Annotated in this window: 107 protein-coding genes, 4 pseudogenes and 1 riboswitch (1 of these 112 only partly in view); of the genes and pseudogenes, 62 read left to right on the top strand and 49 right to left on the bottom strand. The window is 72.5% G+C overall.

Annotated features, from left to right (window positions below; all coding sequences use genetic code 11):
• Positions 1-413 precede the first annotated feature (413 nt).
• Positions 414-1055 (bottom strand): DNA-3-methyladenine glycosylase, encoded by a 642-nt coding sequence (locus tag IH50_RS0106840; RefSeq protein WP_030858385.1) that lies wholly within the window; start codon positions 1053-1055, stop codon positions 414-416.
• A gap of 189 nt (positions 1056-1244) precedes the next feature.
• Here IH50_RS0106840 and IH50_RS0106845 point away from each other — a divergent pair, with 189 nt between their 5' ends.
• The 3 genes from IH50_RS0106845 to IH50_RS0106855 all read left to right on the top strand — a co-directional run bounded on the left by IH50_RS0106845 (position 1245) and on the right by IH50_RS0106855 (position 3326).
• Positions 1245-2027: a sporulation protein gene (locus IH50_RS0106845; RefSeq protein WP_030858387.1), complete on the top strand. Its 783-nt coding sequence runs from the start codon at positions 1245-1247 to the stop codon at positions 2025-2027.
• 41 nt (positions 2028-2068) lie between these two features.
• On the top strand, positions 2069-2608 hold the full coding sequence (locus IH50_RS0106850; protein WP_030858389.1) for a YbhB/YbcL family Raf kinase inhibitor-like protein: 540 nt from the start codon (positions 2069-2071) through the stop codon (positions 2606-2608).
• 211 nt (positions 2609-2819) lie between these two features.
• Positions 2820-3326 carry an HNH endonuclease gene (locus IH50_RS0106855; protein WP_030858391.1) on the top strand — a complete coding sequence of 169 codons (507 nt, stop codon included), beginning with the start codon at positions 2820-2822 and terminating at the stop codon, positions 3324-3326.
• 84 nt (positions 3327-3410) lie between these two features.
• Here IH50_RS0106855 and IH50_RS0106860 read toward each other — a convergent pair whose 3' ends face one another.
• The 3 genes from IH50_RS0106860 to IH50_RS0106870 form a co-directional block, all read right to left on the bottom strand.
• Positions 3411-4361, bottom strand: coding sequence for an SPFH domain-containing protein (locus IH50_RS0106860; RefSeq protein ID WP_030858393.1), 951 nt, complete (start codon positions 4359-4361; stop codon positions 3411-3413).
• Between the two features lie 148 nt (positions 4362-4509).
• Positions 4510-4941, bottom strand: coding sequence for an NfeD family protein (locus IH50_RS0106865; RefSeq protein ID WP_030858396.1), 432 nt, complete (start codon positions 4939-4941; stop codon positions 4510-4512).
• A 93-nt stretch (positions 4942-5034) separates the two neighbouring features.
• Positions 5035-5832: an ABC transporter ATP-binding protein gene (locus tag IH50_RS0106870; protein WP_030858398.1), complete on the bottom strand. Its 798-nt coding sequence runs from the start codon at positions 5830-5832 to the stop codon at positions 5035-5037.
• 162 nt (positions 5833-5994) lie between these two features.
• Here IH50_RS0106870 and IH50_RS0106875 point away from each other — a divergent pair, with 162 nt between their 5' ends.
• The gene (locus tag IH50_RS0106875; RefSeq protein WP_030858401.1) at positions 5995-6783 is read left to right on the top strand and encodes a hypothetical protein; all 789 of its coding nucleotides are present in this window, start codon (positions 5995-5997) and stop codon (positions 6781-6783) included.
• Between the two features lie 316 nt (positions 6784-7099).
• Here the strand turns inward: IH50_RS0106875 and IH50_RS0106880 are convergent, their stop codons facing one another.
• From IH50_RS0106880 to IH50_RS0106890, 3 genes are all read right to left on the bottom strand, one after another.
• Positions 7100-7345, bottom strand: coding sequence for a chaplin (locus IH50_RS0106880; RefSeq protein ID WP_030833995.1), 246 nt, complete (start codon positions 7343-7345; stop codon positions 7100-7102).
• A 158-nt stretch (positions 7346-7503) separates the two neighbouring features.
• Positions 7504-8145, bottom strand: a complete 642-nt coding sequence (locus IH50_RS0106885; protein ID WP_030858403.1) for a response regulator — start codon at positions 8143-8145, stop codon at positions 7504-7506.
• Positions 8138-9283, bottom strand: coding sequence for a GAF domain-containing sensor histidine kinase (locus IH50_RS0106890; RefSeq protein ID WP_030858404.1), 1146 nt, complete (start codon positions 9281-9283; stop codon positions 8138-8140). The genes IH50_RS0106885 and IH50_RS0106890 overlap by 8 nt, the downstream gene beginning before the upstream one ends.
• Before the next feature lie 250 nt (positions 9284-9533).
• On the opposite strand from IH50_RS0106890, the gene IH50_RS0106895 reads away from it, so the two are divergent.
• The 3 genes from IH50_RS0106895 to IH50_RS0106905 all read left to right on the top strand — a co-directional run bounded on the left by IH50_RS0106895 (position 9534) and on the right by IH50_RS0106905 (position 12348).
• On the top strand, positions 9534-10232 hold the full coding sequence (locus IH50_RS0106895; protein WP_030858406.1) for an SDR family NAD(P)-dependent oxidoreductase: 699 nt from the start codon (positions 9534-9536) through the stop codon (positions 10230-10232).
• Positions 10229-11272 (top strand): S-adenosylmethionine:tRNA ribosyltransferase-isomerase, encoded by a 1044-nt coding sequence (locus IH50_RS0106900; RefSeq protein ID WP_030858408.1) that lies wholly within the window; start codon positions 10229-10231, stop codon positions 11270-11272. Before IH50_RS0106895 ends, IH50_RS0106900 begins: the two co-directional genes overlap by 4 nt.
• 341 nt (positions 11273-11613) lie before the next feature.
• Positions 11614-12348, top strand: coding sequence for a transglycosylase SLT domain-containing protein (locus IH50_RS0106905; RefSeq protein ID WP_030858410.1), 735 nt, complete (start codon positions 11614-11616; stop codon positions 12346-12348).
• 94 nt (positions 12349-12442) lie between these two features.
• Here IH50_RS0106905 and IH50_RS0106910 read toward each other — a convergent pair whose 3' ends face one another.
• Positions 12443-14986, bottom strand: coding sequence for an FHA domain-containing protein (locus IH50_RS0106910; protein WP_030858412.1), 2544 nt, complete (start codon positions 14984-14986; stop codon positions 12443-12445).
• A gap of 241 nt (positions 14987-15227) precedes the next feature.
• Here IH50_RS0106910 and IH50_RS0106915 point away from each other — a divergent pair, with 241 nt between their 5' ends.
• Complete coding sequence (locus tag IH50_RS0106915) at positions 15228-17285, top strand: streptophobe family protein (protein WP_037872204.1); 2058 nt, start codon at positions 15228-15230, stop codon at positions 17283-17285.
• A gap of 209 nt (positions 17286-17494) precedes the next feature.
• The gene (gene serB / locus IH50_RS0106920; RefSeq protein ID WP_030858416.1) at positions 17495-18703 is read left to right on the top strand and encodes a phosphoserine phosphatase SerB; all 1209 of its coding nucleotides are present in this window, start codon (positions 17495-17497) and stop codon (positions 18701-18703) included.
• Positions 18704-18781: 78 nt separating this feature from the next.
• Here the strand turns inward: serB and IH50_RS0106925 are convergent, their stop codons facing one another.
• The 4 genes from IH50_RS0106925 to IH50_RS0106940 form a co-directional block, all read right to left on the bottom strand.
• Positions 18782-19300: a SixA phosphatase family protein gene (locus IH50_RS0106925; protein WP_030858418.1), complete on the bottom strand. Its 519-nt coding sequence runs from the start codon at positions 19298-19300 to the stop codon at positions 18782-18784.
• Between the two features lie 63 nt (positions 19301-19363).
• On the bottom strand, positions 19364-19570 hold the full coding sequence (locus IH50_RS0106930) for a hypothetical protein (protein WP_030858420.1): 207 nt from the start codon (positions 19568-19570) through the stop codon (positions 19364-19366).
• A gap of 168 nt (positions 19571-19738) precedes the next feature.
• Positions 19739-19855: an SGM_5486 family transporter-associated protein gene (locus IH50_RS43145; RefSeq protein WP_107061988.1), complete on the bottom strand. Its 117-nt coding sequence runs from the start codon at positions 19853-19855 to the stop codon at positions 19739-19741.
• Positions 19856-20211: 356 nt separating this feature from the next.
• Positions 20212-21510 carry a CynX/NimT family MFS transporter gene (locus IH50_RS0106940; protein ID WP_420709023.1) on the bottom strand — a complete coding sequence of 433 codons (1299 nt, stop codon included), beginning with the start codon at positions 21508-21510 and terminating at the stop codon, positions 20212-20214.
• An 82-nt stretch (positions 21511-21592) separates the two neighbouring features.
• Here IH50_RS0106940 and IH50_RS0106945 point away from each other — a divergent pair, with 82 nt between their 5' ends.
• Positions 21593-22285 carry a FadR/GntR family transcriptional regulator gene (locus IH50_RS0106945; protein WP_030858424.1) on the top strand — a complete coding sequence of 231 codons (693 nt, stop codon included), beginning with the start codon at positions 21593-21595 and terminating at the stop codon, positions 22283-22285.
• A 69-nt stretch (positions 22286-22354) separates the two neighbouring features.
• Here IH50_RS0106945 and fabI read toward each other — a convergent pair whose 3' ends face one another.
• From fabI to IH50_RS43505, 4 genes are all read right to left on the bottom strand, one after another.
• Positions 22355-23122 (bottom strand): enoyl-ACP reductase FabI, encoded by a 768-nt coding sequence (fabI, locus tag IH50_RS0106950; RefSeq protein ID WP_030858427.1) that lies wholly within the window; start codon positions 23120-23122, stop codon positions 22355-22357.
• A 5-nt stretch (positions 23123-23127) separates the two neighbouring features.
• The gene (fabG, locus tag IH50_RS0106955) at positions 23128-23832 is read right to left on the bottom strand and encodes a 3-oxoacyl-[acyl-carrier-protein] reductase (RefSeq protein WP_030858429.1); all 705 of its coding nucleotides are present in this window, start codon (positions 23830-23832) and stop codon (positions 23128-23130) included.
• 159 nt (positions 23833-23991) lie between these two features.
• The gene (locus IH50_RS0106960) at positions 23992-24162 is read right to left on the bottom strand and encodes a hypothetical protein (RefSeq protein WP_158801175.1); all 171 of its coding nucleotides are present in this window, start codon (positions 24160-24162) and stop codon (positions 23992-23994) included.
• Between the two features lie 29 nt (positions 24163-24191).
• Positions 24192-24383, bottom strand: a complete 192-nt coding sequence (locus IH50_RS43505) for an SEC-C metal-binding domain-containing protein (protein WP_420709024.1) — start codon at positions 24381-24383, stop codon at positions 24192-24194.
• Between IH50_RS43505 and IH50_RS0106965 the strand changes: the two genes are divergently transcribed.
• From IH50_RS0106965 to tyrS, 5 genes are all read left to right on the top strand, one after another.
• Positions 24363-25097 carry a DUF5753 domain-containing protein gene (locus tag IH50_RS0106965; protein WP_234328106.1) on the top strand — a complete coding sequence of 245 codons (735 nt, stop codon included), beginning with the start codon at positions 24363-24365 and terminating at the stop codon, positions 25095-25097. The two genes, IH50_RS43505 and IH50_RS0106965, sit on opposite strands and share 21 nt — an antisense overlap.
• Positions 25094-25294 (top strand): DUF397 domain-containing protein, encoded by a 201-nt coding sequence (locus IH50_RS0106970; RefSeq protein WP_030858436.1) that lies wholly within the window; start codon positions 25094-25096, stop codon positions 25292-25294. Before IH50_RS0106965 ends, IH50_RS0106970 begins: the two co-directional genes overlap by 4 nt.
• Before the next feature lie 625 nt (positions 25295-25919).
• Positions 25920-27443, top strand: coding sequence for a TldD/PmbA family protein (locus IH50_RS0106975; protein WP_030858438.1), 1524 nt, complete (start codon positions 25920-25922; stop codon positions 27441-27443).
• Between the two features lie 81 nt (positions 27444-27524).
• On the top strand, positions 27525-28919 hold the full coding sequence (locus IH50_RS0106980; RefSeq protein ID WP_030858440.1) for a metallopeptidase TldD-related protein: 1395 nt from the start codon (positions 27525-27527) through the stop codon (positions 28917-28919).
• A gap of 66 nt (positions 28920-28985) precedes the next feature.
• Complete coding sequence (gene tyrS, locus IH50_RS0106985) at positions 28986-30254, top strand: tyrosine--tRNA ligase (protein ID WP_030858442.1); 1269 nt, start codon at positions 28986-28988, stop codon at positions 30252-30254.
• Positions 30255-30363: 109 nt separating this feature from the next.
• Here tyrS and IH50_RS0106990 read toward each other — a convergent pair whose 3' ends face one another.
• Positions 30364-30648 (bottom strand): GlsB/YeaQ/YmgE family stress response membrane protein, encoded by a 285-nt coding sequence (locus tag IH50_RS0106990; protein WP_030858445.1) that lies wholly within the window; start codon positions 30646-30648, stop codon positions 30364-30366.
• 224 nt (positions 30649-30872) lie between these two features.
• Between IH50_RS0106990 and IH50_RS0106995 the strand changes: the two genes are divergently transcribed.
• The 3 genes from IH50_RS0106995 (at position 30873) to IH50_RS43150 (ending at position 32050) form a co-directional block, all read left to right on the top strand.
• Entirely contained in the window at positions 30873-31271 is a 399-nt protein-coding gene (locus IH50_RS0106995) for a DUF3099 domain-containing protein (protein WP_030858447.1), read from the top strand.
• 244 nt (positions 31272-31515) lie between these two features.
• Positions 31516-31737 (top strand): hypothetical protein, encoded by a 222-nt coding sequence (locus IH50_RS0107000; protein ID WP_030858449.1) that lies wholly within the window; start codon positions 31516-31518, stop codon positions 31735-31737.
• A 184-nt stretch (positions 31738-31921) separates the two neighbouring features.
• Entirely contained in the window at positions 31922-32050 is a 129-nt protein-coding gene (locus IH50_RS43150) for a hypothetical protein (RefSeq protein ID WP_267883269.1), read from the top strand.
• A 203-nt stretch (positions 32051-32253) separates the two neighbouring features.
• Here the strand turns inward: IH50_RS43150 and moaA are convergent, their stop codons facing one another.
• The 3 genes from moaA to IH50_RS0107020 form a co-directional block, all read right to left on the bottom strand.
• Complete coding sequence (gene moaA / locus IH50_RS0107010) at positions 32254-33243, bottom strand: GTP 3',8-cyclase MoaA (RefSeq protein ID WP_030858451.1); 990 nt, start codon at positions 33241-33243, stop codon at positions 32254-32256.
• Positions 33244-33403: 160 nt separating this feature from the next.
• Positions 33404-35032, bottom strand: a complete 1629-nt coding sequence (locus IH50_RS0107015; protein ID WP_030858453.1) for a cation acetate symporter — start codon at positions 35030-35032, stop codon at positions 33404-33406.
• The gene (locus tag IH50_RS0107020; RefSeq protein ID WP_030858455.1) at positions 35029-35385 is read right to left on the bottom strand and encodes a DUF485 domain-containing protein; all 357 of its coding nucleotides are present in this window, start codon (positions 35383-35385) and stop codon (positions 35029-35031) included. Before IH50_RS0107020 ends, IH50_RS0107015 begins: the two co-directional genes overlap by 4 nt.
• Positions 35386-35654: 269 nt before the next feature.
• Here IH50_RS0107020 and IH50_RS0107025 point away from each other — a divergent pair, with 269 nt between their 5' ends.
• The 12 genes and pseudogenes from IH50_RS0107025 (at position 35655) to IH50_RS0107080 (ending at position 49112) form a co-directional block, all read left to right on the top strand.
• Positions 35655-37184, top strand: coding sequence for a S8 family serine peptidase (locus IH50_RS0107025; RefSeq protein ID WP_030858457.1), 1530 nt, complete (start codon positions 35655-35657; stop codon positions 37182-37184).
• Positions 37185-37248: 64 nt separating this feature from the next.
• A complete protein-coding gene (locus IH50_RS0107030; RefSeq protein WP_030858460.1) occupies positions 37249-38781 on the top strand; it encodes a S8 family peptidase in 1533 nt (510 codons plus the stop codon).
• Positions 38782-38868: 87 nt separating this feature from the next.
• Positions 38869-40227, top strand: a complete 1359-nt coding sequence (locus IH50_RS0107035) for a CoA transferase (protein ID WP_030858463.1) — start codon at positions 38869-38871, stop codon at positions 40225-40227.
• A 344-nt stretch (positions 40228-40571) separates the two neighbouring features.
• On the top strand, positions 40572-41558 hold the full coding sequence (locus IH50_RS0107040; protein WP_030858465.1) for a CopD family protein: 987 nt from the start codon (positions 40572-40574) through the stop codon (positions 41556-41558).
• A 107-nt stretch (positions 41559-41665) separates the two neighbouring features.
• Complete coding sequence (locus IH50_RS0107045; RefSeq protein ID WP_030858467.1) at positions 41666-42649, top strand: DEDDh family exonuclease; 984 nt, start codon at positions 41666-41668, stop codon at positions 42647-42649.
• Positions 42650-42746: 97 nt separating this feature from the next.
• Entirely contained in the window at positions 42747-42980 is a 234-nt protein-coding gene (locus IH50_RS0107050; RefSeq protein ID WP_078913883.1) for a hypothetical protein, read from the top strand.
• Positions 42981-43031: 51 nt separating this feature from the next.
• Complete coding sequence (locus IH50_RS0107055) at positions 43032-43826, top strand: SURF1 family protein (protein ID WP_030858471.1); 795 nt, start codon at positions 43032-43034, stop codon at positions 43824-43826.
• Between the two features lie 200 nt (positions 43827-44026).
• Positions 44027-45586 (top strand): sodium:solute symporter family protein, encoded by a 1560-nt coding sequence (locus IH50_RS0107060; RefSeq protein WP_030858472.1) that lies wholly within the window; start codon positions 44027-44029, stop codon positions 45584-45586.
• Positions 45583-46181 (top strand): annotated as a pseudogene (locus IH50_RS37490) (sigma-70 family RNA polymerase sigma factor). The gene IH50_RS0107060 and the pseudogene IH50_RS37490 overlap by 4 nt, the downstream one beginning before the upstream one ends.
• Positions 46178-46537 (top strand): hypothetical protein, encoded by a 360-nt coding sequence (locus IH50_RS0107070; protein ID WP_030858475.1) that lies wholly within the window; start codon positions 46178-46180, stop codon positions 46535-46537. Before IH50_RS37490 ends, IH50_RS0107070 begins: the two are co-directional and overlap by 4 nt.
• A gap of 12 nt (positions 46538-46549) precedes the next feature.
• Positions 46550-48352, top strand: a complete 1803-nt coding sequence (locus IH50_RS0107075; protein ID WP_030858477.1) for a glycoside hydrolase family 15 protein — start codon at positions 46550-46552, stop codon at positions 48350-48352.
• Positions 48353-48356: 4 nt separating this feature from the next.
• Entirely contained in the window at positions 48357-49112 is a 756-nt protein-coding gene (locus IH50_RS0107080; RefSeq protein WP_030858479.1) for an SDR family oxidoreductase, read from the top strand.
• Positions 49113-49316: 204 nt separating this feature from the next.
• On the opposite strand, the gene amaP is transcribed toward IH50_RS0107080, so the two are convergent.
• From amaP to IH50_RS0107105, 5 genes are read right to left on the bottom strand one after another with little or no spacing between them, the layout of a single operon-like run.
• Positions 49317-49895, bottom strand: coding sequence for an alkaline shock response membrane anchor protein AmaP (amaP, locus tag IH50_RS0107085; RefSeq protein ID WP_030858481.1), 579 nt, complete (start codon positions 49893-49895; stop codon positions 49317-49319).
• Between the two features lie 2 nt (positions 49896-49897).
• The gene (locus IH50_RS0107090) at positions 49898-50512 is read right to left on the bottom strand and encodes a DUF6286 domain-containing protein (RefSeq protein ID WP_030858483.1); all 615 of its coding nucleotides are present in this window, start codon (positions 50510-50512) and stop codon (positions 49898-49900) included.
• Positions 50512-50889 carry a hypothetical protein gene (locus tag IH50_RS0107095; protein ID WP_030858485.1) on the bottom strand — a complete coding sequence of 126 codons (378 nt, stop codon included), beginning with the start codon at positions 50887-50889 and terminating at the stop codon, positions 50512-50514. The genes IH50_RS0107090 and IH50_RS0107095 overlap by 1 nt, the downstream gene beginning before the upstream one ends.
• Complete coding sequence (locus tag IH50_RS0107100) at positions 50886-51071, bottom strand: hypothetical protein (protein ID WP_030858487.1); 186 nt, start codon at positions 51069-51071, stop codon at positions 50886-50888. The genes IH50_RS0107095 and IH50_RS0107100 overlap by 4 nt, the downstream gene beginning before the upstream one ends.
• Positions 51072-51096: 25 nt before the next feature.
• Positions 51097-51591 carry an Asp23/Gls24 family envelope stress response protein gene (locus tag IH50_RS0107105; RefSeq protein WP_030858489.1) on the bottom strand — a complete coding sequence of 165 codons (495 nt, stop codon included), beginning with the start codon at positions 51589-51591 and terminating at the stop codon, positions 51097-51099.
• Between the two features lie 86 nt (positions 51592-51677).
• Between IH50_RS0107105 and IH50_RS0107110 the strand changes: the two genes are divergently transcribed.
• The gene (locus IH50_RS0107110) at positions 51678-52412 is read left to right on the top strand and encodes a hypothetical protein (protein ID WP_030858491.1); all 735 of its coding nucleotides are present in this window, start codon (positions 51678-51680) and stop codon (positions 52410-52412) included.
• 265 nt (positions 52413-52677) lie between these two features.
• Here the strand turns inward: IH50_RS0107110 and IH50_RS0107115 are convergent, their stop codons facing one another.
• From IH50_RS0107115 to IH50_RS0107140, 6 genes are all read right to left on the bottom strand, one after another.
• Entirely contained in the window at positions 52678-53481 is an 804-nt protein-coding gene (locus IH50_RS0107115) for an enoyl-CoA hydratase/isomerase family protein (RefSeq protein ID WP_030858493.1), read from the bottom strand.
• Between the two features lie 106 nt (positions 53482-53587).
• Positions 53588-53809 (bottom strand): helix-turn-helix domain-containing protein, encoded by a 222-nt coding sequence (locus IH50_RS0107120; RefSeq protein ID WP_030858495.1) that lies wholly within the window; start codon positions 53807-53809, stop codon positions 53588-53590.
• A gap of 355 nt (positions 53810-54164) precedes the next feature.
• Positions 54165-55763, bottom strand: a complete 1599-nt coding sequence (locus IH50_RS0107125; RefSeq protein ID WP_030858497.1) for an ABC-F family ATP-binding cassette domain-containing protein — start codon at positions 55761-55763, stop codon at positions 54165-54167.
• 553 nt (positions 55764-56316) lie between these two features.
• Positions 56317-57762, bottom strand: coding sequence for a hypothetical protein (locus IH50_RS0107130; protein WP_107061989.1), 1446 nt, complete (start codon positions 57760-57762; stop codon positions 56317-56319).
• A 243-nt stretch (positions 57763-58005) separates the two neighbouring features.
• On the bottom strand, positions 58006-59133 hold the full coding sequence (locus IH50_RS0107135; protein ID WP_030858501.1) for an alpha/beta hydrolase: 1128 nt from the start codon (positions 59131-59133) through the stop codon (positions 58006-58008).
• A 216-nt stretch (positions 59134-59349) separates the two neighbouring features.
• Positions 59350-60096: a class II aldolase/adducin family protein gene (locus tag IH50_RS0107140; RefSeq protein WP_051767244.1), complete on the bottom strand. Its 747-nt coding sequence runs from the start codon at positions 60094-60096 to the stop codon at positions 59350-59352.
• 141 nt (positions 60097-60237) lie between these two features.
• On the opposite strand from IH50_RS0107140, the gene IH50_RS0107145 reads away from it, so the two are divergent.
• The 9 genes from IH50_RS0107145 to cobI all read left to right on the top strand — a co-directional run bounded on the left by IH50_RS0107145 (position 60238) and on the right by cobI (position 73159).
• Complete coding sequence (locus IH50_RS0107145) at positions 60238-61503, top strand: inorganic phosphate transporter (RefSeq protein WP_030858503.1); 1266 nt, start codon at positions 60238-60240, stop codon at positions 61501-61503.
• Positions 61504-61543: 40 nt separating this feature from the next.
• Entirely contained in the window at positions 61544-61765 is a 222-nt protein-coding gene (locus IH50_RS0107150) for a hypothetical protein (RefSeq protein ID WP_030858504.1), read from the top strand.
• Positions 61766-61928: 163 nt separating this feature from the next.
• Positions 61929-62067, top strand: a riboswitch (cobalamin riboswitch).
• A 121-nt stretch (positions 62068-62188) separates the two neighbouring features.
• Positions 62189-63130 carry a cobalamin biosynthesis protein gene (locus IH50_RS0107155; protein WP_030858505.1) on the top strand — a complete coding sequence of 314 codons (942 nt, stop codon included), beginning with the start codon at positions 62189-62191 and terminating at the stop codon, positions 63128-63130.
• Positions 63127-64638 carry a cobyric acid synthase gene (locus IH50_RS0107160; RefSeq protein ID WP_030858506.1) on the top strand — a complete coding sequence of 504 codons (1512 nt, stop codon included), beginning with the start codon at positions 63127-63129 and terminating at the stop codon, positions 64636-64638. The genes IH50_RS0107155 and IH50_RS0107160 overlap by 4 nt, the downstream gene beginning before the upstream one ends.
• The gene (gene cobN, locus IH50_RS0107165) at positions 64635-68288 is read left to right on the top strand and encodes a cobaltochelatase subunit CobN (RefSeq protein WP_030858508.1); all 3654 of its coding nucleotides are present in this window, start codon (positions 64635-64637) and stop codon (positions 68286-68288) included. Before IH50_RS0107160 ends, cobN begins: the two co-directional genes overlap by 4 nt.
• Positions 68285-70345, top strand: a complete 2061-nt coding sequence (locus tag IH50_RS0107170) for a putative cobaltochelatase (protein WP_030858510.1) — start codon at positions 68285-68287, stop codon at positions 70343-70345. Before cobN ends, IH50_RS0107170 begins: the two co-directional genes overlap by 4 nt.
• Positions 70345-70944, top strand: coding sequence for a cob(I)yrinic acid a,c-diamide adenosyltransferase (gene cobO / locus IH50_RS0107175; RefSeq protein ID WP_030858512.1), 600 nt, complete (start codon positions 70345-70347; stop codon positions 70942-70944). The genes IH50_RS0107170 and cobO overlap by 1 nt, the downstream gene beginning before the upstream one ends.
• Entirely contained in the window at positions 70938-72431 is a 1494-nt protein-coding gene (locus IH50_RS0107180) for a cobyrinate a,c-diamide synthase (RefSeq protein ID WP_030858515.1), read from the top strand. Before cobO ends, IH50_RS0107180 begins: the two co-directional genes overlap by 7 nt.
• Complete coding sequence (gene cobI, locus IH50_RS0107185) at positions 72428-73159, top strand: precorrin-2 C(20)-methyltransferase (RefSeq protein ID WP_030858517.1); 732 nt, start codon at positions 72428-72430, stop codon at positions 73157-73159. The genes IH50_RS0107180 and cobI overlap by 4 nt, the downstream gene beginning before the upstream one ends.
• A 17-nt stretch (positions 73160-73176) precedes the next feature.
• On the opposite strand, the gene IH50_RS0107190 is transcribed toward cobI, so the two are convergent.
• Positions 73177-73905, bottom strand: a complete 729-nt coding sequence (locus IH50_RS0107190; RefSeq protein ID WP_030858518.1) for a ZIP family metal transporter — start codon at positions 73903-73905, stop codon at positions 73177-73179.
• Between the two features lie 95 nt (positions 73906-74000).
• Between IH50_RS0107190 and cobM the strand changes: the two genes are divergently transcribed.
• Genes cobM through cobC form a run of 6 tightly spaced genes read left to right on the top strand, consistent with a single transcriptional unit; the run spans position 74001 to position 80279 of the window.
• On the top strand, positions 74001-74819 hold the full coding sequence (cobM, locus tag IH50_RS0107195) for a precorrin-4 C(11)-methyltransferase (RefSeq protein ID WP_030858520.1): 819 nt from the start codon (positions 74001-74003) through the stop codon (positions 74817-74819).
• Complete coding sequence (locus IH50_RS0107200; RefSeq protein WP_030858522.1) at positions 74816-76051, top strand: bifunctional cobalt-precorrin-7 (C(5))-methyltransferase/cobalt-precorrin-6B (C(15))-methyltransferase; 1236 nt, start codon at positions 74816-74818, stop codon at positions 76049-76051. Before cobM ends, IH50_RS0107200 begins: the two co-directional genes overlap by 4 nt.
• Entirely contained in the window at positions 76048-77730 is a 1683-nt protein-coding gene (gene cobJ / locus IH50_RS0107205) for a precorrin-3B C(17)-methyltransferase (RefSeq protein WP_030858524.1), read from the top strand. The genes IH50_RS0107200 and cobJ overlap by 4 nt, the downstream gene beginning before the upstream one ends.
• Complete coding sequence (locus tag IH50_RS0107210; RefSeq protein ID WP_030858526.1) at positions 77727-78314, top strand: precorrin-8X methylmutase; 588 nt, start codon at positions 77727-77729, stop codon at positions 78312-78314. The genes cobJ and IH50_RS0107210 overlap by 4 nt, the downstream gene beginning before the upstream one ends.
• Entirely contained in the window at positions 78311-79222 is a 912-nt protein-coding gene (locus IH50_RS0107215; protein WP_030858528.1) for a sirohydrochlorin chelatase, read from the top strand. The genes IH50_RS0107210 and IH50_RS0107215 overlap by 4 nt, the downstream gene beginning before the upstream one ends.
• Positions 79212-80279 (top strand): Rv2231c family pyridoxal phosphate-dependent protein CobC, encoded by a 1068-nt coding sequence (gene cobC / locus IH50_RS0107220; RefSeq protein ID WP_030858530.1) that lies wholly within the window; start codon positions 79212-79214, stop codon positions 80277-80279. Before IH50_RS0107215 ends, cobC begins: the two co-directional genes overlap by 11 nt.
• A gap of 208 nt (positions 80280-80487) precedes the next feature.
• Here cobC and IH50_RS0107225 read toward each other — a convergent pair whose 3' ends face one another.
• Genes IH50_RS0107225 through IH50_RS0107240 form a run of 4 tightly spaced genes read right to left on the bottom strand, consistent with a single transcriptional unit; the run spans position 80488 to position 84087 of the window.
• On the bottom strand, positions 80488-81579 hold the full coding sequence (locus tag IH50_RS0107225; protein ID WP_030858532.1) for an amidohydrolase family protein: 1092 nt from the start codon (positions 81577-81579) through the stop codon (positions 80488-80490).
• 21 nt (positions 81580-81600) lie between these two features.
• On the bottom strand, positions 81601-82398 hold the full coding sequence (locus IH50_RS0107230) for an amino acid ABC transporter ATP-binding protein (protein WP_030858534.1): 798 nt from the start codon (positions 82396-82398) through the stop codon (positions 81601-81603).
• A complete protein-coding gene (locus IH50_RS0107235; protein WP_030858537.1) occupies positions 82395-83231 on the bottom strand; it encodes an amino acid ABC transporter permease in 837 nt (278 codons plus the stop codon). The genes IH50_RS0107230 and IH50_RS0107235 overlap by 4 nt, the downstream gene beginning before the upstream one ends.
• 4 nt (positions 83232-83235) lie before the next feature.
• Complete coding sequence (locus IH50_RS0107240) at positions 83236-84087, bottom strand: transporter substrate-binding domain-containing protein (protein WP_030858541.1); 852 nt, start codon at positions 84085-84087, stop codon at positions 83236-83238.
• Positions 84088-84273: 186 nt separating this feature from the next.
• Here IH50_RS0107240 and IH50_RS0107245 point away from each other — a divergent pair, with 186 nt between their 5' ends.
• From IH50_RS0107245 to thpD, 5 genes are all read left to right on the top strand, one after another.
• Positions 84274-85374: a pyridoxal-phosphate-dependent aminotransferase family protein gene (locus tag IH50_RS0107245; protein WP_030858542.1), complete on the top strand. Its 1101-nt coding sequence runs from the start codon at positions 84274-84276 to the stop codon at positions 85372-85374.
• A gap of 627 nt (positions 85375-86001) precedes the next feature.
• The gene (ectA, locus tag IH50_RS0107250) at positions 86002-86508 is read left to right on the top strand and encodes a diaminobutyrate acetyltransferase (protein ID WP_030858543.1); all 507 of its coding nucleotides are present in this window, start codon (positions 86002-86004) and stop codon (positions 86506-86508) included.
• A 77-nt stretch (positions 86509-86585) separates the two neighbouring features.
• The gene (locus IH50_RS0107255) at positions 86586-87581 is read left to right on the top strand and encodes an aminotransferase class III-fold pyridoxal phosphate-dependent enzyme (RefSeq protein ID WP_030858545.1); all 996 of its coding nucleotides are present in this window, start codon (positions 86586-86588) and stop codon (positions 87579-87581) included.
• A 34-nt stretch (positions 87582-87615) separates the two neighbouring features.
• Entirely contained in the window at positions 87616-88014 is a 399-nt protein-coding gene (locus tag IH50_RS0107260) for an ectoine synthase (protein WP_030858547.1), read from the top strand.
• Between the two features lie 6 nt (positions 88015-88020).
• Positions 88021-88920, top strand: a complete 900-nt coding sequence (gene thpD, locus IH50_RS0107265; protein ID WP_030858549.1) for an ectoine hydroxylase — start codon at positions 88021-88023, stop codon at positions 88918-88920.
• 80 nt (positions 88921-89000) lie between these two features.
• Here thpD and IH50_RS0107270 read toward each other — a convergent pair whose 3' ends face one another.
• The 4 genes from IH50_RS0107270 to IH50_RS0107285 all read right to left on the bottom strand — a co-directional run bounded on the left by IH50_RS0107270 (position 89001) and on the right by IH50_RS0107285 (position 92242).
• Positions 89001-90053, bottom strand: a complete 1053-nt coding sequence (locus tag IH50_RS0107270; protein ID WP_030858552.1) for an aminotransferase class V-fold PLP-dependent enzyme — start codon at positions 90051-90053, stop codon at positions 89001-89003.
• A 96-nt stretch (positions 90054-90149) separates the two neighbouring features.
• Positions 90150-90860: a DsbA family oxidoreductase gene (locus IH50_RS0107275; RefSeq protein ID WP_030858553.1), complete on the bottom strand. Its 711-nt coding sequence runs from the start codon at positions 90858-90860 to the stop codon at positions 90150-90152.
• An 87-nt stretch (positions 90861-90947) separates the two neighbouring features.
• On the bottom strand, positions 90948-91556 hold the full coding sequence (locus IH50_RS0107280; RefSeq protein ID WP_030858555.1) for a DUF1349 domain-containing protein: 609 nt from the start codon (positions 91554-91556) through the stop codon (positions 90948-90950).
• Between the two features lie 53 nt (positions 91557-91609).
• Positions 91610-92242, bottom strand: coding sequence for a hypothetical protein (locus tag IH50_RS0107285; RefSeq protein ID WP_234328107.1), 633 nt, complete (start codon positions 92240-92242; stop codon positions 91610-91612).
• A 228-nt stretch (positions 92243-92470) separates the two neighbouring features.
• On the opposite strand from IH50_RS0107285, the gene IH50_RS0107290 reads away from it, so the two are divergent.
• Positions 92471-94192 carry a sensor histidine kinase gene (locus IH50_RS0107290; RefSeq protein ID WP_030858559.1) on the top strand — a complete coding sequence of 574 codons (1722 nt, stop codon included), beginning with the start codon at positions 92471-92473 and terminating at the stop codon, positions 94190-94192.
• A gap of 92 nt (positions 94193-94284) precedes the next feature.
• Positions 94285-94947 (top strand): response regulator transcription factor, encoded by a 663-nt coding sequence (locus IH50_RS0107295; protein ID WP_030858561.1) that lies wholly within the window; start codon positions 94285-94287, stop codon positions 94945-94947.
• A 3-nt stretch (positions 94948-94950) separates the two neighbouring features.
• Here the strand turns inward: IH50_RS0107295 and IH50_RS0107300 are convergent, their stop codons facing one another.
• Positions 94951-96480, bottom strand: a complete 1530-nt coding sequence (locus tag IH50_RS0107300) for an aldehyde dehydrogenase (NADP(+)) (RefSeq protein WP_078913886.1) — start codon at positions 96478-96480, stop codon at positions 94951-94953.
• Positions 96481-96622: 142 nt separating this feature from the next.
• On the opposite strand from IH50_RS0107300, the gene IH50_RS0107305 reads away from it, so the two are divergent.
• The 6 genes from IH50_RS0107305 to IH50_RS0107330 all read left to right on the top strand — a co-directional run bounded on the left by IH50_RS0107305 (position 96623) and on the right by IH50_RS0107330 (position 102055).
• Positions 96623-97396: an IclR family transcriptional regulator gene (locus tag IH50_RS0107305; protein ID WP_030224445.1), complete on the top strand. Its 774-nt coding sequence runs from the start codon at positions 96623-96625 to the stop codon at positions 97394-97396.
• A 3-nt stretch (positions 97397-97399) separates the two neighbouring features.
• A complete protein-coding gene (locus IH50_RS0107310; RefSeq protein ID WP_030858565.1) occupies positions 97400-97873 on the top strand; it encodes a GNAT family N-acetyltransferase in 474 nt (157 codons plus the stop codon).
• Between the two features lie 92 nt (positions 97874-97965).
• Positions 97966-99423, top strand: coding sequence for a peptidoglycan D,D-transpeptidase FtsI family protein (locus IH50_RS0107315; RefSeq protein ID WP_030858568.1), 1458 nt, complete (start codon positions 97966-97968; stop codon positions 99421-99423).
• 248 nt (positions 99424-99671) lie between these two features.
• A complete protein-coding gene (locus IH50_RS0107320; RefSeq protein WP_030858570.1) occupies positions 99672-100277 on the top strand; it encodes a SigE family RNA polymerase sigma factor in 606 nt (201 codons plus the stop codon).
• Positions 100274-101140 carry a hypothetical protein gene (locus tag IH50_RS0107325; protein ID WP_030858572.1) on the top strand — a complete coding sequence of 289 codons (867 nt, stop codon included), beginning with the start codon at positions 100274-100276 and terminating at the stop codon, positions 101138-101140. Before IH50_RS0107320 ends, IH50_RS0107325 begins: the two co-directional genes overlap by 4 nt.
• An 84-nt stretch (positions 101141-101224) precedes the next feature.
• Positions 101225-102055, top strand: coding sequence for a pectate lyase (locus IH50_RS0107330; RefSeq protein ID WP_030858574.1), 831 nt, complete (start codon positions 101225-101227; stop codon positions 102053-102055).
• A gap of 35 nt (positions 102056-102090) precedes the next feature.
• On the opposite strand, the pseudogene IH50_RS39435 reads toward IH50_RS0107330, so the two are convergent.
• A pseudogene (locus IH50_RS39435) lies at positions 102091-102336 on the bottom strand (zinc ribbon domain-containing protein); the annotation flags it as partial.
• Here IH50_RS39435 and IH50_RS39440 point away from each other — a divergent pair.
• The 3 genes and pseudogenes from IH50_RS39440 to IH50_RS0107345 all read left to right on the top strand — a co-directional run.
• Positions 102322-102504, top strand: a pseudogene (locus tag IH50_RS39440) (family 43 glycosylhydrolase); the annotation flags it as partial. The pseudogenes IH50_RS39435 and IH50_RS39440 sit on opposite strands and share 15 nt — an antisense overlap.
• 181 nt (positions 102505-102685) lie before the next feature.
• Complete coding sequence (locus tag IH50_RS0107340) at positions 102686-103882, top strand: RNA-guided endonuclease InsQ/TnpB family protein (protein WP_030858577.1); 1197 nt, start codon at positions 102686-102688, stop codon at positions 103880-103882.
• A 35-nt stretch (positions 103883-103917) separates the two neighbouring features.
• A pseudogene (locus IH50_RS0107345) lies at positions 103918-104247 on the top strand (family 43 glycosylhydrolase); the annotation flags it as partial.
• Here IH50_RS0107345 and IH50_RS0107350 read toward each other — a convergent pair.
• The 7 genes from IH50_RS0107350 to IH50_RS0107380 all read right to left on the bottom strand — a co-directional run.
• A complete protein-coding gene (locus tag IH50_RS0107350; protein WP_030858582.1) occupies positions 104228-105304 on the bottom strand; it encodes a dienelactone hydrolase family protein in 1077 nt (358 codons plus the stop codon). The pseudogene IH50_RS0107345 and the gene IH50_RS0107350 sit on opposite strands and share 20 nt — an antisense overlap.
• Complete coding sequence (locus IH50_RS0107355) at positions 105288-106409, bottom strand: pectinesterase family protein (protein ID WP_030858584.1); 1122 nt, start codon at positions 106407-106409, stop codon at positions 105288-105290. Before IH50_RS0107355 ends, IH50_RS0107350 begins: the two co-directional genes overlap by 17 nt.
• Positions 106410-106495: 86 nt before the next feature.
• Positions 106496-107830 (bottom strand): pectate lyase family protein, encoded by a 1335-nt coding sequence (locus tag IH50_RS0107360; protein WP_030858586.1) that lies wholly within the window; start codon positions 107828-107830, stop codon positions 106496-106498.
• A 33-nt stretch (positions 107831-107863) separates the two neighbouring features.
• The gene (locus IH50_RS0107365) at positions 107864-108661 is read right to left on the bottom strand and encodes a rhamnogalacturonan acetylesterase (RefSeq protein WP_030858588.1); all 798 of its coding nucleotides are present in this window, start codon (positions 108659-108661) and stop codon (positions 107864-107866) included.
• A gap of 134 nt (positions 108662-108795) precedes the next feature.
• Positions 108796-110151, bottom strand: coding sequence for an ABC transporter substrate-binding protein (locus tag IH50_RS0107370; RefSeq protein WP_030858590.1), 1356 nt, complete (start codon positions 110149-110151; stop codon positions 108796-108798).
• 73 nt (positions 110152-110224) lie between these two features.
• Complete coding sequence (locus tag IH50_RS0107375; RefSeq protein ID WP_030858592.1) at positions 110225-111754, bottom strand: glycoside hydrolase 43 family protein; 1530 nt, start codon at positions 111752-111754, stop codon at positions 110225-110227.
• Positions 111751-112287: the 3' portion of a PmoA family protein gene (locus IH50_RS0107380; RefSeq protein WP_030858594.1), read on the bottom strand. 309 nt of this gene lie beyond the right edge of the window; 537 of the gene's 846 nt are visible here — the last part of the coding sequence; its start codon lies beyond the right edge, outside the window — the gene reads right to left on this strand; its stop codon occupies positions 111751-111753. The genes IH50_RS0107375 and IH50_RS0107380 overlap by 4 nt, the downstream gene beginning before the upstream one ends.

The raw sequence follows: 112287 nt of genomic DNA on the forward strand, positions 1-112287 counted from the left end.
TACTCACCCTCGCGGGCTTTCCTCCGGGCGCTTCCCTTCGGTCTTGCGTTTCCGACTCTATCAGATCTTTCCGATCCGATTTCCTCGGTGCTTTCCGGGACTCCGCTTCCGCGTTTCCCTTTCCGGCGGTTCCGACTCTATCAGATCCTTTCGGGCCTGATTCCCGGTCGGCGGGCCATGTCGTTAAGCTCTAGGCTTTCGCCCGTCGCCCTTTCGACATTCACCACGTTAACCGATTCCCCTGCTCGATTCATAATCGGGCTCCGCGGTTCGGAATTCAGACATGCGGACATGACGAATTCGACCCCGCTGAGGGGTGATCGTAGGTAGTGGGTTGGCCGCTTCCGGCTGCAGGCGATCGCCGTACCCGGTTCAAGCGGCTCGGGCCACATTACGCACCTTCCAAGGTCGAGTCAACTTCGACGGCGCCGCGGTACGTGGGCCCGGTAGGGACTCACCGTCGGGTCGTCGGTGATCCAGTAGCGCCAGGGGTGGACGGCTCCCTCACCGGAGACTCCGGTGCGCGGGCCGTTGCTCACCTGCCCGGGGGGCACGGGAGTGCCGGTGAGGATCCGCAGCGGGGTGTCGCCGGCGGCGCAGGCGTCCGTGCCGTTGAGTTCGCGGTCGACGCCGAGGGCCGTGGCCAGGCGGGCCGGACCTTTGGCGAGTTCCTTGTCGTTACGGGCCGAGAGGCGGCGGCTGCGGGCCGGCTCGGCGCCCTCGATGATCTCGCCGGCGCGGAGGAGCACGGCGCTCGCGCGTCCCTCGGGGCCGCACACGAGGTTCATGCAGAACCACATGCCATAGGTGAAGTAGACGTACACATGACCGGGCGCACCGAACATCACGTCGTTGCGGGCGGTGCGACCGCGGTAGGCGTGGGAGCCGGGGTCGTTCTGACCGTCGTAGGCCTCGACCTCGGTGAGGCGGAGGGCGATCGGACCGTCCGGGGTGGTGCGGACCAGGATCCGGCCGAGGAGGTCGGGGGCGACCTCGAGGACGGGGCGGTCGAAGAACTCTCTGGGCAGGGGCGTACGGTCGGGGGTCGCGATCATGCCGTCCGAGGGTACTGGAGCCGGTCGGCACCACGGGGTGGTCAGCGGGCTCCGTGGTTGCCAGGGTGTGGAACACGGAACCGGCCACGGCCGGATCGCGTTGTTAGGGATCAAGGGTCCATACGTACGACTCGACGCAGGACGACGGATCAGGTGTGGCCCACGGGGGTCGCCTGGAGAGGGAGAGACATGGCGTTCAAGAAGCTGCTGGCGAGTCTGGGTGCCGGCGGGGCCTCGGTCGAGACGGTGCTGCACGAGGTCAACGTGGTTCCGGGCGGTGTCGTCCAGGGCGAGGTGCGGATCCAGGGCGGGTCCGTGAACCAGCAGATCGAGGGTCTGTCGGTCGGGCTGCAGGCCAAGGTCGAGGTGGAGAGCGGCGACCAGGAGTACAAGCAGGACATCGAGTTCACCAAGTCGAGCCTGGGTGGTGCCTTCGAGCTCCAGGCGGGTGCGGTGCACGCCGTGCAGTTCGGGCTGGAGATCCCGTGGGAGACGCCGATCACGATGATCGACGGGCAGCCGCTGCGCGGGATGAACATCGGGGTGAGCACCGAGCTGGCGATCGCGCGGGCCGTGGACTCCAGTGACCTGGACCCGGTCAACGTGCACCCGCTGCCGGCGCAGAAGGCGATCCTGGACGCGTTCATCCAGCTGGGCTTCCGCTTCAAGAACGCGGACATGGAGCGCGGCCACATCCGGGGCACCCGGCAGAAGCTGCCGTTCTACCAGGAGATCGAGTTCTTCCCGCCGCAGCAGTACCGGGGGCTGAACCAGGTCGAGCTGAGCTTCGTGGCCGACGAGCAGGCCATGGACGTGGTGCTGGAGATGGACAAGAAGCCGGGTCTGTTCAGCGAGGGCAGCGACACGTTCCGCTCCTTCAAGGTGGGGCTGAACGACTACCAGGGGACCGATTGGACGGCATACCTCAACCAGTGGCTGTCGGAGGTCGGCAGCAAGCGCAACTGGTTCTAGGCTCGGTTCTCACTGAACGCAATCGATCAGGAGGTACCGAGGTGACCGAGCTCAAGCGGCGGCCGCTCCCCCACGACTTCCATCCGCCCGTGCCGTCGTTCGCGGTGACGAGCGAGGACGTGCGGGAGGGGGCGACGCTCAAGGACGCTCAGGTCCACGCGGCCGGCAACACCTCGCCGCACCTGCGGTGGGAGGGGTTCCCGCCGGAGACCAAGAGCTTCGCCGTGACCTGCTACGACCCCGATGCCCCGACGGGCAGCGGGTTCTGGCACTGGGTGGTGTTCGACATCCCGGCCACGGTGACCGAGCTGCCGGCCGGTGCGGGGAGCGGCACGTTCGAGGGGTTGCCCGAGGGCGCGGTCCACGCGCGCAACGACTACGGCGGCAAGGACTTCGGCGGTGCCGCGCCGCCGCCCGGGGACGGGCCGCACCGGTATGTGTTCACGGTGTACGCCGTGGACCAGGAGAAGCTCGGTCCGGACGCGGACGCGTCTCCCGCCGTGGTGGGCTTCAACCTGCGGTTCCACACGCTGGCGCGTGCCCAGCTGATCGGTGAGTACGAGGTGCCCGCGGAGTCCTGAGCGGTCTCCCGCGCGGCTCCGAGGGTTCATGGAACGTTTGCCCGCCCCTGGTCTTGGAATTGATCAGGGGCGGGCATTTTTGTTGCCGGGGGTCGCGGGGGTCACCTCCCGCAGGAGCAGCAGATATTGCGTTGTCCATCTCGGCGTGCCCGGCCAGAGTTGATCCCAGCCCGCCGAGGGGTGGGCCGGTGCACACGGGAGGTGGGCTGGTATGCGGGACACGCTGGTACTGAACGCGAGCTTCGAGCCGTTGTCGACGGTGACGCTGAACCGAGCCGTCGTTCTGGTGCTTCAGGACAAGGCCGTCGTCGAGCAGGCCCACCCCGAACTGCGGATGCGCGGAGCCGCGGTCGACATACCGGCGCCCCGGGTGATCAGGCTCTGCCAGTACGTGAGGGTGCCGTTCCGAAGACAAGCGCCGTGGTCGCGGCGGGGTGTCCTGGTGCGGGACCGGCACCGGTGCGCGTACTGCGGGCGGCGGGCGACGACCGTGGACCACGTGGTGCCGCGGTCGCACGGCGGGCAGGACACGTGGCTGAACACGGTGGCGTCGTGCGCGGAGGACAACCACCGCAAGGCGAACCGGACGCCCGAGCAGGCGGGGATGCCGCTGTTGCGGCGGCCGTTCGAGCCCACGCCGGCCGATGCGATGCTGCTGGCGCTGGGCGCCGAGGACTTCGAGGCGTTGCCCGAGTGGCTGACGCTGGATGCGGCGTGAGGGCTTCGCCGTAGGGGTTCGGGTGGTTCCCCGGGCGCGGGTTGTGCGTGGTTGTTCGCGCAGTTCCCCGCGCCCCCAGGGGTTTCAGTCGATGGAGGGCTTTTCCCGGCGTTCCTGGGAGGGGACGTTGGCGGTTCCCGAGGGGCTGTTGCCGCCGCCCATCGCGCCGAAGTTGCCCATCGCGCCGGAGAGGCCCTTGAGGGCGTCGCCGATCTCGCTGGGGACGATCCAGAGCTTGTTGGCGTCGCCCTCGGCGATCTTGGGGAGCATCTGGAGGTACTGGTAGGAGAGGAGCTTCTGGTCGGGGTCGCCGGCGTGGATGGCCTCGAAGACCGTACGGACCGCCTGGGCCTCGCCCTCGGCGCGCAGGGCCGCCGCCTTGGCCTCGCCCTCGGCGCGCAGGATCTGGGACTGCTTCTCGCCCTCGGCGCGCAGGATCTCGGACTGGCGGACACCCTCGGCCTGGAGGATCGCGGCGCGCTTGTCGCGGTCGGCGCGCATCTGCTTCTCCATCGAGTCCTGGATGGAGGTGGGCGGTTCGATGGCCTTGAGCTCGACGCGGTTGACGCGGATACCCCACTTGCCGGTGGCCTCGTCGAGGACGCCGCGCAGGGCCGCGTTGATCTCCTCGCGGGAGGTGAGGGTGCGCTCCAGGTCCATGCCGCCGATGATGTTGCGGAGCGTGGTGACGGTGAGCTGCTCGATGGCCTGGATGTAGCTGGCCACCTCGTAGGTGGCGGCCCGGGCGTCGGTCACCTGGTAGTAGATGACGGTGTCGATGTTGACGACCAGGTTGTCCTGGGTGATCACCGGCTGCGGCGGGAACGGGACGACCTGTTCGCGCAGGTCGATGCGGTTGCGGATGGTGTCGATGAACGGGACGACGATGTTGAGGCCCGCGTTGAGTGTCCGCGTGTAGCGGCCGAAGCGCTCGACGATGGCGGCGCTGGCCTGTGGGATGACTTGGATCGTCTTGATCAGGGCGATGAAGACCAGCACCACCAGGATGATCAGGACGATGATGATCGGTTGCATCGTCGGTTCCCCGAACCCTTCTTAGCCTCGGCGCCTGCGGCAGCTCTCGTGCCTGCGGAAGATCTCGTTGTTGAAGATCTTGCTGGTCGAGTCTGACAGACCATCGGTGCAACTGGGTGGTTGTTCGCCCCAGTTGTGTCGTGCCCGGTCACATGATGATGGCCGTGGCTCCCTCGATGTCCACGACGTCCACTTCCTGACCTACTTCATAGGCACGACCGGCGTCGAGTGCGCGTGCCGACCAGACCTCGCCGGCCAGCTTGATCCGGCCACCGGATCCGTCGACGCGCTCCAGGACGACGGCCTGTTTCCCTTTCAGGGCGTCCACGCCGGTGGCGAGTTGGGGCCGCCCGGCGCGGTGTCTGTTCGCGATGGGCCGTACGACGGCGATGAGGGCGGTCGAGACGACGGCGAAGACCACGACCTGGGCGACGGCACCGCCGCCGAAGATGCCGGAGACCACTGCCGCGGCGACGGCGCCCACCGCGAGCATGCCGAGTTCGGGCATCGCGGTGATCACGAGCCCGATGCCGAGTACCGCCGCGCCGATGAGCCACCACAGCCATGCGTCGATGTCCACGTGGTCATGGTAGGACCGCGCACCCGGTCGCCGACAGGGCGCCGATCGGTTCGAACGCGCCGTGCGGCTCCGGGTCTTGGGCTGCGGAAGGGGTCAGGACATCGGGAGGCCCTGGGCGGTGTAGCGGTCGCCGACCTGTTCGACGACGAGCGGGAGGCCGAAGCAGAGGGAGAGGTTGCGGGAGGTGAGTTCGAGCTCCAGCGGGCCGGCGGCGAGGACCTTGCCCTGGCGGATCATCAGGACGTGGGTGAAGCCCGGGGCGATCTCCTCGACGTGGTGCGTGACCATGATCATGGAGGGGGCGATCGGGTCGCGGGCGAGCCGGCCGAGGCGGCGTACCAGGTCCTCGCGGCCGCCGAGGTCGAGTCCGGCGGCGGGCTCGTCGAGGAGCAGCAGCTCGGGGTCGGTCATCAGGGCGCGGGCGATGAGGGTGCGCTTGCGCTCGCCCTCGGAGAGGGTGCCGAACCTGCGGTCCAGGTACTCGGACATGCCGAGGCGGTCGAGGAAGGCGCGGGCGCGCTGCTCGTCGATGTCCTCGTACTCCTCCTGCCAGCCGGCGGTCATGCCGTAGGCGGCGGTGAGCACCGTCTGCAGGACGGTCTGCTTCTTGGGCAGCTTGTCGGCCATGGCGATGCCGGCCACGCCGATGCGGGGGCGCAGCTCGAAGACGTCGGTGCCGGGCCTGCCGAGGGTCTCGCCGAGGATGCTGACGGTGCCCTTGCTGGGGTACAGGTAGCTGGACGCGATGTTGAGGAGGGTGGTCTTGCCGGCGCCGTTGGGGCCGAGGATGACCCAGCGCTCGCCCTCCTTGACCGACCAGGAGACCTGGTCCACCAGAGCCCGGCCCTCACGGACCACGGATACGTCCTGAAGCTCCAGAACATCGCTCATGAGCGCGTTGTCTCCCCTTGCAGTGTGGCCGGTCTCGGCTGTCGCGTACGCCTGTGGGTGGGTCCGCCGCACCCGTGGGCGCAGCCCTTCATGAAATCTACGCCACTGGTCGACCCGGACATTCCTCCGGTCCGGTTCTCGGGCTCTGTCTAGGGTGTACGCATGCTCTCGGAACCTCGCTCTGGACGCCTTGCCGCTTGGGGAAACGCCCTTCTTGCCGGACTTGTCTCACCGGATGACGCCGTGCTCGCGATCGTCGGGGAGGACGCGGTGCACCGGGTGGAGGGGGTGCCGGGTGAGCCGGCGCCGGTGGGGCTCACGCTGGCGCTGGGGCGGCTGCGGGCGCTGGGGGTGACCGGGCTGCGGGTGGCGCTGCCGGCGCCGGGGCATCCGCTGGGACTGAGCGGGCCGCCGGAGTTCAACGCGCGGGCGCTGGAGGCGGAGGAGGCGGTGGTCTGTTCCGGGGCCGCGGTCGGGCTGGTGCCGGAGGTGTCCGAGGCCGGGCCCGCGGGTGATGTGCACGTGGAGGTGGTGTGGCACTGCCTGCCGGTGCGGGAGGCACCGCCGGCGGATGTGCCGTCGCTCGGGGAGGCGGAGCGGGAGCTGGCGGAGGCGCTGCGGGAGGCGACGGAGGTGCTGACGCGGCTGGATGTGGCCGGGTCGGGACCGGTGGCGGAGGCGGCGATCGACGCGTACCGGGCGCGGGCCTCGGGGTCGCGGGGGCGGGAGGTGCTGGCGCCGGGGTATCCGCCTCGGGCGGTGCGGGTGCTGGAGCTGGCGCAGCGGGTGGGGGCGTTGGTGTCGCTGGCGGGGGCGGGTGGGCACGGGGGTGCGGTGAGCGCGTCGGAGATGGCGGCGCGGGCCGGTGCGTTGCGGCCCGTCGAGCGGACGGCCCGGCGGGCGCAGGTGGCCGCGTACAACTCCGTTGTGGAGGAGCGGGGGGCGGGGTGAGGGTTCCTCCGGGGTGAGCGGGGAGGAGCGTGTGCGTTTCCGCGGGCAGTCGTGCCGCAGGGCGGCACGGGTGGGCGCGACGGCACCCCGCTCACGCCGGGCTGCGTGACACCCCCCGCTCAGCTGCCCCCGGCACCTGCTGGGCGGGGGTGGGCTTGCGCTCGCCCCGCTGGAAGGGGTGCCGCTGCGCCCACCCGTGCCGCCCCAGCGGCACGACTGCCCGCAGCTGCGGCAGTGCGGCTGCCCGGGGTCGTGGGAAGGCGGGAGCCCCGGCGCTCGGTGGGGGGCGGGCGGCCGGGGCTCGGGTGGGTGCGCGTCAGTGGTTGACGGCGGTGTTGCCGAAGGCCGGGTTCAGCAGGCCGATGACGTTGACGCTGTTGCCGGACACGTTGACCGGGACGTCGACCGGCACCTGGACGACATTGCCGGAGACGACGCCCGGGGAGCCCACGGCCGTGCCGTCGGCGTGGCTGCCGTCGGTGGCGGAGGCCATCCCCGTGCCGGCCGCGAGCAGACCGCCGGCCACCATCGTCACAGCCGCTGCCTTCTTCAGGTTCTTCACTTTCCGAGCCCTCCTTGCGATGACCGCGGCAGGCGCCGCGGCGTGCACTGGAGAACGGCCGATGCCGGCCATGGATACGGCCATCCGAGGGACATTCCCCCTACGGTATGAATCTCGGATCGGAGGGGAACCTTCCGGCCGGTCCGAGGCGTCACGGGTCAGCCGCTCAGACCGTGGCGTACGGCCCACAGGGCGGCCTGGGTGCGGTCCGCGAGGTCGAGTTTCATCAGGATGTTCGAGACGTGGGTCTTCACGGTCTTCTCGGACAGCACCAGGGCGCGGGCGATCTCCCGGTTGGCGCGACCGTCCGCTATGAGCCCGAGCACCTCGCGCTCCCGTTCGGTGAGGGAGCCCGCGCGCCCCGTGCCCGGTCCGGTCTCCTCCTGGGACAGCAGCGCGCCGGCCACCTCCGCCTGGAGCAGGACGTGCCCGGCGTGCACGGAGCGGATGGCTCCGGCGAGCGCGTCGGGGTCGACGTCCTTGTACACGTACCCGGCGGCGCCCGCGCGGAGGGCGGGGACGACCGTGCGCTGCTCGGTGAAGCTGGTGACGATCAGCACGCGCGCGGGGTGGTCCAGTTCACGGAGCCGGCGCAGCGCGTCCACGCCGTCCATGCCGGGCATCTTGACGTCCATGAGGATGACGTCGGGCCCCAGCTCCTCCGCCAGGGCGACCCCTTCCGCGCCGTCCGCGGCCTCGCCGACGACCTCGATGTCGTCCTGCACCTCGAGGAAGGTGCGCAGCCCCCGGCGTACCACCTGGTGATCGTCGACCAGCAGCACCTTGATTGCGTCAGCCACCAGGGACCTCCATCTCGATCGTGGTGCCCTTGCCGGGCGCCGATTCCACGGTCAGCCTGCCGCCGACCCCGCTCGCGCGATCCCGCATGGAGACCAGGCCCAGATGGCGGCCCGCGTGGCGGACGGCCTGCGGGTCGAAACCGTCACCGTCGTCGCTGACCCGCAGGACCGCTCCGCCGCCGCGGCGGTCCAGGGTGACGTCGACGTGGTCGCCGCCGGAGTGCCGCAGCGCGTTGTGCAGGGCCTCCTGGGCGACGCGCAGCACCGCCTCCTCCTGGGCCGCGGGCAGGGCGCGTACGCCGTGGCCGGTGAAGGTCACGCGGGCGGTGTGGGCGCGGTCGAGGACCTGGATCTGGGTGCGGAGCGTGGCGACGAGGCCGTCCTCGTCGAGGGCCGCGGGGCGCAGTTCGACGACCGCCGCGCGCAGTTCGTCGGCGGCCTCGGCGGCCAGGGCGGCGATCTGCTGGAGTTCGCCCTTGGCGCGGGAGGGGTCGCGGTCGACGAGGCGGGCGGCGGCCTGGGCGGTGAGCCGCAGGGAGAAGAGCTTCTGGCTGACGGCGTCGTGGAGCTCGTGGGCGAGGCGGGAGCGTTCCTCGGCGATGGTCAGTTCGCGGCTGCGTTCGTAGAGCCGGGCGTTGGTGAGGGCGATGGCGGCGTGCTGGGCGAGGATGCCGAGCAGTTCCTCGTCGTCCTCGGTGAAGCCGCAGGTGCCTTCGGGCTTGGGGCATCTCTTGTTGGCCAGGAACAGGGCGCCGAGGACCTCGTCGCCGTCGCGGATGGGCAGGCCGAGGAAGTCGGCCAGCTCGGGGTGGGCGCTGGGCCAGCCCTCGAAGCGGGGGTCCCGGCGCACGTCGGCGAGGCGCTGCGGGGCGGCCTCGTCGAGCATCGCGGCGAGGACGCCGTGCCGGCGCGGGAGGGGGCCGATGGCCTTCCACTGGTCGTCGCTGACGCCGTCGACCACGAACTGGGCGAAGCCGCCGTGGTCGTCGGGCACGCCGAGCGCGGCGTACTGCGCGTCGAGGAGTTCGCGGGCCGAGGCGACGATCGTCTTGAGGACGTCGCGCACCTCGAGGTGCCTGCTCATGGCCAGCAACGCGGAGCTCACCGCGGCGAGGCCGGACCGGGGGCCGTGGCTCATGTCCTCACGGTACCGGCGGGCGGTGACAGCGGGATCGGGCGTGCGGCGGCCCTCGGGCGGGCCGCGGGACCTAGGCCGAAGGTCCCCCGTCCCGGTCGGGGCGTAGGACCTCGGGACCGGGGTCGGTGGCGTAGGGCGAAGGGCCCCGGGGTGCTGCGTCCCGGGCCCGAGGCGGCGTGGCGGGCCGGTCCCTAGGTTGAGGGCACGCCGGTCGAGCGGCGTGCGAGGACAAGACGAGGGGACGGTTGCCATGCCGGTCGCGATCATCACGGGGGCTTCGAAGGGGCTCGGGGAGGCGCTCGCCCGGGGGCTGGCGGAGCGTGGCTGGGATCTGGTGCTGGACGCGCGGGACCCGGTGCCGCTGGCGGAGGCGGCGGGGCTGGTGTCGGCGCACGGCACGCGCGTGACGGCGCTGCCGGGGGACGTCACGGACGCGGCGCACCGCGCGGAGCTGGTGGCGGCGGCGTGGCGGCTGGGCGGGGTGGACCTGGTGGTGCACAACGCGAGCGCGCTGGGCGCGGAGCCGTTGGTGCGCCTGGAGGAGCTGCCGCTGGACGGGCTGCGGCGGGCGCTGGAGGTGAACCTGGTGGCGGCGCTGGGCCTGGTGCAGGAGGCGCTGCCGCTGCTCAGGTCGGCGGCGGCCGGGGCGGTGCTGGTGGTCAGCTCGGACGCCGCCGTGGAGGCGTATCCGACGTGGGGCGGGTACGGGGCGTCCAAGGCGGCGCTGGACCAGCTGGCGGCGGTGCTGGCGGTGGAGGAGCCGGGGCTGCGGGTGTGGTCGGTCGATCCCGGCGACATGGCGACGGACCTGTACGCGGCGGCCGTACCGGACGACGACGATCCGCGTCCTGAGCCGGCCGGTGTGGTGCCCGCCTTCCTGCGGCTGCTGGACGAGCGGCCGGCGAGCGGTCGCTACGCCGCCCCGGCGCTGCTGGAGGAGCGGCGATGACCGTGGCCGTGGAGGTGCCCGAGGAGCTGTCCGCGCGGGTGCCGGTGGAGCGGCGGGGACCGGGGCTCGACCGGGACTCGGTGCGGCTGCTGGTGTCGCGGGGCACGGCGGTGTCGCACCACGCCTTCGTGGAGCTGCCGCGACTACTGCGGGCCGGGGACCTGCTGGTGGTGAACACCTCGCCGACGCTGGCGGCGGCGGTCGGGGGGTGGATCGGGCACGCGCGCGTGGTGGTGCACTTCTCCACGCGCGGGGACGACGGCCGGTGGGCGGTCGAGCTGCGGGAGCCGGACGGGCGCGGCACCACGCGCCCGCGCGCGGGCGCGCCCGCGGGTACAGAGGTGCGGCTGGCCGGGGGCGCGCGGCTGGTGCTGGAGGAGCCGCTGAGCGCGCGGGGCGAGCGGCTGTGGTGGGCGCGCGTGTCGCGGGACGTGCTCGGGGTGCTGCGGGAGCACGGGCGGGCCATCCGGTACGCGTACACGGAGCGGGACCAGCCGCTGTCGGCGTACCAGACGGTGTTCGCGCTGCCGTCGCCGGACGGTGCGGGGAGTGCGGAGATGCCGAGCGCGGGGCGTCCGTTCACCGCGCGGACGGTGGCGGAGCTGGTGAGCCGGGGGGTGTGGTTCGCCCCGGTCACGCTGCACACGGGGGTGGCGTCGGCGGAGGCGCACGAGCCGCCGTATCCGGAGCGGTTCGCGGTGCCGGAGGCGTCGGCGCGGTTGATCGGGGCGGTGCGGGCGGGGGGCGGCCGGGTGATCGCGGTGGGGACGACGGCCGTACGGGCGGTGGAGTCGGCGGCCGGTGCGGACGGCGTGGTGCGGGCCCGCGCGGGGTGGACCGACCTGGTGGTGACCCCTGAGCGCGGGGTGCGGGTGGTGGACGGGCTGCTGACCGGGCTGCACGAGCCGGAGGCCTCGCACCTGCTGATGCTGGAGGCGGTCGCGGGGCGGGCGGCGATCGGCCGGGGGTACGAGGAGGCGCTGCGCGGGCGCTATCTGTGGCACGAGTTCGGTGATGTGCATCTGGTTCTGCCGGAGTGACCGGAGCCGGTCACACAGAGCATTGCTTGAGCAACTTTTGGTGAGGGTGAGGGGTGGCCGGTGTGAGGCCGGGCATAGGGCGTACGTCACGTACGAAGGGGATTAGGAGAGACATAACGCCCGCATGAGCGGGGCGTATGGCCCCTTCTGCCCTGGTTTAGCCCTCCCCGATCCACTACCCGGCTTCGTACGTCACACCTTTGCCCCACCATTTTGCGGCCGCTAAGAATGGCTGCGTCGCTCAGCGCCGTGGGTATCTCCCCGCGGCGTTTGTGCCGAAAGCACCCTGTCCCCACCGGACGTCGAGCGACCTCCGCGCTATTCGAAGAGGTCCATCCCGCATGTCCAAGAACATCCTCACCCGTGGTCATAGTCGTGCCCTGACCCGTCACCACAAGCTCGCCGTCGCCGGTGTCGCGGCCCTCGGCGCCGCCGCCATCGGTTTCTCGGCCGTCCCGAGCAACGCGTCCACGGCCACCACGGCCGAGGTCGCCGCCCCCACGGCGAAGGTCGCGTACAGCACCGAGCCGATCCAGGGCGTCAAGGCGAGCGTCACCGACCAGGTCGCCGGTTCCAGCGTCAAGGTCGAGCAGATCGCGGCGAAGAAGGAAGCCGCGGCCCAGGCCACCGCCGAGAAGAAGGCCGCCGCCGCTGCCGCGGAGGCCAAGGCGGAGAAGGCCCGCCAGGCCGAGGAGGCCGCGAGCCGCGCCGCCGAGCGCGCCGAGGTGAAGCAGGCCGCCCCGGAGAAGAGCTACAGCGACAACCTGGACGGCTGGATCCGCGAGTCCCTGGCCATCATGAAGAAGCACGGCATCCCGGGCTCCTACGAGGGCATCCACCGCAACGTCATGCGGGAGTCCTCCGGCAACCCGAAGGCGATCAACCTCTGGGACGTCAACGCCCAGAACGGCATCCCGTCCAAGGGCCTGCTGCAGGTGATCCCGCCGACCTTCGAGGCCTACCACGTCCCGGGCACCCCGAAGGACATCTACGACCCGGTCGCCAACATCACCGCCGCCTGCAACTACGCGGCCGACAAGTACGGCACCATGGACAACGTCGACAGCGCGTACTGAGAGGTCGGCGCGGACCTCTTCTCGCGAACCGAAGGACGCCGAAGGGCGGCACCCTCCTGACGGGGTGCCGCCCTTCGGGGCCGTACGGCGCGGACTACTTGCGCATGACCTCGGGCTCGTGGCGGCGCAGGAAGCGGGCCACGAAGAAGCCGCAGATCACGCCGAGGGCGAGCAGTGCGCCCATGTCCATCGCCCAGGCGCCGACCGTGTGCTCCCACAGCGGGTCGGTGTCGCCGGCCGTCTCCGGCGGGCTGATCTTGTTGAAGTCCAGCGTGGCGCCCGAGGCGGCGACCGCCCAGCGCGACGGCATCAGGAACGAGAACTGGTTGACGCCGATCGAGCCGTGCAGGGTGAACAGGCAGCCGGTGAAGACGACCTGGATGATCGCGAACATCACCAGCAGCGGCATGGTCTTCTCGGCGGTCTTCACCAGCGCGGAGATGATCAGGCCGAACATCATCGAGGTGAAGCCGAGCGCCATGATCGGCACGGAGAGCTCCAGCAGTGTGAGGCTCCCGAAGACCAGGCCCTCCTCCGGGATCTCCCGGCTGGAGAAGCCGATCACGCCGACCAGCAGGCCCTGCAGCACGGTGATCATGCCGAGCACGAACACCTTGGACATCAGGTACGCCGAGCGGGACAGGCCGGTGGCGCGCTCCCGCTCGTAGATGACCCGTTCCTTGATCAGCTCACGCACGGAGTTCGCCGCGCCCGCGAAACAGGCGCCCACCGCGAGTATCAGCAGGACCGTGGTCGCCGTGCCGTTCGGGATGATCCGGCCGGTCTGCGGGTTGGGCGGGTTGGGCAGCAGGCCCTTGTCCGCGTCGATGAGCAGGCTGACCGCGCCCAGGACGGCCGGCAGGATCACCATCAGGGCGAGGAAGCCCTTGTCGGAGACGATCACCGAGATGTAGCGGCGCACCAGGGTCACGAACTGTGACATCCAGCCCTGTGGCTTCGGTGGCCGCATCGCCTGCATCGGCGGTACCTGTACGGACTGCGGTGCGACCGCGTCGATGTCCGCGGCGTACATCTGGTAGTGCTGCGAGCCCTTCCAGCGGCCCGCCCAGTCGTAGTCGCGGTAGTTCTCGAAGGCGGAGAAGACGTCGGCCCAGGTGTCGTAGCCGAAGAAGTTCAGCGCCTCGTCGGGCGGGCCGAAGTAGGCGACGGAGCCGCCGGGCGCCATCACCAGGAGCTTGTCGCAGATCGCCAGCTCGGCCACCGAGTGCGTGACAACGAGGACGGTGCGGCCGTCGTCGGCGAGGCCGCGCAGGAGCTGCATGACGTCGCGGTCCATGCCCGGGTCGAGGCCGGAGGTGGGCTCGTCCAGGAAGATCAGGGACGGCTTGGTGAGCAGCTCCAGGGCGACGGAGACGCGCTTGCGCTGGCCGCCGGACAGGGACGTGACCTTCTTGTCCTTGTGGATGTCCAGCTTGAGTTCGCGCAGCACCTCGTCGATGCGGGACTCGCGCTCGGCGGCCGTGGTGTCGGCGGGGAAGCGGAGCTTGGCCGCGTACTTGAGGGCCTTCTTGACGGTCAGCTCCTTGTGCAGGATGTCGTCCTGCGGGACCAGACCGATGCGCTGGCGCAGCTCGGCGAACTGCTTGTAGAGGTTCCGGTTGTCGTAGAGGACCTCGCCCTGGTTGGCCGGGCGGTAGCCGGTGAGGGCCTTGAGCAGGGTCGACTTGCCGGAGCCGGACGGGCCGATGACCGCGATCAGCGACTTCTCGGGGACGCCGAAGGAGACGTCCTTGAGGATCTGCTTGCCGCCGTCGACGGTGACCGTCAGGTGGCGGGCGGAGAAGGACACCTCGCCGGTGTCGACGAACTCCTCGAGCCGGTCCCCGACGATCCGGAACGTCGAGTGGCCGACGCCCACGATGTCGGTGGGGCCGAGCAGTTGGGTGCCGCCCTTGGCGATCGGCTGACCGTTGACGTACGTGCCGTTGTGCGAGCCGAGGTCGCGGATCTCCATACGGCCGTCGGGCGTGGAGTGGAACTCGGCGTGGTTGCGGGAGACCTGGAGGTCGGAGACGACCAGGTCGTTCTCCAGGGCGCGGCCGATGCGCATCACGCGGCCGAGGGAGAACTGGTGGAACGTGGTGGGGCTGCGGTCGCCGTAGACCGGCGCGCCCGCGCCGCCGCCCGGGCCGCCCTGCTGCTGCGGGATGTGCGGCGCGGACTGCTGCGGTGCCGGCTGCTGCCAGCCGGGCTGCTGGGCGGGCGGCTGCTGTTGCGGCGCCTGCTGGGACCAGCCGGCGTTCGCACCCTGGGCGGCGTACGGCTGCTGCGGCTGGGCCTGCGGCGTGGCGGCCGGAGCCGCGGCGCCCGCACCCGCGCCTGCGCCCGCACCGGACAGCGTCACGCGCGGGCCGTCGTTCGCGTTGCCCAGGTTCAGCACCGTGTCGGAGCCGAACTCCAGGTGGTGGATCCGCTGCCCCTGCACGAACGTGCCGTTGGTGCTGCCGTGGTCCTCGATGACCCAACTGCGCCCGTTGAAGCTGATCGTGGCGTGACGCCAGGAGACCCTGGCGTCGTCCAGCACGACGTCCCCCTGCGGATCGCGTCCGAGGGTGTATGCCCTGGACGGATCGAGCGTCCAGGTCCGTCCGTTTGATTCCAGTACGAGTTCCGGCACTCCATGCCCCACTGAGTTGTCCCCCGAATTTCCCCCATCGCAGGGAGTCTAGGGATGTCGAACATCGGGGGGAACTATTTCAGGCCCGGCCCCCTGACCGAAAGTCGGGCCTTGTCACGAGCGCGCACCAAGGTGTTCACCGGCTTTCGTCGACGGGGTTGAAATCGGCCCGGAGAGTGGTAAACCACGCGAGGGGGACATGTGCGGCCGTCACGCCGCGTCGCGGATCGGGGGGTCTGCCATGAGTGCTGCCACGGGTGCCGGAGCGGCGGAGCACGGTGCGCGCGTGCCGTGGGGCGATGTGGTGATGTCCGCGGTCGCCGCGGTGAGCTGGGCGCTGATCGGGATGGCGGGGACGGCGGCGCTCGGGCTGCACCTGCTCGACGCGGACGCGGCCGGGTCGCTGGGGCCGATGACCGCCGCGGTGGTGGCTCTGGGGGCGGGCGGTTCGGTCACGCCGTCCGGTGACGTGTCCGCCTTCGGGCTGTCGGGTGCGGAGGCCGGTACGGCCGTGGAAGTCACGCCGCTGGGTGTGAGCCTGGTGGGTGCGCTGCTGCTGTCGTACTTCTTTCTGCGGTCCCTGCGAGCGGCGGGAGTCGTGGTCTCCGGAACCGAACTCCTCGCGCGTGCGGGTGCGGTGGTCGCGCTGTTCGCGGCGATGACGGGCGGGCTGGTCTGGGCGGGCCACGACGTCGTCACCATCGACGGGGGCTCGCTGGGACTGGACGACCTGCCGGGGGTGGGTGGTGGCGGGGTCGGGATCCCGGGGCTGGGCGATGTCGGGGGGCTGCTGCCGGACCGGGTGGGTGATCTCGTCGACGCGCGGACGGCGGTGGGGTTCACCGTCGACACGGCGCCGACGCTGCTCGGGGGGCTCGGCTGGGCGGCCGGCGTCCTGCTCGTCGCGTTGCTGGCGTCCCGCCGCACCCCCCTGCCGCGTGGCTGGGACGCCGTGCACCGTGCCGTACGGCCGGCGGTGTCCGCCCTCGTCACGGTGCTCCTGGTGGCGGTGGCGGCGGGGCTCGCGGCGGCGGGGTACGCGGCGATCGGCGACGACCGTCCCCGGCGGATCGTGGGGGCGGCGTTGCTGGGGGCACCGAACGGGGTGTGGACCGGGGTACCGCTCGGCCTGTTCGTGCCGTGGGACGGGCGGGCGAGCGGGGCGCTGCTCGGGGTGCTGCCGCACCCCGTGGACGACCTGCTGCGGACCGGGGCGGACCGGTCCGTCACGCTGGGGCGGCTGGCGGAGCTCGACGGGCGGGTGTGGCTGCTGGCGGTGGCTGCCGCGCTGATGATGCTGCTGGCGGGGGTGCTGACGGGGGTACGGACGCCGGTGGGGACGGGGCCTGCGGGGACGAGGCCTGTGGGACCGGCCGGCTTCGCCGGGCGGTGCGCGCTGCGGCTGGGTGCCGCCACGGCGTTGGCTCTGCCGTTGCTGGCCTGGCTGACGGAGGTGTCGGCGAACGCCTCGCTGTCCGTGCTGGGCTTCGACGCGTTCGGTGCCGGTATCGAACTGCGCGGCCGGCTCGGCACGGCGCTTCTGCTGGGCGCGGTGTGGGGCGCGGGCGCGGGCGCGGCGGGCGCGCTGCTGGCCCGGGTGAGCGGGGCGGCGGGGGTGCGGGCGGCACCGTTGGCACGGAGTGACATCAAGGCGGCCGGGGAATGGCGGGCGGCGTCGGCCGTCGGGGGCCCGGGCGGAGGGACGGCCCCCGGGCCCTACGAGCCGGGGACCCCTTACCGCCCGCCGAACCCGGACACCAATCCGTATCTGCGGGTGTCACGGGAGACGTGGGCGCCCCGTGCGTCAGCGGAACCGCACGCGTCGCGGGAGCGGGGGCCGTGGGGGACGCGCGGAGCGTGGAGCCCCGAGGACACGCCTCGGGGGGCCGGGGGCCCGCCGGGCGCCGCTGGACCGGCCGGGCCCGAACCGCAGGAACGACGGGCACCGTGGAGGCAGGGACCCCCGGGATCGCGGGAACGGGGGCCAGGGGAGGCGCACGGAGCGCGGAGGCCTGAGGACGCGCCGGGCCAGGCCCGGGAACCGTCGGCCGGTGGGAGTACCGGGGCGCCCGAGGACGGCGCCGGGAGCGGCGACATCTACGGGGCGCCCACCGTGATCCGGCCACCCGGGCGTGGGACCCGGCGAGGGGCCGGGGAGCGGGGCGGGAGCGAAGACGGAGGGGGCAGGCGGTCGCTGTGTCCGGACGAGGGGCCTCCGCCTCCGCCTCCGCCGCCTCCCCCGGCCCCGCGGAAGCCGCCGCCACGACAGCCGGACGGGCGGGAGACCGACGGACGATGAGCCCGCGCCGCGGAAGGCGGCCACGCCGGCGACCGGACGGGGAGGAGGCGGCCCCGCAGGACACGGACGCGTGGGAGAAAGGGCAGGTGACCTATGGGAGGTCTCTGGTCCGCCATGTGCGGGACACCGGTGCGACAGACGGTGTTCGCTGTCCGGCTGGCGGACCTCGGAGGCGCGAGGCACTGGGTGCCGGATACGGTGGGAACACCATGAGCGCATCGCAGACCACCGACGTTCCCACCCTCCTTGTCAAGATCTTCGGCAAGGACCGGCCGGGCATCACGGCCGGCCTCTTCGACACCCTCGCCGCCTACTCGGTCGACGTGGTCGACATCGAGCAGGTCGTCACCCGTGGCCGCATCGTGCTCTGCGCGCTCGTGACCCAGCCGCCCAAGGGACTGGAAGGGGATCTGCGGGCGACCGTCCACAGCTGGGCGGAGTCGATGAAGATGCAGGCGGAGATCATCTCCGGCAAGGGCGACAACCGTCCGCGCGGGCTCGGCCGCTCCCTGGTCACCGTGCTGGGGCATCCCCTCACCTCGGAGGCCACGGCGGCGATCGCCGCACGGATCACCCAGGCCGGCGGCAACATCGACCGTATCTTCCGGCTCGCCAAGTACCCGGTGACCGCCGTGGAGTTCGCGGTGTCCGGCGTGGAGACGGAACCACTGCGGACCGCGCTGGTGACCGACGCCGCCAGGCTCGGAGTCGACGTCGCCGTGGTCGGGGCGGGGCTGTACCGGCGGGCGCAGCGCCTGGTCGTCATGGACGTGGACTCCACCCTCATCCAGGACGAGGTGATCGAACTCTTCGCCGCGCACGCGGGCTGCGAGGACCAGGTCGCCGAGGTGACGGCCGCCGCGATGCGCGGGGAGCTGGACTTCGAGCAGTCGCTGCACGCGCGTGTGGCACTGCTGGAAGGGCTGGACGCCTCCGTGGTGGACAAGGTCCGCAGCGAGGTGCGGCTGACGCCGGGCGCCCGCACCCTGATCCGTACGCTGAAGCGCCTCGGCTACCAAGTGGGTGTGGTGTCGGGCGGGTTCACCCAGGTCACGGATGATCTGAAGGAGCGGCTGGGGCTGGACTTCGCCCAGGCCAACACCCTGGAGATCGTCGACGGGAAGCTGACGGGCAAGGTCACCGGCGAGATCGTGGACCGGGCGGGCAAGGCCCGGCTGCTGCGCCGGTTCGCCGCCGAGGCGGGGGTGCCGCTGTCGCAGACGGTGGCGATCGGTGACGGTGCGAACGATCTCGACATGCTGAACGCGGCGGGGCTCGGTGTCGCCTTCAACGCCAAGCCGGTGGTGCGCGAGGCCGCGCACACGGCGGTGAACTTCCCCTTCCTGGACACGGTCCTTTACCTGCTCGGCGTCACCCGCGAAGAGGTCGAGGCGGCGGACACGCTCGACGTGGACTGAGCCGCCCGGACCGGGCCACGGAGACGCGCGGGCCCGGTACCGGCGGACGTCGGTGCCGGGCCTCAGCCGTGCCGGGTGTCACTCGGTGGGCGCCCAGTAGTCGACCAGCGTGCCGACGCCGGGTTCGAGGGTCTTCCAGGAGCCGGTGAAGGACAGGACGGCGAAGGCGGCGGCCGGGTAGCCGAGCCGGCTCATGCGCTCGCGGGCGTCGCCCTCCGCCGCGCCGGCCAGGATGTCGGCGAGTCCCTGGACGCCCGGGTTGTGGCCGACCAGGAGGACGTTCTGCGCGTCGTCGGGGGTTTCGTTGAGCAGGGCGATCAGCTCGCCGGGCGAGGCATCGTAGATCCGCTCCTCGTAGACGGTCTTCGGCCGCTCGGGAAACTCGTGGACCGCGAGCTTCCAGGTCTCACGGGTCCGGACCGCGGTGGAGCACAGGGCCAGGTCGAAGGCGATGCCGGTGTCGGCGAGCTTGCGCCCGGCGACGGCGGCATCCATGCGGCCCCGCTCGGCGAGTGGGCGCTCGTGGTCGGAGACCGGGGGCCAGTCGGCTTTCGCATGCCGGAAAAGGACAATCCTGCGGGGTTCTGCGACGCTCATGTGACCCAGCTTCGCATGAAACAGGCCATGGGGCGCAGGGAGTTGACCGGCGCTTCCGGGGGGTCAGCGGGCTATGAGCTGCTGCGCGCGCTCGACGAGGTGGGTGAGCGCGGGATCGCCCACGGCCGCGTGGGCGTCGGCGGGGTTGAGGACCAGGGTGAGCAGGGCGACGAAGGCGAGGGTGGGCAGGGCCAGGGCCCACCACGGCAGCCGGGTGGTGACGGCGCCCCGGGGAGCCGGGTGGGGCGGGGTGTGCGTGCGCGCCGACATGGGGCCTCCGCTCTTCGAGTGGTCCGTGGTCCGTGGCCCGCGTCTCGCGTCTCGCGGCCACATCTCGAAGGTACGGATTTCCGAGGGCCCGGCCCATCCGGTGATCCACCCACTTGACCCTGAGCCTGGCCCCCTAGGGGATAGGGGTGCCAGCACCACCATGGGGCGTCACGGGGCGAGGATCGTCGCGATCACGCCGATGACGATGAAGATGGCGAAGAACGCGCCGAAGACGAGGAGCATCTTCTTCTGGCTGTTCTGCGGGTTCGGGTCGAGGACTGGCATGGGGCAAGTCTCGCACCTCGGTCGCCTGCGGCGGGCTTCGGGGGCGTACGGCGTGGGTGGCCTGGCGGCCGGGCAGGTGGCCTGAGGGCCGTGGCCTTCGGCGTCATGGCTTCGTCGGCCGGTTCGCCGGGGTGGTTTACGGCCGTGGAGGGGCCGTTTGTTTCGCCCCCGCCGCCCCTTCCCGTCCCTGGGGGCTCCGCCCCCAGACCCCCTCGCGCAGTTCCCCGCGCCCCTATACGCCCAGCCCCCTCGCGCCCACGCGGCGGAGCCGCATATCGGCACAGCCCCGCGCCCCTATGGCCCGCCCCCCTTCGCGCCCGCGCGGCTGAGCCGCACGTCGGCACAGCCCCGCGCCCCTAGGAGGCCGTTGCCTCGTCCTCCACCGTGCGGTCGCGGCCTGCCAGGACGCCCACGATCATCTGGGGGATCATCAGGCCGGCCATCAGGGCGATCGGCAGGCCCCAGCCGCCGCTGTGCTGGTAGAGGACGCCCACCAGGAGCGGGCCGGGGATGGAGATCAGATAGCCGGTGCTCTGGGCGAAGGCCGACAGCTGGGCCACGCCCGCGCCGGTCCTGGCCCGCATCCCGACCATGGTGAGCGCCAGCGGGAAGGCGCAGTTCGCTATGCCCAGCAGCACCGCCCAGGCCCAGGCACCGGCGGCCGGGGCGAGGTACAGGCCCGCGTAGCCGACGAGGCCGCTGACGCCCAGCGCGAGCACGATCGGGCCCTGGTGGGGCAGCCGGGTGGCGAGGCGCGGGATGACGAAGGCCAGCGGTACGCCCATCACCATGGTGACCGCGAGGAGCAGCCCGGCCGTGCCGGCGGGGACGCCGGCGTCCCGGAAGATCTGCGCCATCCAGCCCATGGTGATGTAGGCGGCGGTGGCCTGGAGCCCGAAGAAGACGGCCAGCGCCCAGGCGGTGCGGCTGCGGGTCATGCGCAGCCGCACCGGTGCCTCGGCGGGCGCGTCCCGTCCGGCACGCGCCCCGTCGTGCTCCGGTTCCCGGGCCCGTACGAAGGGGATCCACGGCAGTACGGCGGCTGCCGCCAGGGCCGCCCACAGGACGAGGCCCGAGCGCCAGTTCCCGCCCAGCGCGTCGGTCAGCGGCACGGTCACGGCCGCCGCCGTGGCGGTGCCCAGGGCGAGGGCCATGGAGTACAGGCCGGTCATGGAGCCGACCCGGTCGGGGAACCAGCGCTTGACGATGACCGGCATCAGGACGTTGCTGACGGCGATGCCCATCAGCGCCAGCGCGCTGGTGGCCAGGAACGCCGCCGTGCCGCCCACGTACGGGCGGATCAGCAGGCCGGTGCCGATGGCGACCATGCCGGCGCAGACCACCGCGCCCGCGCCGAACCGGCGGGCCAGCCGCGGCGCGGTGACGCCGAAGACGGCGAAGCACAAGGGGGGCACGGAGGTGAGCAGTCCGGCCACGCTCCCGCTCATGCCGAGCCCGTCGCGGACCTCCTCCAGCAGCGCGCCCAGGCTGGTGATGGCGGGGCGGAGGTTGAGCGCGGCCAGCACGATGCCGACGACGAGCAGTCGCGTCCGCCAAGCGTGCGCGGCACCGGCCCGGCGGACGGTCCGGGCCTCGGACGCGGCCGGTGTGCGTACGGTCGTGGACGTGGGTGTCCGGGTTTCCTCGCTAGCCATGACACCCATCATAGAATCATGGGATGATTGGTTGTCCATGCCGAGGTCGCCGTGCGGCGCCCCTGTCGTGCGAAGGTGTGTCATGCCGCTGAGCCATCCCCGTCGTTCGGCCCTGTCCGAGCAGGTCATCGCCGCCCTGCGGGCCCAGATCACCTCGGGCGAGTGGCCGGTCGGCACGCGCATCCCCACCGAGCCGGAGCTGGTGGAGCAGCTGGGGGTGGCCCGCAACACGGTCCGTGAGGCCGTCCGCGCGCTGGCGCACAACGGGCTGCTGGACATCCGGCAGGGCTCGGGCACGTACGTGGTGGCCACGAGCGAGCTGGCGGGCGTGATGCACCGCCGCTTCGCCGACGCCGACCCCCGGCACATCGCCGAGCTGCGTTCGACCCTGGAGTCGGCGGCGGCGCGGCTGGCCGCCGAGCGGCGCACGGAGAAGGACCTCAAGCAGATCGACACCCTGCTGCTGCGCCGGGAGGAGGCCTGGGGGTCGGGTGAGGCGGAGGCGTTCGTGGCGGCGGACGCCACGTTCCACCTGGCGGTCGTGGCCGCCTCGCACAACGACGTGATGACCGCGATGTACGCGGATCTGAGCGAGGTGTTGCGGGACTGGCTGCGCGACGACGTGGGCGAGGGGATGACCCCGGAGACGCACATGGACCACGGCCGGCTGGTGGACGCGATCCGCGCGGGGGACGCGGCGACGGCGGCCGAGGAGGCCGCCGCCTATCCGTTCATGTGCCGTCCGGGGCTGTTCGGTCCGCCCTCCGCCGGCTGACGCGCGCCGGGGGTGACAGCGCGAGGGCCCGCACCCCGTACGGGATGCGGGCCCTCGTGAGGCGTCCGGTCAGGCGCCGATGGCGTGCAGACCGCCGTCCACGTGGACGATCTCGCCCGTGGTCTTCGGGAACCAGTCGCTCAGCAGGGCGACGACGCCCCGGCCGGCCGGCTCGGGGTCCTTCAGGTCCCACTCCAGCGGGGAGCGGTGGTCCCACACGGAGGCCAGTTCACTGAAGCCCGGGATGGACTTGGCGGCCATGGAGCCGATCGGGCCCGCGGAGATCAGGTTGCAGCGGATGTTCTGCTTGCCCAGGTCACGGGCCATGTAACGGCTGGTGGCTTCCAGGGCGGCCTTGGCGGGGCCCATCCAGTCGTACTGCGGCCAGGCGTACTGCGCGTCGAAGGTGAGGCCGACGACCGAGCCGCCGTTCTGCATCAGCGGCAGGCAGGCCATGGTCAGCGACTTCAGGGAGTACGCCGAGACGTGCATGGCGGTGGCGACCGACTCGAACGGCGTGTTCAGGAAGTTGCCGCCGAGCGCGTCCTGCGGCGCGAAGCCGATGGAGTGCACGACGCCGTCGAGGCCGCCGAGCTCCTCGCCGACCACGTCGGCCAGCCGGCCCAGGTGCTCGTCGTTGGTGACGTCGAGCTCGATGACCTTGGTGGGCCTGGGGAGCTTCTTGGCGATGCGCTCGGTCAGGGTGGGCCGCGGGAACGCGGTCAGGATGATCTCGGCGCCCTGCTCCTGGGCCAGCTTGGCGGTGTGGAAGGCGATGGAGGACTCCATCAGCACACCGGTGATCAGGACGCGCTTGCCCTCGAGAATTCCGCTCATGTCGTTCAGTGACCCATTCCCAGTCCGCCGTCAACAGGAATGACGGCTCCAGTGATGTACGAGGCCTCGTCCGAGGCGAGGAACCGCACCGCGGCGGCGATCTCCTCCGGCTGCGCGTACCGGCCGAGCGGCACCTGCGACACGATGTTCGCCCGCTGGTCGTCGGTGAGCACCTTGGTCATGTCGGTGTCGACGAAGCCGGGCGCGACGACGTTGAAGGTGATGTTGCGCGAGCCCAGCTCACGGGCGAGGGAGCGCGCGAAGCCGACCAGGCCGGCCTTGGAGGCGGCGTAGTTCGCCTGCCCCGCGGAGCCGAGGAGTCCGACCACCGAGGAGATCAGCACGACGCGGCCCTTCTTGGCGCGCAGCATGCCGCGGTTGGCGCGCTTGACGACCCGGAAGGTGCCGGTGAGGTTGGTGTCGACGACCGAGGTGAAGTCCTCCTCGGACATGCGCATGAGGAGCTGGTCCTTGGTGACACCGGCGTTGGCCACGAGCACCTCGACGGGGCCGTGTGCCTCCTCGATCTCCTTGTAGGCCTGCTCCACCTGCTCGGGGTCGGTGATGTCGCACTTGACGGCGAGGAAGCCGGCCGGCGGCTCCCCCGAGCGGTATGTGATGGCGACCTTGTCGCCGGCGTCGGCGAACGCGCGGGCGATGGCGAGGCCGATGCCCCGGTTGCCTCCGGTGACGAGAACCGAGCGGCTCAACGGATCACCCTTTCGATAGCGGTCTGGTGCACCGCCCGGACACCTGGATGACAGGCGGCTACCCCGAAAACCTATCGGTCCGGCCCCCGCCCGGGACATTCGGGCACCGACAGTGGCTCTCGTGGCCTCCTGTCGGGTTCCTACAGTTCGTGGCCCCGGTCAGTCCGCCATACCGGGTGCGCGGGCCGACAGCCCTTCGGCGCGAGCGGTCGCGGGCATCCTGCGGTCGTCTTCCTCGCGCTCGGCAAGGAGTACCGCCAGAGGGTCGACGTCCTCCGGCACCTCGTAGTGCGGCATGTCGTGGCGGTCGGCGGCGGTGACGGAACTCACCACCCTGCGGCAGAGACATTGTTCCTGCATCAGACCAGAGCCGGGTTTCCGCAGCACTTCTTGTACTTGCGGTCCGAGCCGCACCAGCAGGGGCCGTTGCGCGGCGGCGGCCAGGCGGGGGCCTGCCCGCGACGGGCGAGTTCGGCCGCATACGCGGACCGGGTTGCCGGGGCATCGGCGGAACCGCCGGCCGCTTCGGCGTGGGCCTCCAGCCCGGCCACCGTGGCACAGCCGACCGCGAGGCCAAGATCGAGCAGGGGAAGCGGTTCCCGCCGGCGGACCTGCCCGCGCGGGCGGAGGAGGTCCTGGGGCCGGTCGCGGTCAAGGTCCTCACGGCGGCGGCGAAGAGCCTGACGCGGAGGGTGGGGCTGGCGTCGTGGTTCCGTCATTGGGCGGGGATCGAGGAGGAGGCGATCTCCCTGTACGCGTATGAGTGCCGGGCGGTTCCCGGGTTGTTGCAGCCGGAGGGGTACGCGCGGGCGGTCTTCGTACGTCAGCTTCCGCCGTTCACTCAGGAACAGATCGATCGCAAGGTGGCCGCACGGCTTGAGCGGCAGACGCTCTTGACCGAGCGGCCGAACACCGCCTTCACATTCATCATCGAACAGGCCATTCCGGAGCGTGGGGTCGGCGGGGCATCGGTCACCGGCGCCGTCATCGACCACCTGCTGGATATGGGCGACAGGACCAATGTCGAGATTCAGATCATGCCTCTCCACCAGCAGGACCACTGCGGTGTGGATGGTCAGCTGTACATGGCCGAGACACCGGGACACCAGTGGTTCGGTTACATCGAGGGACATCGATCGAGCAGTCTGATTGCTGATCCCGGCGAGGTGAGTGTCCTCCATCAACGTTATGGCAAGCTGCGTTCCCAAGCCCTGGACCGCCGGGCTACGGTGAACCTGCTGGAACGGATGCGAGGAGCGCTATGAGCACCACCACCGATCTGAACTGGTTCAAGAGCAGCTACAGCGGCGGAGATGGGGACAACTGCGTCGAGGTCGCCGTGCGCCCCGGAACCGTCCACATCCGTGACTCCAAGGACAAGAGCATCCGGCCTCTCACCGTCACGCCGACCGCATGGGCGGCGTTCGCGGCACTCGCGGCGGGCGCGGCCCTGGACGGCTGAGTCCGCGTCGTACGTGACGCCGGCGGGGGGGGGGGGGGGGGGGGGGGGGCCCCGCCCCCCCCCCCGGGCGCCCCCCCCCCCCCCCCCCCGCCAGCCGCCCAGACCCGTGTCCAGGCAGGTGCCGGGGTTGATGACGTAGGTGCTGAAGCCGCCCCGCAGCGGGAACTCCACGGTGAGGTACTGCGCGCGGTGGTTGCAGGCCGTCAGCCCACCCCTGGTCAAGGGCTCGTCGGCGACCGCCGCGGGGGCGGACAGGACCGTGAGGAGACCGGCGGTCGCGGCCGCCAGGGCGGCCACACGACGCATACGCATACGCACTCCTTGTGTCAGGCCGTCCGGTGATCGTCCGGACCGGCGCTTCCGAACGTACGGTGACTCCACGCACGGACAGTGACGGGATATATACCGGTTGGTGAACAACCGTTACTTCAGGAGCAGTTGGGGATCCACGGGTGGGCGTGAAGCGCCACGGCGGGCGCCCGCGGCCCCGGCGGCCGAACCGCTCGTCGGCACCGGGGCGATGACGCCGGACGGCCCGTCGTCCGCCACGCCTCCCGGGACACCGCATGATTCACTGCTGACGGACGAACACATCTCGGATGGTGAGAAAAAGGGGAGGCCGCTCGTGGCCCATGAGGTCGATCAGTCATTCCTTGCGCTGCCGTTGCGCGCGCTCGCCGATGCCGCGCTGGCACGCGCGCGCGCACTGGGGGCGGAGCACGCGGACTTCCGCCTGGAGCGGGTGCGCAGCGCGTCCTGGCGGCTGAGGGACGCCAAGCCGGCCGGGTCGTCGGACACCACCGACCTCGGCTACGCGGTGCGCGTGGTGCACGGCGGGACCTGGGGGTTCGCCTCCGGGGTGGACCTGACCCCGGACGCCGCCGCCAAGGTCGCCTCGCAGGCGGTGGCGATGGCGAAGCTGTCCGCTCAGGTGATCCGGGCGGCGGGGTCCGACGAGCGGGTGGAGCTGGCGGACGAGCCGGTGCACGCCGACAAGACCTGGGTGTCGTCGTACGAGATCGATCCGTTCGCCGTGCCCGACGAGGAGAAGGCCGGGCTGCTGGCCGAGTGGAGCGCGCGGCTGCTGGCGGCGAACGGGGTGGACCACGTCGACGCCTCGCTGCTCACCGTGCACGAGAACAAGTTCTACGCCGACACCGCCGGGACCGTGACCACGCAGCAGCGGGTGCGGCTGCACCCGGTGTTCACGGCCGTGTCCGTCGACGACTCCAGCGGTGAGTTCGACTCCATGCGGACCCTCGCGCCGCCCGTCGGGCGCGGCTGGGAGTACCTGACGGGCACCGGCTGGGACTGGGACGACGAGCTGGGGCGGATTCCGGAGCTGCTCGCCGAGAAGATGCGGGCGCCGAGCGTCGAGGCGGGGCTGTACGACCTGGTGGTGGACCCGTCCAACCTGTGGCTGACCATCCACGAGTCCATCGGGCACGCCACCGAGCTGGACCGCGCGCTCGGCTACGAGGCGGCCTACGCCGGGACCTCGTTCGCCACCTTCGATCTGCTGGGCAAGCTGAAGTACGGCTCCGAGCTGATGAACGTCACCGGTGACCGCACCGCCGAGCACGGGCTCGCCACCGTCGGCTACGACGACGAGGGCGTCGAGGCGCAGTCCTGGGACCTGGTGAAGGACGGCACGCTGGTCGGCTACCAGCTCGACCGGCGGATCGCGAGGCTGACCGGGTTCGAGCGGTCCAACGGGTGCGCGTTCGCGGACTCCCCCGGCCATGTGCCGGTGCAGCGCATGGCCAACGTGTCGCTGCGCCCCGATCCGGCCGGGATGTCGACGGAGGACCTGATCGGGGGCGTGGACCGGGGCATCTACGTCGTCGGTGACCGGTCGTGGTCGATCGACATGCAGCGGTACAACTTCCAGTTCACCGGGCAGCGCTTCTACCGGATCGAGAACGGACGGCTCGCGGGGCAGCTGCGGGACGTCGCCTACCAGGCCACGACCACCGACTTCTGGGGCTCCATGGCGGCGGTCGGCGGTCCGCAGACGTACGTCCTGGGCGGCGCCTTCAACTGCGGCAAGGCCCAGCCGGGGCAGGTCGCGGCGGTCTCGCACGGCTGCCCGTCCGCCCTCTTCAAGGGAGTCAACATCCTCAACACGACGCAGGAGGCCGGGCGATGAGCGTCAGCACCGGAACCGGCTGGGGGTCCGGGGGTCGCCCCCCGGGAAAGCACAGTCTCAACACGCGCAGGAGGCCGGGCGATGAGTGCGCGGATCAGCAAGCCGTACGAGATCGTCGAGCGGGCCCTCGACCTGTCCCGGGCCGACGGCTGTGTCGTGATCGCCGACGAGGAGTCCACCGCCAATCTGCGCTGGGCGGGCAACGCGCTCACCACGAACGGTGTCACGCGCGGGCGCACGCTCACCGTGATCGCCACGGTGGACGGGGCGCAGGGGACGGCCTCCGGGGTGGTGTCCCGGTCCGCGGTGACCGTGGACGAGCTGGAGCCGCTGGTGCGGGCCGCCGAGGCCGCCGCGCGGGGCGCGGGCCCGGCCGAGGACGCGCAGCCGCTGGTCACCGGGGTGGCTCCGTCGCCCGAGTTCACGGAGGCGCCGGCCGAGACGTCGTCCGCCGTGTTCGCGGACTTCGCGCCGGCGCTGGGCGAGGCGTTCGCACGCGCGCGTGCCGGCGGCCGGGAGCTGTACGGCTTCGCCAACCACGAGATGGTCTCCAGCTACCTCGGCACGTCGACGGGGCTGCGGCTGCGGCACGACCAGCCGAACGGGACCCTGGAGCTGAACGCCAAGTCGCCGGACCGTACGCGGTCGGCGTGGGCGGGGCGCTCCACGCGGGACTTCAAGGACGTCGACCCCGCGGCGCTCGACGCGGAGCTGGCCGTACGGCTGGGCTGGGCCGAGCGGCGCCTGGAGCTGCCCGCGGGCCGGTACGAGACGCTGCTGCCGCCGACCGCGGTGGCGGACCTGCTGATCTACCAGCTGTGGTCGGCGTCGGGGCGGGACGCGGCCGAGGGCCGCACGGTGTTCTCCAAGCCGGGCGGCGGCACCCGGGTCGGCGAGAAACTGGCCGGGCTGCCGCTGACCCTGCGCAGCGACCCGGACGAGCCGGGCCTGGAGTCGGCGCCGTTCGTGATCGCGCACTCCTCCGGCGGCGACCAGTCGGTGTTCGACAACGGGCTGCCGCTGACGGCGACGGAGTGGATCCGCGAGGGCGAGCTGAGGCATCTGACCACCAGCCGGCACGGCGCGGGCCTGACCGGGCTGCCGGTGGCGCCCGCGATCGACAATCTGATCCTGGACGGGGGTGACGACCGCTCCCTGGAGGAGATGGTCGCGGCCACCGAGCGGGGGCTGCTGCTGACCTGCCTGTGGTACATCCGCGAGGTCGACCCGGCGACGCTGCTGCTCACCGGGCTGACCCGGGACGGCGTCTACCTCGTCGAGAATGGCGAGGTCACCGGTGAGGTGAACAACTTCCGGTTCAACGAGTCGCCGGTGGATCTGCTGGGCCGGGCCGCCGAGGCGGGCCGTACGGAGAAGACGCTGCCCAGGGAGTGGGGCGACTGGTTCACCAGGGCGGCGATGCCCGCGCTGCGCGTCCCCGATTTCAATATGAGCTCTGTCAGCCAGGGCGTATAACCTCGTAGTCGTTCGCAAGCGGCCGTCACCCGACCGGCCGAAGATCATCGAGGAGACACGAGAACCGTGACGGACATCGTCGACGAGCTGAAGTGGCGCGGGCTGTTCGCCCAGTCCACCGACGAGGACGCTTTGCGCAAGGCGCTCGCGGACGGTCCCGTCACGTTCTATTGCGGTTTCGACCCGACCGCGCCGTCGCTGCACGTGGGGCACCTGGTGCAGGTGCTCACCGTGCGCCGGCTCCAGCAGGCCGGTCACCGGCCGCTGGCGCTGGTCGGCGGCGCCACGGGCCAGATCGGCGACCCGCGGCCGACCGCGGAGCGCACGCTGAACTCGCCGGAGACGGTCGCGGGCTGGGTGGAGCGGCTGCGCGGCCAGATCGAGCCGTTCCTGTCCTTCGAGGGCGAGAACGCGGCCGTCATGGTCAACAACCTCGACTGGACGCAGAACCTGTCCGCGATCGAGTTCCTGCGGGACATCGGCAAGCACTTCCGCGTCAACAAGATGCTGACCAAGGACTCGGTCGCCCGGCGCCTGGAGTCCTCCGAGGGCATCAGCTACACGGAGTTCAGCTACCAGCTGCTCCAGGCGATGGACTTCCTCCAGCTCTACCGGCGCTACGGCTGCACGATGCAGCAGGGCGGCAGCGACCAGTGGGGCAACCTCACGGCCGGTCTCGACCTGCTGCACCGGCTGGAGCCGGAGGCGTCCGTGCACGCCTACGCCACGCCGCTGATGACGAAGGCGGACGGCACCAAGTTCGGCAAGACCGAGGGCGGCGCCGTCTGGCTCGACCCGGAGATGACGACACCGTACGCGTTCTACCAGTTCTGGCTGAACGTGGACGACCGGGACATCTCGGGCTACATGCGGATCCTGTCCTTCAGGTCCCGTGAGGAGCTGGAGGAGCTGGAGCGGCAGACGGAGGAGCGTCCGCAGGCCCGGGCCGCGCAGCGCGCGCTGGCCGAGGAGCTGACGACGCTGGTGCACGGCGCGGACCAGACGGCCGCCGTGATCGCCGCGTCCAAGGCCCTCTTCGGCCAGGGCGAGCTGACCGGGCTGGACGACCGCACGCTGGCGGCGGCGCTCTCCGAGGTACCGCACGTCCAGGTGGCCGAGCTGGGCCAGGTGGTCGACCTGTTCGCCGAGGTCGGTCTGGTGCCGAGCAAGTCGGCCGCGCGGCGCACGGTGAAGGAGGGCGGCGCCTACGTGAACAACGTCAAGGTCACCGCCGAGGACGCCGTCCCCGCGAAGGAGGACCTGCTGCACGGGCGCTGGCTGGTGCTGCGCCGGGGCAAGAAGAACCTGGCGGCGGTGGAGGTCACAGCCGGCTGAGCCGACGGGCTGGTGCGGGGCGGTCTCCGGCATGCGCCGGGGGCCGCCCCTTCGCCGTACGCCGGAAACCGCCTCGTCGTACGCCGTCGTCGCCGCCGCATGTGCCGGGTCAGGCCCGTTGCCGCTGGTGCTTCCTGCGCTGCATCGCGGTGTACAGCATCTCCGCGAGCAGGACGACGACGATCGCCGCGCCCAGCTGGAAGATGTGCCGGCCCCAGTCGATGCCCCGTGTCTCCTCGATCCCGAAGCCCCGCGCGATGGCATTGCCCACGACGGCGCCGATCATTCCGCAGATGGTGGCCAGCCACAGCGGGAGGTGCTGCTTGCCGGGAATCACCGCCTTGGCGATCAGGCCGAGCACGAATCCCACGATGATCGCCCACAACCAGCCCATGGCTGCCTCCTCGTACGGCTTGACGCGAGCATTACGGCCAGTGTCGGCCGAGACGCGGTACGCCGCATGTCGGACATGCCGTACGCGCCACGGGGCGGGGTGACCCACCCTCGTGGCCCGGCCGGGCGCGGCGTAACGTGGACATGTCCGGACCCGGTGCCACGGAACGGGGCGGCGGCCGGTCAGATACAAAAAGGTCCGATGCGGGCGGATGGTGGAATGTGATGCGGAAGCAGCATGGCGGTGGCAGCGCCCAGGTGTTCCGGATCACCGGTGCCCGGACGGGCCTCCAGGAGGACGTACGGGGGCGGCAGCGCCGGTACGTGATCTCGATGGCCGTCCGTACGGTCTCGGTCATCCTCGCGGCGACGCTGTGGAACGTGGAGCGGCACGTCGCGATCGTGGCGCTGGTGCTCGGGGCGGTCCTGCCGTACATCGCGGTGGTGATCGCCAACGCCGGGCGCGAGAACGCGCCGTCTCTGCCGTCGACCTTCGTGACGATGCCGATGAAGCCGATGATCGCGCCGTCGCGGACGAATGACGGTTCCGCGGAATCCGATGCGGAAGATGTGACGTCACAGACGGTGCCGGGCGCACGAACGGAGCGGCCCGCGGGGTCGTGAAGATCGGGACGTGAGCGCGGACCGCGGCAAGCGGAAGGCACTTACCCGCCAAGCTCAGGAAAACCTCAGATCAATCATGTTGTTCCGGTGCCGGGGGCGGGGTGACCCGTGACATACTTCGTACGCGCTCCGCATCCCCCGTCGGAGCGACGGACCGACGCCGGGCAGCTCCCCCCGTGGCTGCTCGGCGTCGCCTTTTCCGAGGACTTCGGGCTGGGCCGACCGGGTTAGGGTCGGCGGTGTGATGACGCCTGATCCCGAGATCCCGATCTGCTCCGCCAAGGGTTGCCGTGCCGCCGCCGCCTGGGTGCTGGCGTGGAACAACCCCAAGATCCACACGCCGGAGCGCCGCAAGACGTGGCTCGCCTGCGAGGAGCACCGCGAGCACCTGTCGCAGTTCCTCGGGATGCGCGGCTTCCTGAAGGACGTCGTGCCGTTCCCCGAGTGGGCCTCACCCGAGGACTGACCTCGGGCGCGGCCGGCCGCCGAGCTCAAGAAAAGCTCAGATCAATCGCTATGTTCCGGTGCCGGGGGCGGGGTGGCCCATGGCATGCTTCTGGTGCTCTTCGCCCCCCTCACCGAGCAACTCCGGGCTTCGGCGCCAGAGTTCGCGGCAGCAGGCCGCGCACACGGATGCCCAGGAGGTCGCGATGGACGACGGACGGCGCGAAAGGGTAAAACGCTCGGCCCAGGCGGTGTGGCCGTTCCTGATGGGGCTTCTGGGGCGCCTTGCCGGCGCCGCACTCAGCTCCTGGTGGAACGACCGGCACAGCCTGTAGCCGAGCACCGGTGTAACACCGTCCGACCGTTGCAGCGGTCGGCCGGCTCGCCCTCCGGGCGGGCCGGCAGTGGGGTCGCGTCTGCCAGGACGCGGCCCCACGTGTCGTGCAGCACTCTAGGCGCCTCCAGCGCTTGCCGCCTAGGGCCGTCGGCGAACTGGCGTGGGCACCCGGAGGACGGCCGTCGGTGGCGCGAGCGCTGGTCAGCCGCCGATGGCGGACATCGGGCGGTCCGGCTGGACGAAGGCCGGGTCGTCCAGGCCCGCTCCCGCCTTCTTGCCCCACATCGCCAGTTTCCAGATGCGGGCGATCTCCTCGTCGGGGGCGCCGGAGCGCAGGGCCGCGCGGAGGTCGGTCTCCTCGGTGGCGAACAGGCAGGTGCGTATCTGTCCGTCGGCCGTCAGGCGGGTGCGGTCGCAGGCCGCGCAGAAGGGGCGGGTGACGGAGGCGATGACGCCGACGCGGTGCGGGCCGCCGTCGACCAGCCAGCGCTCGGCCGGTGCGGAGCCGCGCGCCTCGTCGCCCTCGGGGGTCAGCTCGAAGCGGGTGCGCAGGGAGGCCAGGATGTCCCCGGCGGTGATCATGCCCTCGCGCTTCCAGCCGTGCTGGGCGTCCAGGGGCATCTGCTCGATGAAGCGCAGCTCGTAGTCGTGCTCCACGGCCCAGGCGAGGAGGTCGGGGGCCTCGTCGTCGTTGAGCCCCGGCATCAGGACCGAATTGACCTTCACCGGGGTCAGACCGGCCTCGCGGGCCGCGTGGAGGCCGTCGAGGACGTCCTGGTGGCGGTCGCGGCGGGTGAGGGTCTTGAAGACGTCCGGGCGGAGCGTGTCCAGGGAGACGTTGACCCGGTCCAGGCCCGCCTCCTTCAGGGCGGGTGCGATACGGCGGAGCCCGATACCGTTGGTGGTGAGGGACGTCTGCGGGCGGGGTTCCAGGGCGGCGACGCGCTCGACGATGCCGGCCAGGCCGGGGCGGAGCAGCGGCTCACCGCCGGTGAAGCGGACCTCCTCGACGCCGAGGGAGGTGACGGCGATGCCGACGAGGCGGACGATCTCGTCGTCGGTGAGCAGGTCGGGCTTGGCCAGCCATTGCAGGCCCTCCTCGGGCATGCAGTAGGTGCAGCGCAGATTGCAGCGGTCGGTGAGCGAGACCCTCAGATCAGTGGCCACTCGGCCGTAGGTGTCGATGAGCACGTGGGCCCCCTCCCTCGACGCGGATCACTCGTGCCCGGCTGCCTCCGAGCCTACGTGACGCCACCGACAACCCCGGCGACCGGATGTGACGAAGATGCGCGACGGCCGCGTCGCAGGGACCTCCAGGGGTCCGTACGACGCGGCCGCGCGATGCCGCGGATCAGTGGGCGCCGGTGCCGGTCAGGGACCGGACCTCCAGCTCCGCGTACTTCTTGGCGTCGGGCTCCTCCTTCGACAGGACGGTGCCGAGCCAGCCCATCGCGAACCCGAACGGGATGGAGATGATGCCCGGGTTCTTCAGCGGGAACCAGGCGAAGTCGACGTCGGGGAACATCGCCTTGGGGTCGCCGGACACCACGGGTGAGAACAGCACCAGGCCGACGGCGACGATCAGACCGCCGTAGATCGACCACAGCGCGCCCTGGGTGGTGAACCGCTTCCAGAACAGGCTGTAGAGGATGGTCGGCAGGTTGGCGGAGGCGGCGACCGCGAAGGCCAGCGCGACCAGGCCGGCCACGTTCAGGTCGCGGGCGAGGGTGCCCAGCGCGATGGAGACGACGCCGATGAGGACGGTCGCCCAGCGGGCCGCCCGCATCTCCTCCTTCTCGGTGGCCTGCCCCTTGCGGATGACGTTGGCGTAGATGTCGTGCGCGAAGGAGGACGACGAGGCGAGGGTGAGTCCGGCGACCACGGCGAGGATCGTCGCGAAGGCGACCGCCGAGATGGTGGCGAGCAGGATCGCGCCCCAGGCCGAGTCGACGCCGCCCAGGTGCAGGGCGAGCAGCGGGGCCGCCGTGTTGCCGGACGGGTTGGAGGCGATGATCTCGTCCTGGGAGATCAGCGCGGCGGCGCCGAAGCCGAGGGCGATGGTCATCAGGTAGAAGCCGCCGATGATGCCGATGGCCCAGTTCACGGACTTCCGGGCGGCCTTGGCGTTGGGCACCGTGTAGAAGCGGATCAGGATGTGCGGCAGGCCGGCGGTGCCCAGCACCAGGGCGATGCCGAGGGAGATGAAGTCCAGCTTGGTGGTGCCGTCGGCGCCGTACTGGAGGCCGGGCTCGAGGAAGGCGTCGCCCTTGCCGCTGTTCTCGGCGGCACTGCCCAGCAGGTCGGAGATGTTGAAGTTGAACTTCAGCAGCACCAGGAAGGTGATGAGGATCGTGCCGCCGATGAGCAGCACGGCCTTGACCATCTGGACCCAGGTGGTGCCCTTCATGCCGCCGATGGAGACGTACACGATCATCAGGACGCCGACGAGGGCGACGATGAGGATCTTGCCGGCGTCGGAGGTGATGCCGAGCAGCAGTGAGACGAGGATGCCCGCGCCCGCCATCTGGGCCAGCAGATAGAAGATCGACACGACGATGGTGGAGGTGCCGGCGGCGGTGCGCACCGGGCGCTGGCGCATGCGGTAGGCGAGGACGTCGCCCATGGTGTAGCGGCCGGAGTTGCGCAGCGGCTCGGCGACCAGCAGCAGGGCCACCAGCCAGGCGACCAGGAAGCCGATCGAGTACAGGAAGCCGTCGTAGCCGAAGAGGGCGATGGCGCCCGCGATGCCGAGGAAGGAGGCGGCCGACATGTAGTCGCCGGAGACCGCGAGCCCGTTCTGGAAGGCGCTGAACTGACGTCCGCCCGCGTAGAAGTCGGCGGCGTCCTTGGTCTGCCGGCCCGCCCAGACGGTGATGCCGAGGGTCGCGAGGACGAACAGCACGAACAAGGTGATGATCAGCGCGCGGTGTTCGCTCGCCTCGCTCGCGGCGAGGGTGACATGGGTGATCGAGGGGCTCATGCGCCGCCCTCCATACGGGTCTTGATGGCCTCGGCCTTGGGGTCGAGCTGGGCGGCGGCGTGCCGGGAGTACCACCACGCGATGAGGAACGTGGTGATGAACTGCAGGACGCCGAAGACGAAGGCGACGTTGATGTTGCCGAACAACTTGGTGCCCATGAAGCCGCCCGCGTAGTTGGAGAGCAGGACGTACAGCAGGTACCAGACGATGAACGCGACGGTCAGCGGGAAGGCGAAGGAGCGGTAGGAGCGGCGCAGTTCACCGAACTCAGCGCTCTCCTGCACCTCGGTGAACTCCTCGGGGGTGGGGAGTTTGTGTTGTCCTGTCGAGGGGGGCGGTGCTTCGGCGGCCACGGGGTCTCCTCGCGGTGCGGTTCGGTTCGGGCGGGGACGAAAGGCGAGTGTCCTCGCGCTTCCTGCCCAAGGGCACGGCGCCACGCGAGGACCGGTTCAACCGGTCGGCTCTTTCTTTTCCTCTGCCGTTTTCCGAAGACGTAACCGGCAAAACATTGCTGGCCAGCGAGAGCGCGGGATAGCTTCACCCTGCACCACCCCGTCATGTACCTGCCCGAGCACCACCCGTGTATCGGGCCGGTTTCGTTTCCGGATGATGTGGAGACCCCATGGCTCATCTGCGTTCCAGACGCCGGCTCGCTCTCGCCGTGCCCGTCGTGCTGTCCCTGACCGCCTCGCTCGGTTTCCTGCCGGCGGCGGCCTCGGCGGCCCCGCGGGCGGTGCCGGCCGAGCAGGCGACGGACGCGCCCGCCCTGGCGTACGTCGTCAACACCAGGGCGGACCGCCGCACGATCGCGTCGGTGGAGCGGGCGATCGCCGCGGCCGGCGGGAAGGTCGTGGTCACGTACGACAGGATCGGTGTGATCGTCGTCCACTCGGCCAACCCGGACTTCGGCAAGGAGATCCGTAAGGCCCGCGGGGTCCAGTCCGCCGGCGCCACCCGCACCGCGCCGCTGACCGCGGCCGGGACGACGGACGAGGGCGCCGCCGACTTCGTGACCGCCGCCGAGGCCGCGCGGACGGAGGCCGCCTCCGCGCGGACCCCCGGCAGCGAGCCGCTCGAGGCCGACCAGTGGGACCTGCGGGCGATCGGCGCCGACAAGGCCGCGAAGATCGACGACGGCAGCCGCAGGGTGACCGTCGCCGTGATCGACACCGGCGTCGACGACACCCACCCGGACCTCGCCCCGAACTTCTCCGCCTCCCAGTCGGCCAACTGCGTCGGCGGCAAGGCGGACACCAGCGAGGGCGCCTGGCGTCCGTACACGGCCGACGACTACCACGGCACCCATGTGGCCGGTGAGATCGCCGCGGCCCGCAACGGTGTCGGCGTCGCCGGTGTCGCCCCCGGCGTCAAGGTGGCCGGCATCAAGGTCAGCGACCCGGACAACGGCCTGTTCTACCCGGAGAACGTCGTCTGCGCGTTCGTGTTCGCCGCCGACCACGGCGTGGAGATCACGAACAACAGCTACTACGTCGACCCGTGGCTCTACAACTGCATGGACGACCCCGACCAGAGGGCGATCGTCGACGCGGTCAACCGTGCCCAGCTGTACGCGCAGAAGAAGGGCACCCTGCACCTCGCCGCGGCCGGCAACGACAACCACGACCTGGCCTCCGACGCCATCGTCGACGACTCCAGCCCCGACGACTCCACGCCGGTGACGCGCACCATCGACCCGAGCGAGTGCTTCGACGTGCCGACCCAGCTCCCGGGCGTCGTCACCGTCAGCGCGACGGGCGTGCAGAACCTCAAGTCGTACTACTCCACGTACGGCAAGGGCGTCGTCGACGTCGCCGCGCCGGGCGGCGACCGCCGCTACCAGCTTCCGGACACGCCGTCGAAGGACGGCCGCATCCTGTCCACCATGCCGAACGGCGAGTACGCCTGGCTGCAGGGCACCTCGATGGCCTCCCCGCACGCCGCCGGTGTCGCCGCACTGCTGAAGTCCAAGCACCCGTGGGCCTCCCCCGCCCAGCTGCAGGCGCTGCTGAAGGCCCAGGCGGACAACCCGGGCTGCCCCGAGACCTACGACCAGGACGGCGACGGCGCGCAGGACGCGACCTGCGAGGGCGGCCGCCGGGTCAACGGCTTCTACGGCTTCGGCATCGTCGACGCGCTGCGCGCCGTCAAGTGACCCACGCCGCACCGCACTTCCCGCCCGACCGTCCGACCGCACCCGTGAACGAACTGGAGACTTCATGACCGCGTCCCACCCGCGTCACCGCCGCGCGCTCGCCATCCCGGCCGGGATGGCCATGGCGACGGCACTCGCCTTCCTGCCGAACACCGCGGCCACGGCCGCCCCGGCCGCCGAGCAGCCGGCCGCGGCCTCCGCCGACGCGACCCCGCTCAGCTACGTGGTCAACGTCAAGGGCGGGCACGGCACGTCGGCGCACGTGAAGAAGGCGATCGGCAAGGCCGGCGGGACGATCGTGACGTCGTACGACACGATCGGCGTCATCGTCGTCCACTCCTCGAACGCCGACTTCGCGAAGACCATCCGCAAGGTACGCGGAGTGCAGTCGGCCGGTGCCACCCGCACCGCGCCGCTGCCGTCGGCGGCCACCGCGGACACGGTCACCCCGAAGGCGCTCAGCGCCTCCGAGATCGCCCGGGCCGAGTCGGCGGCGGCCGAGGGCCAGGACCCGCTCCAGGGCCTGCAGTGGGACCTGCCCGCCATCAAGGCGGACAAGGCGCACGAGAAGTCCCTGGGCAGCTCCAAGGTGACCGTCGCCGTCATCGACACCGGTGTGGACGACACCCACCCGGACATCGCGCCCAACTTCGACCGGGCCGCGTCGGTCAACTGCGTGTCGGGCAAGCCGGACACCAGCGACGGCGCCTGGCGGCCGGGCGCGCAGGAGAGCCCGCACGGCACGCACGTCGCCGGTGAGATCGCCGCCGCGAAGAACGGCGTCGGCATGACCGGTGTCGCGCCGGGCGTGAAGGTGTCGGGCATCAAGGTGTCCAACCCGGACGGCTTCTTCTACACCGAGGCCGTGGTGTGCGGCTTCGTGTGGGCGGCCGAGCACGGGGTCGACGTCACCAACAACAGCTATTACACCGACCCCTGGTACTTCAACTGCACGGACGACCCGGACCAGAAGGCGCTCGTCGAGGCCGTCACCCGGGCGTCGCGGTACGCGGAGCGCAAGGGCGCGGTGAACGTGGCCGCGGCCGGCAACGAGAACTACGACCTCGCCTCCGACGAGATCACCGACCCAGTCTCGCCGAACGACTCCACCCCCTCGGACCGGGTGATCGACCCGGACGAGTGCCTCGACATCCCGACCCAGCTCCCGGGCGTGGTGACGGTCGCGGCGACCGGCGCGAAGGGGCTGAAGTCGTCGTTCTCCAACTACGGCCGGGGCGTCGTCGACATCGCCGCGCCGGGCGGCGACTCGACGGCGTACCAGGCGCCGGAAGCGCCCGCCACCAGCGGTCTGATCCTGGGCACGCTGCCCGGCGGGTCGTGGGGCTACATGGCGGGTACGTCGATGGCGTCCCCGCACGTCGCGGGCGTCGCCGCACTGATCAAGTCGACGCACCCGCACGCCTCGCCGGCGCTGGTCAAGGCCCTGCTGTACGCGGAGGCCGACGCCACCGCGTGCACGGACCCGTACGACATCGACGGCGACGGCAAGGTCGACGCGGTGTGCGAGGGCCCGAAGAACCGCAACGGCTTCTACGGCTGGGGCACGGCCGACGCGCTGGACGCGGTGACGCGGTGACGCGGTAGTCGTCGCTCCCGCGGGAGCCGTGTGAGGTGAGAGGGGCCGGGCGATCACGCCCGGCCCCTCTCACGGCATAGTGCGGTCATGACTGATCTCGCGTCCGTATGGTCCGCCCTGGGCGGCGATCCCGCCCTCCTTCCGCGCGTGTCGGCCGTCGAACGGCCCGGTGTGCTGAACGCCCGGCTGCCGGTACGGGAACTGGCGCGCGCCTGTGTGGGCGCGTGCGCGCTGGCCGCCGCCGAGCTGGGGGCGCGGCGGGCGGGCGGCGAGGTGCCGGCGGTGCGGGTGGACGACGGGGCGGTGGCCACGGCGTTCGTCAGCGAGCGGCATCTGCGGGTCGACGGGCGGGCCCCGGAGACGTTCGCGCCGCTGTCGCGGTTCTGGCGCACGGCCGACGGGTGGGTGCGCACGCACGCCAACTATCCGCACCACCGGGCCCGGCTGCGGGCCGCGCTGGGCGTGCCGGAGGCCCCGGACGCGGTGGCGGCGGCGCTCGCGGAACGCTCCGCGCTCGAGGTCGAGGAGGCGGTGTGCACGGCCGGAGGGCTCGCCGTCGCCCTGCGGACGCCCGGGGAGTGGGCGGCGCACGCGCAGGGCGTGGAGGTCGCCGGGCGCCCCCTGGTGGAGCGCGAGCGGCTGGATGCGGCCCCCGCACGGGTGTTCGCCCCGGTGGGCCGGGATCCGCTGCTGCCCGCGGCGGGGCTGCGGGTACTGGACCTCACGCGAGTGCTCGCGGGGCCGGTCGCCACCCGTACGCTCGCGCTGCTGGGCGCGGACGTGCTGCGCGTGGACGCGCCGGGGCTGCCCGAGATCGCCGACCAGCACGCCGACACGGGGTTCGGGAAGCGGTCGGCGCTACTGGATCTCACGGCCGACCGGGAGGTGTTCGAGGAGTTGCTCGCGTCGGCGGACGTGGTGGTGACGGGGTACCGGCCGGGGGCCCTGGACCGTTTCGGGCTGACACCCCGGGCGCTGGCGGAGCGGCGGCCGGGGGTGGTGGTGGCGCAGGTGTCGGCGTGGGGGGCGTACGGGCCGTGGGGGGACCGGCGGGGGTTCGACAGTCTGGTGCAGGTGGCGACGGGGATCGCGGCGGTCGAAGGGTCCTCGGAGGGGCGGCCGGGGGTGCTGCCGGCACAGGCGCTCGACCATGGCACGGGGTACTTGCTGGCGGCGGGGGTGCTGCGGGCGCTCGGTGAGCAGGGGGAGGAGGGCGGGAGCAGGGTCGTGCGGGTGGCGTTGGCGCGGACGGCGGGGTGGTTGCTGGAGGGGCCCCGAAGCGGCGGGGCTTCCGCCGATGTGCCTGCGGCTCAGTGGCTCGCGGAGCGGGACGGTCCGCTGGGGAGGCTGCGGTACGCGCTGTCGCCGGTGGTGTTCGAGGGCGGGCCGCGTGACTGGGCGCGGACGCCGGGGCGTTGGGGAGCCGATTCGGCTCGGTGGGTCTGAGGTACCGCGCGGAGTTTCACTTACCGGCGTCGGCAGGGTGCCTCCCCCACTCTCGGTTCGCTCGAGCGGGAGGTGCCCCCACCGCCCACCCGTGCCGCCCTGGGGGTACCTCCCAGGCCCTTAAGGCACTGGGGGGAGGCACGACTGCCCGCAGCTACGGCGGCACGATTGCCCGCGGCTGCGGCGGCGCGACTGACCGCAGTCGGGAGGGCGGGCGCCGGCCCAGCCGCGCGACTGACCGCAGTCGGGGAAGCGGGCGTCGGTCCAGTGGTACGGCTGCTCGCAGGCGGGGCGCGGGCTTGCCCGCTTCTGTGGGGCCTTGTGAAGATCCTGGGGTGAGTCTGATGAGAACCGGGGCCGGGGTGGACGGTGCGCGAAGGAGCGGGCGGGGGCGGGCCGTTGCCGTGCTCGTGCTGGTGACGCTCGGGGCGGTGATACCGCTGTTCGGACCCTCGGCCGCGTTGCGGGGGACCGGGGAGGCCGATGCGCCCGGTACCGGGGGGATCGGCCTGCTGCGGGCGGTGTTGTTCGCGGCGTTGTCCATACCCGTCGGCGAGTTGTTCGTGCGGCGGCTGACGCGTTCCGTGCCCGGTGCTCCGCCCACCGAGCCCCGTAGTTGGTCGACCGCGGCGAACTCCGCCGGCTTCGTGGCCGCCCTCGGACTGGCCTCCGTGGTGGCCACCGGCAACCTGGTACCGGACGGCCTCGCCGACATCGACGTCGGCGGTCTCTACGACTCCGGGGACGGCAAACTCGCCCTCCTGGAGGTCAACGCCTTCCTCGCGGCGGCCCTGTGCGCCGCGTCCGGCCGTCCCGGTACCCAGGTGTGGCCGCTGGCCGCGGTGATGGCCGCGGAGGCGCTGCGCGCGCATCCGACGACCGAGTACAGCCCGCTCGTCGGCTCCGGGCTGACCCTGGTGCACCTGGTCTGCGCGTCGCTCTGGACGGGCGGCCTGCTGCACGCGCTGCGCACCCTGCGGCGGTGGCGGGGCGCGGAGGCGGGTGCCGTGCTGCTGGGGCGCTACGCGCGCGTGGCGGTCGTTCTGCTCGCCGCCGTCACCGCGACGGGCGTGTGCAGTTCGCTGCGCCGGATGCCGCCGGAGACGATCCTGGAGCAGCTGACGGACACGGCGTACGGGCGGGTCCTGCTCGCCAAGGTGATCCTGATGGCCGGGGTCGCCGTCCTCGCCCTGTGGGCCCGGATCCGGCTGGCCCGCGCGGAGGATCCGCTGACCGCCTGCTCCCCCGCGCGGGCGGAGGTGTACGCGCTCGGCGTGGTGGTCGCGGTGTCGGGGCTGCTGACGGCGCTTCCGGTGCCGATCCGCTGGTGAACGGGCGTGCGCGCCCCGTACGGGCCTTCCCGTCGACCGGGTGCGCGGGCCGCGCGGAGGGGCCTGACGGACGGCGGTGTCGGTCCCGGCCCGTATCCTCGTGAACCATGCTCGATGACCTCACGACCGCAGCCTCCTCCCCCGCCGTGTGGCCGGCCGCGTATCTGCAGGGGTACGCGGTCGTCGACGTGGAGACCACGGGGCTGGCCCGGGACGACCGCATCATCTCCGCGGCCGTCTACCGGCTGGACGCGCGCGGCGAGGTCGAGGACCACTGGTACACGGTGGTCAATCCGGAGCGGGACCCGGGCCCGGTGTGGATACACGGCCTGACGAGCGACGTACTGGAGGGGGCGCCCCTCTTCCAGGACATCGCCGCGGAGTTCGCGGCCCGGCTGGAGGGGCGGGTGCTGGTCGCGCACAACGCGGTCTTCGACTGGCAGATGATCGCCCGGGAGTACGCCCGCGCGCGCGGCGAGGCGCCGGTGAAGCAGCGGCTGTGCACCATCGCCCTCTCCAAGGAGCTGAAGCTTCCGCTGCCCAACCACAAACTGGAGTCGCTCGCCGCGCACTTCGGTGTCGTACAGGAGCGGGCGCACCACGCGCTGGACGACGCGCGGGTGCTGGCGGAGGCGTTCCGGCCCAGTCTGCGGGCCGCGGCGGCGAGCGGCCTACGGCTGCCGCTGCACGAGTGCCTGCCGCTGACCGAGTGGACGGACCGTCCCCGCACCGGGCAGCAGGCGAGTCCCGGCGGTTACCGGCCGGCCGGTTGGCGCCCGTCCCGCAAGCGGCCCGCGTGCCCGTACCCCAACCCCGGACGCTACGAGCCGGGCGGGCGGCTCAAGCAGGGCATGCGGGTGGCGTTCTCCGGGGACACCTCGGTCGAGCGGGAGCTGCTGGAGGACCGCGCGACGGAGGCGGGCCTGCATGTCGCCGGCAGCCTGTCCCGGCTCACCAGCCTCCTCGTCACCAACGACCCGGACTCGGGCACGTCCAAGGTGGTCAAGGCCCGGCAGTACGGCACCCCGGTCGTCGACGAGGCCGCGTTCGGCCAGCTCCTCGGGGACGTCGAAGCCGCGCCGGAAGACTGACCGGGGCGCCGGGCACGACCGTACGGACGGGTGATCGGCGGGCGACTCGCCCGCCGCCCGCTCGCCCGCGCCGGGCCGACGGCCCACCCTGTGACCCATGGCGACATGCGAAGTCTGCGGCAACAGCTACGGAATGACCTTCGAGGTGCACGCACAGGGTGCGGTGCACGTCTTCGACTGCTTCTCCTGTGCGATCCACCGCATGGCCCCGATCTGCGAGCACTGCAGGGTGCAGATCATCGGCCAGGGCGTCGAGGCCGACGGTCACTGGTTCTGCGGCGCGCACTGCGCCCGCGCGGAGGGAAAGGCGGGGATCGTCGACCGGGTCTGAATGGACGTACCCGCCTCAAAGCACCCCTCGGCCGAGTTGTACGGTCGTGGGGTGTACCGCTTCTTGTCGTCCCGCCAATGGGTGATCATCACGCTGGTCGCCCTGCTCCTCATCCCCACGATGATCTGGCTGGGCTTCTGGCAGATGGACCGCTACGGGGAGCGCGACGCCCGCAACCGGCTGGTCGCCGACGCGCTGGCCGCCGATCCGGTGCCGGTGGAGCGGCTGGCCGCGCCGGGGGACGCCGTGACCCGCGCCGAGCGGTACCGCACCGTGACCGCCAAGGGGCGCTTCGACACCGATGACGAGGTCGTCGTCCGCCGGCGCACCAACGCCGACGACCGGGTCGGCTTCCACGTCCTGACCCCCTTCGTCCTCGACGACGGCAAGGTCCTGCTGGTCAACCGGGGCTGGATCCCCTCGGAGGCGGGCCAGACCGCGTTCCCCGAGGTTCCCGCGCCGCCGCGCGGCGAGGTCACGATCAAGGGCCGGCTGATGCCCGACGAGACGACCGAGGCGAGCGGCATCAAGGACCTCGAGGGGCTGCCGGACCGGCAGATCATGCTGATCAACAGCGAGCGGGAGGCGGAGCGTCTCGGTGCCCAGGTGCTCGGCGGCTATGTGGCGCAGACGGCGCCCGAGCCGAAGGACGGCACCCCGGAGCGGCTCGGGGACCCCGGCAAGGAGAACTCCGCGCTGAACTACGCGTACGCCGTCCAGTGGTGGCTGTTCGCGGCGGCCGTACCGGTCGGCTGGTTCGTGCTGGCCCGTCGCGAGGCCCGGGAGCGGGCCCGCGCGGCAGCCGAGGCGGCGGACGCCGAGGAGACGGAGCCGGCGGCGGTGTAGCGGGCCCCACGGCCCCACCGGGGACCCGCGCCGGGGCGCGCCTCAGGGACACGCGCCGTAGCCGGGAATGACCGGTCCGTGCTGTGACCTGCGCTCCTCTCCCGGTTCGGGGCGTTCTGTGCGAGAGTGACGCGGCGTACCGGACGGGCCGTGCGCGCGGCTCTCCCCGAGGGCATCCAGCACAGCGAGGACGGTGATGCATGGCCGATGGCGCCATGACCGCGACGTTCCTCGCCGTGATCGGCGGGGCGTCGCTGCTCGCCGTCACCGCGCGGCGGCTGCGGCCGAGCGACCGGCTGCCCTCGCTGGAGGGCTGGGCGCTGGCCGACCGGAGCCTCGGCGGCGGCTGGACCTGGCTGCTGCTCGGCGGGACGGTCTACACGGCGTACACCTTCACCGCCGTACCGGGTCTGGCGTACGGCAACGGGGCGCCCGCCTTCTTCGCGGTGCCGTACACGGTGATCGTCTGCCCGCTCGCGTTCGTGCTGCTGAGCCGGTTGTGGAGCGTGGCCCGGCGGCACGGCTACATCACCGTCGCCGACTTCGTGCGCGGCCGGTACGGGTCGCCGCCGCTGGCGCTGGTGGTCGCGCTGACCGGGATCCTGGCGACGATGCCGTATCTGGCGCTGCAACTGCTCGGCATCCGCGCGGTGCTCACCGCGGGCGGGCTGTATCCGCACGGGGCGACCGGGGACCTGGTGATGGTGGCGGTGTTCGCGGGGCTCGCGGTGGCCACCTACCGGCACGGGCTGCGGGCGCCCACGGTGATCGCGGCGCTGAAGGCGGCGGCGGTGTTCGTCTCGCTCACCGCCGTGTGCTGGCTGGTGCTGCGGCGCTTCGGCGGGCCGGGCGCGGTCTTCGACGGGGCGGCCCGCGCGCTCGGCGGCACGGACACGGCGCACTCCCCGCTGCTGCTGGCGCCGGGGCAGCAGCCGGCGTACGCGACGCTGGCGCTCGGCTCCGCGCTGGCCCTGCTGATGTATCCGCACGTGCTCACCGCCGGGTTCGCCGCCGACGGGACGCGCACCCTGCGCAAGGTGTCGGCGGGGCTGCCCGCCTGGACGGCGCTGCTGGCGCTCTTCGGGTTCCTCGGCATCGCGGCCCTGGCGGCCGGGGTGCGGGCTCCGGCGGGCACCGCCGAGGCGGCGGTGCCGATGCTCGTCGACCGGCTGATGCCGGGCCCCCTCGCCGGGCTGGTGTTCGGTTCGATCGTGGTGGGCGCGCTGGTGCCCGCGGCGGTGATGTCGATCGCGGCGGCGACGAGCTTCGTACGGAACGTGTACGTCGAGTACGTGCATCCGACGGCCACGCCGAAGCGACAGGTGCGGGTCGCCAGGGCGGTGTCGCTAACCGCGAAGCTCGGGGCGGTGGCGTTCGTGTTCGGGCTGCGCGACCAGGACGCGATCAACCTCCAGTTGCTCGGCGGGGTGTGGATCCTGCAGATCTTCCCGGCGGTGGCGGTGGGGCTGTACACGCGGTGGCTGCATCCGCGGGCGCTGCTCGCCGGGTGGGCCGTGGGCATGGTGGCCGGGACGTGTCTGGTGGTGCGCGAGGGGTTCTCCTCGATCGTGCCGCTCGGCACCGGCACCGGACCGCTGGAGATCTACGCCGGGATCGCCGCCCTGCTGCTCAACCTGACCGTCGCGGTGGCCGGCACCGCCGTCCTCGCCGGCCTCGGCGTCCCGCGCGGCGCCGACGCCACCGGCCTGCCGTCCCGCCTGACGGCCGGGCGACGTCCACAGACGGGAGCGGACACGTGAGACGCGGACAGCACCCCCGGACCACCCTGCCACCCGCCCCGGCGCCCGCGGCGGTGCCGCCGAGGCCGCTCGGGCCCCCGTCACCGGCCCGGACGACGTGGAGCGGGAGGCCGGTGTCGCCCGCCTCTTCGAACTGCACTACTCCTCGATGCTGCGGCTCGCCGTGCTGCTCGGCGCGGACGACCCGGAGAACGTGGTGGCCGAGGCGTACTACCGGATCTATCGCAGATGGCGGCGGCTGAAGGACGTGGCCGCGGCGGAGGCGTCCTTGCGCTCCACCGTCTGCGACCTGACCCGGACGCGGACCGGCCACCTCCAGGCCGCCCGCCGGCACGAGGAGCGTCCGGCGGCCCCGCCGGACGAGACCGTGGCCTCCGCCGAGAACACCGCGCTGCTCCGTGACGACCAGCGGGTGCTGATCGACGCGCTCCAGCGTCTTCCGGCCCGGCAGCGCGAGGCGCTGGTGCTGCGCCACTGGCTCGGGCTGAAGGAGAGCGAGATAGCCGACGCGATGGGCATCTCCCGTGGTTCCGTCAAGACGCACACCTCGCGCGGTATCTCCGCGCTGACCCAGGCGATGGAGGCCCGGCGATGACGCACCGAGACGCGACTCCGTCGCGTGGCACCGGCCCGGACCGCACGGACCACGAGCCGGCCGGGCCGCGTCCGCCGGACGCGGAGCGGACCGAACGGGAACTGCGCGACGCCCTCCAGGCCCTGGCCGGCGGGGTGCTGCCCGACCCCGACGCCTACCGCACCGCGCGCGGCGCGTGGCTGCGCCGCGAACGCCGGCGGCGGCTCGTCCTCGCCGTGCTCGTCGCCGTCGTCTTCGCGCTGGCCACGCTGATCGGCCTGTGGGTGCTCAACCAGGCCCCCTCGGACCCCGGTGTCATCTTCTCCGGCGACGGCGCGGCGGCCGACGGCCCGTCACTCCCCCGGCTCCGACCCTGATTGCCGCCCCCGATGGCCGGGAACCCGCACCCCGTGCACCGTATCGAGGACTACGCGCTCATCGGCGACGAACAGACCGCTGCCCTGGTGGGCGCGGACGGCTCGGTCGACTGGCTCTGTCTGCCCCGCTTCGACTCGGCGGCCTGCTTCGCGCGGCTGCTCGGGGACGAGGACAACGGGCACTGGCGCATCGCCCCCGCCGGCGCGGACCGGTGCGCCCGCCGCTCGTACCGCGAGGACACGCTCGTCCTGGACACCGAGTGGGAGACCCCCGAAGGGGCGGTGCTGGTCACCGACCTGATGCCGCAGCGGCACCGTGCGCCGGACCTGGTGCGGATCGTGCAGGGCGTACGGGGTGAGGTGACCGTGCGCAGCACGCTGCGGCTGCGCTTCGACTACGGCTCGGTCGTGCCGTGGGTGCGCCGGGCGGACGGCCACCGGGTGGCGGTGGCCGGGCCGGACTCGGCGTGGCTGCGCAGCGTCCCGGAGGTGGACACCTGGGGCGAGGACCTGGCCACCGTCTCGGAGTTCACGGTGCGGGAGGGCGAGCGGGTCGCGTTCGTGCTGACCTGGCACCCCTCCCACGAGCCGCGGCCCCCGCTGGTCGACCCGTACTCCTCGCTGCGGCACAGCGTGAAGGACTGGCGTGCCTGGGCGGCGCGGTGCCGTTACGACGGCCCGCACCGGGACGCGGTCGTCCGGTCGCTGATCACCCTCAAGGCGCTCACCTACCGCCCCACCGGCGGCATCGTCGCCGCGCCCACCACCTCGCTGCCGGAGGAGCCGGGCGGGGTGCGCAACTGGGACTACCGCTTCTGCTGGCTGCGCGACTCCACCCTGACCCTGAAGGCGCTGCTGGCCGCCGGGTACCAGGAGGAGGCGGAGGCCTGGCGCAACTGGCTGCTCCGCGCGGTGGCGGGCGATCCGGCGGACCTGCAGATCATGTACGGGCTCGCGGGCGAGCGGCGGCTGCCGGAGTTCGAACTGCCGTGGCTGTCCGGCTTCGGCGGCGCCAGGCCGGTCCGGGTCGGCAACGACGCCGTGAACCAGCTCCAGCTCGACGTGTACGGAGAGGTCGTGGACTCCCTTGCGCTGGCCCGGCGTTCGGGGCTGTCCGCGCAGCCGGACGTGTGGGCGCTGCAGTCGGTGCTGCTGAAGTTCCTGCACACGGCCTGGCGGCAGCCGGACGAGGGGCTGTGGGAGGTGCGCAGCGGCCGGCGGCACTTCGTGCACTCCAAGGTGATGGTGTGGGTGGCCGCCGACCGCCTGGTGCGCGCACTGGAGGAATCCCCCGGCCTCGAGGGCGACTTGGACGGCTGGCGGGAGCTGCGCGACGAGGTGCACCGGGAGGTGTGCGAGAAGGGCTACGACCCCGCGCGGAACACGTTCACGCAGTCGTACGGCTCGCGCGAACTCGACGCCGCGCTGCTGCTGATCCCCCGGGTGGGTTTCCTGCCGCCCGACGATCCCCGGGTGCTCGGCACCATCGAGGCGGTCCGCGCGGAGCTGGGGCAGGACGGGTTCGTACGCCGCTACACGCCGGACGCGACGGCCGTCGACGGGCTGCCCGGCGGGGAGGGCACGTTCCTGGTCTGTTCGTTCTGGCTCGCGGACGCCCTGCACATGACCGGCAGGACGGAGGAGGCGCGCGCGCTGTTCGAGCGGCTGCTGGGGCTCGCCAACGACGTGGGTCTGCTGGCGGAGGAGTACGACCCGGCGGGCGGGCGGCTGCTGGGCAACTTCCCGCAGGCGTTCAGCCACATCGGCCTGGTGAACACCGCGCTCGCCCTGTTCGGGGACGAGGGGGCAGGATAGGGCCATGGATCTTGGACTGAAGGACCGGGTGTACGTCGTCACCGGGGCGACCCGCGGGCTGGGCAACGCCTCCGCGCGGGAGCTCGTCGCCGACGGCGCGAAGGTGGTCGTCACGGGGCGGGAGGAGAAGTCCGTCGCCGAGGCGGCGTCCGCGCTGGGGCCGGACGCGGTCGGGGTGGCCGTCGACAACGCCGATCCCGAGGCGCCGGCGCGGCTGATCGCCACCGCGCGGGAGCGGTTCGGGCGCTTCGACGGCATCCTCGTCAGCGTGGGCGGTCCGCCGCCGGGGTTCGTCGCCGACACCACCGACGAGCAGTGGCGGGCGGCGTTCGAGTCGGTGTTCCTGGGTGCGGTGCGGATGGCGCGGGCGGCCGCGGCGGAGCTGGGTGAGGGGGGTGTCATCGGGTTCGTGCTGTCGGGGTCGGTGCACGAGCCGATTCCCGGGCTGACCATTTCCAACGGGCTGCGGCCGGGACTGGCCGGGTTCGCGAAGTCGCTGGCGGACGAGTTGGGGCCGCGGGGGATCCGGGTGGTGGGGCTGCTGCCGGGGCGTATCGACACGGACCGGGTGCGGGAGCTGGACGCCTTGTCGGCGGATCCGGAGGCCACGCGGCGGGCCGCGGAGTCCCGGATTCCGTTGCGGCGGTACGGGACGCCGGGGGAATTCGGCCGTACGGCCGCGTTCCTGCTGTCGCCGGCGGCGTCGTATCTGTCCGGGGTGATGGTGCCGGTGGACGGCGGGGTGCGGCACGGGTTCTGACGGCCGGTTCGGTGGGTGCGGTGACGCTGGGGCGCTGTGCCGGGCGGCTTGCTGGTGCGCTGTGCCGGTGCCGGTGCCGGTGCCGGGCGGGGGTGGGTTGCGCGGCCCGGCGCTTGCGGGTGCCGTCGCGCCCACCCGTGCCGCCCTGCGGCACGATTGCCCGCGGACGCGGGGACGCGGGGACGCGGGGACGCGGGGGCGCGGTCAGGTTACTCGTTCCGGGGGGTGTTTCACGGATTGCAGGCGGGCCTCCGTGGGGAGGGTGGGGTGGCCTGTGGAGGTCCGGGCGTGGGTGAGGGGGCCCTTCGCCAGGGCGCGCAGGGCGGTCACCGGGTCGATGTGGGGGTGCAGGCGGAGGAGTACGCGGGTTCTGGGGGCGTTCCTGTGGCCGGTGAGGAGGACATGGGCCCGGTCCACGCCGTCCAGGTGGCCCGCCTCCTCGGCGATGGCCTGTTCCAGAGCCCTTCCACGCAGTGACGCGCCCTCGTCGTCGCCGGTGTCGAGCAGCACCTCGGCCGGTCGCCGCCGGCGCAGCACCGCGAGCAGCCACCACAGGGAGAGCAGCACCAGGACGGCGAGCACGGCGATGACGACCGGCCACCACCAGCCGTCGTCCCGCCACCGGGTCCGCTCGGCCTCGTCCAGCAGCACGTCGTGCCGCCCGTCGTGCGGCCACCAGGAGGGCACCGGAGCCCCCAGCCCGACCGCCAGCACGGACCCGCCGAGGACGAACAGCACCAGCCCCGTGATCCCGAGCAGCACCCGGTTGACGCCCTTGAGCATCCCTACCGCCCCTTCCGGCCGGGCCGCCGTACGCGCAGCGACAGCGAGGGCGGCCGGGCCAGGCCGAGCCCCGCCACGGCGTCGTCGAGCGTCGCGGTCAGGTCGGCCCGTACGTCGTCCAGTTCACGGAAGTGCGACACCACGCGGACGTCCGCGCGGGCGCGTTTCACCCTGACCCGCACCGACCGTACGCCGGCCACCTCCAGGGCCCGGTCCCGCAGCACCGTCGCGGCGGCGTCCCGGTGCAGTGCCGCGCGGACGTCGGGATCCACGGGGCGCATCGGCAGCAGGGCGCGCAGACCGGGGGTCAGGGCTAGCACCAGCAGCCAGAGTCCGAGGGCACAGGCGACCCCGGCGCCGGTCAGCACCCAGATGTCGTCCAGGGGCCGTTCGGCGAGTTGCCGGGCCAGTTCCCGGCGCCAGCCCAGCGCGGCGCGGTGGGCCCGCACCGCGACGACGTCGTACAGGAACGCGCCCGAGACCACCAGGGCCGACAGCGCGACCAGGCCCGCGGGGACCCGGCGGGCCGACCAGAAGCGCCGGTGGACGCCGGAGCCGCCGGGTGCCTCCGCGGGCGGCGGGTCCTTCTCCAGGACCGTGCCCTCGGGTCCGCTCATCACGTCCTCCCCCGGTCCGCTTCCGGCGCGGCCGTCAGGTGCAGCCGTTCGACCAGGACGACGACCTCCGGTACGTGCATCCCCGCCAGGGCGCGCACCCGGTCGACCACCTGGCGCCGCACCCGCGCGCACCGGCCGCCGATGTCGCCGGGGTAGCCGAGTTCGATGTGCACCCGGACCCGGGCGGCCTCGTGGCGCACCACCACCGTGGCGTGCGGCGGGGCGGCGCCCGGCGGCAGGGGGCCGGCCGCCTCGCGGGCCGCCTGCGAGGCGATCTTCGCGACCACCCGGTCGGCGATCCTGGTCGCCCCGCGCTCACCCGGCGCGACGGCGGCCGGGCCCCGGCCGGGCTCGACGACCGTGCTCACCGCCGTCACCGCCGCCGTTCGTCACGGGAGCGGAAGAAGTCACCGGGTTCCAGGTCTCCCTCGAGGAACCTCCCGACGACGAACCCGACGGCGCCCAGGGCCGCCACCAGCAAAAACGCCCCGAATCCGCCGAAGTATCCGGCGAAGCCCAATGCCATGCCGGCGATCATGCCGACCACGGCCATGTTCATGGTGTGCTCCTCCGCTCACCGAGCCTCACTGAAGGCGGGTCTCCGGCTCCTCGTCCTCCTCCTCGGGCAGCTTCACGTCGCTCACCGCGATGTTGACCTCGACCACCTCCAGTCCGGTCATCCGCTCGACCGCCGCGATGACGTTCTCCCGTACGGCCCTGGCGACGTCGGCGATGGACACGCCGTAGTCGACGACGATCTCCAGGTCGAGCGCGGTCTGCACCTCGCCGACCTCGGCCTTCACTCCGCGCGTCGCCGACTTCGAACCGCCGGGCACCCGGTCGCGTACGGCGCCGAAGGTCCGTGACAGGCCGCTGCCCATGGCGTGCACGCCGAGCACGTCCCGCGCGGCCAGCCCCGCGATCTTCTCGACGACACCGTCGGCGATGGTGGTGCGGCCACGGGTCGCCGGGTCACCGCCGCCGCGCCGGGTTCCCTGGCCCTTGCGGGGGGCGGTCTCCAAGAGGTTCTTCTCCGGGTCGGGGGCCCGTACCGGGCCTCCCTCGGTCATGTCGGTCATCGCCGTACGTCCCTTCGGTCGTCCTCCACCGACCACGGTATGCGTGGTTGCCCGGTACCGCGCCAAAGATGCGTCAGGCTGGAGGAATGACGGCGGACCGGTGGGCTCGGGCGGTGCGGCAGCAGGTCGGGCTGGGCAGGATCCTGGCCCTGGGAGGGCCGCACGACGGCACGTGGATCGCGGAGCGGGCGGCGGAGGCGGTGCTGCGGCGCGCGGTGGTACGGGACGCGCCGGGCGTACGCCTGGACGGTGTACGGATCGGGCTCGCCGGTCCGGAGGGGGTGACGGGCGAGCCGGCCGTGCCGCCTCCGCCGGGGGCGGTGCCGCCGGGGGTGCTGCGGCTGACCGTCGAGTTCGCGGCCACTGCGGCGCGGCCGGTGCCGGTGACTGCGTCGCTTCTACGGGAGGTGTTGACGGAAGTGGTGGTGGAGCAGGTCGGGTTGGCCGTCGGGGAGGTGGATCTGCGGGTGGTGGATCTGTTGGATACGGAGGCTGAGGTCGGGCCTGCGCCTGAGCCGGAGCGGGAGCGGGAGGCGGAGTCGCCACCGTCCTCGGACGGTGGCGACTCCGAGGTGGGTCGTGTCGCTGCGGCGGCGCTCGCCGTGCCGGGGGTGAGCCGGCTGACGGGGGTGCTGGGGCGGTCGGTTCACCTGACCGAGCACCGGGGGGACACCGGCCTGTCTCGTCGCCACGCGCGCGTGGACCTCGCGGTCGCGGCGGACGCCCGTCCGCTGGAGGTGGCCCGGAGGGTCCGTTCGGCGGTGACCGGATCGCTGCCGGACCGTCCCAGCGTGGCTGTACTGATCACGGCGGTCGACTGAACCGTCGGGAGGTCGTGCGGCCCGGCGCCTTGCGGGTGCCCCGGCGTTGGTGCGGGCCGGGGGTGTTCGCGCTGCCCGGCGCTTGCGGGGTGCCTCCCCCACTCTCGGCTGCGCTCGAGCGGGAGGTACCCCCACCGCCCACCCGTGCCGCCCTGGGGGTACCCCCAGGCCCTTAAGGCACTGGGGGAGGCACGACTGCCCGCGGGAACGGGGGCGCGGGTGCCCGCGGGAACGGCGGGGTGGGCGGGCGCGGGAACGGCGGGGGTTATTCGCCGAGGCCGGCCAGGTCGCGCAGGCGGCGGGACTGGGCGGCTCGTTCGGCGGTGCGCTGGTCGTCGTAGGTGCGGGTCAGGGCGCCTCGGAGCAGGGCCTTGGTTTCGATGACCGCGTCGCGGGGGGCCGCCAGCAGGGCCGCGGCGAGGTCCTGGACCGTCGCGTCCAGGTCGGCCGCGGGGACGGCGAGGTTGGCCAGGCCGGTGTTCACGGACTCCTCGGCCGTGACGAAACGCCCGGTCGCGCAGATCTCCAGCGCGCGGGCGTATCCGACGAGGCCGACCAGCGGATGCGTACCGGTCAGGTCGGGGACGAGACCGAGGCTGGTCTCGCGCATGGCGAACTGCACGTCGTCCGCGACGACACGCAGGTCGCAGGCGAGGGCGAGCTGGAACCCGGCCCCGATGGCGTGTCCCTGGACGGCCGCGATCGACACGATGTCGCTGCGCCGCCACCAGGTGAACGCCTCCTGGTACTCGGCGATGGTCGCGTCCAGCGTGGCGTCGTCGCGACGCGCCAGGTCGATGAACGACGGCTCGCCCTCGATCCCCTCGGGCGTGAACATCCGCCGGTCGAGCCCGGCGGAGAAGGACTTGCCCTCCCCGCGCAGCACCACGACCCGGACGGAGCCGGGCAGCAGCCTGCCCGCCTCGGTCAGCGCCCGCCACAGAGCGGGGCTCTGCGCGTTGCGCTTGGCCGGGTTGGTCAGCGTCACCGTGGCGATCGCGTCGTCGACGATGAGCCGTACGCCGTCCTTGTCGAGTACGGGACCGAGGTCCTGGGCGGACGAAGCCATGGGGCGCCTCCGATGGGTGCGGTCAACGTAAGTGACTGCACAGTAACCACCCGGCCGGTCGGTCGGCCGACCGGGTGGTCACCATCGGGTTCCCGGACGCCCGGGGTCAGGCCGAAGGGGCCCTTTTGCCCCGGGTCGCCCCGCCACGCCCTCGCAGCGTGACTCCCGATTCGCTGAGCATGCGGTGCACGAAGCCATACGAGCGGCCGGTCTCCTCGGCCAATGCCCGGATGCTCGCACCGGCGTCGTACTTCTTCTTCAGGTCTGCCGCGAGCTTGTCGCGCGCGGCGCCGGTCACCCGGCTGCCCTTCTTCAGAGTCTCGGCCACCCGTGCCTCCTCATGGGAAGTGCGCTCTGGTCTCCTCATGATCACCCCTCCGGGCCCTCATGGCCACCCATTCGGCAAGGTCGATGGGACAAGGTTGTGACGACGGGAGCGCGTCCCCACATACGGAATGAGAGATTCCAGGATGTACCGGCGGTACCTCCGAACGGGTTCCTCCGTGAAATGCCAGGTCAGAAAGGCGCGACGGCCGAGCCCCGGTTCACCGGGAGCTCGGCCGCGAAATCCGTGTAGGACACACCTCGGGGTGAGGAGATCTCACACGATTGATGGATCACCGATGGGCCGAATGATCCATACTCAGGGGATCACACCTTCGATCAACCCCGGCTGACGTCTCTCAGGCGAGGGCGACCAGGTCCGCGTAGTCGGCGCCCCACAGGTCCTCGACGCCGTCCGGCAGCAGGATGATCCGCTCCGGCTGGAGCGCCTCGACGGCGCCCTCGTCGTGCGTGACGAGGACGACCGCGCCCTTGTACGTGCGCAGCGCGCCGAGGATCTCCTCGCGGCTGGCCGGGTCGAGGTTGTTGGTCGGCTCGTCGAGGAGCAGCACGTTGGCCGAGGAGACCACGAGCGTCGCCAGCGCGAGACGGGTCTTCTCACCGCCGGAGAGGACACCGGCCGGCTTGTCGACGTCGTCGCCGGAGAACAGGAACGAGCCGAGCGTCTTGCGGACGTCGACGAGGTCGAGGTCGGGGGCGGCGGAGCGCATGTTCTCCAGGACCGTGCGTTCCGGGTCGAGGGTCTCGTGCTCCTGCGCGTAGTAGCCGAGCTTGAGGCCGTGCCCTTCGACGACCCGGCCGGTGTCGGGCTTCTCCGCCCCGCCGAGGAGGCGGAGCAGGGTGGTCTTGCCCGCGCCGTTGAGGCCGAGGATGACGACGCGGGAGCCCTTGTCGATGGCCAGGTCGACGTCGGTGAAGATCTCCAGCGAGCCGTAGGACTTCGACAGTCCCTCCGCCATGAGCGGGGTCTTGCCGCACGGGGACGGCTCGGGGAAGCGCAGCTTGGCGACCTTGTCGGACTTCCGCTCGGCCTCCAGGCCGGAGAGCAGCTTGTCCGCCCTGCGGGCCATGTTCTGCGCCGCGACGGTCTTGGTGGCCTTGGCGCGCATCTTGTCGGCCTGCGAGTGCAGCGCGGCCGCCTTCTTCTCGGCGTTCTGCCGCTCGCGCTTGCGGCGCTTCTCGTCGGCCTCGCGCTGCTGCTGGTAGAGCTTCCAGCCCATGTTGTAGACGTCGATCTGGGCGCGGTTGGCGTCCAGGTAGAACACCTTGTTGACGACCGTCTCGACCAGGTCGACGTCGTGGGAGATCACGATGAAGCCGCCGCGGTAGGTCTTGAGGTAGTCGCGCAGCCAGGCGATCGAGTCGGCGTCGAGGTGGTTGGTCGGCTCGTCGAGGAGCAGGGTGTCCGCGTCGGAGAACAGGATGCGGGCGAGCTCGACGCGGCGGCGCTGACCGCCGGAGAGGGTGTGCAGGGGCTGGCCGAGCACGCGGTCGGGCAGGTTCAGCGCGGCGGCGATGGTGGCGGCCTCGGCCTCGGCGGCGTACCCGCCCTTGGTGAGGAACTCGGTCTCCTGGCGCTCGTACTGCTTGAGCGCCTTCTCACGGGTGGCGCCCTGGCCGTTGGCGATGCGCTGTTCGTTCTCGCGCATCTTGCGGATCAGTACGTCGAGGCCGCGGGCGGAGAGGATGCGGTCGCGGGCGAGGACGTCGAGGTCGCCGGTGCGGGGGTCCTGGGGCAGGTAGCCGACCTCGCCGGAGCGGGTGACGGCACCGCCGGCGGGGATGCCCTCGCCGGCGAGGACCTTGGTGAGGGTGGTCTTGCCCGCACCGTTGCGGCCGACGAGGCCGATGCGGTCGCCCTTGGCGACGCGGAAGGTGGCGTTTTCGATGAGGACGCGGGCACCGGCGCGCAGCTCGATGCCGGAGGCGGAGATCACGGACAGACTCCAGGGCAGGTGTGGGTGGCGGTGGACGGCTGAGGGCGTTCCCGCCGTCTAATGCGCGAGGAGAATGGCCATGCGAGCCATTCTAACGGGGCCGTGCAACCACTTTTCCTGGGCGCGGACGCACCCGGCGGTCGCCGGGGACCGGCGCCGTCGCCGTCGTGCGCGCACGCGCGGCGGCGGTCCCGCGCGGGGCGACGGCATGGTGATGTCGGACACAAAGGGGCCCGGCCGGGGTGTACGTCGTCGTGGACGGCGGCCGGCGCACACCTCCGGGGCGCGGGGGTCCTGATGCCCCGAGGGCGGCGGCTGGAGCCTCGGCGCGTACGCGCCCGGGACGGCGGTCCGAAGCCCGGCATCCCGGTCCCGTCACCGGGCGGGCTCCGACGGGTGGCAGGAGCCGGGCGCGCGTCCGGAATCCGGATCCGCCGCCGGACGCGCGCCCGGCCGGGCCTCCGGACGGCGGGCCCGGGCGCCGTGGGCCGCCGGGCGCGTGCCCGGGGGCGGGGTTCGGACGCCGGGCGCCCGCGGGGCGGCGGGCCCGGTGTCAGCCGCCCGTGTGGACCTGGAAGGCGGCGCGGCGGACCGCCTTGGCCAGGGCCGGGTCGGGGTGGGCGGCGGCCAGGGCGACCAGGACCTGGACGGTGCGCGGGTGGCCGACGGCGCGCACCTCGGTGAGCAGCGCGGGGACGGTCGGCTGGACCGCGGACTCCAGGTGGCGGACCAGCAGCGGGGCCTCGCCGTGGTCGGCGACGGCGGCCGCGGTGTCCACCCACAGCCAGGTGGCCTCCTCGCGGGTGAGGACCTCGTGGGCGTCCTCGGGGTCGGCACCGTCGTGCTCGGCGAGCCACAGCAGGGCGTACGGCCGCAGCGTCGGCTCGTCGAGCACGGTGCGGACCTCGGGCTCGGCGGGGGCGCCGACCACGCGCAGCGCCTCGAAGGCGAGGCCGCGCAGCAGGGCGTCCTCGCCCCGGGCGGCCTCGATCAGCTCCGTGACGGCGCTGCCGACCGGCCGGGCGGCGAGCCAGGCGCGGTATTCGGCGCGGGCCGCGTTGGGGCGCAACTGGGCGCAGCCGCGCAGCATGTCCTCGGCGCCCTGCTCGATGTTCCCGGCGGGGCTCTGCGCGGCGACGCAGATCTGCTCCAGTTTGACCCACACCGCCCAGCTCCCGAGCGGGGTGAGCGTGGCCTGTCCGTCGCCGTAGGTGAGGGCCCCGACGGAGGCGAGGGCGCGCAGCGCCCAGTCGAGCAGCGGCTCGAGCGGGGCGTCGGCTTCGGCGGGCACGGCGGGCGCGGGCCGGGGCCGCTGGAGCGGCACCCTGGGTCTGAGCCCGGTCCCGGTCCCGGACCGGGCCCCGGCGGATCCGGAGGTGTGGGCCCGCGGTGCGTCCGGCCGGGCCGCGTCGGACCCGGCGGCCTCGGGCTGCGGAACGTAGTCGACCTCGCAGCGTTCCGTGCGGAGTTCCGTCACCCGCTGCTGGAGCAGGTCGAGGAGCTGGGGCACGGGGACCGGGCCGGCGGAGAGCTGGAGGAAGGAGAGGACCTGCGGCATCGCCGTGACGACCTCGGCGACGGCGGCGGCCTCGTACTCCTCGGGTTCCGGGTAGGCGAGCGACCAGGCGTCGCAGAGGGCGACCCAGCCGCGCAGCACGGCGCTGTCGTCGCGGTTCCAGGCGCGCAGCCGCCAGCCGGGGCGGGCGGTGTCGCCGTGCACCTCGATGAGGCCGGCCAGCCGGGCGGTGTCCCAGTCGGCGCGGACCTGCTCGGGGGTCAGGTCCAGGTCGCGGGCCGCCCGTTCGGCGGTCGCGTCGGAGAGGGTGGCCTTGCCGTCGGCGGTGGCGCTGTCCCCGCCGGGGCCGAGGGCGGCGTCGGCCCAGCGGGCGACGCGGGCCGCGGCGGCCAGACCGGAGCGTGCCATTCTGGCCAGCTCCGCCGGGGCCGGTGTGCCCTCCGGGGGGCGTGGCGCGGGGCGGCGCGAGCGCCGCTGGTTCATCGCTGTGGGGGCGGCGGCCAGGGGTCGCGGGCGGACGATTCGGAGCCTGGAGTCGCGCGGGATACGGGACGTCACGAGTGCAGTCTTCCTGTTGACGGTCCGAAAACCCAAACGGAATGCCGACGGCGGCGCCGGGACGGCCGGTGTCCCGGCCCCGGACGCGGTCGGGGGAGGGATTCAGGCCACTGGTACGGCCCTAAACGGAATCCTCGGAACCGGCTGTTCGGCGCTCCCTCCGCGCGGTCACATCAGGGGGGTGAGGAAGCGCCGCAGCGCCTCTTCGTAGGCCTCCGGGTCGGCGTTCCACATCGCGCCGTGCGGGGCGCCCCTGACGGTGTGCAGGGTGGTGGTGTCGGGGTGGTCGGCGGCGAGGCGGCGGGAGAACCGCCAGGGCGCCACCGTGTCGTCGGGTCCGTGGAAGATCCGCGTGGGGATCGCGATCCGGTCCAGATGGAGGGCGCGGGGCCCGCGGTCGCCGTACAGGCCGGTGCGGCCCTGGGCGGCGCGGACCGCGAGCGGCAGCAGCGCGCCCGGGGTGTGCCGGGCCGCGGCGAGGGCCCGCAGGGTCGCCTCCCAGCTGAGCACCGGGGAGTCCAGGACGAGACCGGCGACGCGTGCGCGCACCTCGGAGCGGGCGGCGGTGCGCAGCGCCATGGTCGCGCCGGTGGACCAGCCGTACAGGACGACCCGCCGGGCGCCGGAGTCCACGGCGTGGTGGAGCACCGCGTCGAGATCGCGCCACTCGGTCTCGCCGAGGTGGTTGAGGCCGTCCGGGGAGCGCGGCGCGCCGGGGTCGCCCCGGTAGGCGGGGGCGAGCACCGGGAAGCGGTGGCGGTGCAGGAACTCCATGAGGTTCATGGTGTGTTCCCGGGTGGTGCCGAGGCCGTGGACGGCGATCACCCAGGTGTCCCGGGCGCCCGGTACGAACCATGCGGGCAGGGGGCCGAGTTCGCCGGGAACGTCGAGGTCGGTGTGGTCCAGGCCGAGGGCGCCGCCCGGGTCGCCGACGTACAGGTTCGGGGTGAGCCTGGCCCGGTCGCCGGGCTCCGGGGTGCCGTACGTGACGCGTTCGAGGCGGCGCAGGACGGTGTCGGCGGTGTCCGGGGCGTCGGGCAGTACGGGGCCGACGACCGCGTGGAAGCCGTCGCCGGTGAGACCGTGGCGTCCGGGGCGGAGCGCGGCGAAGTCCCTGGTGAGGGTGATCCGGCCGGCGGCGGTGGCGTGGACGGTGAGTCCGGGTTCGGTGGGCAGGGGGCCGCCGGGGGGCATTCTGAGCGCGGCGTCGCTGGCGAGCCGGCCGGCGGCCACCGCGGTGGCGGCGGCCCCTATCACGGCGGTGACGGCTGCGGCCGTCGCTCTGGCAGTGCGCACGTTCTCCAGTGTCATGGGGGGACGGGTACCCGGCCAGTGGGCGCCGCACAGCCGGGCCGCGCCCGTGGCTTTTCCGGGCGTGGGGTGCCGCCCTCACGGGGGTGGGGTGCCGCCCTCACGGGGGTGGGGTGCCGTCATCGCGGGGGTGGGGTTTTTCGCCCCCGCCGCCCCTTCCCGTCCCGTCCCCGGGGGCTGCGCCCCCGGATCCCCTTGTCCTCAAACGCCGGACGGGCCGGAAGTGCCCGAGGTGCTGGAAGTGCCGGACGGGCTGGGACGCTGCCCGTAGCCCCGCATGCGGTCCCCCGCCTCCGTCAGTTGCTCCGGGGTCAGCAGGTGGGGGGACAGGCCCGGGACCGATGCCGCGGTCAGCCAGAGGCGGCACATCCATTCGAGCTGAGCCGTGCGGTCGTAGGCCTGGGTGAGAGTCGTGCCGTAGGTCACGGTGCCGTGGTTCTGGAGGAGGCAGCCGGTGCGGCCGTCGAGGGCGCGGAGCATGTGCCCGGCCAGTCCGTCCGTGCCGTACGTCGCATAGGGGGCGACCCTGACGGGCCCGCCGAGCGCCGCCGCCATGTAGTGGATCGGCGGCAGCTCGTCGACGAGCGTGGAGACGGCCGTGGCGTGCACGGCGTGCGTGTGCACGACGGCGCGCGCGCCGGTGGTGCGGTAGACGGCCAGGTGCATGGGCAGCTCGCTGGTGGGGACGAGCCTGCCGAGGACCTGCCGGCCGGTGAGGTCGACACCGGTCACGTCGTCCGGTGTCAGCCGGTCGTACGGCACTCCGGACGGTGTGACGAGGACGGTCTCGCCGACCCGTACCGAGACGTTGCCGGAGGTGCCGACGACGAGTCCGTCGGCGACGGTCCGGCGCGCGGTCCCGACGAGTTCCGCCCAGGCGCGCGCCTCCTCCTCGCGCACGCTCCGGGTGTCTTCCGCTTCCCGTCCGTCCCCTGGCCGCTCAGTCATGCCGCGATCCTGCCAGGCGGCCATCCGGCGGAGGGCCCGCCCCCTCTTACGGTCACCGTGATGCCCGTTCCAGTTCATCTTCCGTTCACCCTGGTTACCTACGGTCGACCAGCCAATGACCTCGAACGATTGCCTGGGTAAATGGAAAGCTTCTCGCTGATCCTCGCGATTGTGGTGGTAACCGCACTCGCGTTCGATTTCACGAACGGTTTCCACGACACCGCGAACGCGATGGCAACGACCATTTCGACCGGTGCTCTCAAACCCAAGGTCGCGGTGGCCATGTCCGCCGTGCTGAACCTTGTGGGCGCTTTTCTCTCGGTGGAGGTCGCCAACACGATCTCCAAAGGACTCGTCGACGAGTCCGGCATCCGTCCCGAGGTCATCTTCGCCGCGTTGGTCGGCGCGATCCTCTGGAACCTCCTGACCTGGCTGGTCGGTCTGCCGTCCAGCTCCTCGCACGCCCTCATGGGCGGCCTGATCGGTGCCACCGTCGCCTCCGCCGGCTTCGGCGCGGTCCACGGCGACGTCCTCGTCACCAAGGTCCTGCTCCCCGCGATCGCCGCCCCGCTGGTGGCCGGCGTCGCCGCGATGTTCGCCACCCGGCTGAGCTACCGGCTGGGCCGGAACACCGACGGCAAGGCCTCCGAGAAGGGCTACCGCGCCGGACAGATCGCCTCCGCCGGCCTGGTCTCCCTGGCCCACGGCACCAACGACGCCCAGAAGACGATGGGCATCATCACCCTCGCCCTGGTCGCCGGCGGCGCCGTCTCCCCCGACTCCGACCCGCCGCTGTGGGTCATCCTCTCCGCAGGCCTCGCCATCGCGATGGGCACCTACCTCGGCGGCTGGCGCATCATCCGCACCATGGGCAAGGGCCTGACCGACCTCCAGCCGCAGCAGGGCTTCGCCGCCCAGACCAGCGCCGCGACGGTCATCCTGGCCTCCTCGCACCTCGGCTTCTCGCTCTCCACCACGCATTCCGTTTCCGGTTCCGTGATGGGCGCGGGCCTGGGCCGCAAGGGCGGTGTCGTCCGCTGGTCGACGGCCACCCGGATGTTCGTCGCCTGGGGCCTGACCCTGCCGGCGGCGGCCCTGGTCGCGGCGCTCGCCGAGTGGGTCTGCGGCTTCGGCGACTGGGGCACCGCCCTCGTGGCCGTCTTCCTGGTCGCCTCCAGCGCCGCCATCTGGAAGATCTCCCGGCGCGAGGTCGTCGACCACACCAACGTCAACGAGCACGACGAGGCGCCGGACAAGGAGCCGTCCGGTGTGGTGACGCAGGCGATGGCCGCGGTGACCCCGCCCCCGGCGGGCATCGTGACCGACGACCTCTCGGCCACCATCCCGGCGCCGGCCCCCACCGACCCGGCGGCCCCGGCGGCCCCGCCGGCCGCGACCACCGTCTGACCGCGACCCGGTAGCCCCGGTACGAAGGAAGAAGAGCACCATGAAGATCGACTGGGCGGCCCTCGGTTCCGTCTTCGGCGTCAGCCTCGTGGTCACCGTGGCCCTGGTGGGCCTGTTCACCCTCGGCATCAACGGCCTGTCCCGCCGCGAGCGGGCCGCCGCCCAGGGCCAGTCCGCGGCCCTGGCGGTCACCGGCGCCTACGCCTGCTTCGCGGCGTGCGCGGCGGCGGTGGGGTACGGCATCTATCTGATCATGGCCTGATCACAGGCCGCATCCGTACGGGCGGGCGGTGCGGGAGCCTCGGCTCCCGCACCGCCCGCTCGCGTGCGCGCACCTCCGCGCCCCCGTGCGCGGGTTCCCCCACCGGAACCCCTCTGTGGGCCTCAGCACACTTCAGCCTCGCAGGTCAACGGCAAGTTGACGGCCCTTCCGGAGCCGTGGTGGACTGCCTCAGCCATTACGGCGGCAGGAGAGGAAGCCGGTGCGATTCCGGCGCGGTCCCGCCACTGTCACCGGGGTAGACACCCCGGGAGCCAGGAACTCTCACCGCCGGTCTCGTCGAACCAGGGCGTGGACACCCTGAGTGAGGACATAACGCCATGCGCGGCTGCCCGCCGAGGTCGATCAGCGACACACCGCCCCGCTCCGGGGCCACTCCCGCCGGATCCGTCACCGGCTGACCCCATGGGTGCCGATCGCGTGTTCGCGTACGGCGCCGCCGCCGGCCTCCTCGGCGACCTGCTGTTCGGCGATCCCCGCCGAGGGCATCCGGTCGCCGCTTTCGGGCGGGCCGCGGCTGCCGTGGAACGGGTGCTGTGGCGGGACGACCGGGGCCGGGGCGCGGTGCACACCGCCGTGTGCGTCGGCGGGACCGTCGCGCTGGGCGCCCTCGCCTCCCGCTGCGTGCGCTCCTCCCCCGCCGCCTCCACGGCCCTGACCGCCGTCGCCACCTGGGCCGTCGTCGGCGGCACCTCGCTGGCCCGTGAGGCTCGCGCCGTCGGGCGGGCGCTGGAGGCCGGGGACGTCGAGGCGGCCCGGGCCCGGCTGCCCCACCTGTGCGGCCGGGACCCGCAGGCCCTGGACGCCGACGGGGTCGCCCGCGCGGTGGTCGAGTCCGTCGCCGAGAACACCTCCGACGCCGTGGTGGGCGCCCTGGTGTGGGGCGCCGTCGCCGGGGTGCCGGGCCTCCTCGGGTTCCGGGCCGTCAACACCCTCGACGCGATGGTCGGCCACAAGTCCCCCCGCCACCTCCGCTACGGCTGGGCCTCCGCCCGCCTCGACGACGTCGCCGGCTGGCCGGGGGCACGGCTGACCGCCGTACTCGCCGCGCTCGCGGGACCGGACTCGCGCGGGGCCGTACGGGCGTGGCGCGCGGACGCGGCGAAGCATCCCAGCCCCAACGCCGGGCCCGTCGAGGCGTCCTTCGCGGGCGCGCTCGGCGTACGCCTCGGCGGCACCCTCTCCTACGGCGGGCGGGTCGAGCACCGGCCCGTGCTCAACGGCGGCGGGCGTGCGGTCGCCGTGTCCGACATCGACCGGGCGGTACGGCTCTCGCGGCGGGTCGGCTGGCTCGCGCTCGGCGCCGGCGTCCTCGCACGGAACGTCATGAAGGGACGTGCATCGTGAGCGGTGGGGGGCTGCTGGTCGCCGGGACCACCTCGGACGCCGGCAAGAGCGTGGTGACCGCCGGGATCTGCCGGTGGCTGGTGCGGCAGGGTGTGAAGGTCGCGCCGTTCAAGGCGCAGAACATGTCGCTGAACTCGTTCGTGACGCGGGAGGGCGCGGAGATCGGGCGGGCGCAGGCCATGCAGGCCCAGGCCTGCCGCGTCGAGCCGACCGCGCTGATGAACCCGGTGCTGCTCAAGCCGGGCGGCGAACGGTCCAGCCAAGTGGTGCTGCTGGGCAAGCCGGTCGGGGAGATGAGCGCCCGCGGCTACCACGGCGGGCGGCAACAGCGACTCCTCGGCACCGTGCTGGACTGTCTGGAGCGGTTGCGGGGCACGTATGACGCGGTGATCTGTGAGGGGGCCGGCAGCCCGGCCGAGATCAATCTGCGGCGCACCGACATCGTGAACATGGGGATCGCCCGGGGTGCGGGGCTTCCGGTCCTCGTGGTGGGCGACATCGACCGGGGCGGCGTCTTCGCGTCCTTCTTCGGCACCGTCGCGCTGCTCTCCCCCGAGGACCAGAAGCTCGTCGCCGGATTCCTGGTGAACAAGTTCCGGGGCGACGTGTCGCTGCTGGAGCCGGGGCTGGACATGCTGCACGGCCTGACCGGGCGGCGGACGTACGGCGTGCTGCCCTTCCGGCACGGGCTCGGCATCGACGAGGAGGACGGACTGCGCGTGTCGCTGCGCGGCACCGTACGGGAGTCGGTGGTCGCCGCGCCGGTCGGCGAGGACGTGCTGCGGGTCGCGGTGTGCGCGGTCCCCCTGATGTCCAACTTCACCGACGTGGACGCGCTCGCCGCCGAACCGGGCGTCGTGGTGCGGTTCGTGGACCGTCCCGAGGAACTGGCCGACGCCGACCTCGTGGTCGTACCGGGGACGCGCGGCACCGTACGGGCCCTGGAGTGGCTGCGGGAGCGCGGCCTGGCGGACGCGCTGAAGCGGCGGGCCGCCGAGGGACGGCCCGTGCTGGGGATCTGCGGCGGCTTCCAGGTCCTCGGCGAGCACATCGAGGACGACGTCGAGAGCCGGCGGGGGCAGGTCAACGGGCTCGGCGTGCTGCCCGTACGGGTGCGGTTCGCCCGCGAGAAGACCCTCACCCGGCCCACTGGGGAAGCCCTCGGGGAGCCCGTCGAGGGGTACGAGATCCATCACGGGGTCGCCGAAGTCCTCGGAGGGGACACCTTCCTGGACGGCTGCCGGGTCGGGCAGACCTGGGGCACGCACTGGCACGGCTCGCTGGAGTCGGACGGTTTCCGGCGGGCCTTCCTGCGCGAGGTGGCGCGGGCCGCGGGCCGCCGCTTCGTCCCGGCCCCCGACACCTCGTTCGCCGCGCTGCGCGAGGAGCAGCTCGACCGGCTCGGCGACCTGATCGAACAGCACGCGGACACGGACGCGCTGTGGCGGCTCATCGAGTCCGGCGCGCCGCAAGGACTGCCCTTCATTCCACCGGGAGCACCCGCATGAGCACTGTGTTGTTGTTGTCGACCGCCGACACGGACCTGCTGGCGGCCCGTGCCTCCGGCGCCTCCTACCGGATCGGCAACCCGACCCGCGTGGACGTGGCGGACGAGCTGCCCGCGCTGCTGGACGGGGCGGACCTCGCCGTCGTACGGCTGCTGGGCGGCAAGCGCGCCTGGGAGGACGGGCTCGCGGCGCTGAAGGCGTCCGGGATCCCGGCGGTGCTGCTCGGCGGGGAGAGCGTGCCGGACGCCGAGCTCATGGCCGAGTCGACGGTGCCGGCCGGCGTGGTCGCGGAGGCACTGCGGTACCTCGTCGAGGGCGGCCCGGAGAACCTGACCGAGCTGGCCCGGTTCCTGTCGGACACCGTGCTGCTGACCGGCGAGGGGTTCGAACCGCCGCACACGATGCCGGAGTACGGCGTCCACGGCTCCCGGGACCTCGTGGACGGCCGCCCGACGGTCGGCGTGCTCTTCTACCGGGCGCACGAACTGAGCGGCAACACCGCCTTCGTGGACACGCTGTGCGACGCGATCGAGGCGCGGGGCGCCAACGCCCTGCCCGTCTACTGTGGTTCGCTGCGCGGCGCCGACCCGAAGCTGTACGAGCTGCTGGCGAAGGCCGACACCCTGGTCGCCACCGTGCTCGCGGCGGGCGGCACGCACGCCTCGCAGGCGTCGGCGGGCGGTGACGAGGAGGCCTGGGACATCGGGGCGCTCGCCGACCTGAACGTGCCGGTGCTGCAAGGGCTCTGCCTGACGTCGTCGCGCGCCGCGTGGGAGGAGTCCGACGCCGCCCTGTCCCCCATGGACGCGGCGATGCAGGTCGCCATCCCCGAGTTCGACGGCCGGATCGTCACCGTCCCGTTCTCCTTCAAGGAGCAGGGCCCCGACGACGTCCCGGTGTACGTCGCCGACCCGGAGCGGGCCGCGCGGGTGGCCGGGATCGCCGTACGGCACGCCCGCCTTCGGCACAAGCCGAACGCCGAGAAGAAGCTGGCGCTCGTCTTCACCGCGTACCCGACGAAGCACTCGCGCGTCGGCAACGCGGTGGGGCTCGACACCCCGGCCTCGGCGGTACGGGTGCTGGACGCGCTGCGGGAGGCGGGATACGCGGTCGACGGATACCCCTCCGGCGGCGACGAGTTGATCCACCGGCTCATCGAGGCCGGCGGGCACGACGTCGAGTGGCTGACCGAGGAGCAGCTGGCCGCCGCGCCCGCACGGGTGCCGCTGGCGGACTACCGGGCCTGGTTCGAGAAGCTCGACCCGGAGCTGCGGGAGGGGATGCAGGAGGCGTGGGGCGAGCCGCCGGGGTCGCTGTACGTCGACGGGGAGGACATCGTCCTCGCCTCGCTCCGGTTCGGGAACGTCGTCGTGATGATCCAGCCGCCGCGCGGCTTCGGGGAGAACCCGATCGCGATCTACCACGACCCCGACATGCCGCCCTCCCACCACTACATGGCGGCCTACCGCTGGCTGGAGAACAGTTTCGGCGCCGACGCGATCGTGCACATGGGCAAGCACGGCACGATGGAGTGGCTGCCGGGCAAGGGGCTGGGGCTGAGCGCCGGGTGCGCGCCGGACGCGGTGCTGGGCGAGCTGCCGCTGGTCTACCCGTTCATCGTCAACGACCCCGGCGAGGGCACCCAGGCCAAGCGGCGCGGGCACGCGACGGTGGTCGACCACCTGGTGCCGCCGATGGCGCGCGCCGACACCTACGGCGACCTGGCGAAGCTGGAGCAGCTCCTCGACGAGTACGCGCTCGTCTCGGACCTGGACCCGACGAAGGCACCGGCGGTCCGCGCGCAGATCTGGACGCTGGTGAAGGCCGCCGAACTCCACCACGACCTGCACGTGGACGACCAGCCGGACGACGACGACTTCGACGAGTTCGTCATGCACATCGACGGCTATCTGTGCGAGATCAAGGACGTGCAGATCCGCGACGGCCTGCACGTCCTCGGCGGCGGCCCGGTCGGCGAGCCGCGCGTGAACCTGGTGCTGGCGGTGCTGCGCGCCTCGCAGGTGTGGGGCGGGCAGGCGAACGCCCTGCCGGGGCTGCGGGCGGCGCTGGCCGAACACTTCGGGCTGGTGGAGAAGGAGCTGCTGGCCGAACCGGGCGCGCCGGTGAAGGCGCCGGTGGAGCTGACGGACCTGGTGGACGGCCCGGCGCGGTCGGCGGCGGACGCGATCGACCTGCTGGAGCAGCTCTGCCGGCGGATCGCGGAGGGCATGGAGGAACGCGACTGGGCGGCCGACGCGGTCCCCGCGCTGGTACGCGAGGTGCTGGGCACGGAACTGCCCGACGCGGTGGCCGTGGTGCGGTTCGCGTGCGAGGAGGTCGTGCCCCGGCTGGCCCGGACGACGGACGAGATCGGGCACATCCTGCGGGCCCTGGACGGCGGTTACGTCCCGGCGGGACCGTCGGGGTCGCCCACGCGCGGGCTGGTCAACGTCCTGCCGACCGGGCGGAACTTCTACTCCGTCGACCCCAAGGCGATTCCGTCCAGGCTGAGCTGGGAGGTCGGGCAGTCGCTCGCCGACTCGCTGGTGCAGCGGTATCTGCAGGACACGGGTGAGTATCCGAAGTCCGTCGGCCTGACGGTGTGGGGCACGTCGGCCATGCGCACCCAGGGCGACGACATCGCCGAGATCCTGGCGCTGCTCGGCTGCCGTCCGGTGTGGGACGACGCCTCGCGGCGCGTGACCGGCTTCGAGGTCGTCCCGCTGGAGGAGCTGGGCCGGCCGCGCATCGACGTCACGGTCCGCATCTCCGGCTTCTTCCGGGACGCGTTCCCGCACGTGGTGGGGCTGATCGACGACGCGGTACGGGCGGTGGCGGAGCTGGACGAGCCGGCCGAGTCCAACTTCGTGAAGGCGCACGCCGACGAGGACACCGCCGAGCACGGCGACCGGCGGCGCGCGACGGCCCGCATCTTCGGCTCCAAGCCGGGCGCGTACGGCGCGGGTCTGCTCCCGCTGATCGACGCCCGGAACTGGCGCTCCGACGCGGACCTCGCCGAGGTGTACGCGGTGTGGGGCGGCTACGCCTACGGGCGCGGACTCGACGGGCGGGCGGCACGCGGGGACATGGAGACGGCGTTCCGACGGATCGCGGTGGCGGCGAAAAACGTCGACACACGGGAACACGATCTCGTCGACGCCGACGACTACTTCCAGTACCACGGCGGCATGGTCGCCATGGTGCGGCATCTGACGGGGGCCAGCCCTGAGGCATACGTGGGGGATTCGGCGACTCCGGACCACGTGAAGACGCGGACCTTGAGCGAGGAGACCCACCGGGTGTTCCGGGCCCGCGTGGTCAACCCCCGGTGGATGAGCGCCATGAGGAGGCACGGCTACAAGGGTGCCTTCGAGATGGCGGCAACCGTCGACTACCTCTTCGGCTACGACGCCACGGCCGGGGTCGTGGACGACTGGATGTACGAGAAGCTCAGCGCCGAGTACGTCTTCGACACGCAGAACCGGGACTTCATGAAGAAGTCCAACCCCTGGGCGCTGCGCGGCATCACCGAGCGGCTGCTGGAGGCCGCCGACCGCGGGCTGTGGGCCGAGCCCGACGCGGACACGCTGGAGCGGCTGCGCGCCACCTATCTGGAACTCGAAGGCGATCTGGAGGGCGACGACCAGTGACCACCCCCTTTCCGTTCACGGCCGTCGTCGGCCAGGACGATCTACGGCTGGCCCTGCTTCTCAACGCGGTGAGTCCCGCGGTCGGTGGAGTACTCGTCCGAGGTGAGAAGGGCACCGCCAAGTCCACAGCCGTCAGGGCGCTCTCGGCGCTGCTGCCCGAGGTCGCCGTGGTGCCCGGGTGCCGGTTCTCCTGTGACCCCGCCTCCCCCGACCCCGCCTGCCCGGACGGGCCGCACGAGAGCGGCGGGGGTGCCGCGCGGCCCGCGCGGATGGTCGAGCTGCCCGTCGGCGCCTCCGAGGACCGGCTGGTCGGCGCGCTCGACATCGAGCGGGCGCTGAGTGAGGGCGTCAAGGCGTTCGAGCCGGGGCTGCTCGCCGACGCGCACCGGGGGATCCTGTACGTCGACGAGGTCAATCTTCTCCACGACCACCTGGTCGACCTGCTGCTGGACGCGGCGGCGATGGGTGCCTCGTACGTCGAGCGCGAGGGTGTCTCCGTACGGCACGCGGCGCGGTTCCTGCTGGTGGGGACCATGAATCCCGAGGAGGGCGAGCTGCGGCCGCAGCTCCTCGACCGCTTCGGTCTCACCGTCGAGGTGGCCGCCTCGCGCGAACCCGACCAGCGGGTGGAGGTCGTGCGGCGGCGGCTCGCCTACGACGACGATCCGACCGGATTCGCCGCGCGGTGGGCCGACGAGGAGGCCGCCGTACGGGCGCGGATCGTGGCGGCGCGGGAGCTGTTGCCGAAGGTGCGGCTCGGGGACGGGGCGCTGCGGCAGATCGCGGCGACCTGTGCGGCGTTCGAGGTCGACGGCATGCGGGCCGACATCGTGATGGCGCGTACGGCGACCGCGCTGGCCGCCTGGGCGGGGCGGACGGACGTGCTCGCCGAGGACGTGCGGCAGGCGGCGCTGCTGGCGCTGCCGCACCGACGGCGGCGGAACCCGTTCGACGCGCCCGGTCTGGACGAGGACAAGCTCGACGAGACGCTGGAGGAGTTCGGGGGCGACGACGATCCCGACACCGATCCGGACGGGCCGGACGGGCCCGACGGGGGTGGCGGGCAGCCGCCCGCGGAGGGTCCGGAGAGCCCGGACGGCGGTGGTGACGTGGAGGCGTCGGCCGAGGCCGGGGAAGCCGGGGAGGCCGGGCAGCCCGCGGGGGCCGGTTCCGGTGAGCGGTCCCCGGTGGGTGCCGGCGAGCCCTTCCGTACCAAGGTGCTGAGCGTGCCCGGGATCGGTGAGGGTGCCGCCGGGCGGCGGTCGCGGGCGCGGACCGAGCACGGGCGGACGACGGGGGCGCGACGGCCCAGCGGTGTGCTGACCAAGCTGCACCTGGCCGCCACCGTCCAGGCCGCCGCTCCGCATCAGCGGGCACGGGGCCGGTCCGGGCCGGGGCTGGTGGTGCGGCGGGACGATCTGCGGCAGGCCACGCGTGAGGGGCGGGAGTCGAACCTCGTGCTGTTCGTCGTGGACGCCTCCGGGTCCATGGCGGCGCGGCAGCGGATGAGTGCCGTGAAGGGTGCCGTGGTGTCGCTGCTGCTGGACGCCTATCAGCGGCGGGACAAGGTGGGGCTGGTGACCTTCCGGGGGTCGGCAGCCGATGTGGCGCTGCCGCCCACGTCGTCGGTGGACGCGGCCGCGGCGCGGCTGGAGTCACTGCCGACCGGTGGGCGGACCCCGCTGGCGGCGGGGCTGCTCAAGGCGCACGACGTACTGCGGGTGGAGCGGCTGCGGGACCCCGCGCGGCGGGCGCTGGTCGTGGTGGTGACGGACGGGCGGGCGACCGAAGGAGGGGCGGCGCGAAGCGCCTCCGGCCGGGGCGGTGGTCGGGCGGCGGGTGGGACGGAGCCGGTGGCGCTGGCCTCGCGTGCGGCGCGGTTGTTCGCCGCCGAGGGTGTCGCGTCGGTGGTCGTGGACTGCGAGTCGGGGCCGGTGCGGCTGGGGCTCGCCGGGCGGCTGGCCGGTGAGCTGGGCGGCAGTGCCGTGACGCTGGACGAGTTGCGGGCCGACTCGATCGCCGGGTTGGTGAAGGACGTGCAGAGGAGGGCCGCGTAGTGCCGAAGGGACAGCCGAGTGTCGTACCGGACGACGGGCTGACGACGCGACAGCGACGCAACCGTCCGCTGGTCGTCGTGCACACGGGCATCGGGAAGGGCAAGTCGACCGCCGCGTTCGGGCTCGCCCTGCGGGCCTGGAACCAGGGGTGGCCGATCGGGGTGTTCCAGTTCGTCAAGTCGGCGAAGTGGAAGGTCGGCGAGGAGAACGCGCTGCGGGTGCTGGGTGCCTCCGGTGAGGGCGGGACCGTCGACTGGCACAAGATGGGCGAGGGCTGGTCCTGGGTCCAGCGCGACGCGCAGATGGACAACGAGGAGAAGGCCCGCGAGGGCTGGGAGCAGGTCAAGCGGGACCTCGCCGCCGAGACGTACAAGCTCTATGTGCTCGACGAGTTCGCCTACCCGATGCACTGGGGGTGGGTGGACACCGACGAGGTCGTGTCCGTGCTGCGGGATCGGCCGGGGACGCAGCACGTGGTGATCACGGGGCGGAACGCGCCGGAGAAGCTGGTCGGGTTCGCCGACCTCGTGACCGACATGTCCAAGGTGAAGCACCCCATGGATGCCGGGCAGAAGGGGCAGAGGGGCATCGAGTGGTGAGTTCCGTCCCACGGCTGGTGATCGCCGCGCCCTCGTCGGGGAGCGGCAAGACCACCGTCGCCACGGGGTTGATGGCCGCGCTGTCCGCGCGGGGGTTCGCCGTGTCTCCGCACAAGGTGGGGCCCGACTACATCGATCCCGGGTACCACGCGCTGGCCACCGGGCGGGTGGGGCGGAACCTCGACGCGTATCTGTGCGGGCCGGAGCTGGTGGCTCCGCTGTTCGCGCACGGTGCGGACGGGTGTGACATCGCCGTCGTCGAGGGTGTGATGGGGCTGTACGACGGGGCCGCGGGGGAAGGGGAGCTGGCGTCGACCGCGCAGGTGGCGAAGCTGCTGCGGGCGCCGGTCGTGCTGGTCGTCGACGCGTCGTCGCAGTCGCGGTCGGTGGCGGCGCTGGTGCACGGGTTCGTGAGCTGGGATCCGGAGGTGCGGGTCGGGGGTGTGATCCTGAACAAGGTCGCCTCGGACCGGCATGAGGGGTTGTTGCGGGAGGCGTTGGACTCCGTCGGGGTGCCGGTGCTGGGGGTTCTGCGGCGGGCCGCTCAGGTGGAGACGCCGTCTCGGCATCTGGGGCTGGTGCCGGTGGCTGAGCGGGGTGCTGTGGCTGTCGAGGCCGTTTCCGCGATGGCCGCGCAGGTGGCCGGCGGGTGTGATCTGTCGGCGTTGGTCTCGCTTGCTCGGAGTGCGGGGCCCTTGGCGGGTGCGGGGTGGGATGCGGGTGAGGTTTTGGTTTCCTCGCCCCCGCCGCCCCTTCCCTCCCCCACTCTCGGCTTCGCTCGAGCGGGGGGACCCCCATCGTCCCCGGGGGCTGCGCCCCCGGACCCCCGTTCGGCCCTGGACGGGCCTCGTCCTCAAGCTCCCCCAGAGGGGGTACCCCCAGACGGGCTGGTTGTGGCTGTTGCCGGTGGGGCTGCGTTCACGTTCTCGTATGCCGAGCATGGTGAGTTGCTCTCCGCCGCCGGGGCCGAGGTCGTCACCTTTGATCCGTTGCGGGACGAGGAGCTGCCGGAGGGGACTGCCGGGCTGGTCATCGGTGGGGGGTTTCCCGAGGTGTACGCCTCCGAGCTGTCCGCCAACGAGTCGCTGCGCAAGGCCGTTGCCGAACTCGCCCTCAGCGGTGCTCCCGTCGCCGCCGAGTGCGCCGGACTGCTGTATCTGTGCCGGGAGCTGGACGGGCTGCCCATGTGCGGGGTGCTGGACGCCTCCGCGCGGATGTCGGAGCGGTTGACGCTGGGGTACCGGGACGCGGTCGCCGTGAGCGACAGCGCGCTGGCCGCCGCCGGGACGCGGATGCGGGGGCACGAGTTCCACCGGACCGTCGTCGAACCGGGGGCGGGCGACGCCCCCGCCTGGGGGATGCGGGCGCCCGAGCGGCGCGTCGAGGGATTCGTACAGCGCGGTGTGCACGCGAGCTATCTGCACACGCACTGGGCGTCCGAGCCCGGTGTCGCCCGTCGGTTCGTGGAGAGGTGCCGGACATCATGAGCAGCAGGCTGATCGGGGTCGGGGTCGGGCCCGGGGACCCGGAGCTGGTGACCGTCAAGGGGGTCAACGCGCTGCGGGCCGCGGACGTCGTCGTCGTACCGGTGCTGGACAGCGGTGAGCGGGGGCGGGCCGAGGCGACCGTGCTGCACTACGTGCCCGCCGAGAAGGTCGTCCGGGTGGTGTTCGCGCTGAACGAGCGGACCGACCGGGCGCGGCGCGAGGCCGCCTGGGACGCCGCCGGTGAGCGGGTCGCCGGGCTGCTGCGGGAGCACGGGTCCGTCGCCTTCGCGACCATCGGGGACCCCAACGTGTACTCGACGTTCACGTATCTCGCCCAGACCCTCGTGGAGCTGGTGGCGGACACCGTCGTCGAGACCGTTCCGGGGATCACCGCCATGCAGGACCTCGCGGCGCGTTCCGGGGCGGTGCTGACCGAGGGGACCGAGCCGCTCACGCTGGTTCCGGTGACCGCGGGGGCCGCCGTGCTCAAGGACGCGCTGGCCGGGCCCGGGACCGTCGTCGCGTACAAGTTCGGGCGGCAGGCCGGTGAGGTCGCCGAGGCGCTGCGGGAGACCGGGCGGATCGGGGACGCGGTGTGGGGGTCGGCGCTCGGGCTGCCGGAGGAGTCGGTGCGGCCGGCCGCCGAGCTGGACGGGGCGCCGCTGCCGTACCTGTCGACGCTCATCGCGCCGCCGCGGCGGGACGGCGGGCGGGGCGGCAAGCTGTGAGCCGGGCCGGGTCGTGCTCAGTGCGCGGTGCCCACCACCAGCCAGATGAACAGCGCGCCCGCGATCGTGCACAGCAGGGTGGAGCGGGCCGGGTGTTCATGGTGGGCCTCGGGCAGGATCTCGGCGGCCGCGAGGTAGAGCAGGGCGCCGCCGAACAGGCCGAGGTAGCCGCCGAGCAGGGGCTCGGGGATGGTGAAGAACAGCGTCGACGCGGCTCCTGCGACCGGTGCCGCCGCGTCCGCGAACAGCATCGTCAGCGCGCGGCGGCGGGCGTTTCCGTAGACGCGCGTGAGCGTGTACGTGTTGAAGCCGTCCGCGAAGTCGTGGGCGATCACGGCCACCGCGACGGCGGCGCCCATGCCCTCGTCGACCTGGAAGGCGGCGCCGATCGCCACGCCGTCCATGGCGCTGTGGCCGACCATCGCGGCGGCGGCCGTGAGGCCCACCTCGGGCGTGCGGCCGTTCGTCTCCTCGGCGCCGTGCGCGGCCTGCCGGTGCGCCAGCAGGCGTTCCACCAGATGGGCCAGCAGGAAGCCGGCGACGAAGAGCAGCAGGGCCGCGGGGACGCCGTACACCTCGGTGCCGGCCGCCTCCAGGGACTCCGGGAGGAGTTCGAGGCCGACGACGCCGAGCATCAGGCCGCCGGCCAGGCCCAGCACCAGGTGACGGCGGTCGGTCACGCGGTGTGCCGACCAGCCGCCGGCCAGCGTCATCAGGAACGCGCCGAGCGCTACGAGGACCGCCATGTGTTCTTCGTATCCGATCGGCGCCCGTTCGCGCACGCGTGACAGCCGCTCACCACCCACCGAATGTGACCACGCACAGGAGAGGACCGATTTCCATGGCCGACGCCCCCACCGGCAAGGTGACCTTCGTCGGGGCCGGGCCCGGCGCCGCCGATCTGCTGACGTTCCGCGCCGCCCGCGCCATCGCCGAGGCCGATGTCGTGATCTGGGCCGCCAGCCTGGTGCAGGAGGAGGTCCTCCAGCACGCCCGGGAGGGCGCGGAGATCCTCGACTCGGCGACGATGTCCCTGGAGGACGTCGTGGCCGTCTACGAGCGGGCCCGCGCGGAGGGGCTGAGGGTCGCGCGGATCCATTCGGGCGACCCCGCGCTGTGGGGCGGGACGCAGGAGCAGGTCGACCGGTGCGCGGAGCTCGGCATCGCGACGGAGGTCGTGCCCGGGGTGTCGTCCTTCTCGGCCGTCGCGGCGCTCGCGCAGCGCGAGCTGACCATCCCCGAGGTGGCGCAGTCCGTGGTGCTGACCCGGCTCGGCGGCGGCAAGACGCCGATGCCGCCGGGTGAGGAGGTCCGCGAGTTCGCGCGGCACGGCACCACCATGGCGGTCTTCCTGTCGGCCGCCCGCAGCGGGCAGCTGGTGCGGGAGCTGCTGGAGGGCGGCTATCCGACGTCCACACCGGTCGTCGTCGCCTACCAGGCGACCTGGCCGGAGGAGCTGGTCGTGAAGTGCACGATCGGCACGCTGGAGGAGACGGTCAAGGAGCACAAGCTGTGGAAGCACACGCTGTTCCTGGTCGGTCCGGCGCTCGACGCGCACGGCACCCGCTCGCACCTGTACCACCCGGGTCACTTCCACGGCTTCCGCAAGGCCGATCCGGAGGCGCGGCGGGCGTTGCGTTCGCGGGGTGCGAGCACATGATCACCGTGGTCGGGATGGGGGCCGGGGCGACGGTCGACGCCGAGGTGGCGGCGGGGGCGGAGCTGGTCGTCGGCGGGCGGCGGCACCTGGACGCCGTACGGCTGCCGGAAGGGGCCGAGCGGGTCGTGCTCGGGCCGCTGGCGCCCGCGCTCGACACCGTGGAGAAGTACCTCGCCGAGGAACGGCCGGTCGTGGTGCTGGCCTCCGGGGACCCCGGGTTCTTCGGGATCGTGCGGGCGCTGGCCGAGCGGTTCGGGCCGGAGCGGCTCGATGTGCGGCCCGGTGTCTCCTCCGTCGCCGCCGCGTTCGCGCGGACCGGGCTGACGTGGGACGACGCCGTGGTGGTGAGCGCGCACGGGCGGGATCCGCGGACGGCGGTGCATCTGTGCCGGGCGCATCCGAAGGTCGCCGTGCTGACGGGCCCCGGGGCCGGTCCGGCCGAGCTGGGGGCGGCGCTGCGGGACACCGGGCGGGTGCTGGTCGTCGCCTCCGCTCTGGGTTCCGCCGAGGAGCGGGTGGAGCGGGTGACGCCCGCCGAGGCCGCCGTGCGGGACTGGGGTGCGGCGGTGAGCGTGGTGCTGTGCCTGGACGAGGCGCGGGCGCTGGGGCCCGTACGGACCGTCGCGGGCGGGGCGGGGCGGCCCGCCGGCTGGGCGCTGGACGAGGCGGAGTTCGACCACCGCGACTCCATGATCACCAAGTTCGAGGTGCGGGCCCTGGCCCTGGCCCGGCTCGGGCCGCGCCCCGGTGAGCTGATGTGGGACGTCGGCGCGGGGTCGGGGTCCGTGGCCGTGGAGTGCGCGCGGCTCGGGGCCGCCGTCACCGCCGTCGAGAAGGCGGCGGACGGGGTGGCGCGGATCCGCGCCAACGCCGCCGCGCACGGGGTCGACGTGCGCGTGGTGCACGGGGCGGCGCCGGACGTGCTGGCCGGTCTCGGCGAGGAACCCGACGCGGTGTTCGTCGGCGGGGGCGGGCGGGAGCTGCCGGCGGTCGTCACGGCGTGCGCGCGGCGGGCCCGGCGGACGGTCGTCGTCGCCATGGCCGCGCTCGACCGGGTGCCGGCGGCCCGTGCGGCGCTGACGGACGCCGGTTTCTCCTGCGACGGCGTGCTGGTGCAGTCGTCGAGGCTCGCGCCGCTGCCCGGGGACGTGACCCGGCTCGCGGCGACCAATCCTGTTTTCCTGCTGTGGGGCGTCAGGCTCCCGGCGCACAACGAAGGAGTCGACGAGTGATCGGCCTCATCTCCGCCACCGCCGCCGGAGCGGCCGCGCGGGACCGGCTGGCCGCCGTGTGGCCGGACCGTACACGCGTGTACGAGGGTCCCGTGCCGGACGCCGTACGGGCCGCGTTCGCCGAGTGCGAGCAGCTCGTGTGCTTCCTCGCCACGGGGGCCGTGGTGCGGCTGGTGGCGCCGCTGCTGGGCGGCAAGGCGAGCGATCCGGGTGTCGTCTGCGTCGACGAGGGCGGACGGTTCGCGGTGTCGCTGGTCGGCGGGCACGGCGGCGGGGCGAACGAGCTGGCCCGCGCGGTCGGCGAGGTGCTGGGCGCCGAGCCGGTGGTGACGACGGCGACCGACGCGGCCGGTCTGCCGGGTCTGGACACCCTCGGGCTGCCGGTGGAGGGGAACGTCGCCGCCGTGTCGCGGGCCCTGCTGGACGGCGAGGCGGTGGCGCTGCGCGCCGAGGTGGCCTGGCCGCTGCCGCCGCTCCCGGTCGCGGACGAGGGCGCGTACACGATCCGGGTCACGGACCGGCTGGTCGAGCCGGGCGAGCGGGAGGCGGTGCTGCGGCCGCCGACCCTCGTCGTCGGCGTCGGCGCCTCGAAGAGCGCCCCCGTGGACGAGGTGCTCGGCCTGGTCGAGGACGCCCTGCGCGGGGCCGGGCTGTCGGCGGCGTCGGTCGCCGCGCTGGCCACCGTGGACGCCAAGGCCGGCGAGCCCGGCATCGTGGAGGCGGCGCGGCGGCTCGGGGTGCCGCTGGTGACGTACGCGGCCGAGGAACTGGCGCGCGTCGAGGTGCCCAACCCGTCGGACGCGCCGCTCGCCGCCGTCGGCACCCCCTCGGTCGCGGAGGCCGCCGCGCTGGCGGGCGGGGGCGAACTCCTCGTGCCGAAGCGGAAGTCGGCGGCCCGGCCCGCGATGGCGACCTGTGCCGTCGTACGGCGGCCGGGGCGCGGGCGGCTCGCGGTGGTGGGGCTGGGGCCGGGGGCCCGGGACCTGCTCACCCCGCGGGCGAAGGCCGAACTGCGGCGCGCCTCCGTGCTGGTGGGGCTCGACCAGTACGTCGACCAGATCCGCGATCTGCTGCGGCCGGGCACGCGGGTGCTGGAGTCCGGTCTCGGGGCGGAGGAGGAGCGGGCCCGGACGGCCGTCGCCGAGGCCCGGCGCGGGCGGGCGGTCGCGCTGATCGGCAGCGGGGACGCCGGGGTGTACGCCATGGCGTCCCCGGCGCTCGCGGAGGCGTCCGACGACATCGACGTGGTCGGGGTGCCGGGCGTGACGGCGGCGCTGGCGGCCGGGGCGGTCCTGGGGGCGCCGCTGGGCCACGACCACGTGTCGATCAGCCTGTCCGACCTGCACACGCCGTGGGAGGTCATCGAGCGGCGGGTGCGGGCGGCGGCCGAGGCGGACCTCGTGGTGACGTTCTACAACCCGCGCAGCCGGGGCCGTGACTGGCAGCTGCCGAAGGCGCTCGCGATCCTCGCGGAGCACCGGGAGCCGGCCACGCCGGTCGGGGTGGTGCGCAACGCGTCCCGCGCGGACGAGTCGAGCCGGCTGACCACGCTGGCCGGACTGGACCCGGCGACGGTCGACATGATGACGGTCGTGACCGTGGGCAACACGGCGACCCGTGAGATCGCGGGGCGCATGGTCACCCCGCGCGGCTACCGCTGGCAGGAGGAGGCACGGTGAACCGTGTGGTGCACCCCATCGAGCAGGAGTCCTTCCGGCGGCTGCGCGCCCGCCTCGACACCTCGCGCTTCCCGCCGCTGACCCGGGCGGTGGTGGAGCGGGTCATTCATTCCGCGGCCGACCTGGAGTACGCGTCCGATCTCGTCATGGACGAGGGCGAGTTGACGAAGGCGCACGCCGCGCTGCACGCCGGGGCGCCGGTCGTGGCGGACGTGGAGATGGTCGCGGCCGGGATCACCCGGCGGGAGACCGTGTGCCGGCTGAAGGACGCGAGGTCCGGGCCGGGGCTGACGCGTTCGGCGCACGCCGTGCGGCTGGCGTACGAGGAGGTCGGGCCCGGCGCCCTGTGGGTGATCGGCTGTGCGCCGACCGCCCTGGAGGAACTGCTGATCCTGGACGCCTCCCCCGCGCTCGTCATCGGGCTGCCCGTCGGTTTCGTCGGGGCGGCCGAGTCCAAGGCCGCGTTGCGGGAGAGCGGGCTGCCCGCCGTGAGCAACGTGTCCGAGAAGGGCGGGTCGGCGGTCGCCGCCGCCGCGCTCAACGCCCTGCTGTACCACCCGATCTCACCTGAGGAGAACCTGTGACCACCCCGCCGCCCGCCCTGCTCATCGCCGGCCACGGCACCCGGGACGACGCCGGAGCGGAGGCGTTCCGCGACTTCGTACGGGAGCTGGGGCTCCGCCACCCCGGACTGCCCGTCGCGGGCGGCTTCATCGAGCTGTCCCCGCCGCCGCTGGGCGAGGCCGTCGCCGAGCTGGTGGAGCGGGGGGCGCGGCGGTTCGCCGCCGTGCCGCTGATGCTGGTGTCCGCCGGGCACGCCAAGGGGGACATCCCGGCGGCGCTGGCCCGTGAGAAGGAACGGCACCCCGGGATCTCGTACACCTACGGCCGTCCGCTGGGCCCGCACCCCGCGCTGCTGAGCGTGCTGGAGCGGCGGCTGGCGGAGGTGCTCAGGGACTGGGACCCGGCCGAGGTGACGGTGCTCCTGGTGGGGCGCGGTTCGACGGACCCGGACGCCAACGCCGAGGTGTTCAAGGCGGCGCGGCTGCTGTGGGAGGGTCGCGGGTACGCCGGTGTGGAGACGGCGTTCGTGTCGCTGGCGGCGCCGGACGTGCCGGCCGGGCTGGAGCGCTGTGCGCGGCTGGGGGCGCGCAGGGTCGTGGTGCTGCCGTACTTCCTGTTCACCGGGATCCTGCCGGACCGGGTGCGGCGGCAGACCGAGGAGTGGGCGGCGGCACACCCGGAGACCGAGGTGCGGTCGGCGGACGTCATCGGACCCGAACCGGAGCTGCTGGATCTGGTGTGGGAGCGGTACGAGGAGGCCGTGCGGGGCGATCTGCGGATGAACTGCGACTCGTGCGTGTACCGGATCGCGCTGCCGGGCTTCGAGGACAAGGTGGGGCAGCCGCAGCAGCCGCACTTCCACCCGGACGACGACGGCCACCACCATCACGGACACGGCCACGGGCACGCGCACTCCCATGCGCACTGAGCCGGCGGCCGGCGGGCACGATCTGCGGCACCACGGGGACGCCGAGGTCCGCGACGACGGCTCCGCGCTGGTCGACCTCGCGGTGAACGTCCGCGCGGACACGCCTCCGGGGTGGCTGCGGGAGCACATCGCCGGGTCGCTGTCGGGGCTGGCCGCCTACCCGGACGGGCGGGCCGCGCGGGCGGCGGTGGCGGCGCGGCACGGGCTGCCGGTGGAGCGGGTGCTGCTGACGGCCGGGGCGGCGGAGGCGTTCGTGCTGCTGGCGCGGGCGCTGGAGGTGCGCCGCCCGGTGGTGGTGCATCCGCAGTTCACGGAGCCGGAGGCGGCACTGCGGGACGCCGGGCACACGGTCGGCCGGGTGCTGCTGCGGGCGGCGGACGGGTTCCGGCTGGACCCGGCGGCGGTGCCGGAGGACGCGGACCTGGTGGTGATCGGCAACCCGACGAACCCGACGTCGGTGCTGCACCCGGCCGGGGCGGTCGCCCGGCTCGCCCGGCCGGGGCGGACGCTGGTGGTGGACGAGGCGTTCATGGACGCGGTGCCGGGCGAGCGCGAGGCGCTGGCCGGGCGGACGGACGTGCCCGGTCTCGTCGTCCTGCGCAGCCTCACCAAGACGTGGGGGCTGGCGGGGCTGCGGATCGGTTACGTCCTGGCGGCTCCGGAGACCGTCGCGGAACTGGAGCGGGCGCAGCCGCTGTGGCCGGTGTCCACGCCGGCGCTGGCGGCGGCGGAGGCGTGCGTGGGGGCGCGGGGCCTCGCGGAGGCGGCCGACGCGGCCCGTCGTGTCGCGGTGGACCGTGCGTATCTGGTCGCGAGGCTGCGGGAGTTCGCCGGCCGCGGTCTGCGGGTCGTGGAACCCGCGGAGGGGCCCTTCGTCCTGGTCCGGCTGCCGGGGGCGGCGGCGGTACGGCGGCGGCTGCGGGCGCTCGGTTACGCGGTGCGGCGCGGGGACACGTTTCCGGGGCTGGACGAGGAGTGGCTGCGGGTGGCGGTGCGGGGACGGGGGACGGCGGACGGGTTCCTGGGCGCGCTGGGGGAGGCTCTGAGGACAGTTTGATCCGCCCCCGCCGCCCCTTCCCGTCCCGAAACTGGGGCTCCGCCCCAGACCCCGCTCCTCAAACGCCGGAGGGGCTAAAAGTCAGCCCCTCTGGGGGTACCCCCTCTGGGGGAGTTTGAGGAGCGGGGGTCCGGGGGCAGCGCCCCCGGGATGGGACGGGTAAGGGCGGCGGGGGCGAGGAAACCCTCGGTCCCCCGCCGGGCCGCCGTCACCCGACCACGCGCCCGTTCAGCACCACCCGGCGCGGAGCCTTCAGCACGCGGACGTCCGCGCGCGGGTCCGAGCCGTAGACCACCAGGTCCGCCGGCGCGCCCTCCTCCAGGCCGGGACGGCCCAGCCACGCGCGGGCCGCCCAGGTCCCGGCGGCCAGCGCCTCGACCGGCGGAATCCCGGCCTTGGCCAGCTCCGCGACCTCGTCCGCCGCCAGGCCGTGCGGGAGGGTGCCGCCGGCGTCCGTACCGACGAACACGGGGACGCTGGCGTCGTACGCGGAGCGCACGGTGTCGTAGCGGCGCGCGTGGAGCCGGCGCATATGGGCCGACCAACGGGGGAATTTGGACTCGCCGCCGTCGGCGAGCGCGGGAAAGGTGGCGATGTTGACGAGGGTCGGGACGATCGCGACGCCCCGTTCGGCGAAGAGCGGAATGGTGTCGTCGGTCAGGCCCGTGGCGTGCTCGACGCAGTCGATGCCGGCCTCGACCAGGTCCCGCAGGGAGTCCTCGGCGAAGCAGTGCGCGGTGACGCGGGCGCCCAGCCGGTGCGCCTCGGCGATCGCCGCCTCGACCGCGCCGCGCGGCCAGCAGGCCGACAGGTCGCCCAGGTCGCGGTCGATCCAGTCGCCCACCAGCTTCACCCAGCCGTCGCCGCGCCGCGCCTCCTGGGCGACGTACGCGACGAGGTCGTCGGGTTCGACCTCCCAGGCGTAGTTGCGGATGTAGCGGCGGGTGCGGGCGATGTGCCGCCCGGCCCGGATGATCTTCGGGAGGTCGTCGCGGTCGTCGGTCCAGCGGGTGTCGGAGGGCGAGCCCGCGTCGCGCAGCAGCAGGGCGCCGGCGTCGCGGTCGGTGAGCGCCTGCTTCTCGGCGACGTCCGCGGGGACCGCGCCGTGCCGGTCGAGGCCCACGTGGCAGTGGGCGTCGACCAGGCCGGGCAGCGCCCAGCCGGTGACGGTGCGGACGTCGCGGGCGCCGGCGGGACGGTCGTAGGAGATCCGCCCGCCGACGACCCACAGTTCGTCACGGACCTCGTCCGGGCCGACGAGGATCCGCCCCTTCACGTGCAGCACCGCGCGTTCGCTCATGCACCGCACCCTAATGACCCGCTACCCGGACTTGCCCACCTGGTCGGAGGTCTCCTCCTCGACGTCCGCCATGGCGGGGTCGAGGAGGCGGGAGAGGAAGTGGCGGGTGCGTTCGTGCCGGGGCCGGCCGATGACCTCCTCGGGGGTGCCGTCCTCGACGATCACTCCGCCGTCCATGAAGACGACCCGGTCGGCGACCTCGCGGGCGAAGGTCATCTCGTGGGTGACGACCATCATCGTCATGCCCTCGTCGGCGAGCATCCGCATGACCGCGAGGACGTCACCGACCAGTTCGGGGTCGAGCGCCGAGGTCGGCTCGTCGAACAGCATCACCTCGGGGCCCATGGCCAGCGCGCGGGCGATGGCGACGCGCTGCTGCTGGCCGCCGGAGAGGGAGGACGGGTAGGCGTCCGCCTTCTCGGCGAGGCCGACGCGCCCCAGGTTCTCCGCGGCCACCTTCGCCGCCTCGGCCTTGCCCCGGCGCAGCACCCTGCGCTGTGGCAGCGTGAGGTTCTCCGTCACCGTGAGGTGCGGGAAGAGGTTGAACTGCTGGAAGACCATGCCGATGCGGCGGCGTACGGCGTCGATGTCGACGTCCGGGTCGGTGAGTTCCGTCCCGCCGACGAAGACCTGCCCCTTGCTGGGCTCCTCCAGGAGGTTCACGCACCGCAGCAGGGTCGACTTGCCCGACCCGGACGGGCCGATGACGCAGACGACCTCGCCCTGGCCGATCTCCAGGTCGATGCCGCGCAGCACCTGGTTGTCGCCGAAGGACTTGTGCAGACCGCTGACGCGGATCTCCGGTCGGCTCGTGCTCATTTCACGGCCTCCTGGGCCTTGGCCTCCATGCGGCGCACGACGAAGCCGAGCGGGACGGTGATCAGCAGGTAGCACAGGCCGGCCACCAGGATGGGGGTGGAGTTGGCGGTCTGGCTGGCCAGGTCGCGGCCGTACTTGGAGAGTTCGCGCTCCTCCAGGGTGACGCCGAGGAACAGCACCAGCGAGGAGTCCTTGAAGAGCAGGACGAGTTCGTTGGTGAGCGGCGGCAGGATGATGCGGAAGGCCTGCGGGATGATGATGGAGACCATGGCGCGGGCGGGCGAGAAGCCCAGCGAACGGGCCGCCTCCATCTGCCCCTTGGGCACCGCCTGGATGCCGGCCCGGATCGTCTCCGCCATGTAGGCGGCGGCCACCAGGCCGAGCGCGAGGGCGACCTTGCCGTACGTACCGCCGACGATCTCCGTGCCGGGGAAGGCGAGCGGCACGGCGACGCCGATGAAGATGAAGATCAGCAGGGCGGGCAGACCCCGGAAGATCTCGATGTAGACGCCGGCCAGCCAGCGGTACGGGCCGACGGACGACAGCCGCATCAGCGCGATCACCATGCCGAGGGCGAGCCCGACGGCGAAGCCGGTGACCGTGTAGAGCACGGTGTTCTTCAGCGCCAGCGTGATGACCTCGGGGAACATCCGCTCGCCGATGTCGGCCTGCGCGAACTGGTTCTGCAGCCGTCCCCAGTCGGCCGTGACCGCGAAGGCGATCACGGCCGCGACGAACACGGCGTACTGGATGCCGCGCGACAGGCTGCGCTTCTGGCGCCGCGTCAGGCCCTTCCTCTTCGGCTGGAGGTCGGGCTTCTCCGTGTCGGCCATGGGATCAGGACGCGGCCGGCGAGGCGGCGGACTCGTCGTACGGGCCGATCCACTGCTCGTACAGCTTCTTGTACGTGCCGTCGGCCTTGGCGTCCGCGAGGGCCTTGTTCACGGCCTCGCGCAGCTTGGTGTTGCCCTTCTTCACCGTGAAGCCGTACTCCTCGCCGGTGTCGATCTGCTCGGCGACCGTGAAGGCGTCGGCGTTGGCCTTGTCCTTCAGCCAGCCCTGGACGACGGGGTAGTCGATGACGACGGCCTTGACCTGGCCGGTGCGCAGGCCGTTGAGGACGGCGTCGGAGGACTCGAAGGAGACCGGGTCGAAGCCCTGCCCCTTGACGTAGTCCTCGCCGGTGGTCTGCGCCTGCGCGCCGAGCTTGACGTTCTTCGCCTTCACGTCGGCGAGGGAGGTGACCCCGCTGTCCTTGTCGACGAGGACGGCCTGGGTGGCGTTGAAGTACGGGTCGGAGAAGTCGACGTTCTTCTTCCGCTCCTCGGTGATGGTCATGCCGGCCGCGGCCAGGTCGCACTCGCCGGAGTTGAGGAAGGCACCGGTCTTGAAGTTCTCGAAGGGCGTGTCGAGGATCTCCTGCTTCACGCCCAGGTCCTCGGCGACCAGGTCGATCAGCGCGACGTCGAAGCCCTGCACCTTGCCGTCGATCTCCGACTGGAAGGGCGGGTACGGGAGATGGGTGCAGGTGGTGAGCTGTCCCGCCTTGACGACCTCGACCCCGCCGGCGGCGGTCTTCGAGCCGCTGCCTCCGTCGTCGCTGGAGGTGCAGGCGGACAGGAGGACCAGCCCGGCCGTCGCGGTGGTGGCGGCCAGCACACGGGTCCGGCGGCCGAGGAGCGTCTTCACGGGAGCCTCCTGTCAGGGAACTGTGAGTTCCGATTATAAGGAGAGGTTTGAGGGCCTCAAACCAAACCGATGGTCGCGAGGGCGTCCGGCCTGAGAACCCTGTGGTCGGTCCGCATCCCGGGCGAAGGTTTACCCTCGACTCCGTCGTACGTACCCGCGCAGTCGTGAAGTAAAGAGAGCACCGCCGTGACCCACCTCCTCCTCGATCTGCCCCCGCTGGACGCCGCGCGCTTCGCCTCGATCGAGGACCGGGTGGCACGGCTGCTGGGCACCGGGCAGGACGTCGTGATCATGCAGGGTGAGGCGCTGCTGCCGCTGGAGGGCGCGATCCGCGCGACGGCCGGTCCCGGCACGACCGCGCTGAACGTCATCACCGGCCCCTACGGGCAGACCTTCGGCGACTGGCTGCGGGACTGCGGCGCCACCGTGATCGATCTGGCGGTGCCGTTCCACACGGCGGTGACGGCCGAGCAGGTCCGGGCCGCCTTCGCGGAGCACCCGGAGATCGACTTCGTGTCCCTGGTGCACGCGGAGGCGGCGACCGGGAACACCAACCCGGTCGCGGAGATCGGCGAGGTGGTGCGGGCGCACGGGGCGCTGTTCTACCTGGACGCGGTGGCGTCGATCGGGGCGGAGCCGGTGCTGCCGGACGCGTGGGGCGTGGACCTGTGCGTGATCGGGGCGCAGAAGGCGATGGGCGGCCCGGCCGGGGTGTCGGCGGTGTCGGTGAGCGAGCGGGCGTGGGCGCGGATGGCGGCGAACCCGCGGGCGCCGCGCCGCTCGTACCTGTCGCTGCTGGACTGGAAGGAACGCTGGATCGGCGGCGGCCGCAAGGCGCTGCCGCACGCTCCGGCGCAGCTGGAGATGCTGGCGCTCGAGGCGTGCGTGGAGCGGATCGAGGCGGCGGGGCCGGCCGCGGTGACGGCGCGGCACGCGGCCGCCGCGGCGGCGACGCGGGCGGGGGCGGTCGCGCTGGGCGGAGGTCTCGAGCCGTACGTGCGTGACGCGGCTCAGGCGGCGCCGGTCGCCACGACCCTGCGGGCGCCGTCCGGCACGGTGGCGTCGGAGCTGGTGGCCCGCGCCCTGGCCGTCGACCCGGCGCTTCCGCTGGCCGCGGGCGGGGGCGCGCTCGCCCAGGAGATGATCAGGGTCAACCACTACGGTCCCGAGGCGACGCCGGGTGCGGTGCGGGCGTGTCTGACGGGACTGGGAACCGCACTGGCGGAGGCGGGTGCGGTCGTGGACCTGCCGGCGGCGCTGAGCGCGGCCGAGAAGGCCTGGCGCTGAGCCCGGGCCGGGGCCGTTCGTTCTTCTTCGCCCCCGCCGCCCCTTCCCTCCCCCACTCTCGGCTTCGCTCGAGCGGGGGACCCCCATCGTCCCTGAGGACTGCGCCCCAGACCCCCTTTCGGCCCTTCGGGCCTCGTCCTCAAGCGCCGGACAGGCTGAAACTCAGCCCCTCTGGGGGTACCCCCTCTGGGGGTACCCCCTCTGGGGGAGTTTGAGGAGCGGGGGTCCGGGGGCAGCACCCCCGGGTTCGGGACGGGAAGGGGCGGCGGGGGCGTATCGACGGGGTGACCGGTCCGTGAATTCCGTGGGATTATGGAAATCCCTCCCCAAGCATTCTCGGCCCTATTTCCCGATGACCTTTCGGGGCATCTTCCCGTATTCTTCTGCCCGGTTTCAACGACCTTAAACGCCACGATTTCGCGAGCATTCCGCGGGGCGTCACGGGAGTTACACAGTTGTGACCGGTTCCACATCGCGTCCGCTTCGCGCCCTATGTACCGGGAAAAATGGGGCATCCTGCCGACCTGTCGCGCGGACCCGCCCGCCCGCGCGATAACACAGATCGAGCGCGCACGTAACCCCGACAGGCGATGTATTTTTGAATTTACCTGGGTAAGTTCAATTCGCATGACTGCCGCACAAGCAGACCTGCAAATCGACCGCCCCACCGTGGCGGACGGAGCCGTGCTGTGGCGGATAGCCAGGGACTCGAAGGTCCTCGACCTGAACTCGTCGTACAGCTATCTGCTGTGGTGCCGTGACTTCGCCGCCACCTCGGCCGTCGCCCGCGACGAGCACGGAGAGCCGATCGGCTTCGTCAGCGGATACCTGCGGCCGGACAGCCCGCGCACCCTGCTCGTCTGGCAGGTCGCGGTCGACGCGTCGTACCGCGGCCGCGGCCTCGCCGCGGCGATGCTCGACGCACTGGCCGCCCGGACCGCCGGTGAGCACGCGGTGGACACCGTGGAGACCACCATCGCCCCGGGGAACACCGCCTCCGAGCGCCTGTTCACCGCGTTCGCGGAGCGTCACGGCGCCCTGCTGGAGCGCGAGGTGCTGTTCGACGCCGGCCAGTTCCCCGACGGGCCGCACGACCCCGAGGTGCTGTACCGCATCGGTCCGCTCACCCGCTGACCGCCCGGCCCGGCCCCCGATCCTCCGACTTCTTCCGACTCCCTCTGACCTCCCACGCCACCGAGGAGCGATTCGTCGTGACCATCACCCAGCCCGACCTCAGTGTCTTCGAGACCCTCGAGTCCGAGGTACGCAGCTACTGCCGCGGCTGGCCCACCGTCTTCGACCGTGCGCACGGCAGCCGCATGTACGACGAGGACGGCCACGAGTACCTCGACTTCTTCGCCGGAGCCGGCTCACTCAACTACGGGCACAACAACCCCGTGCTGAAACGGGCCCTGATCGACTACCTGGAGCGGGACGGCGTCACCCACGGCCTCGACATGTCGACGACGGCCAAGCGCGCCTTCCTGGAGTCCTTCCAGAACTACGTCCTGCGCCCGCGCGACCTGCCGTACAAGGTCATGTTCCCGGGCCCGACGGGCACCAACGCCGTGGAGTCCGCGCTGAAGCTGGCCCGGAAGGTGAAGGGGCGCGAGGCGATCGTGTCGTTCACCAACGCCTTCCACGGCATGTCGCTGGGCTCGCTCGCCGTGACCGGCAACGCCTTCAAGCGGGCCGGCGCCGGCGTCCCGCTGGTGCACGGCACTCCGATGCCGTTCGACAACTACTTCGACGGCAAGGTCGAGGACTTCCTGTGGTTCGAGCGGCTCCTGGAGGACCAGGGCTCCGGCCTCAACAAGCCCGCCGCCGTGATCGTCGAGACCGTGCAGGGCGAGGGCGGCATCAACGTCGCCCGGCCCGAGTGGCTGCGCTGGGCCGACGGCTCCGCGATGGAGAAGCAGACCCGTGCGCGCGGCGAGCAGGTCGAGCAGGCGCTGATCGCCATCGCCGAGGAGAACCCCGCCGACGTCAAGGAGTCCCGCGGGCGCGGCCTGGTGTGGGGCATGGAGTTCCACGACAAGGACCGCGCGGGCCGCATCGCCAAGCGCGCCTTCGAACTCGGGCTGCTCATCGAGACGTCCGGCCCCGAGAGCGAGGTCGTCAAGCTGCTCCCCGCGCTGACCATCACCCCGGACGAGCTGGACGAGGGCCTCAGGACCCTCGCCCGCGCCGTCCGGGAAACCGCCTGACACACCCACCGAGCCGAGGAGGCATCGCAACACCGTGATCGTCCGTTCGTTCAAGGAGCTCGAAGGCACCGACCGGCACGTGAAATCGGCGTCCGGCACCTGGGAGAGCAAGCGCATCGTCCTCGCCAAGGAGAAGGTCGGCTTCTCCCTGCACGAGACGATCCTGTACGCGGGTACGGAGACGTCGATGTGGTACGCGAACCACATCGAGGCCGTCGTCTGCACTCAGGGCGACGCCGAGCTGACCGACCGCGAGACCGGGAAGACGTACCACATCACCCCCGGCACCATGTACCTCCTGAACGGCCACGAGCGGCACACGCTCAAGGTCAAGGAGGACTTCCACTGCATCTGCGTGTTCAACCCGCCCGTGACCGGACGGGAGGACCACGACGAGAACGGCGTCTACCCGCTGCTCACCGAGGAGGTGTGAGTCACCGTGACCACCACGACCACGAACATCACCGACCTCTACCCCACCCGCGGCGCCACCGAGGTGGCGACGCCCCGGCAGGACCCGGTGGTGTGGGGCGGCCCGGACACGCCCGGTCCCGTCTCCGCCGGTGACCTGGAGGCCCTGGACCGCGACGGCTTCCTCGCCGTCGACCAGCTCATCGGCCCGGACGAGGTCGGCGAGTACCGGCGCGAGCTGGAGCGGCTCACCACCGACCCGGCGATCCGCGCGGACGAACGCTCCATCGTGGAGCCGAAGTCCCAGGAGATCCGGTCCGTGTTCGAGGTGCACAGGATCAGCGAGGTCTTCGCGAAGCTGGTGCGCGACGAGCGGGTGGTCGGGCGCGCCCGGCAGATCCTCGGCTCGGACGTCTACGTCCACCAGTCGCGCATCAACGTCAAGCCCGGCTTCGGTGCCAGCGGCTTCTACTGGCACTCCGACTTCGAGACCTGGCACGCCGAGGACGGCCTGCCGAACATGCGCACCATCTCGGTCTCGATCGCGCTCACCGAGAACTACGACACCAACGGCGGTCTCATGATCATGCCGGGGTCGCACAAGACGTTCCTCGGATGCGCGGGGGCCACGCCGAAGGACAACTACAAGAAGTCCCTGCAGATGCAGGACGCGGGGACGCCGTCCGACGAGGCGCTGACGAGGATGGCGTCGGAGTACGGCATCAGGCTGTTCACCGGCAAGGCCGGCTCGGCGACCTGGTTCGACTGCAACGCCATGCACGGCTCCGGCGACAACATCACGCCGTTCCCGCGCAGCAACGTGTTCATCGTGTTCAACAGCGTGGAGAACACGGCGGTCGAGCCGTTCGCGGCCCCGATCCGGCGGCCCGAGTTCATCGGCGCTCGGGACTTCACCCCGGTGAAGTAGGCGCGCCGCAGGACCGCGGGCCGGGCCTCCTCGTGTGGGACAGGGAGGCACCGGCCCGCTGCCGTGTGCCCGGCGCCGGGTCAGCCGGACAGCGCGTCCAGCAGCCGGTCCACGTCGGCGGCCGTGTTGTAGAGGTGGAAGGACGCCCGCAGGTGGCCCGCGCGGTTCGACACCGCGATGCCCGCCTCGGCCAGCTCCGGCTGGAGGTGCCCGAGTCCGGGCACGGACACGATCGGTGAACCGGGTGCGGGCACGGGCGTGTGGCCCAGGGCGGCGAGCCCCGCGCGGAAGCGGTCGGCGAGGGCCAGGTCGTGGGCGCGGACGGTGTCCACGCCGATCTCCTCGAGCAGTTCGAGGGAGGCGCGCAGTCCCGCGTAGGTGAACAGGGCGGGACTGGAGTCGAACCGCCGTGCGGAGCGGGCCAGTTCGGCGACCGGTCCGTAGCAGCTGTCCCAGGGGTTCTCCGCCGCGACCCAGCTCGCCTGCACCGACGGCAGATCGCCGAGGTCCTCGGGCACCACCAGGAAAGCCGCCCCGTGCGGGCCGAGCAGCCACTTGTGGACGATGGCGACGGAGTAGTCGAACGCGTCGGCCCACGCCGGCAGCCAGCCGGCCGCCTGGGAGAAGTCGACGTAGGTGCGGGCCCCGTGGTCCCGGGCGGCCTCGCGCAGCGCGGCGAGGTCGGCGATCCGGCCGTCGGCGGACTGCACCGCGCTGACCGCGGCCAGCGCGGTGCCGGGCCGGACGGAGTCGGCGAGCCGCTCCAGCGGCACGGCCCGCACCTTGAGGTCGCCACGGGTGTGGAAGGCGTTGAGGACGGAGGCGAAGTCGTCCTCGACGGTGAGGACTTCGGCACCGGGCGGCAGCGAGGCGGCGATCAGCGCGGTGTGCAGAGCGGCCGTGGCCCCGGCCGCCACCCGCTCGACCGGGACGTCGGCCAGCCGGGCGTACGCGGCCCGGCACGCCTCGACGTCGGCGAAGAGCGGATCCAGCGCACGGCCCTCCGCGCGCAGCCGTACGGCGTCCTGGAGCGCGGCCACGGTGCGGGCGGGCAGGAGGGCGCTGCTCGCGGTGTTCAGGTAGGTGTTCTTCGGGGTGAACTCGGCACGGACGAGGTTCTCGAAGGTCTCCACGGGACCACTGTGCGGCCTCGGGATCTCCCCGTCCATTGCTTAATTCTGCGCGATATCACAAAGGAACCCTTATGTGTACGCGCTGACCTGCGCGTTCTACTGCTGCGGCACCGCGCACCCGTCCGGGCCGCAGGCCTCCGCGTCGCCGTCGACCAGGGTCAGTGGCGGACGATCGCCCCAGGCCCGGGTCAGCGCCTGGGTGAACACCTCGGCGGGCTGGGCGCCGGAGACGCCGTACGTGCGGTCCAGCACGAAGAACGGCACACCGTTCGCGCCGAGCTGCGCGGCCTCCCGCTCGTCGGCGCGGACCTCGTCGGCGTACGCCTCCGGGTCGGCGAGGACCTCGCGCACCGCGCCGGTGTCGAGGCCGGCGGCGACGGCGAGCTCGACGAGCCGTTCGTCGTCGTTGAAGAGGGACCGCTCCTCGGCGAAGTTCGCCCGGTACAGCAGGTCGAGCAGCTCCACCTGGCGGCCCCGCTCGCGGGCGAAGTGCAGCAGGCGGTGCATGTCGAAGGTGCTGCCGTGGTCGCGGCCCCGGGTGTGGTAGGGCAGGCCCTCGGCGGCGGCCTGGGCACCCAGGTTGTCCTCACCGGCCTCGGCCTGCGCCTCGCTCATGCCGTACTTCCTGGTGAGCATCGAGAGCACCGGCTGGACGTCGTCCTTGGCGCGGCCCGGGTCCAGCTCGAAGGAACGGTGCACGACCTCGACCTGCTCCCGGTGCGGGAAGGCGGCCAGCGCCTTCTCGAAGCGGGCCTTTCCGACATAGCACCAGGGGCAGGCGATATCGGACCAGATTTCGACGCGCATCGTGATCGGCACTCCAGCTCGTACGGGTACGGAGACTCCCTCCGGCGGCTACGTGAACATTCAACGAGCCGCCTTCATTCCCTTCCCTCAGCTTCCGTCCCGCAGGTCACGCGGCCAGTGGGGCCGGTATTCGATGTGGTCGTACGTCACCACGCACCCCTCCCCCATCGGCGACTGGGTCATGAAGCCGACCAGCGCGGCCCCGGTCTCCTTCTCGTCGCCGAGGGTGAAGAGCCGGACGAAGGTCCAGCGCTCGCCGTCCCGGGAGGCGTGGAAGGCGAAGGCACGCCCGGTGCGGCTCACCCGGAGCCAGACGGAACTGCCGTCGACGGTGAAGGAGTTGGCGTCGTCGGAGTGCCCCCGGGTGACCACCGTGCAGACGGTGGGCACGTCCGGCGAGTACTCCAGACAGAGCTTGGCCCACGCCCGCTCACCGACATGGACGTACAGCACCCCGGCGTCGAAGGCCCCGGCGAACCCGACGGTGACGCGTGCGATCAGCTGGAAGTCCCCCTCGGGCGCGCCCAGCAGACGCGGCGCGTCGGAGGCCGGATCCAGGGCCTCGCCGGTGGGCGGCACGAAACGGTCCTGCCGGGGCCCGGCCCATCCGGTGAGGACGCCGTCCTCGTGGGACCAGTGGCCGTCGGGGCCGTAGGTGCGCAGGGAGAAGGGCAGTTCGGGGATGTCCAGGTCCATGCCGGGAGTCTTCCAGGCCGGGCCCGGTGCCGGGAGCCCGGGGGTGGTCCCGGTCAGCGGTCCTGGAACGTGTCCAGGGCCACGGCCTGGGCGATGGCCAGGCGCGGGTCCAGACCGGGCGCGATCACGTCCACCACATAGCGGTCGCGCGGCCCGAACTTCTTGTCGACCTTCATCACCGGCTTGCCGTCCGTCTCGAAGTCGAAGTGGTACGGCCAGAGGAACGGCACCAGGTCCACCGGCAGGAAGTCCCAGACGCGGCGGAGCACGGCCACGAACCGGTTGCGCTCCCGTCCGACGGCCGCGGGCGAACCCGGCTGGTCCAGCACCCACGTCGAGCGCAGCAGGGAGGCGAAGGTCTTCTTCTCGAACGCGCCGATGGGGTTGCCTTCCGCGTCCCGTACGTCATAGCCGTCGTCGAGGTCGGAGAGGCTGCGCTCCTTGACGGTGAAGGAGACCCGCGTCCTGGACCCGTCGGTGTAGAAGGTCACCTCCTCCTTGAGCGAGAACCGCTTCAGCTCGGCGAAGGCGAGGATCTTGCCGTCGGAACCGTCCGGCAGCAGCTCGCTCACGGTGTACCGGTCGGTCGTGAGGGCGATCTCCTGCCGGACGGTGAAACGTCCGCCGGTCCACCGCTGCACGCCGTCCGCCGTTCCGTTCCCCGAGCCGCCGGTCCGCTGTTTCACGCTGTCCACCGTTTCGCTCCCCAAGCTCTCGGTCCCGCGCCGTCGCCCGTGTGCGTCCGGCGGAGCCATCGTCGCCGTGTGCCCCGCCCCGGAGCAGTCTCCGTAAGTCGTCACCGGCAACGACCAAAGAGGACAAGCCTCTTGGCGGCCGGGAGTCCACTTTCGTCGTCCGGGACCGCACCGAAGGGGGGATGCGGGCGCCCGGGGGCGGCCCTCTATCGTCTGCGCGTGGACGTAGCAGAGACACCCCGCACCGGCCTGCCGCTCCGTTCCCGGCTCGCCGCCGCCTCCCCCTGGCCCCGTAAACGGATCGCCGGGGAGGCCGTACTCGCCGTGACGCTCTCCGGGATCGCGGGCCTCCTCCACACGACGGAGACCGGATCCGTGGCGCGGGGCGGTGCCCTGGCCCTGTTCGTCGCCGTGCTGTCCCTGGCCCGCCGTGCCCTGCCGGCGACGGTGCTGATGGTGTCGTCGGCGCTGGCCGGAGCGGTCGTCGGCACGTTTCCGCTGCTGGTCTGCGCCGGCTGGTCGGCGGGCGGCCGCATCGAGCGTCCGGCGCGCGCACTGGGCGCGTACGCGGCCGGGCTCGTGCTCCACCTCGTCCTCGGCGTCATCACCGTGGGCGACGACGGGCTCGGGCTGTCGCCGCTGATGACGGCCGTGCTGGGCGGGAGCCCGTTCCTGGTGCTGGCGGTCATGCCGGGGCTCGCCTCCCGCTACCGCGCCCAGCGCCGCGCCCTGCTCGACGCCCTGCGGCGGCACAACGCCCAACTGGTGCGCGAGCAGGCGATGGTGGCGCGCCAGGCCCGGCTGCTGGAACGGCAGCGCATCGCCCAGGACATGCACGACAGCCTCGGCCACCAGCTCGCCCTGATCGCCGTGCACACCGGGGCCCTGGAGGTGGACCCGGAGCTGAACGACCGCCAGCGGGAAGGGGTGGGCATCCTCCGGGAGGCCGCCAGGTCGGCGATGCGGGAGCTGCGTGAGGCGGTGGGCATCCTGCGGGACGGCGTGGAGGCGTCCGTGCCCGGCCCGGAGGAGGGGGCCGGGTCCTCGGCGGACCGTACGGCGGCCTCCGTCGACACGCTGGTCGCGTCGTCACGGGCCGCGGGCGCGACGGTGGAACTGCGCCGGTCCGGCACCGAACGGGCCCTCGCGCCCGCCGCCGACCGCGCGGCGTACCGCATCGCCCAGGAGGGCCTGACCAACGCGCACAAGCACGCGCCGGGCGCCCCGATCACCGTGGCGCTGCGCTACGAGCCGGACAGCCTGGTGGTCGAGGTGGCCAACGGGCCGGTGCCGGCCGGGGCGCCGGCCGGGCCGCCCGCGATCAGCGGCGGCCAGGGGCTGACGGGGCTGCGGGAGCGGGCCCGGCTGGTCGGCGGCATGGTGCACACCGGCCCCACCCCCGACGGGGGTTTCCGGCTCGCCGGTGTGCTGCCGTACGGCGACGGCGAGCGGCGGTCCCGTCCGGACGGCGCGACTTCGGTCGCCGCGGACGACGACTTCCGGGGGCAGATCGGCGGGGGCTCCGCGGGCGACGGTGGTGACCACGTCGAACACGCCGATCCGCAGAAGGAGTTCACCACCATCATGAGCAGCAAGAAGAACACCGCCCTGGGATGCGCCCTCAGCGCCGTGGTCCTCGTCGTGGGCGCCGGCGCCCTCCTGGTGTGGGGGGTGTGGAAACTGATGGACGAGGTGGAGAAGGGCCTCATCCCGGCGAGCGTGTACGAGTCGGCCCGGGTCGGCGACGACGAGGCGGAACTGCGGAAGAAGTTCCCGGAAGGCGGCTCGCTGCTCACCGACGGCGTGGAGAAGGACGGCCCGCCGCTGCCCGAGGACGCCGTCTGCGAGCACTTCGTGGACGACGAGGACGACATCGTCTACCGGTTCTGCTTCCGTGACGGGAAGCTGTCCGCCAAGGAGTCCTACCCGCACGAGGTGTGACCGGCCGTCCGTGGCCGTGCCCGCGGCCGGATCGGGCATGATGGGCGGGCCCCACCGTCCGCCCGTCCCACCGACACCGCGCAGGAGGCCGTGTGATCCGGGTCCTCGTCGCCGACGACGAGCCGCTCATCAGGGCCGGCATCAGGATGATCCTCACCTCGGCCGACGACATCGACGTCGTCGCCGAGGCGCGGGACGGCCGGGAGGCGGTGGAGACCGCCCGGAGCACCGCGGTCGACGTGGCCCTGCTGGACATCCAGATGCCCGTGATGGACGGGCTGACCGCGCTGGCCGAGCTGGGCCGCGCCGCGCCGGGGGTGCGCGTGCTGATCCTGACCACGTTCGGGGAACGCGACAACGTCCTGCGGGCGCTCGGCCACGGCAGCGCGGGCTTCCTGCTGAAGGACTCCGCGCCGCAGGAACTGATCCACGCGGTCCGCGCGGCGGCGGCCGGCGACGCCTATCTGTCCCCGGCCGCCACCCGGCACGTGGTGGACTCCCTGGCCTCCCCCGCCGCCACCGTGCGCGGCGAGGAGGCGCGCCGCCGCCTGGCCGGGCTGACGGCACGCGAACGCGAGGTGCTGGCCCTGCTCGGCGAGGGCCTGTCCAACGCGGACGCCGGCGCCCGCCTGCACATGAGCGAGGCGACGGTGAAGACGTACGTCAGCCGCATCCTGACCAAGCTCGACTGCGACAACCGGGTGCAGGCGGCGCTCCTGGCCCGCGACGCGGGCCTGGAGCCGAGCGCGGGGTGAGCCTCAGCGCTCCAGCCTGCCGTTGAACCTGCGGGGCAGCCCCAGCGGGTTGTCGTCCTTGAGTTCCGCGGGCAGCAGCGCCTCGGGCGTCCCCTGGTAGACGACCGGCCGCAGCCACCGCTCGATGGCCGTGCCGCCCACCGACGTGGAGGTGGAGGTGGTCGCCGGGTACGGCCCTCCGTGGTGCTGGGCCGGGGCGACCGCGACGCCCGTCGGCCAGCCGTTGACCAGGACCCGCCCGGCCAGCGGCGTCAGCTCCCGCACCAGCTCCGCCCCGCGGCCCTCCCCGGCCGCCTCCCCGGCGGAGAGCTGCACGGTCGCCGTGAGGTTGCCCGGCAGCCGCGACAGCACGCTGCGCACCTCGGCGTCGTCCTCGTAGCGGGCGACGACGGTGACCGGCCCGAAGCACTCCTCGAGCAGCAGGTCGTGCTCGCCCTCCTGGGCCAGCCGGCTCGCCGGGACGGTGAGGAAGCCCGCGCTGACGGTGTGCTCGCCGCCCGCGCCCGGGGTCACCGGGGACTCGACGTCGGGGAGCTGGGCGCGCTCGGCGACCCCGGCGACGAAGTTGTCGCGCATGCGGTGGTCGAGCAGGACGCCGGCGTCGGTGTCGCTGACGGCGTCCGTCAGGGACTTGACCAGCGCGTCACCGGCCGCGCCGGCCGGCGCGAGGACGAGGCCCGGCTTCACGCAGAACTGGCCGACGCCCAGCGTCATCGAACCGGCCAGCCCGGCGCCGATGGCCTCGCCGCGCTCGGCGGCGGCGGCCTCGGTGACGACGACCGGGTTCAGGGAGCCCAGCTCGCCGTGGAAGGGGATCGGGACGGGCCGGGCGGCGGCCGCGTCGAAGAGGGCGCGGCCCCCGCGGACGGAGCCGGTGAAGCCGGCCGCCGAGACCAGCGGGTGCTTGATGAGCTCGACGCCGGCCTCGAAGCCGTGCACCAGGCCGAGCACGCCCTCGGGGAGGTCGTGGCGGGCGGCGGCGCGGCGCAGGACCTTGGCGACCAGCTCGGACAGTCCGGGGTGGTCGGGGTGGGCCTTGACGACGACCGGGCAGCCGGCCGCGAGGGCGCTCGCGGTGTCGCCGCCGGCCACGGAGAAGGCGAAGGGGAAGTTGGACGCCGAGTAGACGGCGACGACGCCCAGCGGGATCTTGTAGCGGCGCAGGTCCGGGACGGGCGGGGTCGCGGTGTCGTCGGGGTGGTTGATGACGACGTCGAGGAACGCGCCCTCCTCGACGATGCCGGCGAAGGCCCGCAGCTGGTAGCAGGTGCGGGCGAGTTCCCCGGTGAGCCGGACCGGGCCGAGCGCGGTCTCCGCGTCGGCGGCCTCGACGAGCTGGTCCCTGGCCGCTTCGAGCTCGTCGGCGGCCGTGCGCAGGAAGGCCGCGCGGACGGTGCGGTCCGTCAGCGCGCCGCGCGCGTCGTGCGCGGCGCGGACGGCGGCGTCGACCTCCTGGGCTGTGGCCTCCACCGCAACCTGTTCACGCTGCTTCCCGGTTCGGGGGTCGACACTCCAGACTGGTGCTGCTGCCACCGCGGGTCCCTCCACTTGATTGCCGCATGCAATGCCGCAGTATGTACGTCACCCCACAGGGTTGTTCGATATACTGAACACTGTCTCTGTGGGTGAATGTACTTTGGAGACTATTTCCAGGCGAACGAAGGGGTCAAGGGCGATGTCGGCTGGCGAGACGGGCGGCGGGGCGCAGGTCAAGTCCGCGGTGCGGACCGTTGAACTGCTCGAATACTTCGCCGGGCGCCCCGGCATGCACTCCCTGGCGGCGGTCCAGGAGGCCGTCGGTTACCCCAAGTCGAGCCTCTACATGCTGCTGCGCACCCTCGTGGACCTCGGCTGGGTGGAGACGGACGCGACGGGCACGCGGTACGGCATCGGCGTGCGGGCGCTGCTGGTGGGCACGTCGTACATCGACGGCGACGAGGTCGTCGCGGCGGCCCGCCCCACCCTGGACCGGCTCTCCGACGACACCACGGAGACCATCCACCTCGCCCGGCTCGACGGCACCAACGTGGTCTACCTCGCCACCCGCCAGTCGCAGCACTACCTGCGCCCGTTCACCCGGGTCGGCCGCCGGCTGCCCGCGCACTCGACGTCGCTGGGCAAGGCGCTGCTGAGCACGTACCCGGACGAGCAGGTGCGCAAGATGCTCCCGGAGACGCTGCCCGCGCTGACCGAGCACACCATCACGGACCGGGAGAAGCTCATCGAGGAGCTGCACCTGGTGCGGGAGCAGGGCTTCGCCGTGGACCGCGAGGAGAACACGCTGGGGCTGCGCTGCTTCGGTGTGGCGATCCCGTACCGCACCCCCGCGCGGGACGCGATCAGCTGCTCGGTGCCGGTGGCGCGGCTCACGCCCGCGCACGAGCAGATGGTCAAGGACGCCCTGTTCGACGCCCGCGACCGGCTGACCCTCGCCACCCGGAGGCTCTGACCCGTGGACATCGCCCTGCGGCCGGTGCACGACAGCGACCTGCCGGTCTTCTACCGGCAGCTCAACGACCCGGAGGCGCTGCGCATGGCGGCCTTCACCCCCGAGGACCCCGCCGACCGGGACCGCTTCGACGCCCACTGGGTGAAGATCCGCAGCTCGCCGGAGATCGTCGTGCGCACGGTGCTGTACGACGGCGACGTGGTGGGCCACGCGGCGGTGTACGGGGAGCCGGGCGAGCGCGAGGTGACGTACTGGGTGGACCGTGCCCACTGGGGCAAGGGCATCGCCACGGCCGCGCTGCGCGGTCTGCTGGCGGAGACGGCCGAGCGCCCGCTGTACGCGCGTACGGCCGCGGACAACGCCGCTTCGCGGCGGGTGCTGGAGCACTGCGGCTTCACGGTCTCCGCGCGGGAGAGGGGATACGCGCCCGCGCGGGGCGAGGAGATCGACGAGCTGGTGCTCACCCTGGACCGCTGACCGCCGCCGGCGGCCCCCGGCCGATGAACATCCGATGAGAAACGGGGCGGGAGGGAACGATCCGTCCCCTCCCGTTCGTCTGTCCGGACGGAATGAACAAGACGATCAGGCGTGCCTCCGTCCTCATCCTGCTCCTGGTGTTCGCCCTGCTGGTCAGAGCGACCTGGGTGCAGTTCTACGAGGGCCGGGCACTCGCGGACGACCATGACAACCGGCGCAACGCGATCGAGACGTACGCGGAGCCGCTCGGGAACATCGTCGTGGCCGGTGAGTCGGTCACCGGCTCGGCGCGGACGGAGGGAGGCGACCTCGCGTACAAGCGCACGTACGAGAACGGCCCGCTGTACGCGGCGGTGACGGGTTACGCCTCGCAGGCGTACGCGCCGACCCAGCTCGAGGGCATCTACCAGGACCTGCTCAACGGCACGGACCCCCGGCTGAAGACGGTGACGGACACCGTCACCGGCCGGCGCGCCGAGCCGGGCACCGTGGTGACGACCATCGACCCGGCGGTGCAGAAGGCGGCGTACGAGGCGCTCGGCGACAAGAAGGGCGCGGCCGTCGCGATCGACCCGAAGACGGGCCGGATCCTCGCGGTGGTGTCGACCCCGTCGTACGACCCGGCGTCGCTGACCGACGCCAACACCGCGGGCGAGGCGTGGAAGAAGCTCACCGCGGATCCGGACAAGCCGCTCACCAACCGGGCGCTGCGGCAGCCGCTGCCGCCGGGTTCGACGTTCAAGCTGGTCGTCGCGGCGGCGGCGCTGGAGGACGGGCTGTACGGGTCGGTGGACGAGGAGACCGACAGCCCCGACCCGTACACGCTGCCGGGCACGATCACGGACCTGACCAACGAGAACCCGGACGCGCCCTGTGCGGACGCCTCGATCCGGGTCGCGCTGCAGTACTCCTGCAACAACGTCTTCGCGAAGATGGCCGTCGCCCTGGGCCAGGACAAGGTGCGGGCGATGGCGGAGAAGTTCGGCTTCAACGACGAGAAGCAGGACGTGCCGGTGCGCGCCTACCCCAGCGTGTACCCCTCGGACATGGAGCCGTCGCAGACCGCGCTCACCGGGATCGGCCAGTTCGACGTGACCGCGACACCGCTGCAGATGGCGATGGTGTCGGCGGCGCTGGCCAACGGCGGGGAGCTGGTGTCGCCGCACATGGTCAGCCGTGTCACCGACAGCGGCGGCGACGTGCTGGAGGAGTACGAGGACGGGGCCGGGACGGAGCGGATCGTCAGCGCCTCGACCGCCGAGCAGCTCCGGTCGGCGATGGAGACGGTCGTCGAGGAGGGCACGGGATCGAACGCGCGGATCTCCGGCGCCACCGTGGGCGGCAAGACGGGCACCGCGCAGCACGGCGAGAACAACAGCAAGACCCCGTACGCCTGGTTCACCTCGTACGCGACGTCGGACTCCTCGGGTGAGGAGGTCGCCGTGGCGGTCGTGGTGGAGCAGTCCGACGCGGCCCGCTCGGAGGTCAGCGGCAACGGTCTGGCGGCCCCGGTCGCCAAGGCGGCGATGGAGGCGGCGCTGCGGGACTGAGGTCCCACCGGCCGGCAGGTCGTCCGTGCCACGGGCCGTCCCCTTCCCCCCGGGGGCGGCCCGTGGTACGGATGCGGTTACCGGCCGGCCAGACACCGTTCGACCCTCCGCACGAGTCCGTGCATGATCACTGCTACGCTCCGGAACTCACGCCGGTCACTCCGGATGTTCACGTGTCATCTACATGACACGCACACTGTCACCGGTGCCCGTCGGGCGCCCGACGCCGCTGTGAGGGGAGGGCGCCCGTGGGCACCGTCGTCGACGACGCCGCCTCCGTGGAGTTCCACGCGTTCTTCGAACGCCACTACGCCGAACTGTCCCGGCTGGCCCATCTGCTGACGGGTGAGGCGGACGCCGCCGACGATCTGGCGGCGGACGCGCTGCTGGCGCTGTGGCACCGCTGGGACCGGGTGCGTGCCGCCGACCATCCGGTGGCGTACGCCCGGGGCGTGGTGGCCAATCTGGCCCGGACCCGGATCCGCAGCGCGGTGCGCGAACGGCGGCGGATCGCGCTGTTCTGGTCGCCGCGCGAGGAACGGACCGAGAACCCCGACGTGCCGGGGGTGGTGGACGTGCAGGAGGCGCTGCGCCGGCTGCCGTTCCGCAAGCGGGCGTGTGTGGTGCTGCGGCACGCCTTCGACCTGTCGGAGAAGGACACCGCGCTGGCGCTGGGCGTCTCGGTGGGTACGGTGAAGAGCCAGACCTCGAAGGGGATGGCCGAACTGCAGCGGCTGCTGGGCACGCGGGAGGTACCGCGCCAGGTGCACGCGGCGGTGGCGGCCGCCGCGGGCGGGGAAGCGGCCGGAGACGCGCGGAAACGCCCCACCGGGGCCAGGGGAAGGAACCGATGACGATGCGGCGGGACGTGCACGAGGAGCTGCGCGCCCGGCTGCACGAGGCGGCCGGGGCGCACGAGCCCGACCGGGAGCGCATGCTGGCCCGGGTGGAGCGGGGCATGGCCGGACCGGCCCGCCCCGAGCACCGGGCCGCGCGCCGGCCGGTGTTCGGCTGGGTCCGGGTGGCGGGCGCGACGGCCGCGGTGGCCGGGGTGCTGGCGGTGGGGGGCTACGCGGTCGCGTCCTCGGTGGGGGACGAGAAGCCGCCGCAGCGGCAGGTGGCCGCCTCACCGACGCCCACGCGGTCCCCGGAGGCGACGAGCCGGCCGCCCGAGCCGTCGGCGGACCCCACGCCGGACCCCCCGGAGCGGCCCCGGAACACGGCCACCCCGCCCGCGGGGACGCCGCGTCCGTCCGGCAGCCCCGAGAAGCCTCCGGCCGGGGTCGAGGACGGGCCGCTGTGGTCGGACGGCTCGGTGGACCCGCACAGCAACGAGTTCTGGGCGCAGAGCAACGTCACCCTGAAGACCACCGAGCGGCTGACCTCGCTCACCGTGGAACTGCGGATCGCGCAGACCGGCGGGGTGACCTCCACGGGCGCTTGGCGCTCGCTGCCCGAGGACGACTTCGAGCTCTCGGTGGACGAGCGGGACGGCTTCCTCGTCTACGTCTGGACGCTCAAGGACGGCCTGACGGTCGAGCCCGGCGAGTGGATCTTCGCGGGGCAGTACGACCACGAGCGCGGCGGGCGGGACGCCGGGGAGGACACCTACACGGCGCGGGCCGGCACCGGTTCCGGAGAGCTCGCGGTCGGCGGTGACTTCGCGCCGCGGGACGACCGGGACGACGAGGACGCGGCGGACGACCGGGACGAGTGAAAAAGATCGTCCGGGACGGCAACCCTTTCCGGGGCGGCGGCGACCAGGAGACGTAAAAACCCTCTCCACGCAAGGACATCGCGCATGACCGCACGACCCGAACAGCCCGTCTCCCACCGCCGCCGGACCACCAGGCGGCGGGCCGTGATCGCCGGAGTCTCCGCGCTCGGCATCACGGGGGCGGCGATCGTCACCACGTCGATGCTCTCCACGGCGGGCGCCGCCTCGTCCTGGCCCTCGGACACCGGCAGCAAGCCGGTGTCGAAGACCATCCCGGTCTCCGGGACGTACGACGGCGGCATGAAGAAGTTCTACGGCACCGGCTCCCTCGGCGGAGACAGCCAGGACGAGGGCCAGGACCCGGTCTTCGAACTGGCCGACGGCGCCACGCTGAAGAACGTGATCATCGGCACCCCGGCCGCCGACGGCGTGCACTGCAAGGGCAGTTGCACCCTGCAGAACGTCTGGTGGCTGGACGTCGGCGAGGACGCCGCCAGCTTCAAGGGGAAGTCCTCGTCGGCCCAGTACAAGGTGATCGGCGGCGGCGCGAAGAAGGCCGACGACAAGGTGCTGCAGTTCAACGGCGCGGGCACGCTGACCGTGAGCGGCTTCCGGGTCGAGGACTTCGGCAAGCTGGTGCGCTCCTGCGGCAACTGCAAGACGCAGTACAAGCGCACGATCGTGCTGAAGGACATCGACGTCGTCGCGCCCGGCAAGTCGCTCGTCGGCATCAACACCAACTACGGTGACACCGCCACGCTGTCGCAGATCCGCATCCAGGGCGACAGCAAGAAGAAGATCAAGACGTGCACCCGTTACCAGGGCAACAACACGGGCAAGGAGCCGAAGGACCTCGGCTCCGGCGCCGACGGGAAGTACTGCAAGTTCTCCTCCTCGGACATCACCTACAACTGACCGCTCCCCTTCCTTGAAAGGAGGGGATTCCTGGCTCAGGCTGCCTCCCGGAGCTGCGCTCCGGGAGGTCTTGCGTCCTCGACACCAGCCGGGTTCAGACCTGCCCGGAGGAGCATCACGCGGGCGGAGTTCTTGTCCCTGGGGGAGACGGCTCCGCACGCGGTGCAGGTGTAGGTACGTTCGAACAGTGGCAGGGCGTGCTTGGCTCTCGCTCCGCACCTGGCGCAGTCCATGATGGTGTGCGCGGAATGCACCGGACACACATCCCGGCCGTGTTCACGGACGACGACGGGCAGTCGTACCTGTACTGGGGCAATGGGCACGGCTACGTGGTCCCGCTCGACGACGGCATGGTGTCCTTCGACGCTTCCCGGGTGAAGGACATCACCCCGGACGGCTTCCGCGAGGGCTCCTTCGTGGTGAAGCGCGACGGCACGTACTACTTCATCGATGCTCTCCTTCGTGGATACCCCGTCCTTCAGAGCGGGGTGGGAGCACATCCCGCTTGCGGGGGAGAAACGAAGCTTCTGCGGAGCAGGGCAGGGAAAGCCGGTTCGCCGTCAGAGCGGACCGGCGTTCACCCACAACCGCCGACAGCCCTTCACAAACTGATGGTCTAGTATGTGAACCGTGAAGACCACTCACGTGAAGCGGGCGTTCAAGTACCGCTTCCATCCGACCGATGCGCAGGCAGCCGAGCTGTCCCGCACGTTCGGATGCGTGCGGAAGGTCTACAACCTCGCCCTGGCCGCCCGCACGGAGGCGTGGGCGCGGCAGGAGCGGGTGAACTACAACCAGACGTCGGCGATGCTGACGGCCTGGAAGAAGACCGAGGAACTCGCGTACCTGGGCGAGGTCTCCTCCGTCCCGCTCCAGCAGGCGCTGCGGCACCTCCAGACGGCGTTCACGAACTTCTTCGGCAAGCGGGCCAAGTACCCGCGGTTCAAGTCGCGGAAGAAGTCGCGGAAGTCTGCGGAGTACACCACCAGCGCGTTCCGGTTCAAAGACGGGAACCTGACCCTGGCGAAGATGGCCCAGCCGCTGGACATCGTGTGGTCCCGTCCGTTGCCCGAGGGTGCGTCGCCGTCCACGGTGACCGTGTCGCAGGACGCGGCCGGACGCTGGTTCGTGTCCCTGCTGTGCGAGGACCCCACCGTGAAGCCGCTGCCGGCCACCGGTACGGCCGTCGGCATCGACGTCGGGCTCGACCACCTGCTGACCCTCTCAACCGGTGAGAAGGTCTCCAACCCCCGGCACGAGCGGCGTGACCGTGCCCGTCTGGCCAAGGCCCAGCGGCAGCTTGCCCGCAAAGCCAAAGGCGAGGGCGCCAACCGCCGTAAGGCCCGCCGGAAGGTCGCCAGGGTCCACGCCCGCATCGCCGATCGCAGGCGTGACCTACTGCACAAGCTCACCACTCGGCTCGTTCGTGAGAACCAAACGATCGTGATCGAGGACCTCGCCGTTCGGAACATGGTGAAGAACGGCAGCCTGGCCCGCGCCATCAGCGACGCGGCGTGGGCCGACTTCCGGAGCATGCTGGAGTACAAGGCCCAGTGGTACGGCCGCGAAGTGATCGCGATCGACCGCTGGTTTCCCTCCTCCAGGCTGTGCTCCGTCTGCGGCACCTTGCAGGACAGGATGCCGCTGAACGTCCGTGAGTGGACGTGTGACTGCGGGACGACCCATGACCGGGACGTGAACGCGGCGAAGAACATCCTGGCCGTCGGGCTGACGGCGTCTGTCTGTGGAGCTGGTGTAAGACCTCAACGGAGAACTCCGGGCGGGCGGTCGGCGATGAAGCAGAAACCCCTACGGCGCGAGCCGTAGAACTTCCCCTCCTTAAGGAGGGGAAGGAAGTCAAGTGGTCCGAGGACGACACCCGCAGCGAGGACTACCACGTGGCCTACGCGACCGGCCCGTCCCCGCTCGGCCCGTGGACGAAGCGCGGCACGATCCTGTCCAAGCGCCCCGAGTACGGCATCCTCGGCACCGGTCACCACTCCGTGGTCAACACCCCCGGCACCGACGACTGGTACATCGTCTACCACCGGTTCGCGCTGAACGGCCCCGGCAGGTCCGGCGGGGCCGGCACGCACCGGGAGACCACCGTCGACCGGCTGGAGTTCGCCGCCGACGGCACGATCGAGCCGGTGGTGCCGACCCTGGAGTCGGTCAGGCCGGTGCGCCGCTGACCGACTCCAGCCAGGCGAAGACCTCGTCCTGCATCCCGGCGTCGAAGACGTGGCCGCGCCCCGGCCACGTCTTCAGCCGCAGCCGCTCCCCGGCACCGCACGCGCGCCACACGGACCGCAGCTTGTCGTACGCGACGCGCACCCCGTCGGCGGGGAACAGGGTGTCGAGCCCGCCGTGGAAGAACAGCATCGGCTTCGGCGCGGCGACGCTCGCCACGTCGGGGAGGTCGAGGTGCCGGGCGAGCCCCGGGTGGAGCGTGTGGAACGCGGACTGCCCGCGCAGGGTGTTGTTGCCGGGCACCATCATCTCCTTGAGCCCGGTCATCCAGCACACGCTCGCGGCGGCGGCGACGTCGTCGCTGAGGGCGGCCGTCTGCCAGGCGCGGTAGCCGCCCATGGAGAAGCCGAGGGCCGTGATCCGCCGGGCGTCCACCCGGTCGAGACCGGCCAGGAAGCCGGCGGCGCGCACGTCCTCCCGGGCCAGCAGGCCGGCCAGGGAGCCGCCGAGGTGGAAGAGGGTGCTCGCCAGGGCCTGCTGCCGCTCGTAGGCGAGCGGCTCGCGGTCGCCCCAGCCGAGGGCGTCCGCGCAGAACACCACGTACCCCCGCCGGGCCAGTTCGTCCCCGACGAAGCGCCCGCCGAAGTAGCGGCCGGCCCACTCCTCGGCGGAGGCGAGGCGGGTGTCGTCGTACCAGGGCCGGACGCCCTTCTCCTTGCCGATGTCGAACCGGGACCCGTGGTCGTGCAGCAGCAGCACCGCCGGGAACGGGCCGGCGCCCCGCGGGGTGAGCAGGGCGCCGCGGACCCGTCCGTAGCGGGTGAGGGAGAGGGTGACCAGCTCCCGCGTGTACCCGTCGCCGTCCGAGCGGGCGGTGAACTCCGGGGCGTACGGCGTCCCGTCCTGCCGGCCGACGAGGAGGTGCTCCTCGACCACCGCGCGGGCCGTGCGCCGCCACGCGTCGAAGTCCCGGACCGGTGAGGTGCCCCAGGCGAGCGGGAAGGTCAGCTCGTCCTTGAGCGCCGTGTGGAAGGCGGGCAGGTCACCGGTGCCGGTCATAGGGCCGCCAGTCGCCGAGGTACGCCTCCCGGGTGTGCGAGGCGGCCTCCGCGCGGGTGAGCCGGGGCCGGTTTTCGGGCACGGTGACGACCGCGCCGGGGCCGGTGTTGCGGTACTCGGCGAAGCGCTGGTCCTGCCAGGGGTACGCGTCCCGCATGTCGGCGTAGGGCTCGACGGCGTCGATGCCCGCGCCGAGGTGGGTCTCGCGCACGGTGAGCATGGGGCGGGCGGTGGGGTCGGAGCTGGGCACCCAGGGGCGGGCCAGCTTGTAGGAGCCGTCGGGGGCCTCGCTGCTGATCCTGCTCCGGGTGACCAGGTAGCCGCGCGGGTTGGCGCCGGCGGTGGAGGGCGCGAAGACGAAGCCGTACGGCGGTGCCGTGAGGTCGGGGCGGACCAGGGTGCGGAAGTGGCAGTGGTCGAAGACGGCGGTGGCCCGGCCGAAGACGAAGTCGACGTCGCCCTCGGCGTAGCAGTGGGCGAAGTACTGGCGGGCGAAGGTGTCGAGGGAGAGGGTGTCGGCGTACAGGGTGTCCTGGTGGCCGAGGAACCGGCAGTGGGTGAAGGCGCTGCGGTCGCCCTGCACCTTGAGGGCGACGGCCTGGGTGCCGCTGGTGCCGGGGAGGTCGGTGCGCAGCCAGTCGTTGGCGAAGGTGATCCAGCGGGCGGTGAAGCCGTCGGGGCGCACGGTGGTGGTGGCGGAGCCGGAGGTGCCGTGGGTGCCGGAGCCGTCGGGCTTGGGGGTGCCGGCCGCGTTGTCGTGGACGATCACCACGTCGCGGGGGTCCTCGGAGGCGCCGAGCCAGGTCATGCCGGTGCGGTCGGCATCGACGGAGACCGTCTCGCGGTAGGTGCCCGGAGCGATGACGAGGGTGCGTCCGGTGCCGGTGGCGGCGGTGACGGCGGCCTGGACGGAGGTGAAGTCACCGGCGCCGCGCGGGTGGACGTACAGGGTGCCGGGGGTGAGGCGGGCGGACGGTGAGCCGTACCGGCCGAACGGGCGGCGGGGCCGGTGGCCCGCGTGGGCCGGGGCGGCGGAGAGGGTGAGCGCGGCGGAGGCCGTGGCGCCGGCGAGCAGGAAGGTCCTTCGGGACAGGGGTGAGGGCATGCGGGTGCTCCTTGGGGGACGGGGCCGGGCCGGTGCGGGCCGCAGTGGGGGCGGGCCGCACCGGCCCGGCTGCCGGGAGGGAGGTGTCAGCGGAGGCGGCCGGCGCCCGCTCCGTGCCCGACCAGGAACGGGACGGCGCGGGCCGGGTGGACGGCGGTGCGCAGGGTGGGCGTCCAGCCGGCGCCGGACCGGAGGGTCTCGGCCGGGATCTCCGCGTTGTGCACGGCGATCAGGTCCGTGCGCTTGCCGTTGACCACGTTGTGGGCGGCGGTGAGCGGTGCCTCGCTCCACTTCTTGAGGATCTTCGCCGGGCTGATGCCCTTCGCCAGGGTGAAGGCGTTGTGCTCGGCGACGAGCTGGGACTCCTTGCCGATGCCGAAGCTGTAGGAGTAGCCCTCGGTGGCCACGAAGTGGTTGTTGTACACGTCGACCTGGCCGAAGCGGACGCGCGGCGCGCGTTCGACCAGGCCGGAGAACAGGTTGTGGTGGAAGGTCGCCTTCAGCTTGCCCCGGTCGCCGACGGCGGTGGACTCGCTGTCGCTGTTGCCGATGAGGATCGTCTTGTCGTGCTCGGTGAAGACGTTCCAGGAGGCGGTGACGTAGTTGGCGCCCTTGACGATGTCCAGCTCGCCGTCGTGCTGCTGGTACAGCATGCCGAAGTAGGTGGGGGCCTCGCTGTCGGGGTGCTCGCCGTCGGTGAAGGTGTTGTGGTCCAGCCAGACGTGGGTGGAGCCGTGGACGACGGCGGTGTCGTACTCGGAGTTCCAGTTGCCCCGGTCGCCGTCGGTCGGGTCCCACTGGGGGAAGCAGTCGACCGGACTCTCGAGGGTGAGGTTGCGGACGATGACGTTGTCCACGTCCTTGATCTGGAGGCTGGCGCCCTTGATGCCGGCGTTCCGGCCGACCCCGATGATCGTGGTGTCGGAGGGGACGTTCACCTTGATCGCCGTGTCCTGGGCGGCGGCGGAGGCCCGGCGCAGGCCCTCCGGGCTGTCGTCGGGCTCGGCGCTCAGGTCCTGCTCCAGGCCCCAGGTCTCCGGCGCGTACGCCTCCAGGTAGGCGTCGAAGTCGTAGCCGGGCGCGGCGAACGCCTCGCAGCCCTCGGAGACCGCGTCGATGGTCCCCTTCACCTTGATGATCCTCGGGGCGTCCCCGCCGTCCGCCAGGGCCGCCTTGAACTCGGCCCAGGTGCGCACGGTGTGGACGTGTGCGCGGCCGGCGCCGGCGCCCCCGGTGGTGCCGGTGCCGTAGGAGGCCCAGCCGTCGCCCGCGCCCAGGGTCTGCCGGGCGGGGTCACGGTGGTGGTGCGACGGGGAGTGGGCCTGGGCGCCGGTGCCGGTCAGGGCCAGCACGAGGGCGGTGCAGCCGGCCAGCGACGCGGCTCTCAGCGTGGCATGCCCATGCCATCCAGATGTGCTCATGGTGCGGCTCTCCTTCTCGTGGTCCAGGGGGTGTTACGCGACGGCCTCCGGCCAGGTGATCCACTCCTGGGGGATCTCGTCGTCCAGCCGGCGCACGTCGTGCGGCGCGAGCACCCGGGTGCGCAGCAGCTCCCGGGCGACCAGCCGTGCCACGGCGATCGCGCCCGGCGGGTTGAAGTGCGTGTTGTCCTGCTCGGCCGCCGTCCAGTTGAAGTACCTCTTGGTCTCCTCGGCCCCGAGCTCCTGCCACAGCGCCAGCGACAGGGCCTGGACGTCGAGCAGCGCGACCCGCTCCTCGGCGGCCAGCGCCCGCATCGCCGCCGGGTACTCCCCGTGACTCGGCACGGCACGCCCGTCCCCGTCGAACCGCCGCCGCTCCACGGCGGTGGCCAGCACGGGCCGCGCCCCGCGGGCCCGCGCCCCCTCGACGTACCTCCGCAGGTACTCCTGGTACGTCGACCAGGGCTCGGTGTAGCGGGTGGGATCGGCGGACTTCTCGTCGTTGTGCGCGAACTGGACGAGGAGGAGGTCACCGGGCCGGATCGAGGAGAGGATCGCCTCGAGCCGCCCCTCGTCGGCGAAGCTCTTGGAACTCCGCCCGTTCACGGCGTGGTTGGCGACCGTGAGATGCCGGTGCAGCAGGAACGGCAGCGCCATCCCCCACCCGGTCTCCGGCGCGGCGTCGGCGTACTTCTGGGCGGCGGTGGAGTCACCGGCGATGTAGAGGGTGCGGTGACGGCGTCCGCCGGCACGGGCGGTGCCGGTCGCGGCGAACGCCAGGGGAACGGAGGCGACGGCGGCGGAAGTGACCTGTCTGCGGCTGAGCGACACGCCGGTGACCCTTTCGACTGGGAACGGACGGACTCACCTGGGACGCGGCCCGGTCCGCTTCGGGCCGCGGCCGGCCGGGGACGGTCCGCGGCCCGAAGCGGACCGGGCCGTCCCACGGCGAGAAGGACCTGACGTCAGCCCCGCTGCTCCTGCCACTCGGCCTGCGCCTCGTTGAGCTGCTCGGCCATCGTGTCCAGGAAGTCCTTCGCGCTCATGTCCCCGAGCAGGACCTTCTGGAAGTTCGGCTCGTTGTCGGCCTTGGAGATCGTGTTCCAGTCCGGCAGGTAGTACGGCAGCTGGACGATGGTGGTGGAACCGTCGTTCAGCGCCTCGGCCGCCAGCTTCGTGGGCTCCGCCTTGCCGATCCACTCGTCCTTGGCCGCGTCCGTGTGCGCCGGCACCTGGCCGGCCGACTCGTTGAACTTCGAGCTCGACTGCGCCGACGTGGCGAACTCGATGAACTTCCAGGCGGCCTCCTTGTTCTTGGAGGTCTTGAACATGCCGACACCGTCGACCGGGTTGGAGACCTGGACCCGCTTGCCGCCGGGTCCGATCGGCTGCGGAATGCCACGGAACTTCTCGGCGGTGAGCGCCTTGACGTGGTCCTGGTACGAACCGAGGTTGTGGTTCAGCATGCCGATCGTGCCGGAGTCCCACTGCGCGACCATCTTGGTGAAGTCGTTGTTCAGGTCGGCCGCGGGGGTGACCTTCTTGAACAGGCCCGCGTACTTCTCCAGGGCCTCGACGTTCTTCGGGTCGTTGACCGTGGTCTTCTTGCCGGAGGCGTCCCAGAACGAGGTGATGCCGGACTGCCCGTACATCGCGTCCAGGGCCTGGGCGATGGAGCCGGCGCCGCCGCGGATGGTGTAGCCGAACTCGTTCTTGCCCTTGTTCGTCAGCTTCTCGGCGGCCTCGTAGAACCGGTCCCAGGTGGTCGGCTCCTCCAGCCCCGCCTTCTCGAACAGGTCGGTGCGGTAGTACAGCACGCCGTTGTTCGCCGAGGTCGGGATCGAGTACAGCTTGTCGTCCCCGCCGCCGGCGGCCCGCAGCGACTCGATCATGTCCTTGTTGAGCTTGCCGTTCAGCGGCGACTTGGCCAGCCGGAAGTCCAGTGTGTCGAGCGCGCCCTGGGCGGCGAAGCCCGCGAGCATCGAGGCGCTGACGCCGCCGACGTCCGGCAGGCCGCCGCCCTGGATGGCGGTGTCGACCTTGGACTGGTACTCGGTGGAGGCGATGCCGACGTACTGGACGTCGATGTCCGGGTTCGCCTTCTCGAAGTCGGCGATGATCTCCTTCCAGATCTCGGTGCGGACACCGCCGTTGTTGTCCCAGAAGACGATCTTGCCCTTGCCGTCGCCCTCGGCCCCGCCCCCGCCGCCGCTGCCGTCGTCGCCGCAGGCGGTGGCGGTCAGGGCGAGTACGGCCCCCAGGGCGACGGCGGTGGAGGTCCGGCGCCTGCCGGTGCTGTTTCTGAGAATGCTGATCTTCATTGGTCGGCTCTCTTCTTCTGGATCCAACGGACTGTGAAGTTGTGGGGGGTCTGTCAGGACCGTCCGGCGGTGTTCAGCCGTGCGCCGGGGCGCTGATCCTGAACCGGGTGAACGTGGCGGTGCCGGCGTGTCCCTGGCCGGTGGGCGCCACGGCGACCAGGCCGAGCAGGGCTCCGACCCAGCGCCAGGGGGTGGCGGCGAAGACCTGGCCGGAGGGGCGGAAGCCGTCCCCGGTGTCGCAGGAGAAGCGGCAGCGGGCCCCGGCGCCGATCTCGACCCGGAGGCGGGCCCGGCCGCCGGGAGCGGGCCTCGGGTGGTCGGCGTCGCGTTCCCGGTCCGCGACCGTCTCGGCGAACCGGTGCACCACGTGCACCGTGCCGTCCGCGCCTCGCTGGAGCCCGATCCAGCGGTAGGCGTCCCCGAGGACCGCGAGCCCGGCGCATGCCCCGGGTTCCTCGCCGTCGAGCCGCAGCTCCACCTCGACGGTGCACGGGTCGCCGGGCAGCCGCTGGGTCAGGACGTGGGGCAGCCGGCGCAGGTCGTGCGCGTCGGCGGAGCGGACGCAGGTCAGCCGCAGCCCGTCGGCGGAGTGCTGGGTGGCCCAGCCCTCCTTCGGGTTGGCGGTCCACGTCCACTGGCGGCCGAACCGTCCGCCGGGGAAGTCGTCGTCGGTGGCCGGCGCGGCGGGCGGCTGCGGCGGCAGGTCCGGGCGGCGGTGCACGGCGACGGGGGCGCCGTCGTCCCCGAGCACCGGCCAGCCTTCCGGATTCCAGCTCATCGGCTGAAGGTGCACGACACGGCCGTACGGGCCGCGCTGCTGGAAGTGCAGGAACCAGTCCTCGCCGGACGGGGTGCGCACCCAGCCGCCCTGGTGGGGGCCGTTGACGTCGGTGTCCTTCTGTTCCAGGACGACCTTCTCCTCGTACGGGCCGAAGAACGTACGGGAGCGGAAGGCGCCCTGCCAGCCGGTCTCCACTCCCCCGGCGGGGGCGAGGATCCAGAACCAGCCGTCGTGCTTGTAGAGCTTGGGGCCTTCCAGGGTGAACCAGCCGGGGATGCGGTCGCCGTCGACGATCACCTTTCCCTCGTCGAGGAGTTCGGTGCCGTGGGGGTGCATCCGGTGGCCGGTGAGGCGGTTCTTGACGCCGGAGCGGGACTTGGCCCAGGCGTGCACGAGGTAGGCCTCGCCGGTCTCGTCGTCCCACAGGGGGCACGGGTCGATCAGGCCCTTGCCGGCCTTGACCAGGTGCGGGCGGGTCCACGGGCCGCGGATCTCGGGGGCGTTGACCTGGAAGACGCCCTGGTCGGGGTCGCCCCAGAAGATCCAGAACCGGTCGTCGTGGTGGCGCAGGGAGGGGGCCCAGACCCCGCAGTCGTGCCGGGGGGTCGTGAACTCGCTCTCAGGTTCCAGGCGTTCGAGGGCGTGGCCGACGAGGGTCCAGTTGACCAGGTCGCGGGAGTGCAGCAGGGGCAGTCCGGGGGCGCGGCCGAAGCTGGAGGCGGTCAGGTAGAAGTCGTCGCCGACGCGGATCACGTCCGGGTCGGACCAGTCGGCGTTCAGGACCGGGTTGCGGTAGGTGAGATCGGTCTGCTCGGCGGTCACGGGCTCACCGCCTTGCGGACCAGGGCCGCGGCCGCGCTCCGGTCGAGGCGGCCGTCGGCGACGACGGTGACGATCCGGCGGACCACGGTCTCGCCGGGCGGCAGCGGCAGCCGGTCGGTGTGGGCGAGGGAGGAGCCGACGCCCGGGTACTCGGCGGTGCGCACGAACCAGGGGTCCCGCCGGGTCTGTTCGGTGGCCCCCGCGAAGACGAGCGTCCAGGTGGATCCGGCGAGCGCGATCCAGTCGGCCGGCCGTCCGTGCGCCTCGCCCTCGCCCTCGGTGTGGGCGGTGAAGACGTCCGGTGCCGTCTCCTCCTTGCGGGCCCGCCAGAAGAAGCCGCCGTACGCGGCTCCGGGGCGGCCGTTGGTGGCGGGGCTGCCGACGGAGAGCGGCGCACTGGTGACGTTGGTGAGGGAGAAGGTGAAGTCCAGCGCCCAGGCGGTGTCGGTGAGTTCGGTGGCGGCGACCGTGCGGCGCTCGCGCAGCAGTTCGCCCGGCGCGGCCATCCAGCGCAGCTCCTCGACGAACCCGTC

The organism is Streptomyces sp. NRRL S-37, assembly GCF_000721605.1.
In the GTDB taxonomy this organism is placed as follows: Bacteria; Actinomycetota; Actinomycetes; order Streptomycetales; family Streptomycetaceae; genus Streptomyces.

Excerpts from the sequence above, each read along its gene's own strand:
- IH50_RS43150 (WP_267883269.1), top strand. The coding sequence starts at position 31,922 with ATGGACGACGGACGGCGCGAAAGGGTAAAACGCTCGGCCCAGGCGGTG.
- cobI (WP_030858517.1), top strand. The coding sequence starts at position 72,428 with ATGAGCAGCAGGCTGATCGGGGTCGGGGTCGGGCCCGGGGACCCGGAG.
- IH50_RS0107235 (WP_030858537.1), bottom strand. The coding sequence starts at position 83,231 with ATGGCCGACACGGAGAAGCCCGACCTCCAGCCGAAGAGGAAGGGCCTG.
- IH50_RS0107370 (WP_030858590.1), bottom strand. The coding sequence starts at position 110,151 with ATGAAGATCAGCATTCTCAGAAACAGCACCGGCAGGCGCCGGACCTCC.
- IH50_RS0106860 (WP_030858393.1), bottom strand. The coding sequence starts at position 4,361 with ATGCAACCGATCATCATCGTCCTGATCATCCTGGTGGTGCTGGTCTTC.
- fabI (WP_030858427.1), bottom strand. The coding sequence starts at position 23,122 with ATGAGCGGAATTCTCGAGGGCAAGCGCGTCCTGATCACCGGTGTGCTG.
- IH50_RS0107090 (WP_030858483.1), bottom strand. The coding sequence starts at position 50,512 with ATGAGCGGACCCGAGGGCACGGTCCTGGAGAAGGACCCGCCGCCCGCG.
- IH50_RS0107315 (WP_030858568.1), top strand. The coding sequence starts at position 97,966 with ATGAACAAGACGATCAGGCGTGCCTCCGTCCTCATCCTGCTCCTGGTG.
- IH50_RS0107150 (WP_030858504.1), top strand. The coding sequence starts at position 61,544 with ATGAAGATCGACTGGGCGGCCCTCGGTTCCGTCTTCGGCGTCAGCCTC.
- amaP (WP_030858481.1), bottom strand. The coding sequence starts at position 49,895 with ATGCTCAAGGGCGTCAACCGGGTGCTGCTCGGGATCACGGGGCTGGTG.
- IH50_RS0106930 (WP_030858420.1), bottom strand. The coding sequence starts at position 19,570 with ATGTCGGCGCGCACGCACACCCCGCCCCACCCGGCTCCCCGGGGCGCC.
- IH50_RS0107060 (WP_030858472.1), top strand. The coding sequence starts at position 44,027 with ATGGCCGATGGCGCCATGACCGCGACGTTCCTCGCCGTGATCGGCGGG.
- IH50_RS0106875 (WP_030858401.1), top strand. The coding sequence starts at position 5,995 with ATGCTCTCGGAACCTCGCTCTGGACGCCTTGCCGCTTGGGGAAACGCC.
- IH50_RS0106970 (WP_030858436.1), top strand. The coding sequence starts at position 25,094 with ATGAGCACCACCACCGATCTGAACTGGTTCAAGAGCAGCTACAGCGGC.
- IH50_RS0106945 (WP_030858424.1), top strand. The coding sequence starts at position 21,593 with ATGCCGCTGAGCCATCCCCGTCGTTCGGCCCTGTCCGAGCAGGTCATC.
- IH50_RS0107040 (WP_030858465.1), top strand. The coding sequence starts at position 40,572 with ATGAGAACCGGGGCCGGGGTGGACGGTGCGCGAAGGAGCGGGCGGGGG.
- ectA (WP_030858543.1), top strand. The coding sequence starts at position 86,002 with ATGACTGCCGCACAAGCAGACCTGCAAATCGACCGCCCCACCGTGGCG.
- IH50_RS0107000 (WP_030858449.1), top strand. The coding sequence starts at position 31,516 with ATGACGCCTGATCCCGAGATCCCGATCTGCTCCGCCAAGGGTTGCCGT.
- IH50_RS0107305 (WP_030224445.1), top strand. The coding sequence starts at position 96,623 with ATGTCGGCTGGCGAGACGGGCGGCGGGGCGCAGGTCAAGTCCGCGGTG.
- IH50_RS0107115 (WP_030858493.1), bottom strand. The coding sequence starts at position 53,481 with ATGGCTTCGTCCGCCCAGGACCTCGGTCCCGTACTCGACAAGGACGGC.
- IH50_RS0107330 (WP_030858574.1), top strand. The coding sequence starts at position 101,225 with ATGACCGCACGACCCGAACAGCCCGTCTCCCACCGCCGCCGGACCACC.
- IH50_RS0107080 (WP_030858479.1), top strand. The coding sequence starts at position 48,357 with ATGGATCTTGGACTGAAGGACCGGGTGTACGTCGTCACCGGGGCGACC.
- IH50_RS0107280 (WP_030858555.1), bottom strand. The coding sequence starts at position 91,556 with ATGGACCTGGACATCCCCGAACTGCCCTTCTCCCTGCGCACCTACGGC.
- IH50_RS0106905 (WP_030858410.1), top strand. The coding sequence starts at position 11,614 with ATGTCCAAGAACATCCTCACCCGTGGTCATAGTCGTGCCCTGACCCGT.
- IH50_RS0106840 (WP_030858385.1), bottom strand. The coding sequence starts at position 1,055 with ATGATCGCGACCCCCGACCGTACGCCCCTGCCCAGAGAGTTCTTCGAC.
- IH50_RS0106925 (WP_030858418.1), bottom strand. The coding sequence starts at position 19,300 with ATGAGCGTCGCAGAACCCCGCAGGATTGTCCTTTTCCGGCATGCGAAA.
- cobN (WP_030858508.1), top strand. The coding sequence starts at position 64,635 with ATGAGCACTGTGTTGTTGTTGTCGACCGCCGACACGGACCTGCTGGCG.
- cobM (WP_030858520.1), top strand. The coding sequence starts at position 74,001 with ATGGCCGACGCCCCCACCGGCAAGGTGACCTTCGTCGGGGCCGGGCCC.
- IH50_RS0106915 (WP_037872204.1), top strand. The coding sequence starts at position 15,228 with ATGAGTGCTGCCACGGGTGCCGGAGCGGCGGAGCACGGTGCGCGCGTG.
- IH50_RS0107155 (WP_030858505.1), top strand. The coding sequence starts at position 62,189 with ATGGGTGCCGATCGCGTGTTCGCGTACGGCGCCGCCGCCGGCCTCCTC.
- IH50_RS0107035 (WP_030858463.1), top strand. The coding sequence starts at position 38,869 with ATGACTGATCTCGCGTCCGTATGGTCCGCCCTGGGCGGCGATCCCGCC.
- IH50_RS0107230 (WP_030858534.1), bottom strand. The coding sequence starts at position 82,398 with ATGAGCACGAGCCGACCGGAGATCCGCGTCAGCGGTCTGCACAAGTCC.
- IH50_RS0107360 (WP_030858586.1), bottom strand. The coding sequence starts at position 107,830 with ATGAGCACATCTGGATGGCATGGGCATGCCACGCTGAGAGCCGCGTCG.
- IH50_RS0107100 (WP_030858487.1), bottom strand. The coding sequence starts at position 51,071 with ATGAACATGGCCGTGGTCGGCATGATCGCCGGCATGGCATTGGGCTTC.
- IH50_RS0106890 (WP_030858404.1), bottom strand. The coding sequence starts at position 9,283 with ATGAGCCACGGCCCCCGGTCCGGCCTCGCCGCGGTGAGCTCCGCGTTG.
- IH50_RS0107050 (WP_078913883.1), top strand. The coding sequence starts at position 42,747 with ATGGCGACATGCGAAGTCTGCGGCAACAGCTACGGAATGACCTTCGAG.
- IH50_RS0107130 (WP_107061989.1), bottom strand. The coding sequence starts at position 57,762 with ATGAACCAGCGGCGCTCGCGCCGCCCCGCGCCACGCCCCCCGGAGGGC.
- IH50_RS0107325 (WP_030858572.1), top strand. The coding sequence starts at position 100,274 with ATGACGATGCGGCGGGACGTGCACGAGGAGCTGCGCGCCCGGCTGCAC.
- IH50_RS0107075 (WP_030858477.1), top strand. The coding sequence starts at position 46,550 with ATGGCCGGGAACCCGCACCCCGTGCACCGTATCGAGGACTACGCGCTC.
- serB (WP_030858416.1), top strand. The coding sequence starts at position 17,495 with ATGAGCGCATCGCAGACCACCGACGTTCCCACCCTCCTTGTCAAGATC.
- IH50_RS0106855 (WP_030858391.1), top strand. The coding sequence starts at position 2,820 with ATGCGGGACACGCTGGTACTGAACGCGAGCTTCGAGCCGTTGTCGACG.
- IH50_RS43145 (WP_107061988.1), bottom strand. The coding sequence starts at position 19,855 with ATGCCAGTCCTCGACCCGAACCCGCAGAACAGCCAGAAGAAGATGCTC.
- IH50_RS0107025 (WP_030858457.1), top strand. The coding sequence starts at position 35,655 with ATGGCTCATCTGCGTTCCAGACGCCGGCTCGCTCTCGCCGTGCCCGTC.
- IH50_RS0107110 (WP_030858491.1), top strand. The coding sequence starts at position 51,678 with ATGACGGCGGACCGGTGGGCTCGGGCGGTGCGGCAGCAGGTCGGGCTG.
- IH50_RS0106940 (WP_420709023.1), bottom strand. The coding sequence starts at position 21,510 with ATGGCTAGCGAGGAAACCCGGACACCCACGTCCACGACCGTACGCACA.
- IH50_RS0106845 (WP_030858387.1), top strand. The coding sequence starts at position 1,245 with ATGGCGTTCAAGAAGCTGCTGGCGAGTCTGGGTGCCGGCGGGGCCTCG.
- IH50_RS0107030 (WP_030858460.1), top strand. The coding sequence starts at position 37,249 with ATGACCGCGTCCCACCCGCGTCACCGCCGCGCGCTCGCCATCCCGGCC.
- IH50_RS0106995 (WP_030858447.1), top strand. The coding sequence starts at position 30,873 with ATGCGGAAGCAGCATGGCGGTGGCAGCGCCCAGGTGTTCCGGATCACC.
- IH50_RS0107140 (WP_051767244.1), bottom strand. The coding sequence starts at position 60,096 with ATGACTGAGCGGCCAGGGGACGGACGGGAAGCGGAAGACACCCGGAGC.
- IH50_RS0107015 (WP_030858453.1), bottom strand. The coding sequence starts at position 35,032 with ATGAGCCCCTCGATCACCCATGTCACCCTCGCCGCGAGCGAGGCGAGC.
- IH50_RS0106980 (WP_030858440.1), top strand. The coding sequence starts at position 27,525 with ATGAGTGCGCGGATCAGCAAGCCGTACGAGATCGTCGAGCGGGCCCTC.
- IH50_RS0107200 (WP_030858522.1), top strand. The coding sequence starts at position 74,816 with ATGATCACCGTGGTCGGGATGGGGGCCGGGGCGACGGTCGACGCCGAG.
- IH50_RS0106990 (WP_030858445.1), bottom strand. The coding sequence starts at position 30,648 with ATGGGCTGGTTGTGGGCGATCATCGTGGGATTCGTGCTCGGCCTGATC.
- IH50_RS0107275 (WP_030858553.1), bottom strand. The coding sequence starts at position 90,860 with ATGCGCGTCGAAATCTGGTCCGATATCGCCTGCCCCTGGTGCTATGTC.
- IH50_RS0107070 (WP_030858475.1), top strand. The coding sequence starts at position 46,178 with ATGACGCACCGAGACGCGACTCCGTCGCGTGGCACCGGCCCGGACCGC.
- cobC (WP_030858530.1), top strand. The coding sequence starts at position 79,212 with ATGCGCACTGAGCCGGCGGCCGGCGGGCACGATCTGCGGCACCACGGG.
- IH50_RS0106900 (WP_030858408.1), top strand. The coding sequence starts at position 10,229 with ATGACCGTGGCCGTGGAGGTGCCCGAGGAGCTGTCCGCGCGGGTGCCG.
- IH50_RS0107190 (WP_030858518.1), bottom strand. The coding sequence starts at position 73,905 with ATGGCGGTCCTCGTAGCGCTCGGCGCGTTCCTGATGACGCTGGCCGGC.
- IH50_RS0106895 (WP_030858406.1), top strand. The coding sequence starts at position 9,534 with ATGCCGGTCGCGATCATCACGGGGGCTTCGAAGGGGCTCGGGGAGGCG.
- IH50_RS0107350 (WP_030858582.1), bottom strand. The coding sequence starts at position 105,304 with ATGACCGGCACCGGTGACCTGCCCGCCTTCCACACGGCGCTCAAGGAC.
- IH50_RS0107145 (WP_030858503.1), top strand. The coding sequence starts at position 60,238 with ATGGAAAGCTTCTCGCTGATCCTCGCGATTGTGGTGGTAACCGCACTC.
- IH50_RS0107225 (WP_030858532.1), bottom strand. The coding sequence starts at position 81,579 with ATGAGCGAACGCGCGGTGCTGCACGTGAAGGGGCGGATCCTCGTCGGC.
- IH50_RS0107355 (WP_030858584.1), bottom strand. The coding sequence starts at position 106,409 with ATGCCCTCACCCCTGTCCCGAAGGACCTTCCTGCTCGCCGGCGCCACG.
- IH50_RS0106870 (WP_030858398.1), bottom strand. The coding sequence starts at position 5,832 with ATGAGCGATGTTCTGGAGCTTCAGGACGTATCCGTGGTCCGTGAGGGC.
- IH50_RS0107105 (WP_030858489.1), bottom strand. The coding sequence starts at position 51,591 with ATGACCGACATGACCGAGGGAGGCCCGGTACGGGCCCCCGACCCGGAG.
- IH50_RS0107045 (WP_030858467.1), top strand. The coding sequence starts at position 41,666 with ATGCTCGATGACCTCACGACCGCAGCCTCCTCCCCCGCCGTGTGGCCG.